The sequence below is a fragment of the Streptomyces sp. NPDC102270 genome, assembly GCF_044766405.1.
Classification (GTDB): domain Bacteria; phylum Actinomycetota; class Actinomycetes; order Streptomycetales; family Streptomycetaceae; genus Streptomyces.
Map to the genome: position 1 here is coordinate 1 of NZ_JBIWLX010000020.1, position 114,177 is coordinate 114,177.

At 70.8% G+C, this 114,177-nt stretch carries 101 protein-coding genes and 1 pseudogene; 47 read left to right on the forward strand and 55 right to left on the reverse strand.

Annotation, left to right across the window (positions count from 1 at the left end):
* From ACIRP7_RS35100 to ACIRP7_RS35120, 5 genes are all read left to right on the forward strand, one after another.
* Window positions 1-1,276, forward strand: a 1,276-nt coding sequence (locus tag ACIRP7_RS35100) for a hypothetical protein (protein WP_403667782.1), incomplete at its 5' end; no start/stop codon positions are given.
* A gap of 40 nt (window positions 1,277-1,316) precedes the next feature.
* A complete protein-coding gene (locus tag ACIRP7_RS35105) occupies window positions 1,317-2,294 on the forward strand; it encodes a hypothetical protein (protein WP_403667785.1) in 978 nt (325 codons plus the stop codon).
* Between the two features lie 1,156 nt (window positions 2,295-3,450).
* Window positions 3,451-4,524 (forward strand): Rieske 2Fe-2S domain-containing protein, encoded by a 1,074-nt coding sequence (locus ACIRP7_RS35110; protein ID WP_403667788.1) that lies wholly within the window; start codon window positions 3,451-3,453, stop codon window positions 4,522-4,524.
* A complete protein-coding gene (locus ACIRP7_RS35115; protein WP_403667791.1) occupies window positions 4,521-4,724 on the forward strand; it encodes a hypothetical protein in 204 nt (67 codons plus the stop codon). Before ACIRP7_RS35110 ends, ACIRP7_RS35115 begins: the two co-directional genes overlap by 4 nt.
* Entirely contained in the window at window positions 4,721-5,659 is a 939-nt protein-coding gene (locus ACIRP7_RS35120; protein ID WP_403667793.1) for a PDR/VanB family oxidoreductase, read from the forward strand. Before ACIRP7_RS35115 ends, ACIRP7_RS35120 begins: the two co-directional genes overlap by 4 nt.
* Here the strand turns inward: ACIRP7_RS35120 and ACIRP7_RS35125 are convergent.
* Window positions 5,574-6,428, reverse strand: coding sequence for an IclR family transcriptional regulator C-terminal domain-containing protein (locus tag ACIRP7_RS35125; RefSeq protein WP_403667796.1), 855 nt, complete (start codon window positions 6,426-6,428; stop codon window positions 5,574-5,576). The two genes, ACIRP7_RS35120 and ACIRP7_RS35125, sit on opposite strands and share 86 nt — an antisense overlap.
* Before the next feature lie 145 nt (window positions 6,429-6,573).
* Between ACIRP7_RS35125 and ACIRP7_RS35130 the strand changes: the two genes are divergently transcribed.
* From ACIRP7_RS35130 to ACIRP7_RS35145, 4 genes are read left to right on the forward strand one after another with little or no spacing between them, the layout of a single operon-like run.
* Window positions 6,574-7,545, forward strand: coding sequence for an ABC transporter substrate-binding protein (locus ACIRP7_RS35130; RefSeq protein ID WP_403667799.1), 972 nt, complete (start codon window positions 6,574-6,576; stop codon window positions 7,543-7,545).
* A complete protein-coding gene (locus tag ACIRP7_RS35135) occupies window positions 7,542-8,315 on the forward strand; it encodes an ABC transporter permease (protein WP_403667802.1) in 774 nt (257 codons plus the stop codon). Before ACIRP7_RS35130 ends, ACIRP7_RS35135 begins: the two co-directional genes overlap by 4 nt.
* Entirely contained in the window at window positions 8,312-9,091 is a 780-nt protein-coding gene (locus tag ACIRP7_RS35140; RefSeq protein ID WP_403667805.1) for an ABC transporter permease, read from the forward strand. Before ACIRP7_RS35135 ends, ACIRP7_RS35140 begins: the two co-directional genes overlap by 4 nt.
* A gap of 26 nt (window positions 9,092-9,117) precedes the next feature.
* Window positions 9,118-9,942: an ABC transporter ATP-binding protein gene (locus ACIRP7_RS35145; protein WP_403667807.1), complete on the forward strand. Its 825-nt coding sequence runs from the start codon at window positions 9,118-9,120 to the stop codon at window positions 9,940-9,942.
* Here ACIRP7_RS35145 and ACIRP7_RS35150 read toward each other — a convergent pair.
* From ACIRP7_RS35150 to ACIRP7_RS35180, 7 genes are all read right to left on the reverse strand, one after another.
* Window positions 9,911-12,049 carry a discoidin domain-containing protein gene (locus ACIRP7_RS35150; RefSeq protein WP_403667810.1) on the reverse strand — a complete coding sequence of 713 codons (2,139 nt, stop codon included), beginning with the start codon at window positions 12,047-12,049 and terminating at the stop codon, window positions 9,911-9,913. The two genes, ACIRP7_RS35145 and ACIRP7_RS35150, sit on opposite strands and share 32 nt — an antisense overlap.
* 54 nt (window positions 12,050-12,103) lie before the next feature.
* On the reverse strand, window positions 12,104-13,687 hold the full coding sequence (locus tag ACIRP7_RS35155; RefSeq protein ID WP_403667812.1) for a glycoside hydrolase family 13 protein: 1,584 nt from the start codon (window positions 13,685-13,687) through the stop codon (window positions 12,104-12,106).
* A 33-nt stretch (window positions 13,688-13,720) separates the two neighbouring features.
* Window positions 13,721-14,581, reverse strand: coding sequence for a carbohydrate ABC transporter permease (locus ACIRP7_RS35160; protein ID WP_403667815.1), 861 nt, complete (start codon window positions 14,579-14,581; stop codon window positions 13,721-13,723).
* A complete protein-coding gene (locus tag ACIRP7_RS35165; RefSeq protein ID WP_403667818.1) occupies window positions 14,578-15,534 on the reverse strand; it encodes a carbohydrate ABC transporter permease in 957 nt (318 codons plus the stop codon). The genes ACIRP7_RS35160 and ACIRP7_RS35165 overlap by 4 nt, the downstream gene beginning before the upstream one ends.
* A 5-nt stretch (window positions 15,535-15,539) precedes the next feature.
* Window positions 15,540-16,886, reverse strand: coding sequence for an ABC transporter substrate-binding protein (locus ACIRP7_RS35170; protein ID WP_403667821.1), 1,347 nt, complete (start codon window positions 16,884-16,886; stop codon window positions 15,540-15,542).
* 227 nt (window positions 16,887-17,113) lie between these two features.
* Window positions 17,114-18,109, reverse strand: a complete 996-nt coding sequence (locus ACIRP7_RS35175) for a LacI family DNA-binding transcriptional regulator (protein WP_403667824.1) — start codon at window positions 18,107-18,109, stop codon at window positions 17,114-17,116.
* 142 nt (window positions 18,110-18,251) lie between these two features.
* Complete coding sequence (locus ACIRP7_RS35180) at window positions 18,252-18,902, reverse strand: hypothetical protein (protein WP_403667827.1); 651 nt, start codon at window positions 18,900-18,902, stop codon at window positions 18,252-18,254.
* Window positions 18,903-19,126: 224 nt separating this feature from the next.
* On the opposite strand from ACIRP7_RS35180, the gene ACIRP7_RS35185 reads away from it, so the two are divergent.
* Both ACIRP7_RS35185 and ACIRP7_RS35190 read left to right on the forward strand, forming a co-directional pair.
* A complete protein-coding gene (locus tag ACIRP7_RS35185; protein WP_403667829.1) occupies window positions 19,127-19,783 on the forward strand; it encodes a helix-turn-helix domain-containing protein in 657 nt (218 codons plus the stop codon).
* Window positions 19,784-19,815: 32 nt separating this feature from the next.
* On the forward strand, window positions 19,816-20,346 hold the full coding sequence (locus ACIRP7_RS35190; protein ID WP_390007037.1) for a toxin-antitoxin system, toxin component: 531 nt from the start codon (window positions 19,816-19,818) through the stop codon (window positions 20,344-20,346).
* 14 nt (window positions 20,347-20,360) lie between these two features.
* Here ACIRP7_RS35190 and ACIRP7_RS35195 read toward each other — a convergent pair whose 3' ends face one another.
* Window positions 20,361-21,359, reverse strand: a complete 999-nt coding sequence (locus ACIRP7_RS35195) for an alpha/beta fold hydrolase (protein ID WP_403667832.1) — start codon at window positions 21,357-21,359, stop codon at window positions 20,361-20,363.
* Window positions 21,360-21,604: 245 nt separating this feature from the next.
* On the opposite strand from ACIRP7_RS35195, the gene ACIRP7_RS35200 reads away from it, so the two are divergent.
* Window positions 21,605-21,853, forward strand: a complete 249-nt coding sequence (locus tag ACIRP7_RS35200) for a hypothetical protein (RefSeq protein WP_403667835.1) — start codon at window positions 21,605-21,607, stop codon at window positions 21,851-21,853.
* Between the two features lie 718 nt (window positions 21,854-22,571).
* Here the strand turns inward: ACIRP7_RS35200 and ACIRP7_RS35205 are convergent.
* Window positions 22,572-23,252, reverse strand: a complete 681-nt coding sequence (locus tag ACIRP7_RS35205) for a 4'-phosphopantetheinyl transferase (protein WP_403667838.1) — start codon at window positions 23,250-23,252, stop codon at window positions 22,572-22,574.
* Window positions 23,249-24,109: a metallophosphoesterase family protein gene (locus ACIRP7_RS35210; RefSeq protein ID WP_403667840.1), complete on the reverse strand. Its 861-nt coding sequence runs from the start codon at window positions 24,107-24,109 to the stop codon at window positions 23,249-23,251. Before ACIRP7_RS35210 ends, ACIRP7_RS35205 begins: the two co-directional genes overlap by 4 nt.
* A 263-nt stretch (window positions 24,110-24,372) precedes the next feature.
* Here ACIRP7_RS35210 and ACIRP7_RS35215 point away from each other — a divergent pair, with 263 nt between their 5' ends.
* Together ACIRP7_RS35215 and ACIRP7_RS35220 are read left to right on the forward strand one after the other, a co-directional pair.
* Window positions 24,373-25,509 carry an ATP-grasp domain-containing protein gene (locus tag ACIRP7_RS35215; protein WP_403667843.1) on the forward strand — a complete coding sequence of 379 codons (1,137 nt, stop codon included), beginning with the start codon at window positions 24,373-24,375 and terminating at the stop codon, window positions 25,507-25,509.
* A 146-nt stretch (window positions 25,510-25,655) separates the two neighbouring features.
* Window positions 25,656-27,335 carry a carbohydrate binding domain-containing protein gene (locus ACIRP7_RS35220; protein WP_403667846.1) on the forward strand — a complete coding sequence of 560 codons (1,680 nt, stop codon included), beginning with the start codon at window positions 25,656-25,658 and terminating at the stop codon, window positions 27,333-27,335.
* A gap of 53 nt (window positions 27,336-27,388) precedes the next feature.
* Here ACIRP7_RS35220 and ACIRP7_RS35225 read toward each other — a convergent pair whose 3' ends face one another.
* The 5 genes from ACIRP7_RS35225 to ACIRP7_RS35245 all read right to left on the reverse strand — a co-directional run bounded on the left by ACIRP7_RS35225 (window position 27,389) and on the right by ACIRP7_RS35245 (window position 34,513).
* Entirely contained in the window at window positions 27,389-27,910 is a 522-nt protein-coding gene (locus tag ACIRP7_RS35225) for a cupin domain-containing protein (RefSeq protein ID WP_403667849.1), read from the reverse strand.
* Between the two features lie 126 nt (window positions 27,911-28,036).
* Window positions 28,037-29,287 carry an alpha-L-fucosidase gene (locus ACIRP7_RS35230; protein ID WP_403667852.1) on the reverse strand — a complete coding sequence of 417 codons (1,251 nt, stop codon included), beginning with the start codon at window positions 29,285-29,287 and terminating at the stop codon, window positions 28,037-28,039.
* Between the two features lie 3 nt (window positions 29,288-29,290).
* Window positions 29,291-32,338 carry an alpha-mannosidase gene (locus ACIRP7_RS35235; protein ID WP_403667856.1) on the reverse strand — a complete coding sequence of 1,016 codons (3,048 nt, stop codon included), beginning with the start codon at window positions 32,336-32,338 and terminating at the stop codon, window positions 29,291-29,293.
* 76 nt (window positions 32,339-32,414) lie between these two features.
* On the reverse strand, window positions 32,415-33,752 hold the full coding sequence (locus ACIRP7_RS35240) for a 6-phospho-beta-glucosidase (RefSeq protein WP_403667859.1): 1,338 nt from the start codon (window positions 33,750-33,752) through the stop codon (window positions 32,415-32,417).
* Window positions 33,749-34,513 carry a DeoR/GlpR family DNA-binding transcription regulator gene (locus tag ACIRP7_RS35245; RefSeq protein WP_403668252.1) on the reverse strand — a complete coding sequence of 255 codons (765 nt, stop codon included), beginning with the start codon at window positions 34,511-34,513 and terminating at the stop codon, window positions 33,749-33,751. Before ACIRP7_RS35245 ends, ACIRP7_RS35240 begins: the two co-directional genes overlap by 4 nt.
* Before the next feature lie 127 nt (window positions 34,514-34,640).
* Between ACIRP7_RS35245 and ACIRP7_RS35250 the strand changes: the two genes are divergently transcribed.
* The 7 genes from ACIRP7_RS35250 to ACIRP7_RS35280 all read left to right on the forward strand — a co-directional run bounded on the left by ACIRP7_RS35250 (window position 34,641) and on the right by ACIRP7_RS35280 (window position 45,373).
* Complete coding sequence (locus tag ACIRP7_RS35250; RefSeq protein ID WP_403667862.1) at window positions 34,641-35,741, forward strand: carbohydrate kinase family protein; 1,101 nt, start codon at window positions 34,641-34,643, stop codon at window positions 35,739-35,741.
* Window positions 35,742-35,806: 65 nt separating this feature from the next.
* Window positions 35,807-37,093 (forward strand): extracellular solute-binding protein, encoded by a 1,287-nt coding sequence (locus ACIRP7_RS35255; RefSeq protein WP_403667865.1) that lies wholly within the window; start codon window positions 35,807-35,809, stop codon window positions 37,091-37,093.
* Window positions 37,093-38,043: a carbohydrate ABC transporter permease gene (locus tag ACIRP7_RS35260; RefSeq protein ID WP_403667868.1), complete on the forward strand. Its 951-nt coding sequence runs from the start codon at window positions 37,093-37,095 to the stop codon at window positions 38,041-38,043. Before ACIRP7_RS35255 ends, ACIRP7_RS35260 begins: the two co-directional genes overlap by 1 nt.
* Window positions 38,044-38,055: 12 nt before the next feature.
* Window positions 38,056-38,895, forward strand: coding sequence for a carbohydrate ABC transporter permease (locus ACIRP7_RS35265; protein ID WP_403667871.1), 840 nt, complete (start codon window positions 38,056-38,058; stop codon window positions 38,893-38,895).
* Window positions 38,892-41,816, forward strand: coding sequence for a glycoside hydrolase family 2 TIM barrel-domain containing protein (locus ACIRP7_RS35270; RefSeq protein WP_403667874.1), 2,925 nt, complete (start codon window positions 38,892-38,894; stop codon window positions 41,814-41,816). The genes ACIRP7_RS35265 and ACIRP7_RS35270 overlap by 4 nt, the downstream gene beginning before the upstream one ends.
* A 39-nt stretch (window positions 41,817-41,855) precedes the next feature.
* A complete protein-coding gene (locus ACIRP7_RS35275) occupies window positions 41,856-43,679 on the forward strand; it encodes a LamG-like jellyroll fold domain-containing protein (protein ID WP_403667877.1) in 1,824 nt (607 codons plus the stop codon).
* A 20-nt stretch (window positions 43,680-43,699) separates the two neighbouring features.
* A complete protein-coding gene (locus ACIRP7_RS35280; RefSeq protein ID WP_403667880.1) occupies window positions 43,700-45,373 on the forward strand; it encodes a PHP domain-containing protein in 1,674 nt (557 codons plus the stop codon).
* Between the two features lie 37 nt (window positions 45,374-45,410).
* Here the strand turns inward: ACIRP7_RS35280 and ACIRP7_RS35285 are convergent, their stop codons facing one another.
* Genes ACIRP7_RS35285 through ACIRP7_RS35300 form a run of 4 tightly spaced genes read right to left on the reverse strand, consistent with a single transcriptional unit; the run spans window position 45,411 to window position 49,201 of the window.
* A complete protein-coding gene (locus ACIRP7_RS35285) occupies window positions 45,411-45,866 on the reverse strand; it encodes a MaoC family dehydratase (protein WP_355756133.1) in 456 nt (151 codons plus the stop codon).
* Between the two features lie 14 nt (window positions 45,867-45,880).
* Window positions 45,881-47,386, reverse strand: a complete 1,506-nt coding sequence (gene menE / locus ACIRP7_RS35290; protein WP_403667884.1) for an o-succinylbenzoate--CoA ligase — start codon at window positions 47,384-47,386, stop codon at window positions 45,881-45,883.
* Window positions 47,387-47,396: 10 nt separating this feature from the next.
* On the reverse strand, window positions 47,397-48,272 hold the full coding sequence (locus ACIRP7_RS35295; protein ID WP_352382501.1) for an amidohydrolase family protein: 876 nt from the start codon (window positions 48,270-48,272) through the stop codon (window positions 47,397-47,399).
* 11 nt (window positions 48,273-48,283) lie between these two features.
* The gene (locus tag ACIRP7_RS35300; RefSeq protein WP_403667887.1) at window positions 48,284-49,201 is read right to left on the reverse strand and encodes an SDR family NAD(P)-dependent oxidoreductase; all 918 of its coding nucleotides are present in this window, start codon (window positions 49,199-49,201) and stop codon (window positions 48,284-48,286) included.
* A 119-nt stretch (window positions 49,202-49,320) separates the two neighbouring features.
* Here ACIRP7_RS35300 and ACIRP7_RS35305 point away from each other — a divergent pair, with 119 nt between their 5' ends.
* The 4 genes from ACIRP7_RS35305 to ACIRP7_RS35320 are packed head-to-tail and all read left to right on the forward strand — an operon-like array spanning window position 49,321 to window position 52,559.
* Complete coding sequence (locus ACIRP7_RS35305) at window positions 49,321-49,818, forward strand: MarR family winged helix-turn-helix transcriptional regulator (protein ID WP_403667890.1); 498 nt, start codon at window positions 49,321-49,323, stop codon at window positions 49,816-49,818.
* The gene (locus ACIRP7_RS35310) at window positions 49,815-50,636 is read left to right on the forward strand and encodes an IclR family transcriptional regulator (RefSeq protein WP_403667892.1); all 822 of its coding nucleotides are present in this window, start codon (window positions 49,815-49,817) and stop codon (window positions 50,634-50,636) included. The genes ACIRP7_RS35305 and ACIRP7_RS35310 overlap by 4 nt, the downstream gene beginning before the upstream one ends.
* Window positions 50,637-50,694: 58 nt before the next feature.
* Window positions 50,695-51,894, forward strand: coding sequence for a sensor histidine kinase (locus ACIRP7_RS35315; RefSeq protein ID WP_403667894.1), 1,200 nt, complete (start codon window positions 50,695-50,697; stop codon window positions 51,892-51,894).
* A complete protein-coding gene (locus ACIRP7_RS35320; protein WP_403667897.1) occupies window positions 51,891-52,559 on the forward strand; it encodes a response regulator in 669 nt (222 codons plus the stop codon). Before ACIRP7_RS35315 ends, ACIRP7_RS35320 begins: the two co-directional genes overlap by 4 nt.
* Here the strand turns inward: ACIRP7_RS35320 and ACIRP7_RS35325 are convergent.
* Window positions 52,556-52,975 (reverse strand): VOC family protein, encoded by a 420-nt coding sequence (locus ACIRP7_RS35325; RefSeq protein ID WP_403667900.1) that lies wholly within the window; start codon window positions 52,973-52,975, stop codon window positions 52,556-52,558. The two genes, ACIRP7_RS35320 and ACIRP7_RS35325, sit on opposite strands and share 4 nt — an antisense overlap.
* Before the next feature lie 195 nt (window positions 52,976-53,170).
* Here ACIRP7_RS35325 and ACIRP7_RS35330 point away from each other — a divergent pair, with 195 nt between their 5' ends.
* Both ACIRP7_RS35330 and ACIRP7_RS35335 read left to right on the forward strand, forming a co-directional pair.
* Window positions 53,171-55,273: an MMPL family transporter gene (locus ACIRP7_RS35330; protein ID WP_403667903.1), complete on the forward strand. Its 2,103-nt coding sequence runs from the start codon at window positions 53,171-53,173 to the stop codon at window positions 55,271-55,273.
* A gap of 127 nt (window positions 55,274-55,400) precedes the next feature.
* Complete coding sequence (locus ACIRP7_RS35335; RefSeq protein ID WP_403667906.1) at window positions 55,401-56,636, forward strand: Ig-like domain-containing protein; 1,236 nt, start codon at window positions 55,401-55,403, stop codon at window positions 56,634-56,636.
* A gap of 3 nt (window positions 56,637-56,639) precedes the next feature.
* On the opposite strand, the gene ACIRP7_RS35340 is transcribed toward ACIRP7_RS35335, so the two are convergent.
* Window positions 56,640-57,425, reverse strand: a complete 786-nt coding sequence (locus tag ACIRP7_RS35340) for a helix-turn-helix domain-containing protein (protein ID WP_403667909.1) — start codon at window positions 57,423-57,425, stop codon at window positions 56,640-56,642.
* A gap of 63 nt (window positions 57,426-57,488) precedes the next feature.
* On the opposite strand from ACIRP7_RS35340, the gene ACIRP7_RS35345 reads away from it, so the two are divergent.
* Together ACIRP7_RS35345 and ACIRP7_RS35350 are read left to right on the forward strand one after the other, a co-directional pair.
* The gene (locus ACIRP7_RS35345) at window positions 57,489-58,298 is read left to right on the forward strand and encodes an SDR family oxidoreductase (RefSeq protein WP_403667912.1); all 810 of its coding nucleotides are present in this window, start codon (window positions 57,489-57,491) and stop codon (window positions 58,296-58,298) included.
* A 415-nt stretch (window positions 58,299-58,713) separates the two neighbouring features.
* Window positions 58,714-60,099: a glycoside hydrolase family 16 protein gene (locus ACIRP7_RS35350; RefSeq protein WP_403667915.1), complete on the forward strand. Its 1,386-nt coding sequence runs from the start codon at window positions 58,714-58,716 to the stop codon at window positions 60,097-60,099.
* A gap of 67 nt (window positions 60,100-60,166) precedes the next feature.
* On the opposite strand, the gene ACIRP7_RS35355 is transcribed toward ACIRP7_RS35350, so the two are convergent.
* The 5 genes from ACIRP7_RS35355 to ACIRP7_RS35375 all read right to left on the reverse strand — a co-directional run bounded on the left by ACIRP7_RS35355 (window position 60,167) and on the right by ACIRP7_RS35375 (window position 64,911).
* Window positions 60,167-61,189 (reverse strand): TolB family protein, encoded by a 1,023-nt coding sequence (locus ACIRP7_RS35355; RefSeq protein WP_403667918.1) that lies wholly within the window; start codon window positions 61,187-61,189, stop codon window positions 60,167-60,169.
* On the reverse strand, window positions 61,186-62,487 hold the full coding sequence (locus tag ACIRP7_RS35360; protein ID WP_403667921.1) for an MFS transporter: 1,302 nt from the start codon (window positions 62,485-62,487) through the stop codon (window positions 61,186-61,188). Before ACIRP7_RS35360 ends, ACIRP7_RS35355 begins: the two co-directional genes overlap by 4 nt.
* Before the next feature lie 5 nt (window positions 62,488-62,492).
* Window positions 62,493-63,383 carry an alkaline phosphatase family protein gene (locus ACIRP7_RS35365; protein WP_403667923.1) on the reverse strand — a complete coding sequence of 297 codons (891 nt, stop codon included), beginning with the start codon at window positions 63,381-63,383 and terminating at the stop codon, window positions 62,493-62,495.
* 189 nt (window positions 63,384-63,572) lie between these two features.
* On the reverse strand, window positions 63,573-63,962 hold the full coding sequence (locus ACIRP7_RS35370) for a VOC family protein (RefSeq protein ID WP_403667926.1): 390 nt from the start codon (window positions 63,960-63,962) through the stop codon (window positions 63,573-63,575).
* 34 nt (window positions 63,963-63,996) lie between these two features.
* Entirely contained in the window at window positions 63,997-64,911 is a 915-nt protein-coding gene (locus ACIRP7_RS35375; RefSeq protein WP_403667929.1) for a helix-turn-helix domain-containing protein, read from the reverse strand.
* Between the two features lie 146 nt (window positions 64,912-65,057).
* Between ACIRP7_RS35375 and tkt the strand changes: the two genes are divergently transcribed.
* The 8 genes from tkt (at window position 65,058) to ACIRP7_RS35415 (ending at window position 75,451) form a co-directional block, all read left to right on the forward strand.
* Window positions 65,058-67,133: a transketolase gene (gene tkt, locus ACIRP7_RS35380; protein ID WP_403667931.1), complete on the forward strand. Its 2,076-nt coding sequence runs from the start codon at window positions 65,058-65,060 to the stop codon at window positions 67,131-67,133.
* A gap of 19 nt (window positions 67,134-67,152) precedes the next feature.
* On the forward strand, window positions 67,153-68,298 hold the full coding sequence (gene tal / locus ACIRP7_RS35385; RefSeq protein ID WP_403667934.1) for a transaldolase: 1,146 nt from the start codon (window positions 67,153-67,155) through the stop codon (window positions 68,296-68,298).
* Complete coding sequence (zwf, locus tag ACIRP7_RS35390) at window positions 68,295-69,830, forward strand: glucose-6-phosphate dehydrogenase (RefSeq protein WP_403667937.1); 1,536 nt, start codon at window positions 68,295-68,297, stop codon at window positions 69,828-69,830. Before tal ends, zwf begins: the two co-directional genes overlap by 4 nt.
* Window positions 69,827-70,762 (forward strand): glucose-6-phosphate dehydrogenase assembly protein OpcA, encoded by a 936-nt coding sequence (opcA, locus tag ACIRP7_RS35395; protein ID WP_403667940.1) that lies wholly within the window; start codon window positions 69,827-69,829, stop codon window positions 70,760-70,762. Before zwf ends, opcA begins: the two co-directional genes overlap by 4 nt.
* On the forward strand, window positions 70,755-72,407 hold the full coding sequence (pgi, locus tag ACIRP7_RS35400) for a glucose-6-phosphate isomerase (RefSeq protein ID WP_403667943.1): 1,653 nt from the start codon (window positions 70,755-70,757) through the stop codon (window positions 72,405-72,407). The genes opcA and pgi overlap by 8 nt, the downstream gene beginning before the upstream one ends.
* Window position 72,408: 1 nt before the next feature.
* Window positions 72,409-73,287 carry a phosphogluconate dehydrogenase (NAD(+)-dependent, decarboxylating) gene (gnd, locus tag ACIRP7_RS35405; RefSeq protein ID WP_403667946.1) on the forward strand — a complete coding sequence of 293 codons (879 nt, stop codon included), beginning with the start codon at window positions 72,409-72,411 and terminating at the stop codon, window positions 73,285-73,287.
* Window positions 73,288-73,294: 7 nt separating this feature from the next.
* Complete coding sequence (locus ACIRP7_RS35410) at window positions 73,295-73,882, forward strand: histidine phosphatase family protein (protein WP_403667948.1); 588 nt, start codon at window positions 73,295-73,297, stop codon at window positions 73,880-73,882.
* 99 nt (window positions 73,883-73,981) lie between these two features.
* Window positions 73,982-75,451, forward strand: coding sequence for a membrane-associated oxidoreductase (locus ACIRP7_RS35415; RefSeq protein WP_403667951.1), 1,470 nt, complete (start codon window positions 73,982-73,984; stop codon window positions 75,449-75,451).
* A gap of 7 nt (window positions 75,452-75,458) precedes the next feature.
* On the opposite strand, the gene ACIRP7_RS35420 is transcribed toward ACIRP7_RS35415, so the two are convergent.
* Complete coding sequence (locus ACIRP7_RS35420) at window positions 75,459-76,334, reverse strand: shikimate dehydrogenase (RefSeq protein WP_403667954.1); 876 nt, start codon at window positions 76,332-76,334, stop codon at window positions 75,459-75,461.
* 130 nt (window positions 76,335-76,464) lie between these two features.
* On the opposite strand from ACIRP7_RS35420, the gene ACIRP7_RS35425 reads away from it, so the two are divergent.
* A complete protein-coding gene (locus ACIRP7_RS35425) occupies window positions 76,465-77,130 on the forward strand; it encodes a TetR/AcrR family transcriptional regulator (RefSeq protein ID WP_403667956.1) in 666 nt (221 codons plus the stop codon).
* Window positions 77,131-77,269: 139 nt separating this feature from the next.
* Complete coding sequence (locus tag ACIRP7_RS35430) at window positions 77,270-78,610, forward strand: MFS transporter (RefSeq protein ID WP_403667959.1); 1,341 nt, start codon at window positions 77,270-77,272, stop codon at window positions 78,608-78,610.
* 6 nt (window positions 78,611-78,616) lie between these two features.
* Here the strand turns inward: ACIRP7_RS35430 and ACIRP7_RS35435 are convergent, their stop codons facing one another.
* Window positions 78,617-79,027, reverse strand: a complete 411-nt coding sequence (locus tag ACIRP7_RS35435; RefSeq protein WP_403667960.1) for a VOC family protein — start codon at window positions 79,025-79,027, stop codon at window positions 78,617-78,619.
* Window positions 79,028-79,242: 215 nt separating this feature from the next.
* Window positions 79,243-79,692, reverse strand: coding sequence for a PPOX class F420-dependent oxidoreductase (locus ACIRP7_RS35440; RefSeq protein ID WP_403667962.1), 450 nt, complete (start codon window positions 79,690-79,692; stop codon window positions 79,243-79,245).
* Window positions 79,693-79,849: 157 nt separating this feature from the next.
* Between ACIRP7_RS35440 and ACIRP7_RS35445 the strand changes: the two genes are divergently transcribed.
* Complete coding sequence (locus tag ACIRP7_RS35445; protein ID WP_403667966.1) at window positions 79,850-81,076, forward strand: serine hydrolase domain-containing protein; 1,227 nt, start codon at window positions 79,850-79,852, stop codon at window positions 81,074-81,076.
* Between the two features lie 4 nt (window positions 81,077-81,080).
* Here ACIRP7_RS35445 and ACIRP7_RS35450 read toward each other — a convergent pair whose 3' ends face one another.
* From ACIRP7_RS35450 to ribA, 5 genes are read right to left on the reverse strand one after another with little or no spacing between them, the layout of a single operon-like run.
* Window positions 81,081-82,235, reverse strand: a complete 1,155-nt coding sequence (locus ACIRP7_RS35450) for a saccharopine dehydrogenase family protein (RefSeq protein WP_403667968.1) — start codon at window positions 82,233-82,235, stop codon at window positions 81,081-81,083.
* Window positions 82,228-83,292 carry a saccharopine dehydrogenase gene (locus ACIRP7_RS35455; protein ID WP_403667970.1) on the reverse strand — a complete coding sequence of 355 codons (1,065 nt, stop codon included), beginning with the start codon at window positions 83,290-83,292 and terminating at the stop codon, window positions 82,228-82,230. The genes ACIRP7_RS35450 and ACIRP7_RS35455 overlap by 8 nt, the downstream gene beginning before the upstream one ends.
* Window positions 83,289-84,437 (reverse strand): NAD(P)/FAD-dependent oxidoreductase, encoded by a 1,149-nt coding sequence (locus tag ACIRP7_RS35460; protein ID WP_403667973.1) that lies wholly within the window; start codon window positions 84,435-84,437, stop codon window positions 83,289-83,291. The genes ACIRP7_RS35455 and ACIRP7_RS35460 overlap by 4 nt, the downstream gene beginning before the upstream one ends.
* Entirely contained in the window at window positions 84,434-84,784 is a 351-nt protein-coding gene (locus ACIRP7_RS35465; RefSeq protein ID WP_403667976.1) for a hypothetical protein, read from the reverse strand. Before ACIRP7_RS35465 ends, ACIRP7_RS35460 begins: the two co-directional genes overlap by 4 nt.
* A gap of 46 nt (window positions 84,785-84,830) precedes the next feature.
* On the reverse strand, window positions 84,831-85,490 hold the full coding sequence (gene ribA, locus ACIRP7_RS35470) for a GTP cyclohydrolase II (protein WP_352381117.1): 660 nt from the start codon (window positions 85,488-85,490) through the stop codon (window positions 84,831-84,833).
* Between the two features lie 38 nt (window positions 85,491-85,528).
* Here ribA and ACIRP7_RS35475 point away from each other — a divergent pair, with 38 nt between their 5' ends.
* On the forward strand, window positions 85,529-86,290 hold the full coding sequence (locus ACIRP7_RS35475; protein ID WP_403667979.1) for a creatininase family protein: 762 nt from the start codon (window positions 85,529-85,531) through the stop codon (window positions 86,288-86,290).
* A gap of 65 nt (window positions 86,291-86,355) precedes the next feature.
* Here the strand turns inward: ACIRP7_RS35475 and ACIRP7_RS35480 are convergent.
* The 5 genes and pseudogenes from ACIRP7_RS35480 to ACIRP7_RS35500 all read right to left on the reverse strand — a co-directional run.
* Window positions 86,356-87,543: pseudogene (locus ACIRP7_RS35480) on the reverse strand (YbhN family protein); the annotation flags it as partial.
* Window positions 87,540-88,547 (reverse strand): class I SAM-dependent methyltransferase, encoded by a 1,008-nt coding sequence (locus tag ACIRP7_RS35485; RefSeq protein WP_403667981.1) that lies wholly within the window; start codon window positions 88,545-88,547, stop codon window positions 87,540-87,542. The pseudogene ACIRP7_RS35480 and the gene ACIRP7_RS35485, both read right to left, overlap by 4 nt.
* The gene (locus tag ACIRP7_RS35490; RefSeq protein WP_403668255.1) at window positions 88,544-89,719 is read right to left on the reverse strand and encodes a glycosyltransferase family 4 protein; all 1,176 of its coding nucleotides are present in this window, start codon (window positions 89,717-89,719) and stop codon (window positions 88,544-88,546) included. The genes ACIRP7_RS35485 and ACIRP7_RS35490 overlap by 4 nt, the downstream gene beginning before the upstream one ends.
* A 5-nt stretch (window positions 89,720-89,724) precedes the next feature.
* Window positions 89,725-90,123 (reverse strand): 6-carboxytetrahydropterin synthase, encoded by a 399-nt coding sequence (locus ACIRP7_RS35495; RefSeq protein WP_210575166.1) that lies wholly within the window; start codon window positions 90,121-90,123, stop codon window positions 89,725-89,727.
* A gap of 116 nt (window positions 90,124-90,239) precedes the next feature.
* Window positions 90,240-91,220, reverse strand: a complete 981-nt coding sequence (locus ACIRP7_RS35500) for a zinc-binding alcohol dehydrogenase (RefSeq protein ID WP_403667985.1) — start codon at window positions 91,218-91,220, stop codon at window positions 90,240-90,242.
* A gap of 121 nt (window positions 91,221-91,341) precedes the next feature.
* Between ACIRP7_RS35500 and ACIRP7_RS35505 the strand changes: the two genes are divergently transcribed.
* Entirely contained in the window at window positions 91,342-92,139 is a 798-nt protein-coding gene (locus ACIRP7_RS35505; RefSeq protein WP_403668258.1) for a CDP-alcohol phosphatidyltransferase family protein, read from the forward strand.
* 19 nt (window positions 92,140-92,158) lie between these two features.
* Here the strand turns inward: ACIRP7_RS35505 and ACIRP7_RS35510 are convergent, their stop codons facing one another.
* Window positions 92,159-92,608, reverse strand: coding sequence for a GNAT family N-acetyltransferase (locus ACIRP7_RS35510; protein WP_403667988.1), 450 nt, complete (start codon window positions 92,606-92,608; stop codon window positions 92,159-92,161).
* Between the two features lie 579 nt (window positions 92,609-93,187).
* Here ACIRP7_RS35510 and ACIRP7_RS35515 point away from each other — a divergent pair.
* Window positions 93,188-93,316: a hypothetical protein gene (locus ACIRP7_RS35515; protein ID WP_403667990.1), complete on the forward strand. Its 129-nt coding sequence runs from the start codon at window positions 93,188-93,190 to the stop codon at window positions 93,314-93,316.
* 133 nt (window positions 93,317-93,449) lie between these two features.
* Here the strand turns inward: ACIRP7_RS35515 and ACIRP7_RS35520 are convergent, their stop codons facing one another.
* The 9 genes from ACIRP7_RS35520 to ACIRP7_RS35560 all read right to left on the reverse strand — a co-directional run bounded on the left by ACIRP7_RS35520 (window position 93,450) and on the right by ACIRP7_RS35560 (window position 101,895).
* Window positions 93,450-94,085: a CoA transferase subunit B gene (locus ACIRP7_RS35520; protein WP_403667993.1), complete on the reverse strand. Its 636-nt coding sequence runs from the start codon at window positions 94,083-94,085 to the stop codon at window positions 93,450-93,452.
* Complete coding sequence (locus ACIRP7_RS35525; RefSeq protein WP_403667996.1) at window positions 94,082-94,864, reverse strand: CoA transferase subunit A; 783 nt, start codon at window positions 94,862-94,864, stop codon at window positions 94,082-94,084. The genes ACIRP7_RS35520 and ACIRP7_RS35525 overlap by 4 nt, the downstream gene beginning before the upstream one ends.
* Window positions 94,865-94,887: 23 nt before the next feature.
* Window positions 94,888-95,625, reverse strand: coding sequence for an SDR family NAD(P)-dependent oxidoreductase (locus ACIRP7_RS35530; protein ID WP_403667999.1), 738 nt, complete (start codon window positions 95,623-95,625; stop codon window positions 94,888-94,890).
* A gap of 11 nt (window positions 95,626-95,636) precedes the next feature.
* The gene (locus ACIRP7_RS35535) at window positions 95,637-96,602 is read right to left on the reverse strand and encodes a fumarylacetoacetate hydrolase family protein (protein WP_403668002.1); all 966 of its coding nucleotides are present in this window, start codon (window positions 96,600-96,602) and stop codon (window positions 95,637-95,639) included.
* Between the two features lie 84 nt (window positions 96,603-96,686).
* On the reverse strand, window positions 96,687-97,637 hold the full coding sequence (locus ACIRP7_RS35540) for a VOC family protein (RefSeq protein WP_403668004.1): 951 nt from the start codon (window positions 97,635-97,637) through the stop codon (window positions 96,687-96,689).
* Between the two features lie 11 nt (window positions 97,638-97,648).
* Window positions 97,649-98,683, reverse strand: a complete 1,035-nt coding sequence (locus ACIRP7_RS35545) for an amidohydrolase family protein (RefSeq protein WP_403668007.1) — start codon at window positions 98,681-98,683, stop codon at window positions 97,649-97,651.
* Window positions 98,680-99,828 (reverse strand): FAD-dependent oxidoreductase, encoded by a 1,149-nt coding sequence (locus ACIRP7_RS35550; protein WP_403668009.1) that lies wholly within the window; start codon window positions 99,826-99,828, stop codon window positions 98,680-98,682. Before ACIRP7_RS35550 ends, ACIRP7_RS35545 begins: the two co-directional genes overlap by 4 nt.
* A gap of 115 nt (window positions 99,829-99,943) precedes the next feature.
* The gene (locus tag ACIRP7_RS35555) at window positions 99,944-100,921 is read right to left on the reverse strand and encodes a cyclase family protein (protein WP_403668012.1); all 978 of its coding nucleotides are present in this window, start codon (window positions 100,919-100,921) and stop codon (window positions 99,944-99,946) included.
* Window positions 100,918-101,895, reverse strand: coding sequence for a fumarylacetoacetate hydrolase family protein (locus ACIRP7_RS35560; RefSeq protein ID WP_403668015.1), 978 nt, complete (start codon window positions 101,893-101,895; stop codon window positions 100,918-100,920). Before ACIRP7_RS35560 ends, ACIRP7_RS35555 begins: the two co-directional genes overlap by 4 nt.
* Window positions 101,896-102,030: 135 nt before the next feature.
* On the opposite strand from ACIRP7_RS35560, the gene ACIRP7_RS35565 reads away from it, so the two are divergent.
* Window positions 102,031-102,975 carry a LysR family transcriptional regulator gene (locus ACIRP7_RS35565; protein ID WP_403668018.1) on the forward strand — a complete coding sequence of 315 codons (945 nt, stop codon included), beginning with the start codon at window positions 102,031-102,033 and terminating at the stop codon, window positions 102,973-102,975.
* A 115-nt stretch (window positions 102,976-103,090) separates the two neighbouring features.
* Window positions 103,091-104,374, forward strand: a complete 1,284-nt coding sequence (locus ACIRP7_RS35570) for an MFS transporter (RefSeq protein WP_403668021.1) — start codon at window positions 103,091-103,093, stop codon at window positions 104,372-104,374.
* Between the two features lie 833 nt (window positions 104,375-105,207).
* Here the strand turns inward: ACIRP7_RS35570 and ACIRP7_RS35575 are convergent.
* The 4 genes from ACIRP7_RS35575 to ACIRP7_RS35590 are packed head-to-tail and all read right to left on the reverse strand — an operon-like array spanning window position 105,208 to window position 110,253.
* The gene (locus ACIRP7_RS35575; protein ID WP_403668024.1) at window positions 105,208-106,425 is read right to left on the reverse strand and encodes an MDR family MFS transporter; all 1,218 of its coding nucleotides are present in this window, start codon (window positions 106,423-106,425) and stop codon (window positions 105,208-105,210) included.
* Entirely contained in the window at window positions 106,422-108,215 is a 1,794-nt protein-coding gene (locus tag ACIRP7_RS35580) for an ABC transporter permease subunit (protein WP_403668027.1), read from the reverse strand. Before ACIRP7_RS35580 ends, ACIRP7_RS35575 begins: the two co-directional genes overlap by 4 nt.
* A 3-nt stretch (window positions 108,216-108,218) precedes the next feature.
* The gene (locus ACIRP7_RS35585) at window positions 108,219-109,709 is read right to left on the reverse strand and encodes an ABC transporter substrate-binding protein (RefSeq protein ID WP_403668030.1); all 1,491 of its coding nucleotides are present in this window, start codon (window positions 109,707-109,709) and stop codon (window positions 108,219-108,221) included.
* 7 nt (window positions 109,710-109,716) lie between these two features.
* The gene (locus tag ACIRP7_RS35590) at window positions 109,717-110,253 is read right to left on the reverse strand and encodes a GNAT family N-acetyltransferase (protein ID WP_403668033.1); all 537 of its coding nucleotides are present in this window, start codon (window positions 110,251-110,253) and stop codon (window positions 109,717-109,719) included.
* 161 nt (window positions 110,254-110,414) lie between these two features.
* Between ACIRP7_RS35590 and ACIRP7_RS35595 the strand changes: the two genes are divergently transcribed.
* Window positions 110,415-111,389, forward strand: coding sequence for an ATP-binding protein (locus tag ACIRP7_RS35595; RefSeq protein ID WP_403668036.1), 975 nt, complete (start codon window positions 110,415-110,417; stop codon window positions 111,387-111,389).
* Window positions 111,390-111,440: 51 nt separating this feature from the next.
* Entirely contained in the window at window positions 111,441-111,833 is a 393-nt protein-coding gene (locus ACIRP7_RS35600; protein ID WP_403668039.1) for an SCO5389 family protein, read from the forward strand.
* Between the two features lie 50 nt (window positions 111,834-111,883).
* Here the strand turns inward: ACIRP7_RS35600 and fusA are convergent, their stop codons facing one another.
* Window positions 111,884-113,926, reverse strand: a complete 2,043-nt coding sequence (fusA, locus tag ACIRP7_RS35605) for an elongation factor G (protein ID WP_403668042.1) — start codon at window positions 113,924-113,926, stop codon at window positions 111,884-111,886.
* Between the last annotated feature and the right edge of the window lie 251 nt (window positions 113,927-114,177).

The window sequence follows — 114,177 nt, forward strand, 5'->3', positions numbered from 1 at the left end:
CCGCGACGGGGCACTCACCTCCATCACCGAAGCCACCGAGCTCTACCGCACCCTCGCTGCCGCCAACCCCGCCGCCTTCCTCCCCAACCTCGCCGGAGCCCTCAACAACCTCTCCAACCAGCAGAGCGAGCGTCAGCTCCTTGACGATGCATTGCGCACCTACGACCAAGCGATCTCGGAACTCCCCTCCGGTCCCCAAGCCGAGCTTCTCGTCTCGCGTGCCCGGTGGCGCCACGTCCACGACGATCACATTGGTGCGGCAGCGGATCTCCTCTCAGCAGCGCAACGCGCCGATGACACGACGGAATCCGCCTGGGCCGGTCGTTCCCGCCGTGCCGTCCGCGAACTCGCTGAAGAACTGGCCCGACACGTCCTGGCACAGCAATCTCTGGGGCCAACCCTCCCCAACCTGCCCGCCTGGTCGAAGGACGAACTCCCATCCGAGGCCATCGACCGCTTCAACAGCTGGCTTTCCGCACGGAGTTGGCCCGATCAGGAGACGTTCGTCCGGCAGACCTATCCACTTCTCGCGGCGCCGGAAGGCCGCGCCGCTCTCGCCCTCACCCGCGCGCTTTACCCGGAATTCATAGGTCTCAGCGACCTAGCGGTCGTGCTCGACGCCGCACACGATCGAGGCCTGGACCTGGTACTCGAAGAACTCCGGGAGACCAACGCCAGGTCCGATCTGGTCAACGAATGGCTCGCCACCCCCACCTGGCCGGCAGACCTGGAATTCCTCAACCGCCATCCCCGACTGACCGAAGACCCCCTCGTACGGGAGCTGCTCACCTCACAGTGGGACGACCCGGCGTCACGCCAGCACCTGGGCATCCTCCAGCTCACCGACCGCCTTCCCGCACCAGACGTCTACGACGCGATCACCGATCCCGCAACAGCGATCGACACAGCCATGGAGTTCGTCGAGCAGGGCCAACCGGACGCGCTCCTCCCGCTCCTCCTCGCATCACCAGCCCTCACGCAGATGCCGTTCGTCACTCCGTACCTGATCGCCGTACACACGGCGTTCTCCACCCCACCAGCAGCCGAGACACCACAACCCGAGGCAACCCCCGACACCAACGACCCGTCCCCCACCGACCTCATCGAGCAAGCCGCAACACAGGGCTCCGAAGTACAGCGAGGAGCCGGCGCAGCCCGCCTCCGCCGACTCGCCCAGCACCACCCGGACCACGCGCCCACGCTGCTCCAGCTGGCCGCCGCCCTCACCGCAGCCGCGCCGGCCCCGCAAAGCGAAACCGCCTCCGATGCCGGATGAGGAACAACGCCCACCCTCCGGGTCACCGTGCAAACTCACGGTGGAAGAGATCACGTACCTCAGCAACATGGGTCAGCTCTTCCACTCGGCACCCGGCTACCGGGCCATGCAAGATGCTCTCGACGCGGCCCTCAAAGCCGTACAGCGACACCGCGCCGACGGCGTGAGCTGGCCGGACATCACCCGTGCCCTCGGCATCCCGCAGGAAGAACTCCGGCACCGCATGCAGGAGACCACCGAGAAACCGCGCCCAGCACCTCCCCCGCTCACTGCAACGACCAGGATGGGCGACCACCTCCCCCAGCACCCACTGCGCCCTCCGACCGGTCGCCTGCGACTGCCCCCGTCGGAACTGATGAACCAGGCATGGTCCGCCTCGATCTCCGCCCACTCGCCGCAGAACTCGACCTTCTCCGCCGACATCCCCCCACAGGACCACCATGCGGGACTCCTCTCCCCAGCAGGCGCCGCTCCGAGAGTGCTGTTCGTCTCCGGCGATCCACGCCCTGGACGCAACGACTTCGGCGCTGAGGCGGCATGCATCCGGCAGGCCGTCGCCGCGAGTTACATGCAACTGACCGAAATGGCATCGGTCAGACTCGCCGAAATCTGCCCCGCCCTGGACACACACAGACCGACGAACCTGCACATCGCGGCGCACAGCTCCTTCGGCGGAATCCACCTCACCCAGGACAGCGGCGACCTCTGCATCGCGTACGAGAACCTGTGCGCGGAGATCGCCCGTGTCCGCCACCCGCCCCTCCTCGCCGTACTGAACTTCTGTGGCTCCACCGCGCTGGCCAACGAGATGGCGCTGACCGTGACGACGGTGATCAGCTGGCCCCACTCCATGGACGACGGGCAGGCCCGGACATTCACGAGGCAGCTGTACCAATCGCTGGCCGTCCGGCGCTCCGTAGCGGACAGTTGTAATGATGCGGAAGCCGAACTGAGGGGCCCGCATCCGGATCTGCCACTGCCTCTAACGCATGGCGATGCGACGGCCTACATCTTCTGAACCGCTTCGTCCGAGGCCGGATCCAACAGCGATCACTCACGCTCTCGCGCATGTGGTCACTCCCTGTGCCATCCAGCCGGTGAATGCCGTCAGCATCTGGCTCGTCTCATGATCGCCCGGACACACCCCGACGGCCACGCCAGCCGGACCGTTGGCCACTGCACGAGAAGGTCGGCCAACCCTGTAGGGCCGTTTCCTCTTCGGGCCGTTTCCGCGACCCCTCGGCCATCGTCAGACGCAGCGGGTGCCTGCTGCCAGTGCGAACACCAGGTGCACTATTCGGCCCGGAGACACCGTCGTCTGGACACGGCCGAGCCGCCCCGGCCCCTGTACGGCCCCTGGGTCCTGACATCGACCCTCAGGGCAGTCGCCCAGACGGCGAGCGACAACCTCGATCACCTACTCCATCGCAGGTCAGAGGGTTTCGAACCCCTCAGAACACCGCCGGACTCCGAACTCACGAGCAGCGGATTCAGTCCGTTCAGGCAAAGTTGACGATCCGACAGGACAAAATGAACGTTTCCGCAGGTCAGAAGCCTGCACAGGTGGGGCGGGTGGGACTCGAACCCACGGCCGACGGATTATGAGTCCGCTGCGCCGCTTCACGATGACTTTCGTCGGCCCAGGCGTCCCGTTCTCCTGCCTGGCCATGTCCCGGCAGGAGAACGGAAACACCACCCGAGATGCAAGCAGTGTCCGAAAGCGGTGAGTGAGTTATCGGCCAACGCCACCAAGCCATTGCAGGGCGACCGCCGACAGGTCTCACTACAGCGCTGATCTGCATCAACACCTCCTTGGGACGGAAAACGGGCCGATTCGACCCGAGGCCCATGCATCCCGAGACCGAACACCTATGAACTGCAACGATGCAAAAAGTGCCGCTGTACCAGCCAAATACAAGCAGAAAAATTGGTGGAAAAATTCCATACTCGAACATATCGGTACACAGTCCATGCGCGGAGCGGCACATGGCGCGATCGACGCCATTGACCGGGGCCGATGCCTTCACGGTGGCTCGCAACCTGCTCCTGCACGCCAACAGCCCCTATGAGCAGGCGACTTCGAAATCCGCTTCCGTGAGACGGAAGCAGTCTTGCGGCCTCGCGAAGCCTCTGCGGACGATGTCACCACGCCACAGAGACGGGAACCCGCCACCATGCCGCACACCACCGCCTTCGCCAGGAACCAGTGGTACGTCGCCGCCTACAGCCACGAGGTGGGCCGCGAGGAGTTGCTCGGCCGGACGATCCTCGGTGAACCGCTCGTCTTCTACCGGACCGAGGAGGACGGCACGCCCGTCGCACTCGCCGACCGCTGTGTGCACCGCCGGTTCCCGCTGCACGAGAAGCCGAGCCGACTCGACGGCGACAAGATCGTGTGCGGCTACCACGGGTTCACGTACGACACCACGGGCACCTGTGTGTACGTGCCGGGCCAGAAGCGCGTACCGCGCACCGCGCGCGTCGCCGCCTACCCCGTCGCCGAGCGGGACTCCCTGATCTGGGTGTGGATCGGCGACCCCGCGCTCGCCGACGCCGACACCATCCCGCGCGCCAGGCACCTCGACTCGCCCGGCTGGGTCACCGTCCGCGGCATGGAGCCGATCGACGCCGACTACGGCCTGCTGGTCGACAACCTCCTCGACCTGTCTCACGAGACCTATCTGCACGGCGGTTACATCGGCACCCCCGAGGTCGCCGAGACGCCGATCACCACGGAGGTCGACGAGGGCGCCGGCATCGTCCGGGTGAGCCGGCACATGGACGACGCCGCATGCCCGCCGTTCTACGCGAAGTCCACCGGCATCGAGGGCCGGATCACCCGCTGGCAGGACATCGAGTACCACGCCCCCTGCCTCTATCTGCTGCACAGCCGTATCGCCCCGGTCGGCGTGCTCCCCGAGGCCGACGGCAGCGACCCGAACGGCTTCCACACCGAGATCACCTACGCCATCACGCCGTCGAGCGACGGTCACGTGTACGACTTCTGGATGGTCTCGCGCGACTGGGCGACCGAGGACACCGAGGTCACCGAGTTCCTGCGGGGCAACAACCACACCGTCGTCATGCAGGACGTCGACGCGCTCAACCTGCTGCAGAAGACGCTCGGCACCGAGCGCACCGGCTACCAGGAGCTGAGCATCAACATCGACACCGGTGGTCTCGCCGCCCGCCGTATCCTCGCCCGGTTGGTCGAGGAGGGCGACAAGCCCGTGGAGAAGGTCCTGTGAGTGCCGGAGCCACCGGGGAGATCTACCGCATCGACTGGCTGCCGGGCACCGACGTCCTGCACGGCACCTGTCACTGCGGCCGCGAGCACACCTCGCAGGACCCGATCGAGATGTGGGAGTGGATGCTCGCGCACCCGAACGGGCATGCCCCGCAAGGACACGAGCCGCCCCCGCACGAGCCGCAAGGAAACAGCTCATGAGTGACGCGTACGAAGCCGAACTCGTCGTCGACCGCAGGGACCCGGCGGCCGACGGCGTGCTCGCCCTCACCCTGCGCCACCCGCTGGACGAGCAGCTTCCGGAGTGGGAGCCGGGCGCCCACATCGACGTGGTCCTCGGCCCCGGCCTGGAGCGGCAGTACTCCCTGTGCGGCGACCCGGCCGACCGTACCGCCTGGCGGATCGCCGTCCTTCGCGAGCCCGCGGGGCGCGGCGGATCCGCCCATGTGCACGGGCAGTTGAGGCAGGGCGACAAGGTCCGGGTGCGTGGGCCACGCAACCACTTCGCCCTGCGGCCCGCGCCCCGTTACCGGTTCATCGCGGGCGGCATCGGCATCACCCCGATCCTGCCCATGCTCGCGGCGGCGGAGGCCGAGGGCGCCGAGTGGACCCTGCTGTACGGCGGGCGGACGCGCGAATCCATGGCGTTCACCGAGGAGTTGAGCCGCTACGGCGATCGCGTCACCGTCGCTCCCCAGGACGAGACCGGCCTCCTGGACCTCGCCTCGGTGCTGGACGGGGTTCCCGAGGGCACCCTCGTCTACTGCTGCGGGCCCGGTCCGCTGCTCGACGCGGTGGAGGCGCGCTGCCCGGCCGGACTGCTGCACGTGGAGCGGTTCGCGCCGAAGGAGCAACTGGAGGGCGAGAACACGGAGTTCGAGGTCGAGCTGGCGCAGACCGGTACGACGGTCACCGTCGCTGCGGACGTCTCGGTGCTGGACGCGGTGCGTGCTTCCGGCGTCGAGGTGCTGTTCTCCTGCACGGAGGGCACGTGCGGCACCTGTGAGACCGATGTTCTCGACGGCACCCCGGACCACCGGGACTCCGTGCTCACGGACGAGGAGCGGGAGGCCGGGGAGACGATGATGATCTGTGTGTCCCGGTGCCGGGGGAAGAAGCTGGTACTGGACCTGTAGCCATCCGGAGGTCGGCCTCGATGCCGGCCACGGTCTCCAGCAGCGGCGGCAGCAGATCCCGCCGTACCGCGGCGAGTGTCGTACGCCCCGCCTGCACGGGGATGTTGACCGCCGCCACCACCTCGCCGCCCCGGTCCCGCACCGGGGCGGCGATCGAGCGCAGCCCCTCCTCCAGCTCCTGGTCGACGAGCGCGTATCCCTGTCTGCGCACCCGCTCCAGCTCGGTCCGCAGCAGCGCGGCGGAGTCGATCGTGCGAGCGGTGAGCGGAGTCAACTCGACGCGTGCGAGGCGTACTTCGATCTCCTCCTCCGGCAGGTGCGCGAGCATCACCCGCCCGACCGAGGTGACATGGGCCGGGAAGCGGGTGCCCACGGTGATCGCCGCGCTCATGATGCGACGCGCGGGCACCCGGGCCACGTACACGATGTCGTCGCCGTCGAGCACGCACAGGGACGACGACTCCCTTGTCCTCTCGACGAGTTGCTCCAGATGCGGTTCGGCGATCTGGGCCAGCGAGAAGCTCGACAGGTAGGAGTAGCCGAGTTCCAGGACGCGCGGGGCGAGCCGGTAGGTGCGGCCGTCGGCGCGGACGTATCCGAGATCCGCCAGGGTCAGCAGGAAACGGCGGGCCGCCGCCCGGGTCAGTCCGCAGGCGCGGGCGACCTCACTGAGGGTCAGTTCCCGGTGGTCGGCGTCGAAGGAGCGGATCACGGCGAGGCCTCGCTCCAGGGAGCGCACGAAGTGAGGGGCGCGGTCTGCTTCGGGCATCGTCGCCTCCGATGAGCGAATGTCAACAATATTGTCAGCAAAAGGTGTTGACCCGACCCCCGCGAGCCCCATACCTTTCGCGCTGAGCACCACTGTGCGGTCTGCGCACAGCCTGTCGGAACAACAAGTCTGCACAGGAGGAGCCATGCGTCGTCTGCTCGTCGCCCTCGCGGCCGGAGCACTACTGGTCACCGCGTCGGCCTGTGGTTCGTCCGGCGACTCGGGGGGATCGGACTCGGGATCGTCGTCCGGCGGCACCACCACCGTCAAGCTCGGCCTCATTCCGATCGTCGATGTCGCGCCGATCCATCTGGGCCAGAAGAAGGGCTTCTACAGCAAGCACGGCCTGAAGCTGGAGATATCGAACGCGTCCGGCGGCGCGGCGATCGTGCCCGGGGTCGCCAGCGGGCAGTTCCAGTTCGGCTTCTCCAACGTCACCACCCTGTTGATCGCCCGGTCGTCCGGGGTGCCGATCAAGGCGGTCTCCAACGGCATCGCCTCAACGGGCGTGCAGGGCAAGGACTTTGCTGCCGTCGCGGTGAAGAAGGGCAGTTCGATCACGTCCGCGAGGGACCTGGAGGGCAAGAAGGTCGCCATCAACACGCTGAAGAACATCAACGAGTCCGCGGTGCGCGAGTCGGTCCGCAAGGCCGGCGGCGATCCGGACAAGGTGAAGTTCGTGGAGCTGGCCTTCGACCAGATGCCGGCCGCTCTCGACGGCGGCCAGGTCGACGCGGCCTGCGCGGTCGAGCCCGCGCTCGCCACCATCAAGAGCCAGGGCGGCCAGGTGATCGCCTCCCCGCTGGTGGACGTGGCCAAGGACACCACGGTCGCCATGTACTTCACCTCGACGAGGTACCAGCAGCAGAACGCCGACGTGGTGAAGAAGTTCCAGGAGGCCACCGCCGAGTCCCTCGCCTACGCGGACGCCCACCCGGACGAGGCACGCCAGATCATCACCACCTACACCAAGATCCCGGCGTCGGTGCTGGCGCAGGTGACCCTGCCGAAGTGGCCGGCCGAGCCGAACAAGGAGTCCATCGAGGCGCTGGCGAAGCTGGGCGAGGGTGACGGGTTCTTCAAGAAGACCCCCGACGTCGACGCGCTGCTTCCGTGAGGTTCCAGAACGCGGCGCTGGGCGCCGCCGGGCTCGCGGCCTTCCTCGTCCTGGGCGAGGCGGTGCCCCGGCTCGGTCTGGTCAAGGAGGCCTACTTCCCGCCGACCAGCCGGATCGCGCGCGCCTTCGTCGACGAACTCTCCGACGGCGCCTTCTGGACGGCGCTCGGCGACACCCTCACCGGCTGGGCCCTGGGCCTGGCCATCGCAGCCTCGGCGGGCATCGTCATCGGCGTGATCGTCTCGGTCGTGCCGTATCTGCGCGAGGCGACGGCCTCGACGATCGAGTTCCTGCGTCCGATCCCCTCGGTCGCCCTCATCCCGCTGGCGGTGCTGCTGTACGGCAGCGAACTGCGGTCGGTGCTGCTGCTCGTCGCGTACGCCAGCTTCTGGCAGGTCCTCATCCAGACGCTCTACGGCGTCCAGGACGTCGACCCTGTCGCCGAGGAGACGGCCCGCTCGTACGGTCTCGGCACCTGGGCACGGATCCGGCACGTCCTGTGGCCGACCGCGCTGCCGTATGTGATGACCGGGGTGCGGCTGGCCGCGGCCGTCGCGCTGATCCTCGCCATCACCGGTGAACTGGTCATCGGGGCACCGGGGTTGGGCGCCCGTATCGCGGTGGCGCAGAACTCGCAGGCGGTGCCGGAGATGTACGCGCTGATCGTCGTGACCGGCCTTCTGGGGCTGCTCATCAACGTCGGCGCGCGTACCGTGGAACGACGGGCGCTGGCCTGGCACCAGTCGGTGCGCGGGGAGGTGGCGGTGTGAAGCGGCTCGCTCTGCGGCTCTTCTTCGTGCTCGCGCTGCCCGCGCTGCTGGTCATGGTCTGGTGGCTGGCGTCGGACGGCAGCGACAACGTCTTCTGGCCGCCGCTGCGCACGATCCTGCAGACCTTCCCGGACGTGTGGACCGCCGACCGCCTGCGCGACGACGTCCTGCCCAGCATCTGGCGCCTGGTGGCCGGTTACGCGCTGGCGGCCGTCGTCGGTGTCGCCGCCGGCACGGTCATCGGCTCCTACCGGCGGGTGCGGGCGGTGTGCGAACCGGTCCTGGAGTTCCTGCGGGCGGTCCCCCCGCCGGTCCTGATCCCGGTCATCATGCTGTTCGCGGGCATCGGCGACACCATGAAGGTCACCGTGATCGCGAGCGGCTGTGTCTGGCCGATCCTGCTCAACACCGTCGAGGGTGTGCGCGCGGTCGACCCGGTGATGCTGGAGACGGCCCGCTCCTACGGCATCACCGGCCCCTCGCGGCTGCGCAACCTGGTGCTGCCCTCGGCCGGCCCGCAGATCTTCGCGGGCCTGCGCCAGGCGCTGTCCATCGGCATCATCCTGATGGTCATCAGCGAGATGTTCGCGGCCAGCAACGGCATCGGCTTCACCATCGTCCAGTTCCAGCGCAGTTTCGCGGTCCCCGACATGTGGACCGGCATCCTCGTCCTCGGTCTGCTGGGGTTCGTCCTCTCCGTCGTCTTCCAGCTGGTCGAGCGGCGGGTCCTCGCCTGGTACCACGGCCTGCGCGCCTCGGCCCGGCGGTCCCCGTGAATCACCCGAACGTGAAAGGGCGGTCCATGCACCCGCTTCTCGGCGTGTCCGGCCTGAACAAGGTCTACGAGGGGTCCGGCCGCCGCGTGGAGGCGGTCCGCGATCTCACCTTCACCGTCGATGCGGGCGAACTCGTCTGTCTCGTCGGCCCCTCGGGCTGCGGCAAGACGACCCTGCTGAAGTGCATGGGCGGCCTGCTCACGCCGACGGCCGGGGAAGTCCGCCTGTCAGGACGGAAGGTGACCGGTCCGCCGCCCGGGATGGCCTTCGTCTTCCAGGAGTACGGCCGCAGCCTCTTCCCCTGGATGCGCGTCGCCGACAACGTCGAACTCCCCCTGAAGCAGAAGAACCTGCCCACATCGCGACGCCGCGAGCTGGTCGCCGACGCACTGGAGTCGGTGGACCTGTCGGACGCCGCCTCGGCGTATCCCTGGCAGCTGTCCGGCGGGATGCAGCAGCGCGTCGCGATCGCCCGCGCACTCGCCTACGAGCCCGAAGTCCTCCTGATGGACGAGCCGTTCGCGGCCGTGGACGCCCAGACCCGCGCCGACCTGGAGGACCTCGTACGGCGGCTGTGGCGGGAGCGCGGCATCACGATCCTGTTCGTCACCCACGACATCGACGAGGCCGTGTACCTGGGCGAACGCGTGATCGTGCTGTCCGCCTCCCCCACGGTCGTACAGGAGCAGCTGAAGGTCGATCTGCCGGACGAGCGGGACCAGATACACACGCGGGTGGCCCCGCGCTTCGCCGAACTGCGCACCCATGTGTACGAGCAGATCCAGGCGGCCAAGCGCGGGGTCGTGCGGGAGGCTCCGGTCACGAAGTCCGATACGCCTCCACTTCACTGAACTGCCCGGCCGGCCAGCCGGTGTTGGCGCTCACCGACAGGCGCAGATACCGCACAGTGGTGCCGGGCAGCGTGACGGTGGCCGTGTTGCCGGTCGCCGGGTCGAGGCGGTAGCCCTGTGCGCCGACGACGGTGGTGTAGGTGCTGCCGTCGGCGCTGCCCAGCACGGTGACGGTCTGGGTGCGGGCCTGCCAGGCGCTCTGCGGAGGCAGTTTCAGCACCAGCCTGCGCACCGGTTCGGCCGACCCCAGGTCCACCGTCCAGGACTGCGGGAACGCGTTGTTGGCGGACTCCCAGTAGCTGTTCGCGTCGCCGTCGACCGCCTTGCCGGGCGTGTAGACGTCCTGGGAGCCGCTCGCGGTGGCCGGGCGGCCCTTGGCGAGGTTGCGGTTCGGGTCCGGATCGGGGTTGCCCTGGCCCGGCTGCGGCCAGGTCGAGCAGTCCGACCAGGTGCTGCTCCAGCCGGAGTTGCCGCCGCCGTCGGTGAGGGCGAAGGTGCCGGAACTCGCCGGGTAGGGACAGTTGTAGACACCCGCCGCACCCACCGAAGTCGCCGTGACATCGCGGAAGGTCGCGGCACCCTGGGCCTCCGCCTGCACGACGACCGTGCCGGTGTTGCGGACGGTCGCGCCGGACACGGTGACGTTCCGGACCGGGTAGCCCTGTCCCCCGCCGGAGACGAACTCGAAGGCGCTGTACGGGCTGTCGGTGATGGTCGTGTCGGTGATGTTCACGGTGGCGTTGACGGCGCTGTCGTACGAGTCGACCCGCAGCGCCCCCATCGGGTGGTTCCAGTTGGGGTTCATCGCGCCGGTGCGGACGAGGGTGTTGCCGTCGACCGTGATGGTGCCGGCCAGCGGGAAGAAGGGGTCGAGGAACTTCTGGTTGGAGATCGCGATGCCGCTGCCGAGGGCGTTGGTGTCGGAGACCAGGTTGTTCCGCACCGCGAGGTCGGTTCCGCCGTAGATCGCGATGCCGTTGGCGAGGTTCGGCTGGGTGATGGTGTTGTTCTCGAAACTGCTGTTCGTGTCCGGCGCGTACAGCGACCACATGGCGAGCGCGTCGTCTCCCTGGTTGCGCAGGAAGTTGTTGCGGACGCGCACTCCGCGGGCGTTGCCGTTGAGGTTGAGGCCGTCGGCCGTCATGTCGAGGAAGCGGTTGTTCTCCACGACGAGGTTGTCGTTGTTGCCCGTCAGCCAGAGGCCGACCTTCAGATGCTGGAGCCACATCCCGGACACCGAACTCCCGGGTCCGAGGGAGCCGTTGACGAAGTTGTCCGGGTTGGAGTCGACGCGCTCGGTGACCTCACCGACCACCGCGAAGTCCTTGATGTGGACGTTCCCCGAGGAACTGGACTGGTCGATGAAGCGGGAGGAGTGCACGACCGAGTGCCAGCTTCCGGCGCCCTGGAGAGTGACGTTCTGGACGCCGCCGAGGGCGGAGGTCAGCCGGTAGTCGCCCGGCGGGATCCAGACCGCTCCCCCTTGGGCGGCGGAGATCGCGTCCCGGAAGGCCTGGGTGGAGTCGCCGTTCCCGGTGGGGTCGGCGCCCTTGGAGGTGACGGACACGGACCCGGCGGGCTGACCCGCGGCCGCCGCGACCTGCTCGAAGTCGGAAACGTCGACGGTGACCTGGGTGCCGGTCGACTCGAAGGCGACCTTGTCACCGGCCTGGACGTCCCGGCCGAGCAGGAGGCGGGCGTTGTCGAAGAAGTGGTGCGTCCTGGCGCCGGGTATCCAACTGGTGTCGATGTAGGAGTACTTGGACGTCACGGGAAGCGTCTTCGCGAGCCTGGTGCCGTTGACGTAGACGTTCAACGTGCCCGACTGGCCGTCGGGGACGCTGTAGGCGACGTTCACCGCGTTGGCCGCGCGCGGCACGGTGAACTCGACGCGTTGACCCGAGCCGATCCGTACCGCCTGCCGCCCGGACGCCTCCGAGGCGAGCGTGCCCTGCGTGTAGTCCGGGCCGATTCGCGTGCCGGTCGTGGTGGCGGACTCGGCCTCGACCGAGGTGAAGGGCAGGGTGGCGCCCGCGGCCGCGTGGGCGGTGGGCGCGGTGGCGGTGAGGAGGCCGGTGGTGAGGGCCACAGTAATGGTCGCTGACATGCTCCTGACAGATCTGTGCATGTGCTGATCCCTTCGTGTGGGGGTGTGGCGGTCTCAGCCGTGCAGCCAGACCGCCGTGTCCTTCGGCAGTCGGCCCCGCGGGTCCAAGGGGCCACTGGCGAGCAGCAGTTGGGTGTGTACGGGGAGGTCGGCCGGGCTGTCGGCGAGATTCACCACGCACAGGGAGCCCTGCGCACGGGTGAAGGCGAGGACGCCCTCGGGTGCGGGCAGCCAGGTGAGCGGGCCGTCGCCGAAGACCGGCCGGATCCGGACGGCTTCCCGGTACAGGCTGAGCATCGACTCGGGGTCCAGGGCCTGCCGGTCGGCCGCGTACGAGGCCCAGTCGGCGGGCTGCGGCAGCCAGGGCTCGCCCCCGAACCCGGCGTGCGGCGCCCCGGCCGCCCACGGCAACGGCACCCGGCATCCGTCCCGCCCGGGGTCCGTGCCGCCGGAACGGAAGTGCATCGGGTCCTCGATGCGGTCGCGCGGGATGTCCGCCTCGGGCAGGCCGAGTTCCTCGCCCTGATAGACGTAGACGGCTCCGGGCAGGGCGAGCGTGAGCAGGGCCGCCGCCCGGGCCCGCCGGGTGCCGAGGGCCAGGTCGGTCGGGGTCCCGAAGGCCTTGGCCGCGAAGTCGAAGCCGGTGTCCGTACGGCCGTAGCGGGTGACCGTGCGGGTGATGTCGTGGTTGCACAGCACCCAGGTGGCGGGGGCGCCGACCGGGCCGTGCTCGGCGAGGGTCGTGTCGATCGAGGTGCGAAGGCGCCCGGCGTCCCAAGGGCACGACAGGAAAGAGAAGTTGAAGGCGGTGTGCAGCTCGTCGGGGCGCAGGTAGCGGGCGAAGCGTTCGGTGTCCGGGAGCCAGACCTCGCCGACGAAGACCGCGTCGTACTCGTCGGCGACGGCCCGCCAGGAGCGGTAGATGTCGTGGAGTTCGTCGCGGTCGACGAAGGGGTGCGGGTCGGGGTGGAGAGCGAGGTCGGGCAGGTCGGGGTCCTTGGCGAGCAGGGCGGCCGAGTCGATGCGGACGCCCGCCACTCCCCGTTCGAACCAGAAGCGCAGGATGTCCTCGTGCTCCTGGCGGACGGCGGGGTGGGCCCAGTTGAGGTCGGGCTGCTGCGGGGTGAACAGATGCAGATACCAGTCGCCGTCGGGCAGCCGCGTCCACACGGGCTCGGCCGAGCCGACGAACTGCGAAGGCCAGTCGTTGGGCGGGAGTTCACCGTGCTCACCGCGTCCGGGCCGGAAGTGGAACAGCTCGCGTTCGGCGCTGCCGGGCCCAGCCCGCAGCGCGGCCCGGAACCAGGGGTGCTGGTCGGAGACATGGTTGGGCACGATGTCGACGATCGTGCGGATGCCCAGCTCCCGTGCCTCCGCGATGAGCTTCTCCGCCTCGGCGAGGGTGCCGAAGGCCGGGTCGATCGCGCGGTAGTCGGCGACGTCGTAGCCGCCGTCCTTCATCGGGGAGAGGTACCAGGGGCTGAACCACAGGGCGTCCACGCCGAGTTCGGCGAGATACGGCAGCCTGGCGCGTACTCCGGCGAGGTCGCCGGTGCCGTCCCCGTCGCCGTCGGCGAAGCTGCGGACGTAGACCTGGTAGATGACGGCGGAGCGCCACCACTCGGTGGGCTGTCCCACTGGGGGTTCCCTTCTGTTGGCGGACGGACGGTGTCAGCCCTTCGTGCTGCCCGCGCCGATCCCGGCGACGATGTGCCGCTGGAAGACGAGGAACAGGGCGACCATCGGGATGCTGGCGATCACCATCGCGGCGATGAGCACGGTCAGTTGGATGTTCTGCGACAGCTGGACGAGTGCCACGCTGATGGGCTGCTTGTCGGTGTCGGAGAAGACCATCAGCGGCCACAGGAAGTCCTGCCAGACGGCGACCAGGGCGAAGATCGACACCACCCCGAGGACCGGCCGTGACATGGGCAGCACGATCGACCACAGGGTGCGCAGCTTTCCGGCGCCGTCGATCTCGGCGGCCTCCAGCACATCGCGCGGGAGCTGGTCGAAGAACCGCTTGAGCAGGTACAGGTTGAAGGCGTTGGCGACGGCCGGCAGCCAGATGGCCAGGGGGTCGTTCAGCAGGCCCAGGTCCGCCACGGTCAGGTATTTCGGTACGACCAGGGCCTGGGCCGGGACCATCAGTGTGGCGAGGATGCCGCCGAGGACCACCTTGCCGAAGACGGGCCTGAGCCGGGACAGGGCGTAGGCGGCGGCCGTGCACAGGACGAGCTGGAACGCCCAGGCGCCGGCGGCCTGGACCACTGTGTTCCACAGGTGCTGCGGGAGCTGCATGAGGTCCCAGGCGTCGCTGTAGCCGTCGAGGTGCCACTGTTCGGGGACGAGGGTGGGCGGGGTGCGCGTCACCTCGTCCGGCGACTTCATCGCCCCGGTGACCATCCAGTAGACCGGGAAGAGGAACGCGAGCGCGAAGAGCACGACGACGGTGGTGAAGACGGTCCAGTACAGGGCCCTGCCGCGCGGGCGGGCGAGCGTCGCCGGGGAGACCAGGGTGCGGCTGCTCATGCGAGCTCCCCCTCTCCGGACCGGGTCAGCCGCAGGTACACGGCGGAGAAGGCGCCCAGCAGCACCAGGAGCATGACGCTCAGGGCGCAGGCGCCACCGAAGTCGTTGTAGAGGAAGGCGTACTTGTAGATCAGGTAGAGGACGGTGACCGTGGCGTTCTCCGGACCGCCGCCGGTGATCACGAACGGTTCGGTGAACACCTGCATGGTCGCAATGATCTGAAGGAGCATCAGCATGAGGATGACGAATCGGGTCTGAGGGATCGTCACATGCCGGATGCGCTGGAGGAGGTTGGCGCCGTCCAGTTCGGCTGCCTCGTACAGCTCGCCGGGGATGGACTGGAGGGCGGCCAGGTAGATCAGCACCGTGCCGCCCAGGTTGGCCCAGGTCGCCACGATCACCAGGGAGACGAGCGCGGTGTCGGCGCCGTTGGACCAGTTCGAGGTGGGCAGGTGCACAAGGCGCAGCGCCTCGTTGGCGAGGCCGGCTCCGGGGTCGTAGAACCACTTCCAGAGCAGGGCGCTGACCACCGGCGGGATCATGACGGGCAGGTAGACGACCACCCGGAAGAACGCCTTCGCGTGTCTGAGCTCATTGAGCACCAGCGCCATGACGAAGGGGATCGCGAAGCCGATGAGCAGGGCCAGCAGGGTGAAGGTGAGGGTGTTGCGCCAGGCGGCGGTGAACTCCGGGTCGTGCCAGACGCGGGTGAAGTTGGCGGTGCCGACCCATTCCGGCTCGGAACCCGGCGTGTACTTCTGGAAGGCGATCACGACGGCGCGGATCGCCGGGTACCAGGAGAAGAGCGCGAAGCAGAGCAGTCCGCCGAGGAGGAAGCCGTAGGCGCGCACCTGGTCGGCGAGGCGGCGCCGCCTCCGGTCCCCTGCGGGAGGCGGCGCCTGGATCGGGGGTGCGGCGATGACCGCGTGGGGTGGGCTGTCCACCGTCTTCATGGGGGTCAGCTCCGGGCCAGGATGCCGTCGATCTTGGTCGAGGCGTCCTTGAGGAGCTGGTCGATGTCGGCGTCCTTCTTGGTGAGGACGGCGGAGACGGCACTGTCGAGGACGGAGTAGATCTGCTGGGCGTTCGGCGGCTCGATCTTCATCCGCAGGCTCTGGTTGCCGTCGAGGAAGGCCTGGTAGTTCTCCACGGGCACATTGGCGTTGGCCTTCTTGACCTGCTGGTCCTTGGCGTCGGCGGCGCCGGTGAACAGGCGCGGCTCCGGCAGGCCGACCGGGGCGTCGGCCTTCTTGGCGCGGGCGTAGTCACCGAGGAAGCCGGCGCCGGGGGTGAGGAACATGTGGTCGAGCCACTGCAGGGCTGCCCGGATCTGATCGGGGCTCGCCTTCTTGTTGACCATGTAGCCGTCGCCACCGATGAGCGTGCCCTTGCCGCCGGGCATGGGCGCGAGGGCGAGGTCCTTGTAGTTGCCGCCCTTCTCCTTGACCAGGATCGGGATGTTGTCCGGGGCGGAGAGGTACATGCCGAGCTTGCCCGAACCCATCATCTGCTGGACGTCGTTGATGACGAGCAGCTGCTTGCTGCCCATGGAAGCGTCGGTCCAGCGCATGTCGTGGAGGTTCTGCAGGACCGCGTGGCCCTCGGGGGTGTCGATGGTGGCCTTCTTGCCGTCGGCGCTGACGACGTCGCCGCCCTGGGAGTACAGCTCGGCCGTGAAGTGCCAGCCGCCCTGGTTCTGGGCGCTGTAGTCGGCGTATCCGACGGCGCCGTCACCGAGTGCGGCGATCTTCTTGGCGGCGGCGCGCAACTCCTCCCAGGTGGCCGGGGGTTGCTCGGGGTCGAGGCCGGCCTTCTCGAAGAGCTTCTTGTTGTAGATCAGGCCCATCGAGTAGCCGGTGCGCGGGATGCCGTAGATCTTCCCGTCGACGGTGTAGATGTCGCGGAGTTGCTGCTGGAGGGTGCCGTAGCTCTTCAACTCCTTGACGTACGGGGTGAGATCGGCGGCCTGGCTGATGTCCACGACGTGCTTGGCGTCGGTGAAGTACGTGTAGAAGACGTCCTCCATCTGCCCGCCGGCGAGTTTGGCGTCGAAGGTCTTGGGGTCCTGGCAGGGGAAGGCGTCGTGCGCGACGACGTCGATGTCCGGGTGCTGCTTCTCGAAGGACGCGATGTCCTGCTCGAAGAACCGCCGGTCGACCTTGGCGCTCTTGGGCGGCATGCAGTTGACCGTGATGCGGGTCTTGCCGCTCGCCGTGTCGTCGCCCGATCCGCAGGCGGAGACGACCAGGGCAAGCGAACAGACACTGAGCGCGGCGACGGTACGGCGGTACCCGGTGCTTCTCATCGGTGGACCCCTCGTGGGCAGGAGCGGTGGGCGCCGCACACTCAAGCACCGCCGACAACTGTCCGCAAGATGTCACGCAGAATTTGAAATTATTCGACAGAGCGATGAGCGAGGAGGAGGGAGTCGATCACCGAGCGGGCGGCCGTGGGCGCGGTCGACCGGGCGGACGAGGCCGCGCCGGCAGCCGCGGCGGGCGACGGCTGCGAGGTCCTGGTGGACATGGCCGTTCAGTCGCGAGGCGCTTGCGCGGTGGATCCCCGGACCACCAGTTCGGGCTCGAAGAGCAGTTCCTCGGGCGGTACGGCACTTCCGCCGACCTGCGCGTTCAGCAGCTCGACGGCGGCTCGGCCCATGGCCTCGATGGGCTGGCGGACGGTGGTCAGCGGGGGTTCGGTGCAGTTCATCAGGGCGGAGTCGTCATAGCCGACGACCGACACCTGACCGGGCACGTCGAGGCCCTTGCGGCGGGCGGCCCGGATGACGCCGAGCGCGAGGGGGTCGCTGGCGCAGATGAAGCCGGTGACCCCGCGGTCGATGAGCCGGGCGGCCGCCGCGTGCCCGCCCTCGATGGAGAACATGGCCCGCGCGACCCGCTCGTCGGGCAGCTCACCGAGCCCCTGTGCGGCGGCGAGCTTGCGTGCCGACGGGATGTGGTCCGCGGGGCCCAGCACCAGGCCGATCCGCTCGTGGCCCAGGGAGGCGAGATGCCGCCAGGCCTGTTCGACGGCCACCGCGTCGTCGCAGGACACGCCCGGGAAACCGAGGTCGTCGATGGACGCGTTGACCAGCACCACCGGGATGTTCCGGTCGGCGAGCCGCCGGTAGTGGTCGTGGGGCGCGTCCGCCTGGGCGTAGAGCCCGCCGGCGAAGACGACACCGGAGACCTGCTGCTGCAGCAGAAGATCCACGTAATCGGCCTCGGACACCCCGCCCTTGGTCTGCGTGCACAGCACCGGCGTCAGCCCGAGCTGGGCCAGGGCACCGCCGATGACCTCGGCGAAGGCCGGGAAGATCGGGTTCTGGAGCTCCGGCAGCACCAGCCCCACGAGCCGGGCCCGCTCACCGCGCAACTGGGTGGGCCGCTCGTACCCAAGCACGTCCAGCGCGGACAGCACGGCCTGCCGGGTGCCCTCGGAGACCCCCGGTTTGCCGTTGAGCACCCGGCTGACCGTGGCCTCACTGACCCCGACCTTCTTGGCAACCTCGGCAAGTCGTCGCGTCATACGCGCAAGAATAGCGCAAGAAATGCAAGCGGCTTGCGTAATGCGTAAGTGCGTGAGTGACCAACGCAGCGTCAGTGACTACTCAAAGCGTTGGTGACTACTGACGAAGCGCCGTCGGCGACCTGAACGCCGACGGTGCCCGTCAGGCCTCGGGGGTGGGCACCACCGTGAGGTGGGCCGCGGTGCGCCGCGGGCGGCGCCTGGTGGGAGCCGGGCGCAGCACCAGCGTCAGACGCGTGTAGCCGAGGTCGCGCAGGGTGCGCGGGGTCTCGTCGACGACCCGGCAGTCGGTGGCGCCCCAACGGGGATCGGGGTGCACCAGGGGGCGTACGGAGCCGTCGTGCTCCACGGCCTGTTCGCCGACCGCGCGGATCCAGTGCGGCAGCCCGTGCCGGTAGGCGGCGTCCATGATCGGGTCCTGGGCGATGTCCCGGCGGATCGCCTGGAGGCCGTGGTCGTGGCCGTGCCGCTCCACCGCGGCGGCGAAGTGCGCGAGCATCGGCAGGCACCACCGCGACTCGTGCTCGCCGAGGACGCTGCCGGCGTCGGGATGGAAGAGGACGAACCGGAGGAAGTTGTCACCCGGCATGGCCGTCGGATGCGGACCCACGGCACGGAAAAGTGACGCGAAAGCGGTGTTGGCGAGAACGACGTCCCAGCGGTGGTCGAGGACGACGGACGGGAAAGCGACGGCTTCCAGGAGCGTGGCGTAGTCCTGAAGGTATGCCTGGGCTTCGAGCCCCTCGGGGACGGGCCGCAGTTCCGACCGCTGCCCACCTGCCTGATATGCCATCGGGAGGTCACCCCTCTTGCCTATGCGGCCTTCACGCGGCGCCTTGATCCTGCTTCTCCGGAACAAGTCGTGTCAACTATCGTGGCATTCCGTGGCGGTTGACGGCTGAAATTGGCCACAGTTGTGGCGACACCTGGATGTGAGTTCGAACAACGGGCTACTCTCCGGGAAGTTCACGGCGACCGCCTGTGAGAAGTCGGGTGAGAGACGTAGGAGATCTGTCGGTGTCGGATGGCTTCGAGAGCCCGGACGACGCGGCAACGGTCGTGCTGACGGCCGTCGTCGCCCGCGTCGGCGCACTCGCCGGCCGGCTCGGCGTGCCGCACGCGCAGGTCTTCGACACCGGCCGACTGTCCGTCGCCTCCGGCGTCCCCGAACCCGTGGTCAAGGCCCTGCTGAGCGGGCGCCCGGCGGGTGAACCCGACGTCCAGGCGCGGTTCCTGCAGCGGCTCGACCTGCTGCGCCGCACCCGGCTGAAGCCCAACGGGCGCAAGTACACCCAGCAGGAGATCGCCGACGGCGCGGGCATGTCCCGGCAGCAGGCGGGCGCCCTCATCAACGGCGACCGGCGGCCCACCATGGAGCACTGCGACGCCATCCAGCGGTTCTTCCGCGTGCATGCCGGATTCCTCACCGCGGAGGACCCCGAGGCGCTCGCGGGTGCCCTCCAGCACACCGAACAGGAGCTCCTGCACAAACTCGCCGACCGTGAGCGGGAGGCCGCGGCGGCCGCCCGCGACCCGCTGGAGCGGCTGCTGCAGGACCACGGCGTCCGCGGGATCGCCTGGCGGGCCGCGCAGCTGCCCACGGACCAGCACCGTGACAAGGTCGCCGAGTGGCTGGACATGCTCCTGGAGAGCGTCAAGCGGCCCGAGTCCTGATCCGGGAGACAACTGTGGGCATCGGTAAGCACATGCGCCGCCTGAGCGGCGAGTTGGTGGCGGAGCTGGAACTCGACGCCCCGGCACGGCCCGAGGACCTCTACGGCGCCCTGTGCGACGCGATGAGCAGACGCCGGGGCCGCCCGGTCCACTTCCGTACGGCGCCCTTCCCGCCCGGCACGGCCAGCGGACTGTGGCTCGACATGGCCGACCAGGACCTGGTCGTGATCGAGGAACGCACCGCGCCCGACCACCAGTTGGTCATCCTCGGCCACGAGCTGTGGCACATGAACGCCGGCCACTGCTCCCATCACGTCGAGGGCGCCGCGGTCGCCGCCCGCCTCCTCCATGACGACGCCGACCTCCAGGCCACGGTCCGCAAGGTCGCCGCCCGCAGCCGCTTCGACCTCGACGACGAGCGGGAGGCGGAGAGCTTCGGCCTGCTGCTGGCCAGCAAGTGCCGGACCTGGCTGGCGGGTTCGCCGCTGCGCGGGCCGGCGCAGCGGGACCATCTGGCGGGGCGGATCGAGGTGTCGCTGGGGTATCTGGGGCCGCAGGGCTGAGAGTTCGGCGAAGGTCACGTCGCGCTGCGCTCGCCGGCCTCCCTCAGCACACTCCCCGGACCGCCCTCACGCAACAGCTCCCTCCAGTGGTCCCTGCTCCAGTCCGCCGGGGCCGTGGTGGCGGTGAACTCCTCGACCAGGGAGACGAAACGGGCGGGGTCGGTGTGGAAGGGGAAGTGTCCCGCGCCCTCGAAGATCTCCAGACGGCTGCCGGGCATCGCCTCGTGTGCCCCGAAGGCGTGCCGCACGGGCACCACGCTGTCCCGGTCGCCCCACAGCAGCAGGGTCGGCATGCCCTCGGTGAGATAGCAGCGGTCGAGCATGGTGACGACCTGTCCTCGCCAGTCGACGACCGCGCGCAGGGTGCGGATGAAGGCGTTGCGGGAGGTCTCGTCGGGGAGCGCGTCGACGAGGTTCAGCAGGTCCGGGGCGTCCTGGCCGAGGTCGGTGTCCAGGAGCCTCATCAGACGGATCGCGAGGCCCAGTTGGAGTCGCATGCCGGGCAGCCGCAGCGAGGACAGCATGAGGTGGGCGCCGGGCAGGGACACCAGCCGCAGCACGGGGTTGACCTCACGGCCCACACCGCCCGCGCTGACCAGGATGAGCCGCTCGGTGCGCTCGGGGAACTGGTAGGCGAACTGCATGGCCACTCCCCCGCCCAGGGAGTGCCCGACCAGGGTGGCCGACTCGATGCCGAGGGTGGTGAGCAGATCGCGCACGCCGTTGGCGTACGCGGCCACCGAGTAGTCGGCGCGCGGTTTTTCGGAGTCACCGTGGCCGAGCAGGTCGGGGGCGATCACGGTGTGGGTGCGGGCGAGGTCGGGAATGAGTTCGGCCCAGGTCGCCGAGGAGTCGCCGATGCCGTGGATGAGGACGAGCGGCGGCCCCTCACCCGCCATGCGGAAGGCACGGCGGTATCCGTGCACCGTGCGGTGTCGCAACTCCAGTTCTCCGTCGCCGACCGAGCGCAGCCGGACGGCGCGTACCGGGCGTCGCCGCGGGTCGTCGACCATGTGCGCTCGCCTCCCGTTCACCTGGCCGCGGATCAAGACGGCCGAAAGCCCTTCCTCCCAGCGTAGGGCCGCTTTCCGCACGGTGATTTCGGTGAGGTTTCGCCTCCGCTAAGCGAGCGAACGAACGGGCACGGAGGCCGGATTGTCAGTGGGGGACGGCAAGCTGGAGATGCACGCCCGTGCGGGGTGCGACCGACGTGCCCCGTCCGGGGGTGCGACCGACGCCGACTTGGGGAGAGCCGCCGATGCCCACCGCCGTACTGACCGACCGTGAGCGCACCGCCGTCCAGGCGTATCTGCGGCTGCTGCACACGGTCCGAGCCGCCTTCGACACCGCGGCCGGCCCACCCGACACCGCGCGGCCACCGGTCGTCCCGCCGGCGGTCCTCGCCGAGGCCGAACAGGCCTTGGCGGATGCGGGCCTCGCGGGCAACGAGGAGGCTTTCTTCAGGCTGCTCCAGACCTGGTGCCCACCGGAGCCCCGGCAGACATGACCCGCGGGCTGCGGCCATGCCCGCCGGTGGCTCAACGAGTGTGATCCTCACGCGCCGCGGCGGCCCAATGGGCGTGATCCACACGGCCGCCGCGCCGCCGGTGGCTCAACGGCCGTGATCCGCACGCACCGGCCATGCTGCCGGCAGCCCAACGGGCATCAGCCGCACGGTCGCCGTGTCGCCGTGTCGCCGTGTCGCCGTGTCGCCGTGTCGCCGTGTCGCCGGAGAGCCTGCGGGCATGGACCACACCATCCCGCCATGCCCGCCATGCCCGCCATGCCCGCCATGCCCGCCATGCCCGCCAGCGGCACCAGCATGCTCCCCAGGGTCCCCCGGGCCGCCGGCGGACCAACGGGCAGGAGCTGCGCCCTCCTGCCCAGTCGCCGGCGGGCCTGCGGGAGTGAGCCGCAACATGCCGTCATGCCCGTCGGCAGCCAACAAGCGTCGTCCGCACGCTCCCACTACGCCGCCGGCGGCTCAACGAGCCTGATCGGCACGCGCCTGCGGTGTCATCGGCGGCCCAACAAGCTTGTTGCGCACGCCCCACCACGCCCGCCGGAGCTCAACGGGCCTGATCCGCACGCCCACGCCAAGTCGCCGGAGACCCACCCGAGATGATCCCCACTGTGCTGCCACCCCCACCGCAGGCCCACCCGGTGTGAACCCCACCGTGCCGCCACCCCCACCGGAGGCCGACGGCCGAGGCCGGGCCGAGTGGTCAGTTGTGCGGCACCGTTATCGAGGTCGCCACCAGGCCGGTCCGGACCGTCCAGCGGCCCTCGAAGACGCCGCGCCGCTCGCCGCCCACCAGGGGGCCGGGGACGAGGAGTTCGGCTCGCAGAGCGCCACCGGCGGGCTGTGCGGGGTCGACCAGGATCTCTATGTCGGCCTCGGAGAAGTCCAGCCACTTGCCGGTGAGCGGGAACCACGCCTTGTAGACGGACTCCTTGGCGCTGAACAGCAGCCGGTCCCAGTGGACCAGGGGGTGCGCCCGGGCGAGTTCCCGCAGCCGGACCCGCTCCCCCGGCAGAGAGACGCTCTCCAGCACGCCGTCCGGGAGCGGCCCGTGGGGTTCGGCGTCGATGCCGAGGGAGGCGAGGTCGGCGGCGCGGACCAGGGCGGCGGCGCAGTAACCGTCGCAGTGGGTCATGCTGCCGGTGAGTCCGGCCGGCCACCGCGGGGCGCCGCGTTCCCCGGGCAGCACCGGCTGCGGCGGCACCCCGAGCTTCTCCATGGCACTGCGGGCGCAGGCCCGCACCACGGCGAACTCACGGCGGCGCTTGGGGACGGCGCGCGCGATGAGCGCGGCTTCCTCGGGGTACAGCACGGCGTTCTCCGGCTCGTCGTGGCCGTGGGCCTCGACGGCCACCACCGAGTCCGGCAGGAGTTCCTCGATCACAGCGCGCCGACCTCCCCAGGCACGATCCGGCGCAGCCGTCCCGGCGGCTCGGCCCGCTTGCGCCACTCCCGCGGATAGCCCACCGACACCTCCTCGAAGCGGACGCCCTCGTGCCAGGTGGTCCGCGGGATGTGCAGATGGCCGTAGACCATGGTCTCGACGCGGAACCTGCGGTGCCAGTCGGCGGTCAGCGTGGTGCCGCACCACATCGCGAACTCGGGGTACCACAGGACGTCCGTCGGGTGCCGGTCCAGCGGGTAGTGGTTGACCAGGACCGTGGGCAGGTCGTCGGGGAGCGCGGCGAGCCTGCGCTCGGTCTCGGCGACCCGGGCCCGGCACCAGGCCTCGCGGGAGGGGTAGGGGTCGGGGTGCAGCAGGAACTCGTCGTTGCAGACGACGCCGGTGCCGTGCGCGTACTCCAGGCCCTGCTCCTTGGTGGTGCAGCCGGCGGGCAGGAAGGAGTAGTCGTACAGCAGGAACAGCGGGGCGACGGCGACGGGGCCGCCGGGACCGTCCCAGACCGGGTAGGGGTCCTCGGGGGTGAGGACGCCGAGCTCCCGGCACATCTCGACGAGGTGCTCGTAGCGGGCGACCCCGCGCAGCGTGACGGTGTCCTTCGGGTGGGTCCACAGTTCGTGGTTGCCGGGGGCCCAGACGACCTGGCGGAAGCGGCCGGCGAGGGTCTCGAGGGCCCAGCGGACGTCGGCGACGGTCTCAGCGACGTCACCGGCCACCAGGAGCCAGTCGTCGTCGGTGCCGGGGCGCATCTCCTCGACGAGTCGGCGGTTCTCGGGATAGCCGATGTGCAGGTCGCTGACGGCCAGAAGCTGTGCCGCGTCACCGGCCGTAGACGTCACCTCTCGCCCCCTCCGAGCACCCGAGTGGGACCACGAGAACACATTTGTTTTCCCGGTACAAGAGGGGGCCGGGGCGGTGGCGCTTCATGATCGGGAATTCCGTAACACGGGCGTTGCACGCGTGCCCCCTTGAAAGCCGTATGATCGCCCCAACACCACCGCACGTACCTCCCTTCGCAAGGGGCGGTTTGGTGTCCCTCCAATCACCCTGCCCGGGCACGGGCCCGCTTCGCCCTGCCCGAAAACCCCGAAAGGCGGCCTGAATGCACTCTCGCGTACGCGTCTGGCTCAACCGCACGTACGCGGAGAACGTGTTCTTCATGGATCAGCTGCGGCGAAATCCCAGCGACAGAGCCGTCGAGATCCATGCGACGCACGCGGACGCGGACTCACCCGTGCTGGCGGCGGCAGACACCGCCGAGCTGGAGCCGGAGGGGCTGTCCCCCGCCGCCTACGTCGAGTACGCCCTCGACCAGTGCCACAAGCGGGGCATCGACGTGTTCGTGCCCCGGCTGCACCAGGCGGCGATCGTCGCCCACCGCGCCGACTTCGCCGCGCTCGGTACGGCGCTGCTCGCGCCGCCGCCGGAGGCCGTCGCCGTCTTCCACGACAAGGTGATCGCCTACGAGGCGGTCCAGGCGGTCGGTGTTCCGGTGCCGCCGTGGTGGCGGGTGCGGACCGCGGACGAGCTGGTCACGGCCGTCGAGAAGCTCGAGGCCGACGGTCACAAGGCCTGCTTCAAGCCCGCGTCCGGCGCGGGCGGGGTGGGCTTCCGGATCATCACGCGCGCCCCCTTCTCGCTCGCGCAGCTCAACGGGTTCCCGGGCCCGTACGTGTCCCTCGACATGGTCGTCGAGGCGCTGGAGCAGTCCGGGGAGCAGGTGGACTGGCTGGTCATGCCGCGTCTCGAGCAGCCGGAGGTGTCCGTGGACACGCTCACCGGACCGGACAACCGGGTGCGGCTGGCGATCGGCCGCACGAAGAACGGGCGGCGTCGCGGGTTCACGCAGGACGAGCAGTGGCTGGAGCCTGCGCGGCTGGTCGCCGAGGGGTTCGGGCTGCACTATCTCTCCAACATCCAGTTCCGGATGCTGGACGACCGGCCGGTGCTGATGGATGTGAACACGCGCCCGGCGGGCGGGTTGCACCAGCTGTCCCTGTGCGGGGTCAACGTGCCGTGGGCCGCGGTGCAGTTGGCGCTCGGGGAGGACACCGGAGTGATCGAGCCGCCGTTCCTGGGACAGGACTACACGGTGGTGTCGGGGGTGCGGCAGCTGCGGCCGGTGTCGATTCCGGGCCAGCGCGAGGTTTCCGAGCCGTTGCCCGCGGTGCCCGCTCCTGCGGCTGCGACCGCTGAGCCCGTTGTCGTCCAGACAGCGGGTCAGGTGCTGCCGCTCTAGGTTGCCCTCACCCCCACCGGTATGGACCAATCCTGCCGCTCATCTTGACAGGCCGATTGGTCCATACCAACTTGGTTGCGCACCCCGCTGCACTCCCCTGCAGCTCTCTGCACTCCCGAACACCCCCATTTCTTCAGGGAGATCGCGTGCGCAACCCACTCAGACGTTCCAGACTTGTCGCCCTCCTCGGTTCCGCCGCACTGGCATTCGTCGGTGCCCTCGCGCTGCCCGGCACGGCTCAGGCGGCCAACATCCTGACCAACCCCGGCTTCGAATCGGGCAGTCTCTCCCCCTGGACCTGCACCGGAAACCTCGGTTCGGTCGTCTCCTCTCCCGTCCACGGGGGCTCCAAGGCCCTTCAGGGCGCGGTGAGTTCGAGCGACAACGCCCAGTGCAGCCAGACCGTCGCCGTCCAGCCGAACACGACCTACTCGCTCAGCGGCTGGGTCCGCGGCTCCTACGTCTACCTCGGCGTGAACGGCGGCGCCTCCACGTGGACGAGCTCCCCGTCGGCGTACAGCCAGCTCACCACGAGTTTCACCACCGGCACCGCGCAGACCAGCGCCACGATCTACGTCCACGGCTGGTACGCCCAGGGCACCTACTACGCCGACGACATCAGCCTCGACGGGCCCGGCGGCGGGGGCGGTTCGGACACCCAGGCGCCGAGCGCGCCGACGGGGCTCGCCTCCACGGGCAAGACGTCGTCCAGCGTGTCTCTGAAGTGGAACGCCTCGACGGACAACGTGGGCGTCACGGCCTACGACATCTACAGCGGCTCCAACAACGTCCTCGCCGTCTCCGGTACGTCCGCCACCGTCAGCGGTCTCTCGCCCAGCACGGCGTACACCTTCACCGTCAGGGCGCGCGACGCGGCCGGGAACACCTCCGGGGCCTCCAACTCGGTGAGCGTGACGACCGACGCGGGCGGCGGGGGCGGCACCGGCTTCAAGCAGGCGGCGCCATATCTGTACGAGGGCTGGGGCGATCCGCCGAACCCGGCCACGGTGATGAGTACGACCGGCGTCAAGTGGTTCACGATGGCGTTCGTGCTGGACTCCGGTGGCTGCAACCCCGCCTGGGACGGCAGCCGGCCGCTGACCGGTGGTGTCGACCAGAGTGCCATCAACCAGATCCGTGCCGCCGGCGGTGACATCGTGCCGTCGTTCGGCGGCTGGCAGGGCAGCAAGCTCGGTGCCAACTGCTCCTCCGCGAGCGCGCTGGCGGCCGCCCTCCAGAAGGTGATCGACGCCTACTCGCTCAAGGCGATCGACATGGACATCGAGAACAGCGACGAGTTCGAGAACGAGGCCGTGCAGGCGAGGATCCTGACCGCGCTGAAGACGGTCAAGGCCAACAACCCCGGCTTGAAGACCATCGTCACCTTCGGCACCTCGACCACCGGCCCGACCTACTACGGCAACCGGCTCATCGAGCAGGCGCAGTCGCTGGGCGCCAACATCGACGTCTTCACCATCATGCCGTTCGACTTCGGCGGCGGCTCCGACATGTACGGCAGCACCGTGAACGCCACGGAGGGACTGAAGGCCAAGCTGAAGTCCACCTTCGGCTGGGACGACGCCACCGCGTACGCCCACATCGGCATCTCCGGCATGAACGGCCTCTCCGACCAGCAGGAGAACACGACCCCGGGGATCTGGACCCAGATCCGCGACTGGGCGAACTCCCACCACCTCGCCCGGCTCGCCTTCTGGTCCGTCAACCGCGACCGGCCGTGCCCGGGCGGCGGAGTCGTCAGCAACTGCTCCGGCATCAGCCAGAGCACCTGGCAGTTCACCTCCATCACGGCCGGCTTCACCGGCTGAGGACGCGCGAGGTCCCCGGCGCCGTGCGGCTGCCGGGGGCCTCCGGTCTTCTCTCAGCCCCGGGCCGCGAGCGCCTCGCGCCACACCGGGCTGTCGACGTAGTGGTTGTCGAACCGCTCCGAGGAGTCCTTGATCTCCTGCGGATCGGCCTCGCCGCGCATCACCCGGCCGAGCAGTCGAAGGTAGTCGAAGCGGCCCGCGCCCGGCGTGAAGACGAACAGCACGTCGGCCGTCCTGCCGGGCGCGGCGGCGAAGGCGTGCGGGGTGTGCGGCGGCACCACGAGGAAGTCACCCGCCTCCAGGACGGTGATCTCCTCGCCCACCAGCACCTGGAGCGCCCCCTCGATCACGAAGAACATCTCCGAGGCCCTGGTGTGCAGATGCGCGGGCGCACCGACCGCGCCCTCGGCGAAGGTCGACCGGTAGCCGGTGAGCCGCCCGCCGGTGTCGTCGGAGTCCGCGAGGAGCGTCATCACGCTGCTCGGGTCGCGGGTCGTCTCGGCGTCGGCGGCGCGGGTGAGGACCGGGGCGAAGTCCGTGGTCTGCGCGGTCTCGTCGTTCTTCGTCGTCGTCATGCCTACGACACTACGCAGCCAACCGACCGACTGCGGGGGGCATTTCCGGGCCGGAATCATGGGTCAATTCCCGGGTCACGGCCGCCCGGAACGGGGGCCGCGACCCGGGACTTCGGGCAAGGAGCCTCAGAACCGGCCCGCCCCCCGGTACAGCTCCAGTTCCCCGTCCAGTTCCACCTTGAGCACCGTGGCGTACGGATCGAGGTGGGCCTCGGCGGGCGGGTCGATCCACACGATGCCCACGGCCTCGTGGAGTCCGCCGACCACCTGGTGGCCCAGTTCCCTGCCGGTGCCCAGGACCGTGACCCTGCGGACCGGGGTGACCAGGCCCTTCAGGCCCACTTCGGCGCGAGGTGCGTCGAAGAGCACCAGGTAGAGCGTGCGGCCGTCCGCGGAGAGCGTGCTGGGCCCGTAGTGGTGCCCGGCGGGCAGCCCGCGCACGGTCCCGTACACCGCCTCGGAGTGCTTGCGGATCCACTCCCCCAGACCCTCCAGGCGCTCCACCTGAGGCTCCGGGATGGTGCCGTCCTCCATCGGGCCGACGTCCAGCAGCAGATTGCCGCCCCCGCCGATGGTCTCGGTGAAGTAGCGGATCAGCTGGGCGAGCGACTTGTGGTGGTGGTCCTCGTGCCGGTACCCCCAGGAGTCGTTGATCGTCAGGCACAACTCCCAGGGGCTATCCGGGGGTTCGATGGGAGCGCCCTGTTCGGGGGTGGCGTAGTCGCCCTCGCCGAGCATGCGCGCGTTGAAGACGACGTCCGGCACGTACGACCGTATGAGCGCGGCGAGTTCGGGGATGCGCCACTGCTCCTCGCTGCGCTCCCACTCGCCGTCGAACCACATCAGGTCGGGCCGGTAGCGGGAGGCGAGCTCCCGGACCTGGCCGTCCCGGTAGGCGATGAACCGCTCCCAGGCCGCCAGGTCCTCGTCCTCGGCGGCGACCTCGGAGTAGCGGTTGTCCTCCTGCTCCGGCGGGCGGCCCGGCTTGCGCGTGGAGGCGTAGTCGGGGTGGTTCCAGTCGGAGTGCGAGTAGTACAGGCCCACCTTCAGGCCCTTGTCCCGCAGCGCCTCGGCGTAGGGACCGAGGTAGTCCATGCCGAGGTTCAGGTCGCCGAACTCCGTCTCCCACAGGGCCACTCCGTCATGGTGACGGCTCGTCAGCACCGCGTACTTCGCGCCCGCGCGGGCGAACAGGTCGGCCCACGCGCGGGCGTCGTACCTCGCCCCCGTGAAGCGCTCCAGCTGGGACATGTACCGCTCGTGCGGGACGATGTCGTCGTAGAACGACCAGGACTCCTGGACGCCGTCCACGGCGTAGATACCCCAGTGGACGAAGATCCCCAGCTTGGCGTCGGTGAACCACGGTTGCATCGGCATGGGTCAGCCCCTGCTCAGCCGGAGCGTCAGCACCTGGAAGGGGCGCAGCGAGATCCGCACCCCGCCGTCGGTGACCTCGGCCGTCTCGTCCTCCAGCGGGCGCTCCAGCAGGTCGGTGACCCGGGCGCCGACCAGCGGGAACCCGGTGCGCAGCACACCCTGGGCGCGGCCGCCGCCCGACTCGTAGAGACGGACCACGACGTCCCCGGAGCCGTCGTCGGCGAGCTTGACCGCCTCGACGGTCACGCCCTGGCCGTCGACCGAGACGACCGGCTCGGGGGCGCCGGCCGCGTCCGCCACCCGGAGCGGGAGGTTGAGGGAGTAGCCCTCGGCGACGGTGTCCTCGATGCTCGCGCCGGGCAGCAGCGCGTAGGTGAAGCGGTGCCTGCCCTGGTCGGCCTCCGGGTCCGGGATGCGCGGGGCGCGGACCAGGCTGAGCCGGACCGTGGTCGTCGTACCGCCGTCCTCCCGGACCGTACGGGAGACGTCGTGGCCGTAGGTGGAGTCGTTGAGCACGGCGACGCCGTAGCCCGGTTCGCCGATGTGCACCCAGCGGTGCCCTGAGACCTCGAAACGGGCCGCCTCCCAGCTGGTGTTGGTGTGCGTGGGCCGCTGGACGTGGCCGAACTGGATCTCCGCCGAGGAGTGCGCGGCCCGCACGTCGACGGGGAAGGCCGCCTTGAGGATCTTCTCGGCCTCGTGCCAGTCGATGTCGGTCTCGAAGTCGATCCGGGGGCTGCCGGCGCGCAGGGTGATGGTCTGGGTGATCGTCGAGCCCTTGCCGAAGGCCCGGGTCACGCGGATCGCGCCCAGCAGCGGGTCCTCGGAGACGACCTCCACCGACGTGGGCTCCAGGAGATCCGTGTACCGGTTGTTGTAGTGCTTGTCGATGTCCCAGGCGTCCCAGTAGTTCGGGAGGTCGGTGTGCAGGCGGAGCAGGTTGCCCTTGTCGCCCAGCACCTCCCGGCCGGCCCGCAGATCGAGGACGGACGACAGCGTGCCGTCCTGCGCCACCTCCACGCGCACCAGGCCGTTGTCGAGGACCCGCCCCTCGGCCTTCACGGGCTGGGCGGGCTCCGCGTTCGTCAGCGACGCGCTGCCGCTCGCGGGTACCTCGACGTACGCCAGAGCGCCCTCGGAGGTGCGGACCACCTCGGCCCGGTCGAACGGGCTGGTGTTGAAGACCCGCGCGCCACCGGCCCCCAGCGCGGCCACCGCCTCGGCCGTCAGCGCCTCCAACTCCTCGGCCACGCGCGCGTATTCGGCCTCCGCCTCGCGGTGCACCCAGGCGATCGAGGAGCCCGGCAGGATGTCGTGGAACTGGTGGAGCAGGACCGTCTTCCACAGGCGGTCGAGCTTCTCGTACGGGTACGAGTAGCCCGGCGCGTGCAGCGCGGCCGTCGTCGCCCACAGCTCGGCCTCGCGCAGCTTGTGCTCGGAGCGGCGGTTGCCCTGCTTGGTGCGGGCCTGGGAGGTGTAGGTGGCGCGGTGCAGCTCCAGGTAGAGCTCGCCGACCCAGACCGGGGCGTCCGGGTACTCGGCGCGGGCCTGGGCGAAGAACTCGTCGGGGTGCTCGACGACGACCTTGGGCGAGCCCTCCAGGTCGGCGAGGCGCCGGGCCCGTTCCATGATCTCGCGGGTGGGGCCGCCACCGCCGTCGCCCCAGCCGAAGGGGGCCAGCGAGCGTGAACCGCCGCCCTTCTCCGAGTAGTTGCGGACCGCGCGGTCCATCTCCTCGCCGCTGAAGCGGGCGTTGTAGGTGTCGACGGGCGGGAAGTGGGTGAAGATGCGGGTTCCGTCGATGCCCTCCCACCAGAAGGTGTGGTGGGGGAACTTGTTGGTCTGGTTCCAGGAGATCTTCTGGGTGAGGAACCAGTCGTTGCCGGCGAGCTTGGCGAGCTGCGGGTAGGCGGCGGTGTAGCCGAAGGAGTCCGGCAGCCAGACGCCCTTGGTCTCGACGCCGAAGTGTTCGATGAAGAAGCGCTTGCCGTGGACGAGCTGGCGGGCGATGGCCTCGCCGCCGGGCAGGTTGCCGTCGGCCTCGACCCACATGCCGCCGACGGGGGCCCACTGGCCCTTCTTCACGGAGTCCTGGATGCGGGCCCACACGTGCGGGTAGTTGTCGCGCACCCACTCGTACTGCTGGGCCTGGGAGCAGGCGAAGATGAAGTCGTCGTACTCGTCGGCGAGCGCGGTGACGTTGGAGAAGGTGCGGGACGTCTTGCGCTTGGTCTCGCGGATGGGCCACAGCCACGCGGAGTCGATGTGGGCGTGGCCGACACCGGAGATGGTGTGGGCGCTGGCGTGGGCGGGCTTGGCCAGCACCGGCGCGAGGACCTCCCGGACCGCCGCCGCGCTGCCGGAGACGTCGTCCAGGTCGAGGGCGTCCATGGCCCGGTCCAGGGCGTGCAGGATCTCGTGGCGGCGGGGCTCGTGCTCGGCGAGGTGGACCATGAGCTCGCGCAGCACCTGAAGGTCCAGATCGAGGTGGAAGACCTCCTCGTCGAGGACCGCGAGGTCGGCGCGCTGGAAGGTGTAGAGGGGCGCGGAGCCGGCCGTGAGCTTGTCGCCCATCGGCGTGACCTTGGAGAAGTTGTCCTTGAGGATGTCCGGGTTGGAGGCGGCCTCGACCAGGTAGTCGATCTCCTCGCCGCCGTTCGCCGGATTGGCGACGGGGACGTACTGGTTGAGCGGGTTGACGGCCTTCAAAGGGCGGCCGTCGGCGAGGTGGACCAGGGCCTCGGCCTGGTTGCCGGGCCAGTCGCCCACGAAGCCGAGGTCGATGACGGCCTCGACGCGCTTCCCGGCCCACTCGGCGGGCACCCGGCCGCGCATCCGGAACCAGGTGGTGCCCCAGGGCGGGCCCCACGGAGTGTCCATCGCGAAGGGCGTGTAGCGGGCGGCCGCGGCCTCCTCGAAGGAGACCGGCTCGCCCGGCGCCTGCCAGGCCTCGACCTCGAACGGGACGGTGGCCGCGTAGATCGCGGGCTTGATGCGCTGGTCGTGGGCGCGCTGGACGCGCTCCTCGATGCGGCGGCGTTCGTCGTGCATGAAGGGTCTCCAGGGAGGGAGAGGGCGAGCCGGTGGGGCCGGGGAGCGCGGGGAAAGCGCTTTCCAAAAACAGACGCTACTTAAGGTACGCGAGCCCCGGATGCACCGAGGTGTAGCCCTCGACCAGCTTGCGGGCGACATTGACGGAGTCGACCAGCGGGTGCAGCGCGAAGGCCTTCACCGCGGTGGTGCGCGAGGCGGACTCGGCGGCGGCCAGCACCTCCCGCTCAACCGCCTTGACCGAGCAGACCAGGCCGGTGGCGTGGTCGGGCAGCGGGGCGACGGAGACGGGGTGGGCGCCGTTGGCGTCGACGAGGCAGGGCACCTCGATGACGGCGTCGTGGTCGAGCACGGAGAGCGTGCCCTGGTTGCGGACGTTGAGGATCAGGGTGGCGCGCTCGTCGCGGGCGATGGCCCGCATCAGGGCGAGGGCGACCTTCTCGTAGCCGCCGGAGAGGTCGTCGGCGTCGCGTTCGCCGGCGCCGGCCGTCTCCCGGTTCTCGGACATGTAGGTGGCCTCGCGCTCGGCACGCGTGCGGTCCCAGACGTCCAGTGCCTTGGCGCCGGGGGCACCGACCTCGTCGTAGAACCGTGCCTGCTGGTCGGCGAGGAAGGCGCCGCGGGTCTTCTCGGCCTGCTGGTAGGAGCGGACGGCCTCACGGTTGAAGTAGTAGTAGTGCAGGTACTCGTTGGGGATCGCGCCGAGCGACTGGAGCCAGTCGACGCCGAAGAGCTTGCCCTCCTCGAAGGAGCCCAGCAGGTCGGGGTCGGCGAGCAGGCGCGGGAGCTCGTCCCGGCCGGCGATCTTCAGGCCGCGGACCCATCCGAGGTGGTTGAGGCCGACGTAGTCGATCCACGCCTCGTTGGGGTCGGCGCCGAGCACGCGCGCGATACGGCGGCCGAGGCCGACCGGGGAGTCGCAGATGCCGATGACGCGGTCGCCGAGGTGGCGGGACATGGCCTCGGTGACCAGGCCCGCCGGGTTGGTGAAGTTGATGACCCAGGCGTCGGGGGCGAGGCGGGCCACGCGCCGGGCGATGTCCACGGCCACCGGGACCGTGCGCAGGCCGTAGGCGATGCCGCCCGCGCCGACCGTCTCCTGGCCGAGGACGCCCTCCGCGAGGGCCACCCGCTCGTCGTCGGCACGCCCTTCCAGGCCGCCGACGCGGATCGCCGAGAAGATGAAGTCGGCGCCGCGCAGGGCCTCGTCGAGGTCGGTGGTGGCGGTCACCGTGGGGGCGCTCGGGACCTGTGCCGCCTGCTCGGCGAGCACTCGGGTCACCGCGGAGAGCCTTCGGTCGTCCAGGTCGTGCAGGACGACCTCGGTCACCCGGCCCTCCGCGCGGTCCGTCAGCAGCGCGCCGTACACGAGCGGGACCCGGAAGCCGCCGCCGCCAAGAATCGTCAGTTTCACCGTTGAGCCTTTCCTGCCAGGACCACCTCGACGCCCGCCTCCTCCAGGGAGGAACGGGTCACCGCGTCGACCGGCGCGTTCGTCACCACCACGTCCAGGGCCTCGGGACCGCAGACCTTCGCCATGCCCGTGCCCGGGAACTTGGCGGTGTCGGCGAGCAGGACGACCTTTTCGCTCGCTTTGATCATCGCCCGTTTCACCGGCACCTCCACGACCGTCGTGTCCATCACCTGCCCGCCCGGGCGCACTCCACTGGTGCCGAGGAAGAGCCAGTCGGAGTGCAGCTGGCGCAGGTTGTCCTCGGTGAGGAAGCCGACCAGGGAGCGGTACTCGCGGCGGACCATCCCGCCGAGCAGCACCAGCTCGATGCCCTCGTCGTCGGCGAGCTCCTCGTAGACCACCAGGTTGCTGGTGATCACGGTGAGCCGGCGGCCGTGCAGCTGCCGCGCCAGCCGGTAGGCGGTGGTGCCGATGTCGAGCAGCACGGACTGGCCGTCCTGGACCAGCGCCGCGGCGCAAGCGGCTATGGCGTCCTTCTCGGCCACCCGGACCTCGGCGACCTCGGCGAAGGGCTGATCGCCCTCCTCGGCGCGCGCGCCGCCGTGCACCCGGGTGAGCAGCCCGTCCTCCTCCAGCTTGACGAGGTCACGCCGGATGGTGGCGGGGCTCACACCGAGCTGCTCGGAGAGGTCGGTCACAGCCGCGGGGCCGCCGGAGCGCAGGGCCCGCAGGATGAGTTGGTGTCGTCGTTCAGCCAGCACGCCGTGAACACTACTCGTCATCTTCAATCATTTCTATGCTCAGTTCTGCTTGGGTATTGACCAATCTCGTCGAGCGGCGCACGATTCCCGTCATCGAAATTGACGAGTTTTGACGAGAGGCACTCACGTGGACGACGACCGGCCCGAGGTGCTGCTGACCGGGCTGCTCTTCTACGACCTCGTCCTGACGGGTCTGGGAAAGCCGCCGACTCCGGGTGAGGAGATCTGGACGGCCGGCATGGGCTGCGGCCCCGGCGGCATCGCCAACCTGGCGGTCGCAGCGTCCCGCTTCGGCCTGCGCACCTCCCTGGCCACGGTCTTCGGCGACGACTTCTACGGCGCCCACTGCCAGGAGATCCTCGCAGGTCAGGAGGGTGTCGACCTCTCGCTCTCGCGGGTCGCGGACGACTGGCACACTCCCGTCACCGTCGCTCTCGCCCTCCCCCACTCTCGGCTTCGCTCGAGCGGGGGGACCCCCATCCACGACCGGGCGCTGGTCACCCACGGCCAGGAACCGCCGTACTCCCAGGACACGCTGATGGGCGACCCGCCCGAGGCGCGCACGGCCCTCGTCCACCTGGAGGCCGAGCCGCGCGCCTGGCTCTCCAAGGCCGCCGCGAACGGCACGCACATCTACGCGGACGTCGGCTGGGACCCCACCCAGGTGTGGTCCACCGACCTCCTCGACCAGCTGGCCCTGTGCCATGCCTTCCTGCCCAACGAGGGCGAGGCGATGGCCTACACCCGCACCGACAGCGCGGTGGCGGCGCTCGGCACGCTCTCCGAGCTGGTGCCGGTGGCCGTGGTCACCCGGGGCGGCGACGGCGCGGTGGCGGTCGACCAGGTCACCGGCGAGTACGCGGACGTCCCGGCCCTGCCCGTCGACGTCCTCGACGCCACGGGCGCCGGTGACGTGTTCGGGGCGAGCTTCGTCGCGGCCTCGCTCGGCGGCTGGCCGCTGGAGGAACGGCTGCGGTTCGCCGTCCTCGCCGCCGGTCTGTCCGTACGGCATCACGGCGGGGCCCTGGCGGCCCCGGGCTGGTACGGAGTGGACCAGTGGTGGCGCTCGCTGACGGACCCCACTCTGAAGCGCGCGTACGGCTTCCTGACCGACCGCATCCCCGCGGACGTGGGCCCACCGGTCCACCACGCGCCGGTCACCCCGCCGGCCCGCCTCTCACCCGAGCACTCCCCCGTGCTCCCACCCGGCACCGCACGGCAGCACTGATCCGCAAGCTCCCGCGAGCCCCCTCACATGCACGTCCCGAAAAGACCCGAAAGGCGGTGGGAGCTGTGCGGCTCTCACGAAGAGGCCTGCTCCGCGCGGGCCTGGGCGGTACAGCCGCCGCGGCACTCGGCGGCCTGGCCACCGGTTGTGCCGTTCCGGCCGGTTCCACCGGCCGGAACATGGTCCTCTGGTACTGGAGCGGCGGTCTGAGCGACACCGTCGTCAAGAACGCCAAGGCCCGTTACGGCGGTTCGGTGGACCTCCAGGCCGTCCAGATAGGCGGCCAGTACCGCTCGAAGCTCATCACCACCATCACCGGCCGGGCCCACATCCCCGACATCGCGGGGCTCAAGGGCGAGGACATGGCCGCCTATCTGCCGAACGCGAACCAGTTCATCGATCTGCGGACGCTGGGCGCGGAGAAGTACAAGGACCAGTACCTGTCCTGGAAGTGGGACCAGGGCATCGCCGACGACGGCACGATGGTCGGCTTCCCGATCGACTGCGGACCGGTCGCGCACTTCTACCAGTACGACGTCTTCCGCAGGGCGGGGCTGCCGTACGAGCCCGACGACGTGAGCGCGCAGCTCGACACCTGGGAGAAGTTCTTCGACGCGGGCGTACGGCTGGGCCGGCGCGTGCCGGGCGCGAAGCTGCTCACCGACGTCAACTCGGTCTTCGAGAACGTCGTGCAGCAGGGTGCCGAGCGGTACGTCGACAAGGACCGCCACTTCATCGGCGACCAGGAACACGTGCGCCGGGCCTGGGCGCTGGCCGTGGAGGCCAAGCGGCGGAAGATCGTCTCGGACCTGGTCAGCGGTACCCCGGACCAGCTGTCGGCGATCCAGGACGGCAAGCTGCCGAGCCAGCTCAACGCCTCCTGGGCCTCCTTCGACATCAAGAACGGCGTGCCGAAGACCAAGGGCAGATGGCGGGTGGCGCAGATGCCGGTGCGGCCCGCCAACAACGGCGGCTCCTTCCTGTCGGTCACCAAGGAGTGCCGGGAGCCCGAGCGGGCCTTCGAGATCATCACCTGGATCCTCAACGCGTCGAACCAGGCGCAGGGTTACGTCGACGCGGGCCTCTTCCCCTCCACGCCCGCCTCCTACCGGCTGAAGCAGATGCGGGAGCCCGACCCGTTCTTCGGCGGCCAGGTCACCACGGACGTCTTCGGGCCGGCCGCGCAGAAGATCGTGGTCGCCTACAACAGCCCCTTCGACATCGCGCTCGGACAGCCCATCAAGGACGAGATCAAGAACGTCGGCGTCCTCGGCAAGGACCCGGAGAAGGCCTGGAGTGACGCCATGAGCAAGTGCCGGCGCATCGCGAAGCACCTGGGGGTGAGCTACTGATGGCCGTCCTGGAGCAGACCGCGCCCGCGGTGGCACAGCCGTCGCCCACGCAGCCCAAGAAGGGCTGGCGCGCGTACTGGCACCTCTACGCCGCGATCTCCCCCTTCTACCTGATCTTCCTGGGCTTCGGGCTCTTCCCGGTCGGCTTCTCGCTCTACCTGTCCTTCCACCGCTGGGACGGCCTCGGCTCGATGGAGTGGGCCGGACTCTCGCAGTACCAGTACCTGCTGAGCGACAGCGACTTCTGGAACTCGATCGGCAACACGATCATCATCTGGGCGCTGGCCACCTTCCCCATGATCCTCCTGGCGATGGTCACGGCCGTGATGCTCAACTCCGCGGTCCGCTTCAAGGGCCTGTACCGCGTCGCGTACTTCCTGCCGAACGTCACCTCGGTCGTCGCGATCGCGATCGTCTTCGGCTCGATCTTCTCCACCAACGCCGGCATGGTGAACGCCGTCCTGCACGCGGTCGGGATCGACCAGGTGGCCTGGCTGAACACCCCGTGGGGCATCAAGGTCACCATCGCCGCGTTGATGACCTGGCAGTGGACCGGCTACAACGCCATCATCTTCCTCGCCGGACTGCAGACCGTCCCGGGCGAACTGTACGAGGCGTCGCGTGTGGACGGCGCCGGGCCCGTCCAGACCTTCTTCCGGATCACATTGCCGCTGCTGCGGCCCACCCTGCTGTTCGTGCTCGTCGTCTCGACCGTCACCGGTCTGCAGAGCTTCTCCGAGCCACAGGTCCTGCTCCAGACCTCCTCCAACGACTCGACGTTCGCGGGCGGTCCGGGCCACTCGGGCCAGACGATGGTCCTCTACTTCTTCCAGCAGACCTTCGACAACAACGACTTCGGGTACGGCGCCGCGGTGGCCTGGGGCATCTTCCTCGTCGTCGTCCTCTTCTCGATCATCAACTGGCGCCTCGTGCAGCGCCGGGGCGACTAGGAAGGGCCCACCATGGCTTCCATCAAGGGGTCCCGCCGCAGAGGGATCGCGCTGCACCTCCCGCTGATCATCGGCACCCTGATCTCGGCGTTCCCGTTCTACTGGGCCGTGATCATGTCGACGCACAGCTCGACGGAGATCTTCTCGTACCCGCCGAAGCTGCTGCCGGGCACGCACTTCCTGGAGAACGTCCGCCATCTCTTCGACGCCGTCGACTTCTTCGGGTCGATGTGGAACTCGCTGCTGGTCGCGGTGTCGGTGACCTTCCTGGTCCTGCTCTTCGACTCCCTCGCCGCGTTCGTCTTCGCCAAGTTCGAGTTCCCCGGCAAGAACGTGCTGTTCGGGCTGCTCATGGTCATCTTCATGGTGCCCGCGCAGCTCTCGGTGATCCCGCAGTTCGTCATCATGGCGAAGATCGGCTGGATCGGCTCGATGACCGCGCTGATCGTGCCGGCCGCGGCCAACGCCTTCGGCATCTTCTGGATGCGCCAGTACATGAAGACGGCCATCCACGACGAGCTGCTCGACGCCTCCAAGCTGGACGGCGCGAACTTCCTGCGCCAGTACTGGCACGTGGCGCTGCCGGTGGTCCGCCCCGGCCTCGCCTTCCTCGGCATCTTCACCTTCATGGGCCAGTGGAACGACTTCGCCTGGCCCCTGATCGCCCTGACCAACCCCGGCAACGTGACCCTCCAGGTCGCGCTGTCCCAGCTCAACGGCACCCACGGCACCACCGACTACGGCATCGTGATGACCGGCGCCCTGCTCGCCCTCGTCCCGCTGCTCATGGTGTTCGCGATCGGCGCCAAGCAGATCATCGGCGACCTCGCGAAGGGAGCCGTGCGCGGATGACGGACGATGCCCTGATCGCCCTGCGCCCCTGGGAGGCACCCGAGGTGACCTCCTGGGGACGGCTGCCCATGAACGCCGTCGACCGGCGCTCCGGCGCACTCCCCCTGGACGGCGACTGGCGTTTTCGGTTGCTGCCCACTCCGGACGCGCCGGTCGGCGGTGCCTGGTCCTCGGCACACGTCCCCGGCGTCTGGACGATGCAGGGCACCGACGACCTGCCGCAGTACCTCAACGTACGGATGCCGTTCCCCGAGTTCCCGCCCCACTCCCCCGCGGCGAATCCCACGGGCGTGTACGAGCGTGAGCTGGACGTCCCCGCCGAGTGGGCCGGACGCCGGATCGTGCTCCAGGTCGGGGCCGCCGAGAGCGTGCTGCTGGTGCATGTGGACGGGCGGCCCGTGGGCGTGTCCAAGGACTCCCATCTGGCCGCCGAGTTCGACCTGACGGGCCTGGTCGCCCCCGGCTCACCCAGCACGCTGCGCCTCACCGTCGTCAAGTGGTCGGACTCCTCGCACGTCGAGGACCAGGACCAGTGGTGGCACGGCGGGATCACCCGCTCGGTGCTGCTGTACGCGACGGACCCGCTGCATCTGGCGGACGTGACCGTGCGGGCCTCCCACGCCGGCGAGCTGCGGGTGGACTGCCGGGTCCGGGACACCGGTGGCGCGCTGCCCGAGGGGTGGTACGTGAGCGGGGAGCTGGACGGTCTGCCGCTGGCGCAGGACGCGGAGTTCGACCGGTTCAACCGGGAGGACGACCGGGTCTCCGACTTCCTCGGCGAGGCACGTCTGGCCGCCACCGTCCCGGACGTCCGCACCTGGAACGCCGAGCAGCCCGAGCTGTACGACCTCGCCGTCCGGCTGCACCGCGCGGACGGTACGGTCGCCGACACCGCACGGCACCGGATCGGATTCCGGGACGTCGAGATCGCCGGCCGGGATCTGCTGGTAAACGGCGAGCGGGTGTTCATCCGGGGCATCAACCGGCACGACTTCCACCCGCTGACCGGGCGGACGGTGTCGTACGACGACATGCGCGCGGATCTGATCACCCTGAAGCGCTTCGGGTTCAACGCGATCCGCACCTCGCACTACCCGAACGACCCTGCGCTGTACGACCTCGCCGACGAGCTCGGGTTCTACGTGGTCGACGAGGCGGACATCGAGTCGCACGACCACGCCCACGAGATCGCCGACGACCCGCGCTATCTGAACGCCTTCGTGGACCGGGTCTCGCGGATGGTGCTGCGGGACAAGAACCACCCGTCGGTCGTCGTCTGGTCGCTGGGCAACGAGTCCGACTACGGGGCGAACCACGACGCGGCCGCCGGGTGGGTGCGCCGCCACGATCCGACGCGGCCGGTCCAGTACGAGGGCGCGGCCAAGCTCGACTGGGCGGCCACCGACGACGCGTCCGACATCGCCTGCCCCATGTACGCCTCGTTGGAGGAGTGTGTGGAGCACGCGCTCTCCGGACGGCAGACCAGACCCCTGATCTGGTGCGAGTACTCCCACGCCATGGGCAACAGCAATGGCACGCTCGCGGACCATTGGGCGGCCATCGAGTCAACCCCGGGTCTTCAGGGCGGGTTCATCTGGGAGTTGTGGGACCACGGCATTCTCCAGCGTGTGAACGACGGCAGACCGGTCGGGCGTGGGGGCGCCGGACTGTATGACAACGGTGTCGCCGCGCCCGGGCATCGCTGGGCGTACGGCGGCGACTTCGGCGAGGTCCTCCACGACGGTGCCTTCATCGCGGACGGCGTGGTCCTGCCCGACCGCACACCCAAGCCGGTGATGTACGAGCACCGGGAGATCGCGGCGCCGGTGCGCATCGAGTGCTTCCGGCACGAGGGCATCGTGCTCGGCAACCACCAGCACTTCCGGGGCCTGGACTGGCTGGCCGCCGAGTGGGAGCTCTCGCTCGCCGACGGCCCCACGCTGACCGCGCCCGCCGAGCTGCCCGAGCTGCGGCCCGGTGAGACGGCGGCGGTGCCGCTGCCGTTCGAGCTGCCCGAGGACGGCGGCGAGGCGTGGCTGACGCTGCGGGTGACGACCACGGACGACGAGCCGTGGGCGCCGCGCGGAACGGTGGTGTGCGCGCCCCAGGTGCGGCTGCGGGAGGCCGTGCCGCATGCTCCCGCGGCCGTGCGGAACCGTTCCGTCAAGGTCGACGACGACGGTCTCCTGGTCCACCCCCTGCTCACCCGTGCCCCCACGCTCTCCCTGTGGCGCGCCCCCACCGACAACGACGAGCTCGGCGGCATGGCGGCGCGCTGGCGCGACTGGGGCCTCGACGCGCTCGTGCGCAAGGTCGCGCACATCCGGCAGACCCCCGGACAGGTCACCGTGCATGCCGAGTACGTCTCCGAGGCCGGTGTCGTCCGGCATGTGCAGGTCCTCACCGCCGTCGAGGGCGGAATCCGCATAGCGGAGTCGGCCGAGCTGCCGGAGCGGCTCGACGACGTGGCACGGGTCGGCTCCGTGTTCGAGACCATCGCCGGGCTCGACCTGATGGAGTGGTACGGACAGGGCCCCTGGGAGTCGTATCCGGACCGCGCCTTCGGGGCGCCGGTCGGCCATCACGCGGTGCCCGTGGACGAGTTGTTCACCCCCTATCTGCGCCCGCAGGAGAGCGGCGGCCGGCACGGTGTACGGCACTTCACGCTCTCCGCGCCGGACGCCACCGGACTGACGGTCGTCCTGGACGAACCCCGCCAGGTCGGCGTGAGCCGGTACCGCGCCGCGGACCTCACCTCTGTCACGCACCACGACGAACTCGTCCCGCGGGCGGGCTGTGTCGTGCACATCGACGCGGCCCACCGCGGCCTCGGCACCGCCTCGTGCGGACCCGACACCTTCGCCTCCTACCTCGTCACGCCGGGCGTCCACCGCTGGAGCTGGACGCTGCGCGCGCTCTGAATCCCCCTTCTTCTTCACTTCCCTCGCAACGGAGCACACGTGTGTACTTCACATGAGCACGATCAGGGCGAGGCCGCCCAGGCCGGTGCCGGACGGCGCAGTTTCCTGCGGGCGACGGCACTGCTGGGCGCGGCCGCCACAGCGGGGGTCGCCCTGCCGACCGTGGCCGAGGCCGCGGTGTCCGGGTATCGTCCCGACACCCGGAGCCGGCGCTTCACGCTCGCCGTCATGCCCGACACGCAGTACCTCTTCGACGGGCCGAGCATCGACAAGGCTCCGATCGAGGCCTCGCTGCGGTATCTGCTGGAACACGGGAAGGACGAGAACATCGTCTTCCTGTCCCACCTCGGCGACCTCACGCAGAACGGCGCGGCATCCGAGTGCGCCGCGATCGGTGAGGCGTTCGAGCTGCTCGACCGGCGCGGGGTCGGCTACAGCGTCCTCGCGGGCAACCACGACGTGAAGTCGTCCACCACCGACCAGCGCGGCGCGACCCCGTACCTGGACGTGTTCGGTCCCGACCGGTTCGAGGGCCACAGGACGTTCGGGGGCGCCTCCCCGGACGGCTACAACACGTACCACCTGTTCGAGGCGGCGGGCCGGGAGTGGATGGTCCTCGCCCTGGACTGGCGGCTGTCGGACCAGGGGTACGCGTGGGCGAAGGGCGTCCTGGCCGCCCGTCCGAAGACACCGGTGATCCTGACCACGCATGAGCTGGTCGTCGAGGACGACACCCTCTCGGACTACGGTCAGCAGTTGTGGGACCGGCTCGTCAAGGACCACGACCAGATCTTCCTCACCCTCAACGGCCACTACTGGCCCGCCGGCCGGGCGACCCGCAGGAACACGGCGGGCAACGACGTCCAGCTGCACCTGACGAACTACCAGAACCGGTACTTCGGTGGCGCGGCCATGATCCGCCTGTACCGCTTCGACCTCGACCGCGGTGTGATCGACGTGGAGACGGTCTCCCCGTGGATCCTCGGCCGGGCCGCCAAGGGGCTCAACGAGCTGGAGCGGCAGGAGATCGAACTCAGCGGTGACGCCGACCGGTTCTCGGTCGACATCGACTTCGCCTCGCGCTTCGCCGGCTTCGACCCGGTGCCCGCGCGTGCGGCCCGCCCGGCGTCGAAGATGCTGATCCCCGGGACGGCCGCGTACTGGCGCTTCGAGTCGGCGGTCTCCGGCACGGTCCGCGACCTCTCCGGCCGCGGCAACGATCTCACCGTCGTATCGGTGGGCGGCGGTTCGCTGGGCTGGTCCGCGGACCACCACCCCGACCAGCCCGGCCACGGCAGCCTGGAGTTCCAGGGCTACAAGTCGCCGCTGAAGGGCGCCTATCTCCAGACGGTCGACAAGGCGCCACTCAACTCGGCGGTGTTCAAGGACGGTTACACCATCGAGGTGTTCTACCGTATGCCCGCCGACTGGGACCCGGACCACAACGCCTGGTCAGGGCTGGTCAGTCGGCGGGGAACCGGCGGCGGCGCGGGCAAGACCGGTGACGATCCCGACGAGCCGCTCGCCACTCTTTCGCTCTCCAACGACCGCGAGCCCCAGTGGGCCATGCGCCCGCTCAACCAGGAGGGCATCGCGACCAACTGGGGCCAGGAGACACCGCTGGAGACCTGGTGGCACCTCGCCGTCGTCAACGACGGCAGGCACACCACGCTGTACGTCCAGGGCTGCCCGGTGGTCCGCAATCCGAAGGCGTCCGCCGTCGGGATCGCCTCGGTCGGCCTGCCGTGGCTGGTGGGCGGCTACACGTACGCCGACAAGATCGACCAGATCTTCCACGGCCGTCTCGGTGACGTCCGGATCGTCGCTCGGGCGCTGCCCGTCTCCTCCTTCATGACGCACTGACACCCTTTTCGAGGATCACCATGACCGAGCAGCAGCTGCCCTCCTGGGCCGACCCCTCCGTCAACCCCTCCGACCTCGACGCGCAGGGCGTGTCGAGACGCGGACTCCTGCGTCGCGCGGGCCTGTTCGGGGCCGCGTTCGCCCTCGGGTCGGCGACGACGCCGGCCTTCGCCGTTTCCGGGAAGCGGGGCTTCGGCGGCGAGGACCCGCACCTCGCCTACCTGGTGGGTGACCACCACGTGCACTCCGTGTACAGCCACGACGCCAAGTACACGTTCTCCCAGCTGGCTCAGGCCGCCGCGAAGTACGGCCTCGACTGGATGGTGTTCAACGAGCACTCCAACTTCGGACACGCCTACTACGGCGCCAAGTTGGAGCACGCGGAGATCGTCAGGGCCCGCGCGGAGAACCCGCGCCAGCTGATCTTCCAGGGCCTGGAGTGGTACATCCCGGCCGCCGAGCACTGCACGGTGTTCGCGGCCCCCGGCCCGCATGAGACCGACCTGCTCACGCAGTTCGAGCTCGCCTACGACGGCAAGCTCCTCAACTACACCGAGGGATCCGCGGGCGCCGCCGACACCGCCCGCAACGAGGCACACGCCGTCAAGGCGATCAAGTGGCTGGCGGAGCAGCGCCGTTCGGGCTATGTCGACGACGTCCTCGTCATCGCCAACCACCCGCTGCGGCTCGGCATCGACTCCCCGCACGAGCTGCGGGGCTGGCGGGACGCGGCTCCCGAGATCATGATCGGCATGGAGGGCGCACCGGGCGCCCAGGGCGCGGCGCTGCCCGGCTGGCGCGGTGCCACCTCGATCCGCGGCGAGTACGAGAACAAGCCCTCGGCGCAGTCGTGGTCGGGCTATCCGGCGGACGCGTATGTGACGTACGGCGGCTTCGACTGGGCGACAGCGACCGTCGGCGGGCTGTGGGACTCGATGCTGGCCGAAGGCAGGCTGTTCTCGATCACCACGAACTCCGACAACCACCGCACCGTCTTCGACACCTGGAAGAACGGCGACTGGCCGGCCGGGCAGAACTTCGACAACACCGGCAGGCTGCCCGACCCGGTGAACACCGACACCCCGCAGCCCGGCAGCGACTTCTGGCCGGGCGAGTTCAGCCGCACCCACGTCGGCGTGACCCGCTACGGCTACCGCGCGGTCATGGCGGGCCTGCGCGCGGGCCGTGTCTGGGCGGACCACGGGCATCTGCTCGACGGACTCGACGTGCGCGTGAAGCGGGACTGCGACTCCGGGCGCGGTGTCACGCTGGGCGGACGGCTGCGGGTCCGCAAGGGAGAGCGGATCACGCTGTACGTGACGGTCACCACCGCCTCCCGGCCCAACCCCCAGGGAATCCTGCCCGAGTTGGCGCACGTGGACGTGATCCGGGGCGCGGTGCGCGGTCCGGTGAGCGACCGGGACGGCTGGAAGGCGCCCGACACCAAGGTCGTCCGGACGAAGGACGTCTCCGGGCGGAAGGGCACGTACACCCTGCGTATCCCGCTGACCGCCGGGGAGGAGTCCTTCTACGTCCGGCTGCGCGGCAGCGACGGCAACCGGCACGGTACGGGTTACCTCGGCGCCTCGGTGGACCCGCACGGCCCGATTCCGCACGAGCCCGGCAACGGTGACCCGTGGGCGGATACGTGGTTCTATTCCAACCCCGTCTTCGTGGACGTGGCAGGGGCCTGACGAACCTCGGCTCCGCCCACCGGCGGGGCGGCCGTCGTCAGGCGTAGAACCGCGACAGGCTCTGCAGCACCGCCGCCGGCTTGGCCCCGCCCTCGATCTCTATCGCCCCGTCGACGGTGACCTGCACACCGCCGGGCACCTCCTCGACGTCCGTGAGCTTGGCGACGAGGCGGATGCGGGAGCCCACCTTCACCGGGGAGGGGAAACGGACCTTGTTCAGACCGTAGTTGACCTTGGTGGTGACGCCCTGGACGTCCAGCAGCTCGGTGAAGAGCGGGATGAACAGCGAGAGGGTGAGGTAGCCGTGCGCGATGGGGGCGCCGAAGGGGCCCGCCGCCGCCTTCTCGGGGTCCACGTGGATCCACTGGTGGTCGCCCGTGGCGTCGGCGAAGGTGTTGACGCGCTCCTGGGTGACCTCGATCCACTCGCTGGTGCCGAGGTCGCTGCCGGCGAGCTTCTTCAGTTCGTCGATGCCGTTCACGGTGACGCTCATGTAGCTGTCCTTACTCAAGAGTTGGAGCCGAAGCGCTTGCGCACCCGGGATTTGAGGAGCTTGCCGGAGGCGGTGCGCGGGAGTTCGTCCGCGATCACCACCGACTTGGGGATCTTGTACTTGGCGAGCCGTCCGGCCAGGGAGGCCAGGACCTCGTCGGGATCGGGCGCGGCGCCCTCGCGCGGCACGACGACCGCCCGCGGCACCTCGCCCCACTTGTCGTCCGGGACGCCGATGACCGCGCACTCGGCGATGTCCGGATGGCCGAGGAGCAGGTCCTCGATCTCGGCGGGGTAGATGTTCTCGCCACCGGAGATGATCATGTCCTTGATGCGGTCGACGATGAAGACGTATCCGTCCTCGTCGACGCGGGCCGCGTCCCCGCTGCGGAACCAGCCGTCCGCGAAGGAGGCGGCGGTCTCCTCGGGCAGTCCCCAGTAGCCGGGCATGACGTGCGGACCCCGGAGCACGACCTCGCCGGTCTCGTCGACGTCGACGGGCGCCAGGTCCGGCCGTACGACCCGGACATCGCTGAAGAAGTGCGGCACGCCCGCCGAACCCGCCTTGCTGATGGCGTGCTCGGCGTCCAGGAACAGGGTCCCGGGTGAGGCCTCGGTCATGCCGTAGCCCTGGAGGAAGGTGAGCCCGCGCTCCTGGTACGCGGCGATCAGCGGGGTCGACACCGGGGAGCCGCCGCAGGTCAGGATGCGCAGGGAGGACAGGTCCGCGTCCGCCCAGCGCGGGTGCCTCGCCACCTGCTCGAACATCGTCGGCACCCCGAACATGAAGGTGATGCGGTGCTGTTCGATCAGGTCGAAGGTGGCGCTCGGGTCGAAGGCCTCGACCAGGACGCAGGTGCCGCCCTTGAGCAGCACCGGCAGGGTCAGCATGTTCAGGCCCGCCGTGTGGAACAACGGCGCGGAGACCAGGGCGCGTTCGTCGGCGATCAGGTCGGTGTCGACGAGGACGTTGATCGCGTTCCACGTCACGTTGCCGTGGGTGAGCATGGCGCCCTTGGGCCGGCCGGTCGTGCCCGAGGTGTACATGATGATGCAGGTGTCGTCGGCGGTGACCGGCTCGTCGATCGGTTCCGCCGCCGACTCGGCGAGCAACTGCTCGTACTCGGCGCCGACTTCGACGTACGTACGCACGTCGGTGCTGCCCGGCAGTCCGGCGACGGGCCCCGCGTGCGAGGGGCCGTAGACCAGCGCCCTGGCTCCGGAGTCGGAGAGCTGGTAGCCGATCTCCGGTCCGGCGAGGCGAGTGTTGAGGGGGACGAAGACCGCGCCGAGGGAGCCGGCCGCGAACAGGGTCTCCAGGTAGGAGGGGTGGTTGGGGCCGAGGTAGGCGACGCGGTCGCCGCGCCGGATGCCCCGGGCGCGCAGGGCGTGCGCGAGGCGGGTGACGCGGGTGTGCAGTTCGGCGTAGGTGACCGTCGTGTCGCCGTGGATCAGGGCGGTGCGGTGCGGGGTCTTGCGGGCCCGGCGTGCGGGCCACGAGCCCAGTCCCTCGTTGCGCATCTGAGGCCCCTTATGGCTTGGTGAGCCCGAGCAGCCGGGCGGCGTTCTCCTTGAGGATCTTCGGCTTCACCTCGTCCTTGATCGACAGCTTCTCGAAGTCGGCGAGCCAGCGGTCGGGGGTGAGGACGGGGAAGTCGGAGCCGAAGAGGACCTTGTCCTTGAGCAGCGTGTTGGCGTACTGCACGAGCTGCGGCGGGAAGTACTTCGGCGACCAGCCGGAGAGGTCGATGTGCACGCCCGGCTTGTGGGTGGCGACGGCGAGGGCCTCGTCCTGCCAGGGGAAGGACGGGTGCGCCAGGATGATCTTCAGGTGCGGGAAGTCGGCGGCCACGTCGTCCACGTGCAGTGGGTTCGAGTACTTGAGGCGGATGCCGCCGCCGCCCGGCACCCCGGCGCCGATGCCGGTCTGGCCGGTGTGGAAGAGGGCGATCGTGCCGGTCTCCTCGATCACCTCGTAGAGGTCGTAGGCCACCGAGCGGTCGTTGGGGAAGAAGCCCTGGATGCTGGGGTGGAACTTGAAGCCCCTCACCCCGTACTCCTCGACCAGGCGCCGGGCCTGCTTCACGCCCGCCTTGCCCCGGAACGGATCGATGGACGCGAAGGGGATGAGGACGTCCGCGTTGGCGGCCGCCGCCTCGGCGACCTCCTCGTTCGGGACCGGCGCGGTACCGGTCGCGGACTCGGCGTCCACCGTGAAGATCACGGCGGCCATCTTCCGCTCGCGGTAGTAGGCGGCGGTCTCCTCCAAGGTCGGCTTCCGCTTGCCCTCGACCTTGAAGTAGGCCGAGGAGGCGTCGTGCAGGTCGTCGTCCAGGGAGGAGTGGCCCTTGGAGGACACCTCCGCGTGGGTGTGGACATCGATCGCGACCAGGTCCTCGACGTTCATGGAGAGGTCCATCACGCCTCCGGAAGCTTCGGGGCCGGGATACCGACCGTCTGGAGCTCGGCGCCCACCGACGTCGGGAAGGCGTCGGCCAGGGTGTCGGGGGTCCAGCCGCCGTCCGCGTACGCCGCCTTGATCTCCTGCGGATGCGACCAGAGTGCCACCTTGTCGCCGCCGATGCCGATGGCCTGGCCGGTGATGCCGCGGGCGGCCTCGGAGGCGAGGAAGGGGACGAGGGCCGCGCAGTCCTCGGGGGTGCCGAAGCCCTCGCCCTTGCGGAGGAAGTCCGGGAGGGGCTCGCCGTTCCTCATGGCCTCGATGTACGGGGCGAAGGCCGGGATGGTCTCGGTCATCGCGGTGGCCGCGACGGGCACGATCGCGTTGACGGTGATGTTCGCGCGGCCCAGTTCCATGGACCAGGTGCGGGCGAAGGCGGCGATGCCGGCCTTGGCGGCGGCGTAGTTCGTCTGACCGAAGTTGCCGCGCTGCCCGGCCGGGGAGCCGACCAGGATCAGGGTGCCGCCCTCGCCCTGCTCGCGCATCCGGACGGCGGCGGCGCGGGCGCAGGTGAAGGTGCCCTTGAGGTGGGTGGTGATCACCGCGTCGAAGTCGTCGTCGGTCATCTTCCACAGCACCTTGTCGCGCAGGATGCCCGCGTTGGTGACCAGGATGTCGAGCCGTCCGAACTCCTCCACCGCCCGGCCCACCAGCCGCTCGGCGGCCTCGGTGGTGCCGACCGGGACGACCTCGGCGACGGCGATGCCGCCCGCCTCGGTGATGGACTTCACGGCCTGCTCGGCGACCGCCTCGTCGACGTCGTTGACGACCACGCGGGCGCCGTGGGCGGCCAGGGCGTGTGCGTAGGCGAGGCCGAGGCCACGGCCACTGCCGGTGACGACGGCGACCTTGCCGGTGAGATCGATGCTGGGCACGAGGAGGTCCCTTCACGAACGGATGCATGGGGGTGCGGCTTCGAGATCGAAGCTAAGAGCAATAATTGTTGACGTCAATAGTTGTTGGAGACCTGTCCGTAAGTCATGCTGGAATGCGCATGCCGCACCGACCCAGGGAGCCCGCCATCACACGCCAGCACGTCACCCCGAAACCCATCGACTCGGAGGAGCCGTGGATGCGCGGGCTGCACGCGGACACCGGATATCTCCTGTACCGCCTCGGCCTGCGCTCGGGTCAGCTGTTCAACACGTTCCTCCAGGAGTCGGGCCTCAGGCTGCGGCACTACGCCGTGCTGCGCTATCTCGCCGGAACCGAGGGCGCCCTCCAGCGGGAGCTGAGCACCCGGCTCGGCTACGACCCCAGCGCGATCGTCGGCCTGGTCGACGACCTGGAGAAGCTGGGCCTGACCGAGCGCCGCCCCTCCCCCGGCGACCGCCGCAGCAAGATCGTCGTGCTCACCGAGAACGGCCGTGCCTTCCTGCGCGGCACCGACGAGGCGGGCCGACGGGTCACCAACGACCTGCTCGCCCCGCTCGACGCCGCCGAACGCGAGACGCTCCAGAACCTCCTGCTGAGAGTCGCCGACCGGCCATGACCGGGCACCCCCACTCCCGGCTTCGCTCGCGCGGGGGGACCCCCACCGCGCCGGACCGGCTGCTGTCCGTGCTCGCCGCGTTCGACCACGACCACCCGGCGCTGTCCCTCACGGACATCAGCCGGCGGGCCGGGCTGACGCTGACGACCACGCACCGGCTGGTGGGCGCGCTGACCGACTGGGGCGCCCTGGAGCGCGACGACGCCGGTGTCTACCACGTCGGACTGCGCCTGTGGGAGGTCGCCGCGCTCGCGCCGCGCGGGGTCGCGCTCCGGCAGCTGGCGCTGCCGTATCTGGAGGACCTGTACGAAGCCACCCACGAGAACGTGCAGTTGGCGGTGCGGGACGGCTCGGACGTCGTCTACATCGAGTGGATCGCGGGGCGTTCGTCGGTCGGCGTGCACATCCGGGTGGGGGCGCGCTGGCCGCTGCACGCCACCGGCGTCGGCCTGGTGCTGCTGGCGCACTGTGCGCCACGGGAGCAGGAGGAGTACTGCGCGGGCCCACTCGCCGTGTTCACTCCGTACACGCTCGCCGAACCGGTACGGCTGCGCCGGGTCCTGGCCGAAGTCCGGCGCACCGGCGTCGCGGTGAGCAGCCGTCAGGTCACCGACGACGCCCTGTCGGTGGCCGCCCCCGTGTGCGGGCCCGACGGGTCGGTGGTCGCGGCGGTGTCGGTCGTCGTGCCCCACGCCGACGCCCAGGTGCCGGCGCTGATCCCGGCGGTACGGCTCGCGTCGCTCGGGATATCCCGGGCGCTGGGCTGGCAGCCGACGGTCGCACCCCGTTCGGGCGCCGGATCTCCCTCGCACCGGTGAGGTCACGGCCGCACCGGCGTCGTGATACTGGAACGGCCCCGGCCCCGAGGAGCCGCTCATGTCCGCCGCCGCCCGGTCCTGGTACGCCCCCGTAGTGACCCGTCTGAGGACGACGAATCCCTACGTCGTCGACAGCGCGCTCGCCGTGCTGGTGCTGTTCGCCGCGTCCCTGCAGTGGATGTTCCCGGACGAGGGCGACGACCCGCTGAGCCTGGTGGGCTGGCTGCTGGGAGCCGCCACCGCCGTCCCGCTGGTCTGGCGCCGCCGCTACCCCTACGCGACCGCTCTGGCGGTCTCGGCGGCCACCACGGCGATGGCCTACTACCACGCACCGCCCCCCGACGTGCTCTACGGCGGACTGGTCGTCCTCTACACCATGGCCGTCCAGGGCCTGCCCTGGCAGCGCCGCTCGATGCTGGCGTGCTGGCTGCTCGGGGCCGTGCTGACCATGCAGCACAAGGAGCACTCCGAGCCCTTCGAGTACGCCTTCCACATCACCGGCATGATCTGCGCCTACGGCCTGGGCGTCCTGGCCCGCGTCCAGCGCGCCTACACCGCCGCCGTCGAGGACCGGACCCGCCGCCTGGAACGGGAGCGGGCGGCGGAGACCGCGCGGGCCATCGCCCAGGAACGCAGCCGCATCGCCCGGGACATGCACGACATCCTGGCGCACGCGGTGAGCCTGATGGTCGTCCAGGCGGAGGCCGGACCGGTCGTGGTGCGCAGCGATCCGGCCCGTGCCGAGGCGGCGTTCGACGCGATCGCGGCCAGCGGCCGGGACGCGATGGCGCAACTGCGCCGAATCCTGGGCGTGCTGAAGGAGGAGGAACGCCGGGGCGGCGCCACCCGGCTGCCGCAGCCAGATCTCACCGGACTGCCCGCCCTGGTCCAGCAGGTCGCCCAATCGGCGCAACTTCGGGTCGAGTTGAGCGTGCGGGGCCGACCGCGCCCGCTCCCCCCGGACACCGAGGTCACCGCCTACCGCGCGGTGCAGGAAGCCCTGACCAACACGGTGAAGCACGCGTACGCTTCCTGCGCACAGGTGGAACTCGACTGGGCGGAGGACGAGTTGACCCTCACGGTGACCGACGACGGCAGGGGCCCCGCACGCACGGGCGGCGGGCACGGACTGATCGGCCTCAGGGAGCGGGCGGCCGCCTGCGGGGGCAGCGCGGAGGCCGGGCCGGGTCCGGCGGGGGGCTTCCGGGTCGTCGTACGGCTGCCCGTCACCGCGGACCGGGAAGCGGCCCTCGGGTGAGCATCCGGGTGGTCGTCGCCGACGACCAGGAACTGGTCCGCAGCGGCTTCACCATGATCCTCGAGGCGCAGCAGGACATCGAGGTGGTCGCCGAGGCCGGGGACGGCGCCGAGGCGGTGGCCGCGGTGCAGCGCCACACGCCCGACGTACTGCTCCTCGACATCCGCATGCCCGTCATGGACGGCCTGGAGGCGGCCCGGCGGGTGTGCGCGCAGTCCAGCTGCAAGGTGGTCATGCTGACCACGTTCGACCTCGACGAGTACGTGTACGACGCCCTGTACGCGGGCGCCAGCGGCTTCCTCCTCAAGGACGTGCGCCGGGACGACCTCGTGCACGCGGTCCGGGTGGTGGCGGGCGGCGACTCGCTGCTCGCGCCGACCGTCACCCGCCGCCTGGTCGCGGACATCGTGCGCCGCCGCCACGAGGAGGCCGCCACCGGGGCCGCCCCCGACCGCCTGGACGTGCTGACCGCACGCGAGGTGGAGACCCTGCGGATGCTGGCCCGTGGCCTGTCCAACGCGGAGATCGCCACGACGCTCTTCGTCAGCGAGCACACGGTGAAGACCCACGTCAGCAACGTGCTGAGCAAGCTGGGGCTGCGGGACCGGGTCCAGGCGGTGATCTGCGCGTACGAGACGGGTCTGGTGGCGCCGGGTACGGCCTAAGTCCCCGACTGGTCCCCGAGTTCGGTGAACAGCGTCAGCTGAAGCGAACCGGGCGCCTCCAGACGGGAGTTGAGCGAGTTCCAGGGCGTACGGGTCGGCTCGCCGACCACCTCCGCACCGGCCTCGGCCAGCCGGGCGGTGGTGCCGGCCGAGTCGTCGACCTCGAAGGCGACCCTGATGTGCCCGGCGACCCGTCTGCCGACCTCCACGTCGTCGATGAACGCGGCATGGTTCGGATCGGTGAGCTCCAGCGTCGCCCGCCCGGCCTCCAGGATGGTGACCCGCCCGCCGGGTGAGGAGAACGCGGCCCGTTCGGGCAGTCCCAGGACGTCCCGGTAGAAGCGCAACGCCTCGTCGTAGTCGTCCGCCGTGACGACGAGCCGGAGTTCACGGACAGCGGGTGGTACCTCGGACATACGGCCTCCTCGATGGTGTCTGCATGGTCAACTCCCGGACCGGTGGCGAAGATTCCTCCCTCCGGAGAATGAGGGAGCACCCTGTCTCACCCGTACGGCGGAGGCCCGGAAACCGCCCGCCCCGGCGATCCGGTGATCACGCCCGCGCCGCGAGTCTGAGGGCCGTACCACTCCTCAACTCGCCGGGAGGCGACCGTGCTCTCCACCCTCGCCCGGGCGGCGACCCGCCGCCCGCTGACCGTCATCGGCCTCTGGGCCGCCTTCCTGCTCCTGGGCTTCGGCCTCGGGACGGGTGTCTTCGCCGACCTCTCCGACGACGTGCCCGATGTGCCCGGCACCGAGTCCGACACGGCCGACGACTACCTTTCCGGCGTGGACCCGTCCGGCGAGTCCGTCACCGCGGTCGTGGCGGGCCGGGCCGTCTCCGACGCGGCCCTGCGCGCCCAGGTCGAGCGGACCGTCGCCGAGGTCCGGAAGATTGCCGGGGTGGCCGACGTACCGGACCCGTACACCACCCCCGGTCTTACCGCCCGCGACGGACAAGCGCTCATCATCCCCGTCACCTTCGAGGGCGGCCTCAGCGACGAGGCCGAGGAGCAGGCGACGGACACGGCCGTCGAGACCGTCAAGCGCATCGACGCGCCCGACGTCCACGTCAGCGGTGGCGAACTGCTCGGGCGACAGCTCGGCGAGCGCGCCCAGGAGGACGTGAAGAACGCCGAGTCGATCTCCCTGCCGGTCGTCCTCGCCCTGCTGCTCGTCGTGTTCGGCGGACTGCGCGCCGCCGCGCTGCCGCTGGTGATCGCGGTGAGCGGAATCGCGGGCGCCTTCCTCGGACTGTTCGCCTTCAGCCAGGTCACCGACATCTCGGTGTACGCGATCCAGGTCACCACCATGCTCGGCCTCGGACTCGCCGTCGACTACGCCCTGTTGACGCTGGTCCGCTTCCGCGAGGAACGCCGGCACACCGACGACGTGGTCGAGGCCGTGCACCGCACAGTCGACGCGGCCGGCCGGACCGTCCTGTTCTCCGGGCTCACCGTGGCCGTCAGCCTGACCGGGCTGCTGGTCTTCCCGAGCGTGTTCCTGCGCAGCATGGGCCTGGCCGTCGCCGCCGTCGTGGTGGTCGACATGCTGGCCGCGGTCACCCTGCTGCCCGCGCTGCTCACGAAGTTCGGCGGGCGGATCCGGCCCTCGAAGGCGCGTACCGAGGACGAGGAGGGCCGTGTCTTCGCCCGCCTGGCCCGCTTCGCGCAGCGCCGCCGGGTCGCCGTCCTGGTCACCGTCGTCCCGGTCCTGCTGGTCCTCGCGCTGCCGCTGACCGGCCTGCGCATCGCCATCGGCGACGCCCGGCAGCTGCCTTCGAACACCGAGGCACGCCAGTTGTACGACACCGTGGACGCGCACTTCCCGAAGGGCACCGGGGTCTCCCCCGTGGTCGTCGTCCTCAAGCCCGGCACCGGCACCGCGACCGCCGACCGGATCCGCGCCCTGGTCCCGAACGCCGAGCCCCGCCGACTGCCGGGCGGCAACACCGTCGTGGAGCTCCAGCCGCCCGGCGGCGTGGACGGCGGGGCGGCCACCGGCCTGGTCGAGCGGGTACGGGAGCTGCGCGGCGACGAGCCCGTCGAGGTGACCGGGGTCGCGGCCCGGCTGGTCGACTTCCGCGCGATGCTCGCCGAGCGGGCACCCTGGGCGGCGCTGACCGTCCTGGCCGGCATCTTCGTCCTGCTGTTCGCCTTCACCGGCTCGGTGCTGATCCCGCTGCGCACGATCGCGACCACCCTGCTCAGCCTGGGCGCGGCGCTCGGCACGGTGGTGTGGGTCTTCCAGGACGGCCACGGCGCCGGGCTGCTCGGCGGTGAGGGCCTGGGCGCGCTGAGCCTGACCGCACCACCGCTGATCGTGTCGATCGCCTTCGGGCTGGCCATGGACTACGAGCTGTTCATCCTGGCACGGATGCGGGAGGCCCGGCAGCGCGGCGAGGACCACGAGGAGGCCGTCGTGACCGGGCTGCGCCGGTCCGGGCGGGTCGTCACCTGTGCCGCGCTGCTCCTCGCGGTCGTGTTCGGCGCCTTCATGACCGGCGGGTTCTCCCCCATCCTCCAGATCGGCCTCGGCCTGACCCTGGCGGTGCTGATCGACGCGACGGTCGTACGGATGCTGCTGGTCCCGGCGACCATGGCGCTGCTGGGTCGGCGGGCCTGGTGGGCGCCGAAGCCGCTGCGCAGGGTGCACGACCGGTTCGGGCCGCGGGAGGCGGCCACGTCCGAGCGGTCCGTGTCGGCGAACGCCTGACGGCTGCGGGCGCCCCGCAGAGGGTCCTCATCGGAATCTCAGCCAGTGGCCCGGCGATTCAAAGGATCACCCAAGGTGCGAGGCGCACGATGCAGGCGCAAAGACGGATGTCTCAGGAAGGCCTGCAGTGGGCGACTCGCACATATCGAACCGGTCCGGGCAGTCGGAGAAGTGGTCCCGGCGCGGGATCCTCGCCGCGCTCGGCGCCGTACCGGCCGTGACCCTGCTGACGGGATGCGGCGGAGGTTCGGCGGACGCCTCGCCGGGGTCGGGGGCGACCGCGTCCGTGCAGGCGGCGACCAAGAAGGCGGTCGTCTCCGTCACCCCGGCCGACGGCACCACGAAGGCCGGCTTCACCACCCCTGTCGTCGTCACGGTGACGGACGGCACCCTCGCCTCGGTGAAGGTGACGGGCAACGACGGCTCCACGCTCGACGGCTCCTACAACGACGCCAGGACGACCTGGACCTCGTCGAAGAACCCGCACTCGGGCACCACGTACACGGTCAAGGCGACTGCGGAGAGCGGCAGCGTGCGGACCTCGACCTTCACCACCACAGCCCCCGGCGAGACGTTCGTGGGCTACTTCACGCCCGAGGCGAGCTCCACCTCCGGCGTCGGCATGCCCGTGTCGATCAACTTCACCCACGCCGTGTCCGACAGGGCGGCCGTCCAGAAGGCGATCACCGTGACCGCGGAACCCGCGGTCGAGATCGTGGGCCACTGGTTCAGCGACACCCGGCTCGACTTCCGGCCCGAGACCTACTGGGCGCCCGGCACGAAGATCACGCTCGGTCTGCGGCTCAAGGACGTCCAGGGCACGGACGGCGTCTACGGCGTGCAGTCGAAGGACGTCACCTTCCACATCGGCCGCGAGCAGATCAGCACGGTCGACCTCGACATCAAGCAGATGGTCGTCAGGCGGGACGGCGGGACCGTCGCCACGTACCCCGTCTCCGGCGGCGGCTCCGACCACACCACCTGGTCCGGGATCATGGTGATCAGTGAGCGGTTCAAGCAGACCCGCATGGAGTCCTCGACGGTCGGGCTCGGCGACGAGTACGACATCTCCGACGTGCCGCACGCCCAGCGCCTGACCACCTCCGGGACCTTCGTGCACGGCAACTACTGGGCGTCCACCGCGGTGTTCGGCCACCAGAACACCAGCCACGGCTGCGTGGGCCTGCACGACGCCAAGGGCGCGAACGACACGTCCGTGGACGGCTACAAGTTCTACGAGAGCTCCATGCTCGGCGACGTCGTCATCGTGAAGAACTCCGGCGAGAAGACCGTCGAACCGTCGAACGGACTCAACGGCTGGAACCTGTCGTGGTCGGACTGGAAGGCCGGCAGCGCGCTCTAGACGTCACAGGAGCCTGGCGAGGGCGGCCTCGGAGGGGCTTCCCGGCACCGCCTGGTAGACGATGATCACCTGCTGCTCGGCGCCCCCGACGGTGAGCGCCTGCCGCCGCAGGGCGAGCTCCCCGACGACCGGATGCGCGAACCGTTTGAGCTCGTCGCGGGAGGGCCGCGCGTCGTGCCGCGCCCACAGCTCGCGGAAGTCCTCGTCCGCCTCCAGCTCGGCGACGAGCCGCGCGATCCGGGGATCACGCGGGTCGGCCTCGGCGCGGAGGGCCGCGGCGGTCTGCGCGGCGATGTCGGGCCAGTCCGGGAACAGCCGACGGGCTCCTGGGCCGAGGAACATGTCCCGAACCAGGTTGTGCCCGGGCTCGTACATCGGGGCGAGCGCGCGGGCCTGCTTGTTGGCGGCCAGCACGTCGAACCGCCGGTCACGCACATACGCCGGGGTGCCCGCCCACGCGTCGAGCAACTGGTGCACGTCCGGGGCGACTTCGGTCTCCGTGGGGCGTACGGGACCGGGTGCGGCGAGCGCGAACAGGTGCGCGGAGGCATCGGCGTTAAGCTCCAGCGCCCGGGCGAGCGCCTGCAGCACCTGCGGCGACGGATGCTGGTCGACGCCCTGTTCCAGGCGGGTCAGATAGGGCTCGCTGATGCCGGCCAGCCGGGCCAGCTCGCCCCGGCGCAGTCCCGCGACCCGGCGCCTGCCGTGGGCGGGCACGTCCGCGTGCGAGGGCGGGACCCGTCCCCGCCGGGCCTTCAGGAACTCTCCGAACGCGTTGCCGGCCGCCATGCCGGAAGGGTAACCCTGCGGGGGTGCTGGCTGCCGTCCGGTGCGGGGCGCAGGGTCGAGGGCATGAAGAAGACCTGGTTCATCACCGGCGCGTCCCGCGGCTTCGGCCGGATCTGGGCCGAGGCCGCCTTGTCCCGGGGCGACCGCGTGGCCGCCACGGCCCGCCGCCCCGAGACCCTGAAGCCCCTCGCCGACACCTACGGGGACAGCGTTCTGCCCCTCGCCCTCGACGTCACCGACCGGGCGGCCGCCCTCACCGCCGTGCGGCGGGCCGCCGACACCTTCGGCCGCCTCGACGTGGTGGTCAACAACGCGGGCTACGGCCTGTTCGGCATGGTCGAGGAGACCAGCGAGGAACAGGCCCGCGCCCAGCTGGACACCAACGTGCTCGGCCCGCTGTGGGTGACCCAGGCGGCTCTGCCGGTCCTCCGCGCCCAGGGCGCCGGGCACATCCTTCAGGTGTCCAGCATCGGCGGCCTGGCCGCCTTCCCCTCCCTGGGCCTCTACAACGCCTCCAAGTGGGCGCTGGAGGGGATGAGCGAGGCGCTGGCCCAGGAGGTCGGCCCGCTCGGCGTCCGCGTCACGATCGTCGAACCCGGCCCCTACGGCACCGACTGGTCCGGCTCCTCCGCGGTGCACACCGACCCCCTCGCCGCCTACGACCCGATCCGCGAGGCCCGCCGGGCGGGAGCCGCCGCCCGAGCGCCCCAGGACCCCCGAACCACCGCCGAGGTCATCCTCGAACTCGTCGACACCGACGAACCGCCCCTGCGGCTCTTCCTCGGCACCTACCCCTATCCCGTCGTCGAGAGCGCCTACCGTCAGCGACTCGACACATGGAGCGCATGGCGCCCCCTCGCCACCAAAGCCTGACCACAACGTGGTCGAGGCGGGCCCCGGGACGGCTGCGGCGGCGCGGCATGCGGCGCCGGGCTCACCGGCCTCACCGGGGACCTGGCCACCACATCGGCGACGCGGTCCCCGGGTGGTGCTCCGGCGAGGAGGCGGGCCGCACGTACGGCACGGCTCGCCGGGGTATCCGAGGGCGGCATCCGGCGTGAAGGCACACTGGGCCGACGTCACTGATCCGGCCGTCAGAGCAAACCCGTGCCGAGGATCTGCCCCCACCCGGATTCATGGGGTGAACTCACCTGCGTCGCAGCGACTTTCACTGTTTCACCTCTTGACGGCCGGAGTGGCCGAGAGCACATTGGGCGCACTTTGAGAGCGCTCTCAGAGCGTGCTCGAAGGGCACCCGCACTCCTCCCCGTACCCGAGAGGCACCCCCATGCGTGAAACCTCCGGCATACCCGGACGGCGGCGAGCCCTCGTCGCCGTGCTGAGCACCCTCGGTCTGGCCGCCGCCCTCGCGACGGCCGCGACCCTCCCCGCCGACGCCTCCGCCCCCACACCTCCCACCGGCTGGTCGCAGGTCTTCCTGGACGACTTCAACGGCTCCGCAGGAACCGGCGTCAACACCTCCAACTGGCAGTACGCCACCGGGACTTCCTACCCCGGCGGCCCGGCCAACTGGGGCACCGGCGAGGTCGAGAGGATGACCAACAGCACCAGTAACGTGGCGCTGGACGGCAACGGCAACCTGCGCATCACGCCGATCCGGGATGCGTCCGGCAACTGGACCTCGGGCCGTATCGAGACCAACCGCACCGACTTCCAGCCCCCGGCCGGCGGCAAGCTGCGCGTCGAGTCGCGCATCCAGATGCCCAACGTCACCGGCACCGCGGCCGAGGGCTACTGGCCGGCCTTCTGGGCCCTGGGCGCGCCCTACCGCGGCAACTACCAGAACTGGCCGGGCGTCGGTGAGCTGGACATCATGGAGAACGTCCAGGGCATGAACCGCGTGTGGGCCACGATGCACTGCGGCACCAACCCGGGCGGCCCGTGCAACGAGACGACGGGCATCGGCAACAACGTGGCGTGTCCCGGCTCGACCTGCCAGTCCGGCTTCCACACCTACACGATGGAGTGGGACCGTTCGGTGAGCCCCGAGACGATCCGCTTCCTCGTCGACGGCACCCAGTACCACTCGGTCAACGCGAGCCAGGTGGACGCGACAACCTGGGCCAACGCCACCCAGCACGGTTTCTTCGTCATCCTCAACGTGGCGATGGGCGGTGCCTTCCCGGACGCGTTGGGCGGCGGACTCGACTCCGACACCCGGTCCGGCGTGCCCATGGTCGTGGACTACGTCCAGGTGCTGTCGGCGAGTGGGAGCGGTACCACGCCTCCGCCGAGCGGCGGCCGTGACGCCTACAGCACCATCCAGGCCGAGTCGTACAACAGCCAGAGCGGTGTGAGCGCCGAGACCACCACGGACACCGGTGGCGGCCAGGACATCGGTTCGCTCGCCAACGGTGACTGGGCGCTGTACCAGAACGTCAACTTCGGTTCCACGGCGGCGAACCAGTTCGTCGCGCGCGTGGCGAGCGGCGCGGCGGGCGGCGTCAGCGGTCTGGTCGAGGTGCGCCTGGACAGCCGTACCGCCGCTCCCGTCGGCAGCTTCTCTCTCGCCAACACCGGTGGCTGGCAGTCCTGGAGAACGGTGCCGGCGAACATCAGCGGCGTCACGGGCACCCACGACGTGTATCTGACCTTCACCAGCGGTCAGCCGGCGGACTTCGTGAACGTGAACTGGTTCAACTTCGGTCACTGACCGGGCTGTCGGCACCCCACCGACGCCGCCCCGCGAGACCTGTGCCGTCTCGCGGGGCGGTGGTCTGTCACCCCAGGTAGGCGGGGGCGACCGCAGAGGTCATCAGGCGGCGGGCCGTGCCGGTGCCGTCGGCGGGGACGGTCCACAGGTCGGAGCCGTAGTCGCCGGGGAGGGCGTAGACGAGGGTGTCGTCGTCGGACCACAGTGCCTGGTCGTCGATGTCGCGCGACTCGGCGGCCGCGGTCTCCGTCATGGTGCGCAGGTTCAGGACGTACAGGCGCCAAGGGGCGTCGGGAGAAGCTCCCTCGACGCGCTTCTTGTAGGCGACGCGGGTGCCGTCCGGCGAGAGGGAAGGGCATTCGACGTTGCGGTGCAGGGTGGTGAGAGTGCGCGCGGTGACGTCGCCCCGCACGAGATACGTCCGGCCGCCGGTCGCCAGCGTGGCGTAGAAGTGGTCGTCGTCGGCGAAGGTGACGCCCCAGACGTTGGTGTCGGCGGCATGGTAGGTCCGGCCGTCCTTGACGATGTGGAAGGTCTCCAGGTTGTCGTCGATCGCCCAGGTGCGGGTGTCGACGACGGCCGTACGCGTGGAGAAGTTCGTTCCGGCGTACGAGTCCCCGCTGACGAACACCGTCCAGGCGACCATGCGTCCGGAGGGCGAGACCCGGGCCCGGGTGGGGATGCCGGCCGCCGGGAAGCGGTGGCGTTCGCGCAGGTGCGCGTCGAGCACCACCGCGCGGTAGGTGTCCTGCAGCGCGCCGTGCACGGCCTGGAGGCAGATGCCGGTACCGGCGGCCGCGTGGAAGCGCAGGCACTTCACCCCCGAAGCGGTGCGCGGGCCCTCGGGATCGTCGGCGGGAACGGTGGCGATCTCGTCGCGGTGCGGGCCCCAGGCCAGATTGCGGACCAGCAGGCGGCGCCCTGCCGTCGGCCGGAGCGAGACGGTGCCGGCCCGCACGGTCGGGCCGTTCGCCTGCTGCTGGTCCCTCACACCCGAGCGGTGGGCGGCGTACAGCACCGACCCGGTGCCGACCGCGCCGAGCAGCACGACGGCGACAAGGAGGGTCAGCAGACGGGTCGTTCGGGTCATGCGGACACCTCGTCGGTGGTTGCGGGGACCTCGTCCGTACCGCGCAGGACGAACGCGGACACGACGGCGCCGGCGGCCAGTGCGGCCGCGGTGACGGCGAGCGCGGTCCGCCCGCCCCACAGGCTCCAGGCCGCGCCGAAGGCGAGCGAGCAGGTGAACCGGGCCAGCGCCTGCCCGGTGCCCACCAGTGCCTGTCCGGCGCCCTGGTGGCGGGCGGGGACGACGCCGGCCGTGGCGGCGGCGAGCACTCCGTCGGTGGCCGCGTAGAAGGTGCCGTGCAGCACGAGGACGGCGATCACCGCCGGGACGCCGTGCCACGGGGAGAGCACCAGGCCGTAGCCGAGCAGCAGGACACCGTGGCCGGCCAGGAAGAGCCGACGGCGGCTGACGCGGTCGGCCAGCGCGCCGAGCGGCACGGCGAGCAGCAGGAAGAAGGCGGCGGTGCCCAGCGGCAGCAGCGGGAACAGGTGGGCGGGCAGGTCCCCTTCACGCTGGAGCAGCAGATACAGGAAGGAGTCGCTCACGGTGGTGAGGCCGAGCAGGCTCGCGCAGACGGTGAGTCGGCGCAGCTCGGGACGGCGCAGCAGCCCGAGGGCTTCCCGGAGCAACGGCCGCTCCTGCTCCGGCGGTTGTGGGACTGCCGGGGTGATGCGGCCGGGTACGAAGAGCACCAGCACCAGAACGCCGAGTGCGGCGACGCAGCCGCTGACCGCGAAGACCGCGTCGTAACCGTCGACGGTGGCCCGCAGGACGGCGAAGGCGACGATCGGGCCGAGGAGCGCGCCGGTGGTGTCCATGGCACGGTGGACGCCGAACGCCCTTCCTCGGTGGGCGGGTTCGCTCGCCAGCGAGATCATCGCGTCCCGTGGGGCGGTGCGCAGGCCTTTGCCGGTCCGGTCGGCCGCGAGCACGGCGCCGAGCACCGGGAGGGTGTGGGCGAGGAGCAGCAGCGGTTTGCACAGCGCCGACAGCCCGTAGCCGAGGCCCGCCACGACCTTGTGTCGGCGGCCTCCCCGGTCGGCGAGGTGGCCGCCGACCAGCCGGACGAGGGCGCCGACGCCGTTGTTGATGCCGTCGAGGAGGCCGAAGCCGAGCGGCGACAGGCCGAGGCCCGCGACCACGTACAGCGGCAGGACGGCCGTGACCATCTCCGAGGAGACGTCCGTGATCAGGCTGACCGCGCCCAGGGCCAGCACGGTGGAGGGCACGGCGGCCGGCCGCCGCCCCGGACGGGTGCCCGGGACGACGGCGGCCTCGGTGCCGCGGGAGCCCGTGCTCCGGGAGTCCGCGAGGTACACGGGCGTCAGTTCCAGATGCCGGTGATGTCGGAGGCGGAGGCGGCGTTGCCCGCGTGGACGCTCAGACCGGCCAGGTCCTCCACCGTGCGCAGCACGTTGTAGTGGTTGTAGGTGGTGGAGCTGGTGCTGCCGGGGGCGACGTGCTGCCCGTAGAACAGGGTGGGGATGCGGTTGCCGGAGAGCCTGTTGTCCTCGTCGAAGGTGACGGCGAGGATGCTGTTGTGGGTCGTGGCCCAGGTGGCGTAGGCGCCCAGGTTGTTCTTGATCCAGGTGTCGCCCGTGGACACCGAGCAGTCGTGCATGTCGTTGCACAGGTTCGGGACGACGAAGGACACCTTGGGCAGGGTCGTGTAGTCGGTCGGGAACTGCGCGAAGGTCTTCGCGGTGCTGGTCGGCACGTTGGAGAAGCCGAACCACGGGTTGTGCTTCTGCGCGTAGTTCCCGCTGCTGCAGGTCGTCGAACCCTGGCTGGGCAGCGACTCGTTGTAGCTCGCCCAGGTCTGGCCCGCGGCGATCAGCTCGGAGGCGAGGTTGGGCTTGTTGAGGGAACCGACCCCGACGCAACTGTCGTCGGTGCGGCCCTGGTTGGAGCCGGAGAACAGCATGTAGTAGTTCGGCTCACTGGGGTGGGTGAGGCCGTAGGACTGGGTGAGGTCGGCGCCACCCGCCTTGAGGGTGTTGTTGAGGTAGGGGGCGCTGGAGCTGCCGATGACCTGCGAGTAGGCGTGGTTCTCCAGCACCACGACCACGACGTGGTCGGGGGTGGGGAGAGCGGCTGCCTCGGCGGTGGAGGCGGTTGCGGCCCACACGCCGATCGAGGTGGCGGTGAGGGCGAGGGCTCCGGCGAGTGCGGAGAGGGAACGTCGGTTGCGCTGCGGTGCCTTGACGGCGGCCATGACTGTCCTCCGGACAGAGGTGACGGACGTTCGGGGAAGCGGCGCCGCCACCCTAGAAGCCTTGGGCCGGGTCCGCGTGAAGGCCGGGCGAACCGTGGGTTCCTCCGGGCAAAGATCACCCCATGCACAGGTCACGCATGGCAAAGCGCAAGTCAAGCACGTGTCATGGAGCGGCGGTCCTGCGGGACTTCATCCGTCGCCGTCCACGATGCAGAACTCGTTCGCCTCGGGGTCGGCGAGCACGAGATGGTCCGCGTACCGGTCCCTGACCCTCGCACCCCAGCCGACGAGCCGCTCGGCCTCCGCTTCCCTGTTCGTGGCGGAAAGGTCCAGGTGAACCCGATTCTTGCACCCCTTGCCCTCCGGCACCACCTGGAACCAGAGCCGGGGCCCGCCCCGCGAGGACTCCACCAGCACGCTCGGATCGTCCTCGACGTCCGTGACCCCGAGGGCCCTCAGCCGGGCCAACTCCTCGTCGTCGTAGGGCGCGATCGAGTAGCCGTCCATCGCGGCGGCCCAGAACCGGGCCGTGGCGGCGGGGTGAACACAGTCGAAGACGATGTCCCGCAGTCGGGCCATGGGTACCCTCCTGTCAGAGTTCCGTCCGGTCGGCCTATCGGAGTTCGGTCCGGAACGCGGCCGGCGTCATGTCGGTGTGCTGATGGAAGAACTTGGAGAAGTTCGCGGCGTCGGGAAAGCCCACCGCCGCCCCCACCCGCCCGATCGGCAGGTCCGTGTGGGCGAGCAGCCGCTTCGCCTCCAGTACGACCCGCTTGTCGATGAACCCCTTGGGGGTCTCCCCCGTCGCGGCGCGCACCGCGCGCACGAGGGTCCGGCGGGAGTAGCCCAGCGCGTCGGCGTACGCGCTGACACTGTGGTTGGTGGCGAAGCCCTTCTCCACCGCGTCCCGGAACAGGGTGAACGTCGACTCGGCCCGCCGCCCGGCCTCCGCCGAGCTCGCCGCGAGGTGGGCCAGCCGCAGCAGGAACGCCGTCAACGAGTGCCGCAGGACCGAGGTGTGCAGGCTCAGCGGGAGCGTCGAGGAGTCCTCGTACTCCCGCTGAAGCTGGGTCAGCGAGGCCTTCAGACCCGCCAACTGGGCGCCGGAGGGCCGCAACTGCGGCGGCAGGTCGTAGCGGTAGAGCCCCGTCGCCTCGACCGTCGCACGCGGCAGAAAGCCCGGTTGCATGGTCAGGACGGTTCCGCGGTACTCGCTCGTCGGTGAGAAGCGGTGGACCTGGCCCGGGCGGATCCACAACAGGTCGCCCGCCGTCGCCTCGTACTCGGCGAAGTCGATCATGTGGCGCACGGGACCGCCGTCGAAGAGCATCACGACATGGAAGTCGATGCGGTGGACGCGCTCCAACGGGGCATCCGCGTGCCAGGTGCGCCCTGCTCCCATCGGGCCGACCTGCATGCCGACTCCGCACACACTCAGTTCGCTGGGGAAGGGGAACGTTCTGATCCCGTCCACTGTGCCGTCACCGTCTCCGCCTTGGACGGAGGCTTGGGGGGTTCTGTCCGCCATGTCGTGCTCGTGCCGCCTGCCTGGAGCGTTCCGTGTCCCACTTTCACCACAGGCTGACACACCGCGACCTTCCACCGTAAAAGTCTGACTTTTAAGTTTGAACACGTCAGACCAGCCATCCCGCTCCGATCGAGGACTTCTTGAAGATGAGCACGCAGACACCGGACAGCTTCGAATGGACCGAACTCGACCGGCGTGCCGTCGACACCGCCCGCCTCTTGGCGGCGGATGCCGTGCAGCAGGTCGGGAACGGCCACCCGGGCACCGCGATGGCCCTGGCCCCCGCGGCGTACACGATCTTTCAGAAGGTGATGCGTCACGACCCGGCCGATCCCGAGTGGACCGGCCGTGACCGCTTCGTCCTCTCCCCCGGGCACACCTCGCTGACGCTCTACACCCAGCTCTACCTCTCCGGGTACGAGCTGGAGCTGGACGACCTGAAGGCCTTCCGCACCCACGGCTCCAAGACGCCCGGTCACCCCGAGTACGGGCACACCGCCGGCGTCGAGACCACGACCGGGCCGCTCGGCCAGGGTGTCGCCAACGCCGTCGGCATGGCGATGGCCGCCCGCTACGAGCGCGGCCTCTTCGACCCCGAGGCCCCCGAGGGCGAGTCCCCCTTCGACCACACCATCTGGGGGATCGTCTCCGACGGCGACCTGGAGGAGGGCATCTCCGCCGAGGCCTCCTCCCTCGCCGGCCACCAGAAGCTCGGCAACCTGGTCTTCGTCTACGACGACAACCACATCTCCATCGAGGGCGACACCGCCACCGCGTTCTCCGAGGACGTGCTGAAGCGGTACGAGGCCTACGGCTGGCACACCCAGCGCATCGAGCCCGGCGCCGACGGCGACATCGACGTCCAGGCCCTGTACGCGGCTCTGAAGGCGGCGCAGGCAGAGACCGGGCGTCCCTCGATCATCGCGATGCGCACGATCATCGCCTGGCCCGCCCCGAACGCCCAGAACACCGAGGCCGCCCACGGCTCCGCGCTCGGCGCCGACGAGGTCGCCGCGACCAAGCGGGTCCTCGGTTTCGACCCGGAGAAGAGCTTCGAGGTCCCGGACGAGGTCATCCGTCACACCCGTCTGGCCCTGGACCGGGGCGCCGAGGCGCACGCGGCCTGGGACAAGCAGATCTCCGTGTGGCGCGGTGAGCAGCCCGAGCGGGCCGAACTCTTCGACCGGATCGTCGCCGGCCAGCTCCCCGAGGGCTGGGAGTCCGCGATCCCGGTCTTCGAGGAGGGCTCCTCCGTCGCCACCCGTGCCGCCTCCGGCAAGGTCCTGCAGGCGCTGGGCCCGGTGCTCCCCGAGCTGTGGGGCGGTTCCGCCGACCTCGCCGGCTCGAACAACACCACCATCGACAAGACCAGCTCCTTCCTGCCGAAGGGCAACGCGCTCCCGGAGGCCGACCCGTACGGCCGTACCGTCCACTTCGGTATTCGCGAGCACTCGATGGCAGCCGAGATGAACGGCATCGCGCTGCACGGCAACACGCGGATCTACGGCGGCACCTTCCTGGTGTTCTCCGACTACATGCGCAACGCGGTGCGCCTGTCCGCCCTGATGCAGCTGCCCGTGACCTACGTCTGGACGCACGACTCCATCGGCCTCGGCGAGGACGGCCCGACCCACCAGCCGGTCGAGCACCTCGCCTCGCTGCGCGCCATCCCGGGCCTGAACGTGGTCCGCCCGGCCGACGCCAACGAGACCGCGACCGCCTGGGCCGAGATCCTCAAGCGGCACGCCACCGACCCGGCCCCGCACGGTCTCGCACTCACCCGCCAGGGTGTGCCGACGTACGCCCCGAACCCGGACGCGGCCAAGGGCGGGTACGTGCTCCGGGACTCCTCCACGGAGGTTCCCGACGTCGTCCTCATCGCCACCGGCTCCGAGGTCCAGCTCGCCGTCGCCGCGCGGGAGCAGCTGGAGGCGGACGGGGTGGGTACCCGGGTGGTGTCGATGCCGTCCGTGGAGTGGTTCGAGGAGCAGCCGCAGGAGTACCGGGAGAGCGTCCTTCCGCCGTCCGTGCGAGCCCGCGTCGCAATCGAGGCCGGTATCGGTCTCACGTGGTACCGCTTCACAGGTGACGCAGGACGCATCGTCTCCCTCGAACACTTCGGCGCCTCCGCCGATGCGAAGGTCCTGTTCGCCGAGTTCGGCTTCACCGCCGAGAACGTCGTCGCGGCCGCCAGGGAATCCCTCGCCGCCGCGCGTGGTTGATCCGACCGCCAGAAAGAAGATGATCACTGTGACCGAAGCGACCGCGACCGCGGGAGCACTCAAGCGCCTGTCCGACGAAGGCGTCTCCATCTGGCTGGACGACCTGTCACGCAAGCGGATCGAGTCGGGCAACCTCGCCGAACTCGTCGCCACGAAGCACGTCGTCGGCGTCACCACCAACCCGTCCATCTTCCAGGCCGCCATCGGCTCCGGAGCGGGGTACGAGGAGCAGCTGAGCGACCTCGCCACCCGGGGCGTGACGGTCGACGAGGCCGTACGGATGATGACCACGGCCGACGTCCGCGCCGCCGCCGACGTGCTGCGTCCGGTGTACGACGCCACCGGCGGCCGGGACGGCCGGGTCTCCATCGAGGTCGACCCGCGCCTCGCCCACAACACGGCGGCGACGATCGCCGAGGCCAAGCAGCTCGCCTGGCTCGTGGACCGCCCGAACGTCATGATCAAGATTCCCGCGACGAAGGCGGGTCTCCCCGCCATCACCGAGGTCATCGGCCTCGGGATCAGCGTCAACGTCACGCTGATCTTCTCCCTGGAGCGCTACCGCGAGGTGATGGACGCCTACCTGGCCGGTCTGGAGAAGGCCGCGAAGAAGGGGCTCGACCTCTCGGCCATCCACTCCGTCGCCTCCTTCTTCGTCTCCCGCGTCGACTCCGAGATCGACAAGCGGCTGACGGTTCTCGGCACGGACGCGGCCCTCGCGCTCAAGGGGAAGGCCGCGCTCGCCAACGCGCGGCTCGCCTACCAGGCGTACGAAGAGGTCTTCGCGGGTCCGCGCTGGACCTCGCTCGGCGGCGCCCGCGCCACCAAGCAGCGCCCGCTGTGGGCCTCGACCGGCGTGAAGGACCCGTCCTACAAGGACACCCTCTACGTCGACGACCTGGTCGCGCCCGGCACGGTCAACACCATGCCGGAGGCCACGCTGAACGCCACCGCCGACCACGGCGCGATCACCGGCGACACGGTGAGCGGCCGTTACGCTCAGGCCCGCGCCGACCTGGCCGCCGTGGAGGCGCTGGGGATCTCCTACGACGAGGTCGTGCGGCAGCTGGAGGACGAGGGTGTCGCCAAGTTCGAGGCCGCCTGGCAGGAGCTGCTGGACGCCGTCACCAAGTCGCTGAACAGCAAGGGAGTGGACGCGGAATGACCATCACCGCCGACTGGGACAACCCCCTGCGCGACGAGCGCGACCGGCGCCTGCCGCGGATCGCCGGGCCCTCCGGGCTCGTCATCTTCGGGGTCACCGGCGACCTGTCCCGCAAGAAGCTGATGCCGGCCGTCTACGACCTCGCCAACCGCGGCATGCTCCCGCCGGGCTTCTCGCTCGTCGGGTTCGCCCGCCGGGACTGGGAGGACGAGGACTTCGCGCAGATCGTGCACGACTCCGTGCGCGAGCACGCGCGGACCGAGTTCCGTGAGGAGGTCTGGCAGCAGCTCGCCGAGGGAATGCGGTTCATCCCGGGCGACTTCGACGACGACACGGCGTTCGAGCAGCTGCGCCAGACCGTCGAGGACCTCGACAAGGTGCGCGGCACGAGCGGCAACTACGCCTTCTACCTGTCCGTACCGCCGAAGTTCTTCCCCAAGGTCGTCCAGCAGCTCAAGAAGCACGGTCTTGCGAACGCGCCCGAGGGGTCCTGGCGGCGGGCGGTGATCGAGAAGCCGTTCGGCCGCGACCTGAAGAGCGCCCGCGAGCTCAACGCCCTCGTGCACGACGTGTTCGAGCCGGACCAGGTCTTCCGCATCGACCACTACCTGGGCAAGGAGACCGTCCAGAACATCCTGGCACTGCGCTTCGCCAACCAGATGTACGAGCCGATCTGGAACCGGTCGTTCGTCGACCACATCCAGATCACGATGGCCGAGGACATCGGCATCGGCGGCCGGGCCGGGTACTACGACGGCATCGGCGCCGCCCGTGACGTCATCCAGAACCACCTGCTCCAGCTGATGGCGCTGACCGCCATGGAGGAGCCGGCCGCCTTCGACGCCGAGTCGCTGCTCACCGAGAAGCTGAAGGTCCTCAGGGCCGTGAAGCTGCCGGAGGACATCGGCGCGCACGCCGTGCGCGGGCAGTACGCGGGTGGCTGGCAGGGCGGCGAGAAGGTGCTCGGCTATCTGGAGGAGGAGGGCATCGACCCGGCCTCCACGACGGACACGTACGCGGCCGTCAGGCTGAACGTCGACAACCGCCGCTGGGCGGGCGTGCCCTTCTACCTGCGCACCGGCAAGCGGCTGGGCCGCCGGGTCACCGAGATCGCGGTCGTCTTCCAGACGGCCCCGCACTCGCCCTTCGACTCCACCGCCACCGAGGAGCTCGGCTCCAACGCCATCGTCATCCGGGTGCAGCCGGACGAGGGCATGACCGTCCGGTTCGGGTCGAAGGTGCCGGGCACCTCGATGGAGATCCGGGACGTGACGATGGACTTCGCCTACGGCGAGTCGTTCACCGAGTCCAGCCCGGAGGCCTACGAGCGGCTCATCCTGGACGTCCTTCTCGGGGACGCCAACCTGTTCCCGCGTCACCAGGAAGTGGAAGAGTCCTGGAAGATCCTCGACCCGATCGAGGAGCACTGGGCGAACCACGGCCGTCCGGCGCAGTACGCGTCGGGTACCTGGGGACCCGAGGAAGCCGACGAGATGCTCGCACGAGACGGACGGAGCTGGCGCAGGCCATGAAGATCGACCTGACCGACACCACGGCAAGCAAGATCAACAAGGCGCTGGTGCAGGGTCGCCGCGCCATCGGAACCCCCGCGGTGGGCATGGTCCTGACGATGGTGATCGTCACGGACGAGGAGAACGCCTACGACGCGATCAAGGCGGCCGAGGAGGCCTCGCACGAGCACCCCTCGCGCACCCTGGTCGTCATCAAGCGGCACGCCCGCACCCCCCGCGACCGCACCAACTCGCACCTCGACGCCGAGGTCCGGGTGGGCGCCGACGCCGGCACCGGCGAGACGGTCGTCCTGCGGACCTACGGCGAGGTCTCCGACCACGCCGACTCCGTCGTGCTGCCGCTGCTGCTGCCGGACGCCCCGGTCGTCGTGTGGTGGCCGGTGGAGGCGCCGCAGAACCCCGCGAAGGACCCGCTGGGCGCGCTGGCCCAGCGCCGGATCACCGACCTGTACGCGGTGGAGCACCCGATGCAGGTGCTGGAGACCCGGGTCCGCTCCTACGCGCCGGGCGACACCGACCTCGCCTGGACCCGGCTGACCCCGTGGCGCTCGATGCTCGCGGCGGCCCTCGACCAGGCCCGCGCCGAGATCATCTCCGGGGCCGTGGAGGCCGAGGCCGACAACCCGGCCGCCGAACTGCTCGCGCGCTGGCTGGAGGCGCGGCTGAAGGTGCGGATCGACCGCGTGGTCACCGACGGTCCGGTCGTCACGGCCGTCCGTCTGGCCACCGCCAACGGCGAGATCGTCATCGACCGTCCCGAGGGCCCGCTGGCCACGCTGTCCCTGCCGGGTCAGCCCCCCCGGACCCTCGCGCTGAAGGTCCGCACCACCTCCGAACTCATCGCCGAGGAGCTCCGCCGCCTCGACGCCGACGAGATGTACGCCGTCGCCCTGCAGGGCGAGGCCACCGAGGAGACCCCTGCTCATGTCTGACTCCCCTCTTTTGACGCGTCGCCCCGAGTGGACGGCCCTGGAGGATCACCGGACCGAACAGCACGCGCATCTGCGTGAGCTGTTCGCCGAGGACCCGGGCCGCGCGGAGCGGTACGTGGTGCGCGTGGGCGATCTGCGCATCGACTACTCCAAGCACCTGATCACCGACGAGACGCTGACCCTGCTCCAGGAACTGGCCGCCGCCACCGATGTGTTCGGGCTCCGCGACGCCATGTTCCGCGGCGAGCGGATCAACCTCACCGAGGACCGGGCGGTACTGCACACCGCGCTGCGCGCCCCCGCGGGCGCGGTCGTCGAGGTCGACGGCGAGAACGTCGTGCCCCGTGTGCACGCCGTCCTCGACAGGATGAGCGACTTCGCGAACCGGGTCCGCTCCGGCGAGTGGACCGGTCACACCGGCAAGCGGATCAAGAACGTCGTCAACATCGGCATCGGCGGCTCCGACCTCGGCCCCGCCATGGCCTACGAGGCCCTGCGCCCCTACACGGCACGGGAGTTGACCTTCCGTTTTGTCTCCAACGTGGACGGCGCCGACCTGCACGAGGCCGTGCGGGACCTGGATCCGGCGGAGACCCTGTTCATCGTCGCGTCCAAGACCTTCACCACGATCGAGACGATCACGAACGCCACGTCGGCCCGCACCTGGCTGCTCGACGGCCCGGCGGGTCTGCGCGACGACAAGGCCGTCGCCAAGCACTTCGTCGCGCTGTCGACGAACGCCGAGAAGGTCACGGACTTCGGCATCGACCCGGACAACATGTTCGAGTTCTGGGACTGGGTCGGCGGCCGCTACTCCTTCGACTCGGCGATCGGTCTCTCCCTGATGATCGCCATCGGCCCGGACCGCTTCCGGGAGATGCTCGACGGGTTCCGGATCGTCGACGAGCACTTCCAGAACGCGCCCGCCGAGGCCAACGCACCGCTGATCCTGGGCCTGTTGGGCATCTGGTACGGCAACTTCCACGACGCCCAGTCGCACGCCGTTCTGCCCTACTCGCACTACCTGTCGAAGTTCACCGCCTATCTGCAGCAGCTGGACATGGAGTCCAACGGCAAGTCGGTGGACCGGGACGGCAACCCGGTTCAGTGGCAGACCGGACCGGTGGTGTGGGGCACGCCCGGCACCAACGGGCAGCACGCCTACTACCAGTTGATCCACCAGGGCACCAAGGTCATCCCGGCCGACCTCATCGGCTTCGCCCGCCCGATCGACGAGCTGAGCGACGAACTCAAGGCGCAGCACGACCTGTTGATGGCCAACCTGTTCGCGCAGGGACAGGCGCTCGCCTTCGGCAAGACCGCCGAGGAGGTGCGCACGGAGGGCGTGGCCGAGGAGCAGGTGGCCCACCGCACCTTCCAGGGCAACCACCCCACGACCACGATCCTGGCCAAGGAGCTCACCCCCTCCGTGCTCGGCCAGCTCATCGCCCTCTACGAGCACAAGGTGTTCGTGCAAGGCGCGGTCTGGAACATCGACTCCTTCGACCAGTGGGGCGTCGAGCTCGGCAAGGTCCTCGCCAAGCGCGTCGAGCCCGCCCTGACCGAGGGTGCGGACGTCCCCGGTCTCGACCCCTCCACCACCGCCCTGGTGGCCGCCTACCGTGAACTGAAGGAAGTGCTCTGACATGCAGTTGGGACTGATCGGCCTCGGCAAGATGGGCGGCAACATGCGCGAGCGCGTCCGCCGCGCCGGCCACACCGTGGTCGGCTACGACCGCAACCCCGAAGTGTCCGACGTGGCGAGTCTGTCCGAGCTGGTCGACAAGCTCGAGGCGCCGCGCACGGTGTGGGTGATGGTCCCGGCCGGCGCCGCCACCCAGTCCGTCGTGGACGAGCTCGGCGACCTCCTCTCCCCCGGTGACACCGTGGTCGACGGCGGCAACTCCCGCTGGAGCGACGACGAGAAGCACGCCGAGGAGCTGGGCGCCAAGGGCATCGGCTTCGTGGACGCCGGTGTCTCCGGCGGCGTGTGGGGCCTCCAGAACGGCTACGCGCTGATGGTCGGCGGCGACAAGGAGCACGTGGACCGGCTCCAGCCGATCTTCCACGCGCTCAAGCCCGAGGGGCCGTACGGCTATGTCCACGCGGGCAAGGTCGGGGCCGGGCACTTCTCCAAGATGGTCCACAACGGCATCGAGTACGCCATGATGCAGGCCTATGCCGAGGGCTGGGAGCTCCTGGAGAAGGTCGAGTCGGTGGACAGCGTGCGAGAGGTGTTCCGCTCCTGGCAGGAGGGGACCGTCATCCGCTCCTGGCTGCTCGACCTCGCGGTCAACGCCCTCGACGACGACGAGCACCTGGACAAGCTCAAGGGCTACGCGGAGGACTCCGGCGAGGGCCGCTGGACCGTGGAGGCGGCCATCAACAACGCGGTGCCGCTGCCCACGATCACCGCCTCGCTGTTCGCGCGGTTCGCGTCCCGCCAGGACGACTCCCCGCAGATGAAGATGGTCGCGGCACTGCGCAACCAGTTCGGCGGGCACGCCGTCGAAGCGAAGAAGTAGGCGCGTCATGGGGGATCTCCTCCTGGTCCGCCACGGCGAGACGGAATGGAGCGCGTCGGGACAGCACACCAGCTGGACCGACCTGCCCCTCACCCGACACGGCGAGGAACAGGCCAAGTCACTCGCTCCGCTCCTGACGGGCCGGTCCTTCTCGCTCGCCCTGACCAGTGAGCTGGGCCGTGCGATACGCACCGCCGAGCTGGCGGGTCTCACCGGGGCCCTGACCGACCCCGACCTCCACGAGTGGGACTACGGCGCCTACGAGGGCGTCACCACCGTCGACATCCACCGCACCCGGCCCGACTGGGACCTGTGGACCGACGGGGTTCCGCCCGGCCCGGACGGACACCCCGGCGAATCACCCGTGGAGGTCGGCCGCCGCGCCGACCGGGTCCTCGCCCGCGTCGAGGCCGCCCTTCCCGACGGTGACGTGGTCCTCGTGGCCCACGCCCACTTCCTGCGGGTCCTCACGGCCCGCCGGCTGGGGCTCGCCCCGGAGGAGGGCCGGCTGTTCCAGCTGGCGACCGGCACGGTGAGCCGGCTGTCCATGGAACACGACCGTCCGGTGATCGCGGAGTGGAACACCAGGGTCTAGAACGGCAGTTGCGCACGGCCCGGGAGCACAGGCTCCCGGGCCGTCGTCGTCCGCGGGGCGTGTTGACACCGTGACGTGTGCGTTGGAGAGTCACGGCTGATGGAGATCGACAACCTGACCCCGGCCGAACTGCGGGTGTGGCGTGCCTTCCCGAAGGGCGAGGCCGTGGACTTCGGTACGGCCGAGGACGAGGACGAGGACGTGGTGGCCGGCGGCGCGTGGGGCCCCGAACGCACGGTCCGGGCCGTCGTGTTGCGGGCGCTGATGCTCAACGGGCCGGTCGAGGACGGGGAGATACCCGCCCTCAAGCTCGCGGGTGCCCGCATCACCGGGGTGCTCGGCCTCCAGTACGGGACGGTCGACCACGCGGTACGCCTCAGCCGGTGCTTCTTCGAGGACACCCCGCTGCTGTACGGCTGCCGGCTGCGCCAGTTGAACCTCAGCAACTCCGTGCTGCCCGGACTGACCGCCGCCACCATGCGCGTGGATGCCGTACTGCGGCTGACGGACTGCAAGGTGAACGGCCCGGTGCGGCTCGGCGGGGCGCAGATCGCCGGAGCGCTGTTCATGGACCGCGCCGAGATCACCGCGGTCGACGCGGGTGAACCCGCGCTCCAGCTCAACCACATGAGCATCGGCGACGACCTGTGGGCGCCGGGCCTGCGCGCCCACGGCGAGGTCCGCCTCAACGGTGCCACCGTCGCCGGTTCCGTCAACCTCATCGACGCCCGGCTCAGCCACCCCGGCGACATCGTCCTCGACGCGCAGACCCTCGTCGTGGAGGGCGACGTCCATCTGCGCCGGGTGCACACCTTCGGCTGGATCGGTCTCCGGGGCGCGCGGATCGCGGGCCGGCTCGACTTCTCGTACGCGCATCTGTCGAACCCGGGCGACGCGGCACTCAGGGCGAACAGTTCCACCATCGGGGAGCTGTGGCTGCGCAAGGGGCCACGCATTCAGGGCACCCTGAGCCTGCGGCGGGCCCAGATCGACGACCTGTTCCTGGAACCCGAGGTGGTTCCGGACGAGGTGCAGTTCAACAAGCTCGTCTACACCTCGCTCACCCCCCAGGAGCCCGCCGAGCGCCGCCTGCCGATGCTGGAACGGGACCGGGAGGGCTATGTCCCGCACGCCTACGAGCAGTTGACCGCCGCCTACCGCCGCATCGGCGACGACCGCGCCGCACGACTGGTCCAGCTCGCCAAGCAGCGCCGCCACCGCGCCACCCTCGCCTGGTACGGGCGCCTGTGGGGCCACGTGCAGGACGCCACCGTCGGCTACGGCTTCCACCCCCTGCGGGCCTGCGTCTGGCTGCTCTCCCTGCTCGCCGTCGGCACGGTCGCCTACGGCCTCCACCACCCGCCACCGCTCAAGGCGGACGAGGCCCCGCACTTCAACGCGCTGTTCTACACCCTCGACCTGCTGCTGCCGGTGATCTCCTTCGGCCAGGAGGGCGCCTTCGCGCCGCGCGGCTGGTACCAGTCGCTGTCGTACACGCTGGTCATCGCGGGCTGGATCCTGGCCACGACGGTCTTCGCCGGTGTGACCCGGACCGTCAACCGCCAGTGATTCCTGCTTACTTGGGGGAGCCGACCACGCCCGCCAGCTCCGCGATGTCCGCGAGCATCCGGGCCGCGTCCGGCTCGCGCCCGGTGAACAGCCGGAACGCGTCCGCGGCCTGGAAGACGGCCATCCCGCCTCCGTCGAGCGTGGCGCAGCCGACTGCGCGGGCGGTGCGCAGCAGTTCCGTCTCCAACGGGCGGTAGACGACCTCGGCCACCCACAGCTCGGGGCGGAGCAGGCGGGCGGGGAGGGGCAGACCGGGGTGGGCCGCCATGCCGGTGGGGGTGGCGTGCACGAGGCCGTCGGCGTCGGCGAGCAGCTGGGGCAGTCGGTCGGGGACGGCCGCGGTCGCCCGGCCCTCGCCGAAGTGACGGTTCAAGGAGGCGGCGAGGTCGGCGGCCCGGTCGGCGAGCGCGTCGACGACGGTGACCCGCCCGGCGCCCAGGGTGAGCATGGCGTGCGCGACGGCCGCCCCCGCGCCGCCGGCGCCCAGCTGGACGACCCGTTCCAGGGGTGCGTCGGGCAGCCCGCGCGCGAAGGACGCGGCGAAGCCGGTGACGTCGGTGTTGTGGCCGGTCGCCCGGCCGTTCTCGAAGACGACGGTGTTGACCGCGCCGAGCGCCTCGGCCTGCGGGGCGAGCGCGTCCAGGTGTCCGATGACCAGCTGCTTGCAGGGGTGGGTGATGTTCAGCCCGTCGAAGCCCAGGTCGCGGGCGGCGCACAGCAGTTCGCCGACCGCCTCGGGACGGACCCCGAGCACGTCGATGTCGATGAGCCGGTACAGATAACGCAGGCCCTGCCGGTCCGCCTCCCGCTCGTGCAGCGCCGGGCTCAGCGAGGGGCCGACACCGGCGCCGATCAGTCCGACGAGAAACGAGTCCTTGGCCACACGGACCTCCCGAGCCGAGCACTAATGTACGAACCAGTACGTTAGCTATATCAGCCGGGCCGCCACCGGGGAAGAGCCGGGCGGCGCCTTCTAGAATCTGCGGCACCGGCCGCTCTCCCGAAGGAACCCGATGACCAGCGTCGACGAACCGGCACGACCGAACGGGCGGATCCGCGACGCCGCCCGCACCCAGGCCGAGATCCTCGACGTGGCGACCCAGGAGTTCGCGCGGGCCGGCTACGACGGCGCCCGCGTGGACGAGATCGCCGCCCGCACCCGCACCACCAAGCGGATGATCTACTACTACTTCGGCGGCAAGGAGCAGTTGTTCACGGCCGTCCTGGAGCGGGCGTACGGCGTGATCCGCGAGGCCGAGCAGGAGCTGGACGTCGAGCACCTGGACCCGGTCGCGGCGATCCGGCGCCTCGCGGAGGTGACCTTCGACCACCACGAGCAGCACCCCGACTTCATCCGCCTGGTCAGCATCGAGAACATCCACGGGGCCGAGCACATTGCCGCCTCCGAGAAGCTGGGGAAGATCGGCTCGCCCGCGCTCGATGTGATCCGCCGCATCCTGGCCTCGGGGCAGGAGTCGGGCCTGTTCACGGCCGACGTGGACGCGGTCGACCTGCACGCGATGATCAGTTCGTTCTGCTTCTTCCGGGTAGCCAACCGGTACACCTTCGGCGCCCTGTTCGGCCGGGACCTGGTCGCGCCGGAGCAGCGCGAGCACTACCGGGCCATGCTCGGCGACATGGTGATCGCCTACCTGACGGCGGAACGGTCCGGCCGCTGAGGCGGCACTGAGGCGGCACGGCCGGACCCCTTGACACCCGGGACCCGTGAGCGCAACATCCGTGGGCAACCGCTACTAACTACCCAGTGGGTTAATTAACTGGGTAGCTCCCCGGAGTCCCCCCGAATGGAGCACCGCCGTGTCCGTCCCCGCCGAAGCCGTCGGGCAACCGAAAAAGGCCGCCACCGCCGCCTGGATCGGCAGCGCCCTGGAGTACTACGACTTCTTCATCTACGGCAGCGCCGCAGCCCTGATCTTCCCCAAGGTGTTCTTCGACGAGTCCGACCCGGCCACCGCGACCCTGCTGTCGCTGGCCACGTTCGGCGTCGCCTACGCGGCCCGGCCGGTCGGCGCGCTCTTCCTCGGCCATTTCGGCGACCGGGTAGGCCGTAAGAAGATCATGGTCTTCACGCTGATCCTGATGGGCCTGTCGACGTTCCTCATCGGCTGTCTGCCCACCCGCCACCAGGTCGGCACCCTCGCCCCGGTCCTGCTGGTGCTGTGCCGGGTCCTGCAGGGCATCTCGGCGGCCGGTGAGCAGGCCAGCGCCAACTCCATGAGCCTGGAACACGCGCCGGCGCACCGGCGGGGTTTCTTCACGAGCTTCACGCTCAGCGGCACCCAGGGCGGGCAGTTGCTCGCCACCCTGGTCTTCCTGCCCGTCGCCGCGCTGCCCGAGGACCAGTTGCTGTCCTGGGGCTGGCGGGTGCCGTTCTGGCTGAGCGTGGCGGTCGCCGTGGTCGGCTTCGTGATCCGCCGCCGGCTGGCCGAGACCCCGGCGTTCGAGCAGCAGGCCGCCTCCGAGGGCGTCCCGAAGCTGCCGCTCGTGGTGCTGCTGCGGGAGCACTGGGCGGATGTGCTGCGGGTGATCGGGGGCGCGCTGATCGCCTCGGTCTCCACGATCTTCACGGTGTGGGCGCTGGCGTACGCGACGAGCGACGCGGTCGGGATGAGCCGTTCCTCGATGCTGTGGGTGGGCGCGCTCGCCAACCTCGTCGCGCTCGCCGCGATCCCGGCGTGGGCCACGCTGTCGGACCGCATCGGGCGGCGGCCGGTCTTCCTGATCGGCGCGGCGGGCAGCGCGGTGACGATGTTCCTCTACCTGTGGGCGATCTCCACGGGCAACTACCCGCTGACGCTGCTGCTCGGCATCGTGGCCTTCGGTGTCGTCTACAGCGCCGCGAACGGTGTCTGGCCGTCCTTCTACGGCGAGATGTTCTCCACCCGGGTCCGGCTGTCGGGCATGGCGATCGGCACGCAGATCGGTTTCGCGGTGGCCGGCTTCGCGGTCACCTTCGCGGCGCGGATCGCGGGCCCCGACGGCACCGACTGGTTCTCGGTGGCCGTGTTCACCGCGGTCCTGTGCGTCCCGCCGGTGATCGCCGTCCTGACGGCCCGCGAGACCCACAAGGTCCCCACGGAGGCGCTCGGCACACGCGCACCGCGGGAGGCGCCCCGCCCTGAGACGGTGACGGCCTGACCGGGCCTACCCGTTCGACCAGCCCCGCGTGCACAGCACGAGCCGGTACCCGTCCGGGTCCTCCACCGTGACCCCCCACTCGTTCCAGTACGGGTTGGGCGACCGCACCTGCTTGCCGCCGTGGCTCTCCAGGCGGGCGACGAGGTCCTCCGGCACCGGACCGTCGACGTAGATCACCAGCAGGTCCTCCTCGGTGGGGCGGGGTTCTACGGGATGGCCCTGCTCGTGGACGAGCTCCAGATGCCAGCCGGCGTCCGGCCAGCCGAGCATCAGGAGGTCGTGCTCACCGGGTTCGGGGCCACCCTCGGCACGCCACACGACCCCCAGCCCGAGCCCCTCGACCCAGAACCGCTCGGCGGCGGCCAGGTCCCGGGAGGGACGGGCGATCCGGACGTGGCTGCGGCCGTCGACGGGCATGCTGACCTCTTCCCTCGGTGTCCCGGTCAGCCTAGGCGGCCGCCGACCCCCGGCGCATCGGCCATCCGGCCTGCGTCCGGGGTCGTAGGACCGGCGGGCCGCTGCTCGTGCCGGTGATGGTGGCGACGGCTCACGCCTTCCGGGCGGCACGCCGTGCCCTGTCGTCGCGTGTCGGCTTCGCCCTCGGTCGGTCGGCCTGAGTGCCCGGCCGTCGGTCAGCCGCCCAACGTTCCTACGGGAATCCCGTACGCCCGCTCCACCCGCAACCGCAGCACCAGCCGCCGGTCCCGGACCATCGCCGCCCGGTAGTCGTCCCAGTCGGGATGCTCTCCCTGGACGTCCCGGTACAGGCGGACGAGCTCCTCGACCGTGTCGTCGTGCGGGTCCGTCGCCACCGGGGTGAGGTCGGCCGTGCCCTCGGCGACCGTGTACGCCCACCGGTCCGGCGTCGTCACGTGGTACGAGACACGGGGATCCCGGCGCAGATTGCGGGTCTTGGCGCGGTCGTCGGTGAGGGAGACCCGGATGATCCGCTCGTCGGGGTAGTAGGCGTGGGTGACGTTCGACAGCTGGGGCCTTCCGTCGCGTTTGAGGGTGATCAGCACCCCGCCGTGGCTCTCGGAGAGCAGCCTGAGCAGTGCGTCCTGCGTCGCGTCATCGGTCATGACTCGATCAACCGGCCCACCCGTGCCCGGCATTCCCGCGACCGCGGATCCCGGCCGACCCGCCGCTCGTCGCGGTTTTCTGAGCGACGATGATGTCTGAGGTGGTCCGGGCGGGGTATGTCGGTCCGCACCTCGAAGGACGCGACGGAGGAGAGCGATGGCACAGCTTCGGCAAGAGGTGGATCCCGGTGAGGTGGGGCTGGACGCGAAGGCGCTGGACCGCCTCGACCAGCACTTCGCCCACTACGTCGACGAGGGCCGGATCCCCGGCTTCCTGGTGTCCGTCGCCCGCGGCGGACGCGTCGCCCACCTCGGCACGCACGGCCGGCGCGACCTCGCGGCCGACCTGCCCGTCGAGGCCGACACCCTGTGGCGGATCTACTCGATGACGAAGCCGGTCACCGCGGTGGCCGCCCTGATCCTGGTGGAGGAGGGCCGGCTGTCGCTGGACGACCCGGTCGCCGAGTATCTGCCGGCGTTCGCGCGGCCCCGGGTCTACGTCGACGGCTCCGGCGACAGCCTCACGACCCGTCCGGCGGACGGCCCGATCCTGGTGCGGCATCTGATGACCCACACCGCGGGTCTGACCTTCGCCTTCTACCACTCCCACCCGGTCGACGCCCTGTACCGCGAGGCCGGACTGGAGTCGTCCGTACTGCCGGGCTCGGACCTCGCCGAGACGGTCGCCGTGTACGCGAGCCTGCCGCTCCAGTTCGAGCCGGGCACCCAGTGGAACTACTCGGTCGCCTCCAACGTCCTGGGCCGGGTCATCGAGATCGCGTCCGGCCAGACCCTGGACGCCTTCCTCGCCGAGCGGGTCTTCGGTCCCCTCGGGATGCCCGACGCAGGCTTCTGGGTGACGGACGAACAGGCCCCCAGGCTCTCGGAGTTGTACGGCGAGAAGGACGACGGCACCATCGAGCCGGTCCTCGGACTGCCGCTGCGGGGCCGCCCCCGTCTGCTGTCCGGCAGCGGCGGCATGGTGGCGTCGGCGTACGACGTCCACCGCTTCGCGGAGCTGCTGCGGCGCCGCGGCGAACTGGACGGCACCCGCCTGCTGTCCGCCGACACGGTGGACCTGATGACCTCCAACCACCTCCCGGGCGGCGCCGACCTGCGCGCGTTCGGCACCAAGCCGGCCCACGACGAGCCCGGCAACGACGGCGTCGGCTTCGGTCTCGGCGTCTCCGTGGTGATCGACCCCGCCCGCACCGTGGCCCCCTGCGGCCTCGGTTCCTTCGGCTGGAGCGGGGCGGCGTCCACGACCTTCTGGGTCGACCCGGGCCGCGATCTGACCGTGCAGTTCTTCACCCAGGTGCGACCGAAATCGCTCAAGCTCTTCCCCGATCTCAAGCGGCTGGTCCACGAGGCGGTCGTGTCCTAGGCGTCTATTGATCGACCCGCAGGGCGAAGTGCACGCCGCTGCGGGCGAGTTCGCCCAGCCACCTCTCCGAGCGTGCCGCGGTCTCGGCGGCCCGGTTCAGGCCTGCCGGGAGGGAGCCGTCCAGGATGTGGCCGACACCCAGGGCGAGGGTGCGGGAGACGCAGCGCGCCATGGCGCTGTCCTCGTCGTCACCCACCAGGTCGAGCAGATAGCCGCCGGACCAGGTACGGCCGTCCTCCGCGCGCACGTCGAGGGAGACGGCGAGGACGACCCGGTCGCGGTCGGCGTCCGTGGTCGGGTACTTGGCCGCCAGTTCCTGGGCCAGGACGGCGATCCGGGTGTCGTCCCCGGCCTTCAGCTCCTCGAAGACCGGCTCCCAGGCCCGCAGCCAGCCGTCCAGACGCAGGGTCCCGCGCACGAAGGTCCGCGGTGTCCAGGCGGCGGGCAGGCCGTACTGCTCGACGAAAGGGATGCTGTCGCGGTTGGGGTAGACCTCGAAGGTCTCGCCGTCCACGACATGGCGCCGGGTCGCCTCCCAGGGCCGTTCGGCGGTGACCGGGGTGCCGTGGTCGAGGTAACGGGCGGGCGAGCGCAGGGCGTTCAGGACTCCGGCGGGGGCCCAGCTGAAGCGGTACCTGAAGTCGTTCGGGACGGCGGGCACACCACCGCAGTAGGAGGTGAGGCCGTACGACGCCGGTGTCCCGTCGCCGATGGCCTCGCGGGCCCGCGCGACGAGGCTGTGCGCGAAGAGGTGGTCGATGCCCGGGTCGAGGCCTGCCTCGGTGAGGACGACGATCCCGGCCTCGTGCGCCTGCGGGACCTGTTCGAGGACGGCGTCGGACACATAGCTGGAGCAGGCGAAGTGGGCGTTCTCCCGGACACAGGCGGCGAGGATCCCGGCGTGCTCGGGGGCGGGCAGCATCGACACGACGACGTCCCCGGGCGTCAGTTCGGCCGCGAGCGCGGGCAGCGTGTAGGCGCGCGGCGCGGCCCGTCCGTTGAGTCCCCGTTCTTCGAGAGCCTCTTCCGCCCGCTCCTCGGTGCGGTGCCACAGCAGCACGCGGTCGGCCGTGTCGCACAGGGCGGCCAGACCGCTGCCGGTGGAGAGCCCGGCGCCGATCCAGTGGACGGTGCCGGTCGCGGGAACCAGGTCAGCCACGGCGGAACTCCCCTTCCTCGATGCCGAGTTCACGGCACGCCTGGTGGAACCGGTCCAGACAGCGCCTCCAGGGGCCGCCGGTCCCGAACGCCGGCAGCAGGGGCAGCAGGGACTCCGAGAAGCCGACGCTCGACTCCTCCGGGAGCAGGGACGGCAGGTTGTCGATGGCGATCAGGTCGAGCGGGGGCTCCTTGTGCAGCCGGCGGACCGGCTCGGCCCACTCGGTGACGCGGTCGTAGACCGGCAGGACGTTCAGGGGCGAGCCGACGTCGCAGGTGACGTCGGAGAGGGTGCGCAGCCGGCGGCCCGGGTCGTCGAGGTCCGCCTCGCGGACGAAGGGCGGGACGGGGGTGGTGGCGAGGACGCAGTTGACCAGCACGTCGTGGGCGAGCAGGGCCGCGCGGTCCAGGTCGCGGGTCTCTGCGAGGTCCCAGCAGGTGGGCTCGACGCCGGCGGCCCGGAGCGCGACGCGGGCGCCCTGCCCGCTGCGGCCCAGCGCCCCGATCACCAGCGCCGTGAACTCCTCGTCCCCGGCGACGGGCCGCAGCACCTCCTCCAGTTCCTCCCGGGAGGTGGGCGTGAGCGGCACGGACAGCCTGCCCCGGTGCTGGAGCACGGCCAGGGCCGCGCCCAGGTAGCCGGCCCAGAACCCGAAGGCGGCGAGCCTGCGGCCGTGGTCGTCGACCAGGTACTCCAGGTCGAGGAGGGCCCCTCCCCCGGCGGCGAACCGGCGCAGCAGTTCCGGGGCGCCCGGCTGCCCCTTGTAGGCGTGCCCGAAGAAGACGTGCCGGTGCGGCAGGGCGGCGGGCTCGTCGGGGAGTTCCTTCAGACCGAGGATCACGGCGTCCCGCGGCGCCCGGGTGGCCCACGAACCCGCGGGCGCGACTCCGCAGCCGGCCGCCTCGTACTGCTCGATCGGAAAGATCCGCTGCGGGGACTCCTCGACGGTCAGCGTCACCCCGCTGTCGACGAGGTGTCGGGCGTCGGACGGCACGACGGGCGTGCGTCGCTCGGTGGAACGGACCTCGTGGCGCAGCCACAGATGGAGCTCGGTCATACGCGGTTGGCCTCCGGGCGCGGGGCGTCGGCCGCGAACCGGCCGGCGCTGAGCGGGCTGATGTCCACGAAGGGTACGCGGCCGAGGTACAGGTCGCGGACGACCTCGCCGACGGCCGGTCCCTGGAGGAAGCCGTGGCCGGAGAAGCCGGTCGCGTACAGGAAGCGGGAGACCGAAGTGGCCTCTCCGATGAGGGCGTTGTGGTCCGGGGTGACCTCGTACAGGCCGGCCCAGCCGCCGGTGCGGCGCAGGTCGAGGAGGGCGGGGGCGCGGTGCTGGATTGCCTCGGCCAGGCGGGGGATCCAGCGGTCGTGGGTGGTGGTGTCGAAGCCCGGTGTCTCGTCGGGGTCGGACATGCCGAGGAGGAGGCCGGGGCCCTCGCCGTGGAAGTAGAGGCTGGTGGTGAAGTCGATGGTCATGGGGAGGTCGGGCGGCAGCCCCGGGACCGGTTCGGTGACCGCGATCTGGCGGCGCAGCGGCTCGACCGGCAGGTCCACGCCGGCCATCGCGCCGATGGCCCGCGACCAGGCGCCGGCCGCGCAGACGACCGTGCCGGTGGCGATCCGGCCCCTGGTCGTCACGACGGCCGTGATGTCGTCGCCGCGCAGTTCGATGCCGGTGACCTCGGTGTGCCGCAGGATGGTCACGCCGTGCCGGCGGGCGTCGGCCGCGTAGCCCTGGACGACGGACCTGGGGGTGCAGTGCCCGTCGTCGGGCGAGAAGGCGGCGGCGAGCAGTCCGTCGGTGGCGATGAGCGGGGAGAGCCCGCGCGCCTCGGCCAGGTCGATCATGCGGCTCGGGACGCCGAGGGAGTTCTGCAGCCGCACGCTCTCCTCGAAGGAGGCCACCTCCTGCGGCGTCGACAGCACGAAGAGATAGCCGACCCGGTGCAGCCCGATGTCCTGCCCGGTCTCGGTGGCAAACCGCCCGAACGCCTCCAGGCTGCGCGCCCCCAGCCGGATGTTGAGCTCGTCGGAGAACTGCGCCCGCACCCCGCCCGCCGCCTTCGAGGTGGAGCCGGAGGCGAGCTCGTCCCGCTCGACGAGCACCACGTCCGTCACGCCCGCGCGCGCCAGATGGCGGGCGATGCTCGTGCCCATGACACCGCCACCGATGACGACGACCGCGGCCGTACGCGTACTCACCGGCGTTCCCCCGTCACTGCGGGGTCGGCCATGACGACGCCGACGGATCGCCGTGGGACCTCCGTGCCGGCCTCCTGGCGGGTGGGCCCGGAGGACCCCACGCGCGGAACGGCGGGGTCGGGACTGTCGGGCGCCGCGAGCGGGCCGACGGCGACGGTGCGCGCTGCGGCCGTGCGCAGGGTCGCCACCGCGGCGCCGTCCATGGCGGCGGCCGGGCGACCGGTCACCGGGGCGAGCACCGAGACCGCCGCGCAGGCCGTGGGCGGCCCGGCCGCCGCGTTGGACGTGTCCGCGTCGAGCAGGCGTGTGGCCCGCTCCCCGGAGAGGAAGAGGACGTCGTCGGTCATTCCCTCTTCCTGTCCGGATCCGCCCTCCCGGAACCCCGCCCGACGGTCAGGACAGGTGGGCCACCGCGTCCAGGTGGGGCAGGTGGTGGTCCATCCGCTCCCGCTTGGTGCGCAGATAGGTGATGTTGCTCTCGCACGGCGTGATGAGCAGCGGCACCGTCTCGGAGACCTTGATGCCGTGCCGCTGCAGCGCCTCGCGCTTGCGCGGGTTGTTGGACATCAGGCGGACCGAGTTCACGCCCAGGTCGTGGAAGATCCCGGCGGCGACGCCGTAGTCGCGGGAGTCCACCGGCAGGCCGAGCGCGAGGTTCGCCTCGACGGTGTCCAGGCCCTCCGCCTGCAGCGCCATCGCGCGCAGCTTGGCGAGCAGTCCGATGCCCCGGCCCTCGTGGCCCCGCAGATAGACGACTATGCCGCTGCCCGCCTTGACCACGGCGCGCAGCGCGGCATCCAGCTGGTCGCCGCACTCGCAGTGCTGGGAGCCGAACGCGTCACCGGTCAGGCACTCGGAATGCAGCCGCACGAGGACGTCTTCCGATCCGATGTCTCCGTGGACCAGGGCGACTTGTTCGTCACCGCGGTCGTGATCGAGGTAACCGACCGCCTGGAATTTCCCGTACACGGTGGGCAGCGGGGCATTCACCACGCGTTCCACGCCGGTGCGCTGTGGTGCCTTCTTGCCGAGGACGCCAACTTTATCTGTCATGATCTGTTTCCTAAGCAGAGACGAAAGGCCGTGAAAAGATGAGCGGTTCGGGAATAGGGTCGGCGGCGCACGGTCTGGTGCCGACGGACACTGCGGAAGACGTACGGACGCGAGGGGCGGGCGTCTCAACACAGGTCGCCGTTCTTCCGGTCGGGAGCTTCGAGCAGCACGGTGCGTACCTTCCGCTGGCGACCGACACCCTCGTCGCCTGTGCCGTCGCGCGGGAGATCGCCGCGGCGTACCCGGTGCACCTCCTCCCCCCGGTGACGATCTCCTGCTCGCACGAGCACGCGGCCTGGCCGGGGACCGTCAGCATCTCCGCCGTCACCCTTCACTCGGTGGTTCGGGACATCGCGGCCTCGCTGCGCCGCTCGGGCGTCGAGGCCCTGGTCGTGGTCAACGGGCACGGGGGGAACTACGTGCTGGGCAATGTCGTCCAGGAGGCTTCCGCCCGCGGGGAGCGGATGGCGCTGTTCCCGGCCGCGGAGGACTGGGAGGCGGCCCGTGAAGAGGCGGGTGTGGTCACCTCGTTGCTCACCGACATGCATGCGGGAGAAATCGAGACCTCCATTCTTCTGCACGCGCACCCGGAATGTCTCCGCCCCGGTTACGAGACCTCCGATTTCGTCGCGGACGACCGTCGTCATCTCCTCACCCTCGGCATGTCCGGTTACACCGATTCCGGTGTCATCGGGCGCCCTTCGCTGGGCTCGGCGGAAAAAGGGAAAGCCTTGCTGGAGAGCCTCGCGGCCTCCTTCGGAACGTATTTCTCGCTGCTGACCGCGGCCGACGCCGAGTAGGGCTTGGCCGGGCGTCGCAGTCCCTGGTACCAGCGGACGACCAGGACGGCCGCGCCCGGCAGGCTCGCCACGAAACTGAGGACGCCGTACACGATCGCGGTCGCGAGGCCGGCGCCCGCGCCGAGGCCCATGGCGGCGAACGCCCAGGCGGTGACGCCCTCCCGGGGGCCGAACCCGCCGATGTTCAGGGGCAGTCCCATGGCGAGCAGGGCGAGCACGGCCAGCGGCAGCAGTACGGCGACGGAGGCACCGGAGCCCGCGATGCGGGCGGCGAGCACGAACATCCCGAGGTGGCCGGTGAGGACGACGGCCGAGGAGAGCGCGACACCGGGCCAGTTGCGGCGGGACAGCAGTGCCTCGCGGGCCTCGCCGAGGGTCTTGCGCAGGGCCCGGCCCCGGCGGGTGGAGGGGGCCCGGTTCATCCGCAGGGCCACGACGACGGCGAGCGCACCGAGGGCGGCGAGGCCGACGACGGGGGCGAGGTGGCGGGCCTCGGCCAGCACCGGGGACTCCATGGTGAGCAGCACGGCACCGCCGACGACCGCCAACGCGATCTGGCCGGCGACCCGTTCGAGGACGACCGCCCGCACCCCGCGGCCCATGTCGCCGGCGCTCTGCCCGTGCCGCACCGCGCGGTGCACGTCGCCGAGGACACCGCCGGGCAGGGCCGCGTTCAGGAACAGGGCCCGGTAGTAGTCGGCCACGGCCTCGCGGAGCGGCAGCCGGATGCGCAGCCCGCGGGCCACCAACTGCCAGCGCCAGGCGCTGAACACGGTGGTCAGCACGCCGATCGCGAGCGCCGCCAGCACGGCGGGTCCGTCGATCCGGCGCAGCCCGTCCAGGAACACGCCGGTGCCGAGGCGCCACAGCAGGAGGGCGAGGATGGTGACGCCGGCGACGGTGCCGAAGTGGGTGCGCAGGGCACGGGAGTTGAGGACCGCGCGCAGTGCGGTACGCCACCGGGGGGCCTGGGCGGACCGGGGCCGCACCTCGGTCACGATCACACCGATGCGGTCCGGGGAGACGGCGGCGGCGGTCAGGTCCGTGACGGACTCTCCGGCCGCCTCGAGGATCCGGGCCCGGGCCACGAGGGCGTCGGCCCGCGCCGTGAGCACCTCGTCCCGGGTCTGGACGATCTCTGCCCGCAGCGTGCGGGCCCGGGCGGACAAGGACGGCGGCTCGACGGCTGCCGGGGACCGCCGCACGGGCAGGCTCGGCCGCCCGGTGTCCGGCTGCACCGTCTCCACGCTCATGACGCTCCGCCCGTCGGCCGGGACAGCGCCAGCAGGTCGCTGTGGTGGACGACGACCTTCAACTCGTCGGCGTTGCAGGCCTCCAGGCGGTCCCGGAGGTAGCGCTCGGCGCGTTCCTTCAGTTCGGGGCGTTCCTCGACGGCCGCGCCGACCCAGCCGCGCAGCCACTGCGCGGTGAGCGCGGACTCGTCGGGGCCCAGACGCCAGGCGCTGGGGTGCAGCCGTACCGTCGCGCCCCGTTCGGAGAACGCCTCGCAGGCGAAGGTGACGGCGTCCGGGCCGAGCAGTCCGCCGCGCCGCTGGTGGGCGTTGAACGCGTCGGCGATCTCCTCGTCCAGCGGGTCGGACGGGCTCAGTTCGACCCGTCCGGCGACGGAGAGCGTGAGCAGGGCCGGGATGCCGGCACCCGTGCAGGCGGCGGCGAGGGTGCCGATCTCCTCGCGGGTGAGGACGTCCAGGAGCGCGGAGGCCGTCACCAGGGAGGCGCCGGCGAGGGCGTCCGGGGTGAGGAGGCCGACGTCACCGCGGCGGGTCTCGACGGTGACCCGGCTGCCGTCGGCGGCGGAGCGCGGGGAGGCGACAGCCGCGAAGTGCAGGAGGTAGGGGTCCCGGTCGTGCAGGATCCAGTGCTGGGGGCCGTCCAGGCGGGGCGCCAGCCAGCGGCCCATCGAGCCGGTGCCGCAGCCCAGGTCGTGGATGACCAGGCCGGCCTTGCCCGGCAGGTTGGCCAGCCTGATCCGCAGCGGGTCGAGCAGGTCACCGGCCCGCGCGGCCGCGTCGGGCCCCTCCCGCAGCTCCAGCCACTCGGGGGCGTAGCGGGGACCGTCGTCGGGCCCGGCGTCCCTGAGGCGCACGGTCGGACGCTCGCCGGGGCGGGTGCTGGGCCCGGCACCGGGGATGACCGAGTCCGCGTCGGAGGACACACCAGGCTGCACGGACGCCACCTCCCGAGGTCCCGGCTGGGCCGGGATCTTCCCGCTCTGCTGGATCGCCGTCTTCCTCATGCCGCCCTCCTGGGCTCGCTCGGGAGTCGGCCGAGTACTCCGGCCAGGCTGCGGGCCGTGGTCGCCCAGCCGTCCAGGGCGGCCCGCCGGCCCCGGGCAGCCGCCTTGAGCCTGCGTCGTACGTCCGCCTCGCCGAACCAGCCGCGCAGTTCGGCGGCGAGGGCGGCGGGGTCCTCCGGCGGGACGAGGATGCCGGGCACCCCGCCGTCGGGGGCGCGTCCGAGGGCCTCCGGCAGTCCGCCGACGTCGGTCGCCAGCACCGGGATGCCGCGCGCGAGGGCCTCGGTGACCGCCATGCCGTAGGTCTCGGCGTAGGAGGTGAGGACCATGAGGTCGGCGGCGGCGTAGCTGGCGTCGAGTTCGGCGCCGGCCTGCGGTCCCGCGAGGTGCAGGCGGTCCTGGAGGCCGTACTTCTTGATGAGCATCCGCAGGTGTGCGACGTACTCGGGGTCCTGGGTGATCCCGCCGACGCAGACGCAGCTCCACGGCAGGTCCTGCGCGCCGGCCAGGGCCTCGATCAGCCGGTGCTGTCCCTTGCGGGGCGTCACCGCGGCCACGCACAGCAGCCGGGAGAGACCGTCGGTGCCGGAGGCGAGGGGGGCGATGTCGGCGCCCGGGGTGGCGACGTGGACCCGCTCGGGGGCGAGGCCGTGGTGCGAGACGAGCCGTCGCACGGCCCAGTCGCTGGTGGCGATGACGGCGGGCACGGCCCGCAGCACCTCGCGCTCCTTGGCGTCGAGTTCGAGGGCGAGCCCGGGTTCGAGGCCGGTCTCGTCGCCGAGCGGCAGGTGGACGAGGACGGCGAGCTGCAGCCGCTCCGCCTCGGGGACGACGATCTCCGGGACGCCGCAGGCCACCAGGCCGTCGAGGAGGACGACGGTGCCGTCGGGCAGGTCCCGCAGGGTGCCGGCCAGTTCGGTACGGGCCGCCGCTCCCGGCCGGGGCCAGCTGCCGGCCACCGCGTGCCGCTCGACCTGCCAGCCGAAGCCGGGCAGGTCCAGGCAGACCCTGCGGTCGTAGGCGTTGCCGCCACTCGGCGCGGTCGGGTCGTCGACACCGCCCGGCATCACGAAGTGCACGGACCGCAGGGACATCGGGATGATCTCGGCCTTCTTGAGGGCGGCGTGCTGTACGGGCACGTAGTCGAGCGTGGCCGCCCGCCCGGTGGTCATGTCGGTCACAGGGCACGCTCGTAACTCGCCCAGGCGACATGGGACTCGTGCAGGGTGACGGTCAGGCCCGCGAGACCCCGGGCGCCCTCGCCGAGAGCGCCCTTCTCGATGCGCTCGGCGAGCCGGTCCGCGATGACCTTCGCCAGGAACTCCGTGGAGGTGTTGACTCCGGCGAAGTCGGGTTCGTTGTCGAGGTTTCTGTAGTTCAGCTCGCTGACTACGGCTCCCAGTTCCTGTGTGGCGAGTCCGATGTCGACGACGATGTTGTCGTCGTCCAGCTGTTCGCGCCGGAATGTGGCGTCCACCAGGAACGTCGCTCCGTGCAGACGCTGCGCGGGGCCGAAGACCTCGCCGCGGAAGCTGTGGGCGATCATGATGTGATCGCGGACGGTGATGCTGAACAACGGACGACCCTCCAGGTGCGGCGCGTCTGGTCCTCCGGCTGATCCCTGCCGGGGGATGCCGTGTAGTACGGCTCTCCGCTTCCCCGTGTTCAGCCGTATCTCACTCTTTTCTCAGGTCAGGCGCTCTTGCCGTAGCTCACGAGATGACAGAGGGCCGGAATTTCCCCACGGGCGAGCTTCGGCATCACCTCCGGCAGTTCTTCGAACGCGCTTTCCCCCGTGATGAGGGCGTCGAGCGTCGGATCGGCGAGCAGCTTCAGCGCGAGGGCGAGCCGGTCGCCGTAACTGCGGTTGCCGCGGGCCGGGGAGACGGTGCCCACCTGGCTGCTGCGGATGACGAGACGCCGGGAGTGGAAGGCCTCGCCGAGCGGCAGGCTGACACGGCGGTCGCCGTACCAGCTCAGCTCGACGACCGTGCCTTCGGCGCTGAGGAGTTCCAGCGAGCGGGCGAGGCCCTGTTCGGTGGCGCTGGCGTGGACGACGAGGTCGCAGTCGCCGAGGGCGTCCGCGGGGGACGCGAAGCCGACGCCGAGGGCCTCGGCGGTCTTGGCGCGGGCGGGGTCGGCGTCCACCAACTGGACGCGGACGCCCGGAAAGCGGGCGAGCAGCGCGGCGACCGAGCTGCCGACCATGCCACCGCCGACCACGGCGATCCGGTCCCCGATGAGGGGGGCGGCGTCCCAGAGAGCGTTCACGGCGGTCTCGACCGTGCCGGCGAGGACGGCCCGTCGGGCGGGCACGTCGTCCGGTACGACCGTCACGGCGCTCGCGGGAACCACGTACCGCGTCTGATGCGGGTACAGGCAGAAGACGGTCCTGCCCTTCAGCGCGGCGGGCCCCTCCTCCACCAGGCCCACGCTGAGGTAGCCGTACTTCACGGGGGCGGGGAAGTCGCCCTCCTGGAACGGTGCCCGCATGGCCGCGTGCTGACTCTCGGGCACTCCGCCGCGGAACACGAGTGTCTCCGTGCCCCGGCTGACTCCCGAGTACAGCGAGCGGACCAGCACCTCGTCCGTACCGGGGGCCGCGAGGGTGGTCTCCCGTATCTCGCCCTCACCCGGGGAGCGGAGCCAGAACGCGCGTGCGGCGGCCTTCATCGAGAACCTCCTGAACGATCGGCAACCCGTGCACGTACCTCGTCACGTACCCGAGATGTGCACAGGCCGCGCACAGTACGCGGCCTTGATCGACTCTGTCATCTGGCCGGAGGAATGTGCGGTGGCCCTGAACAACACTTACGAAGCAAGGCTGGTCCAGCAGGAGACCGCTGTGGGAGCGGGTCTGCAGATCCTGTTGCTGGCCCTGCTCGGCACGGCGATAGGCATGGGGCCGGCGGGCTGGCTGACCGGCCTCGCCTTCGCCGTCGCCACCTGGGCCGTGCTCTCCAGGGCGCTGCACCGCACCCGGCCGCGGTCCTTCGGGCCGGCCAACCGGGTGACCCTCGGCCGGGCGACGCTGGTCGGCGGAGTCACGGCGCTGGTCGCGGACTCCTTCCAGGACTCCCCGCCGGTCACCCTGTTCGTCGGGCTGACGGCGGTGGCCCTGATCCTCGACGGCGTCGACGGCAAGGTGGCCCGCGCGACGGGCACCTCGACGCCGCTGGGTGCGCGGTTCGACATGGAGGTCGACGCGTTTCTGATCCTGGTGCTCAGCGTGTACGTGTCGATGTCGCAGGGACCGTGGGTGCTGCTGATCGGCGCCATGCGCTACGGCTTCGTCGCCGCGGCCCGCGTCTGGAACTGGCTCAACGCCCCGCTGCCGCCGAGCATGGGCCGCAAGACGGTGGCCGCGCTGCAGGGGATCCTGCTGCTGGTGGCGGCGTCCGGATACCTCCCGTACACCGCGACCTTCGGGGTGGTGGCTGTCGCTCTGGGGACGCTGGTCTGGTCGTTCGGCCGAGACGTCCTGTGGCTGTGGCGCACGCACCGCGCGGACCAGGCGGCGGTGGGCGAACTGCTGGAGCTGGAGTTCGTGGCGGCGGAGCGGGAGCGGGAGCCGGAGGCGGTGGCCTCCTGAGGCCCTGCCGGCTCGAAGGTCAGCTTGTGAGCGGCACCCGGTACACCATCGACTCCCGCTGCCGGAAGCCCTGCCGCTCGTACAGCCGGTTGGCCGCCGCCCGGTCCGGGCGGGAGGTGAGGTCGACGGTACGGGCCCCGGCCTCCCGGGCGATCCGGATGGCCTCCCTGATCAGCAGTCCCGCGATGCCCTGGCCGCGGGCCGCGTGGTCGACGATCACGTCCTCGATACGGGCCCGCAGTCCCGCGGGCGCGGGAAACATCACGAGGGTGAGCGTGCCCACGATCGCCCCGGCCGCCGACCTGGCGATCAGCATGGTGTTGGCGTCACAGGCCAGGATGCGGCCGAGCGCGGCGAGGTCGAGGGCCTCGGCCGCGGAGGACAGTTGCGGCAGCATCCGCGCGAAGGCGTCGACAAGCTCCTGGTCCGCCTCCCGGGCGATCTCCACCCGGATGTCCTGAGTCTCCATGGGGTGGACCCTATCGCCGCGCCCCCGAGCGCTACGGCAGATCCGATCCGCCGCGCCCCTGAGCGCTACGGCAGATCCGATCCGCCGGGGCCTGAGCCGTTCGGCGGATCGTGGCGCAAAGGCCGGTGGCGTCCGGCGGGTTCGCGCTCCGGGCAGGCCTGAGCCGCCCGATGCGATCCAGGCTCGGCCACAGAGCGACCCGGCGCGCTCCCGGGCCGGCCCAGCCACTGAGCGGCCCAGCGGCTTCCCGGCCCGGCCACTGAGCGGCCCAGCGGGTTCCCGGCCCGGCCACAGAACGACCCGGCATGTTCCCCGCCCGACCACAGAAGACGTGGGACCGGAATACGAGCGAAACGTGCCACACACCAGCGGCCAGGTAGGTCACAGGCACGAATCGGTGTCGTAGGTGGGTGGCGAGGAAGTCCGCCGACTCGAAGAGACGACAACGCGGACACTGATGTTTCATGGGTGTTCGCTCGTGAAACACGGCGACGGTCGCCGATCATACTGCGGGTTTCACGTTGCATGAGTGGTTGCAAACGCCTGGACGGCTGAAGCACCCGCAGGAAGTCAGGCCTCGTGGCCGACGACTTCAAGCGCGTGGAATCGCACGCCTGCCCGATGTCCCGCTTCGAGGTCACCGGCGACACCATCCCCTTGGACGGCCGCCGCTCCTACCTCTCCGAGACCGTGACACGGCGGGGGTAATCCTCACGTCAGCCCCCCGGACCAGGCCGCGTACGTGCGCACATGCGGTAGCGACTGGACCAGGTGGGCTTACACCTCCTCAACGAAGGCCTGTTACTGGCCCGGCTGTACGCCGCGGCCAGGTCGGCGTGCCTCAGGTGGCGGTGTGCAGCTTCGCGGCAGTGACCGCCGTGATGGCCTCGGCCGTGACGCCGGGGGCGGTCTCGACGAGAAGCAGACCGTTGTCGGTGACGTCGATGACGCCGAGATCGGTGATGACGCGGTGGACGCAGGCCTTGCCGGTGAGGGGCAGGGTGCACTCGTCGAGGATCTTGGGGCTGCCGTCCTTGGCGGTGTGTTCCATGAGGACGATGACGCGGCGGGCGCCGTGGACGAGGTCCATGGCGCCGCCCATACCCTTGACCATCTTGCCGGGGATCACCCAGTTGGCGATGTCGCCGGTGGCGGAGACCTGCATGGCGCCGAGGACGGCGGTGTCGATGTGGCCTCCGCGGATCATGCCGAAGGAGAGCGCGGAGTCGAAGAAGGAGGCGCCGGGGAGGACGGTGACGGTCTCCTTGCCCGCGTTGATGAGGTCGGGGTCGACCTCATGCTCGTGGGGGTACGGGCCGGTGCCGAGGATGCCGTTCTCGGAGTGCAGGACGACGTGAACTCCCTGCGGAAGGTGGCCCGGGACGAGGGTGGGCAGGCCGATGCCGAGGTTGACGTAACTGCCGTCGGTCAGCTCGGCGGCGGCGCGGGCGGCCATCTGGTCGCGGGTCCAGCTCATGCGCGTACGGTCCCTCGTGTCGAAGGCGCGGAAATTCGAAGGTGCTCTATGCGCTTGTCGGCGGCCTGGGCGGGGGTGAGGGCCACGACCCGCTGTACGAAGATGCCGGGGACGTGAATCGCGTCGGGGCCGAGGGCTCCGGGCTCGACGAGCTCCTCGACCTCAGCCACGGTGATGCGACCGGCCATGGCGGCCAGCGGGTTGAAGTTGGCGGCGGCCTTGTTGAAAACCAGGTTGCCGTGCGTGTCTCCGCGCCAGGCGCGGACGAGGGCGTAGTCGGTGGTGATGCCGTGTTCGAGGACGTGGTCGCGACCGCCGAAGGTGCGGGACTCCTTCGCCGGGGAGGCGACGGCGATGCTGCCCTCGGGCGCGTAGCGCCAGGGCAGGCCGCCGTCGGCGACCTGTGTGCCCACGCCCGCCGGGGTGTAGAAGGCCGCGATGCCGGCGCCGCCGGCTCGCAGCCGCTCGGCGAGGGTGCCCTGCGGGACGAGTTCGACCTCCAGTTCACCGCTGAGGTACTGGCGGGCGAACTCCTTGTTCTCCCCGACGTAGCTGCCCGTCACACGGCTGATGCGGCCCTCGGCGAGGAGAACGCCCAGCCCCTGGCCGTCGACGCCGCAGTTGTTGGAGACGACCTTCAGGCCGGTGGCGCCCTGGGCGTGCAGGGCGCCGATGAGGGTGGCCGGTATGCCGGACAGGCCGAAGCCGCCGACTGCCAGTGAGGCCCCGTCGTGGATGTCGGCGACCGCCGCGGCGGCGCTCGCGCTGACCTTGTTCACGTATGGGTCCTTTCAGCCGGAAGTCAGTCGGAGGCCGACCGCAGGGCGTCGGAGATGGACTTGGCGCCGCCGTGTGCGGTGAAGCCGCCGTCGACGGGTATCTCGGCGCCGGTGATGAAGGAGGCGTCGTCGGAGAGGAGGAAGACCACCAGCGGGGTGATCTCGTCGACGGTGCCGGTGCGGGCCAGCGGCGTCTCGCGGATGTTCGCCTCGCGGAAGGCGGGCGCGGCGGAAGCGGTCATCTCGGTCTCGATGAAACCGGGATGGACGGTGTTCACGCGGATGCCCCGCGGGCCCAGCTCGACACAGGCCGCCTTCGACAGGCCGCGCAGCGCCCACTTGCTGGCCGTGTACGCGACCGGGTAGTGCCCGGTGAGCCCGGCGGAGGAGCCGACGTTGACGATCGACGAGCCCGGCGGCATCAACGGCGCCAGGTGCTGGATGGCGAGGAGCGGGCCGGTGACGTTGACCGCCTGGACGCGGGCGAAGTCCTCGGGCGTGACCTCGTGGAGCCGCGCGCGCCAGGTGATGCCGGCGTTGTTGACCAGGCCGTGGACCTGTCCGTACTGGCAGCGCAGCTCTTCGGCGAGCGCCGCCCACTCCTTCGCGTCGGTGACGTCCAGGCGCAGACAGCCCGGCGCCTGAGTCACATCGGCGGCGACGACCACCGCTCCCGCGCGGGTCAGCGCCTCGGCCTCGGCCGCGCCCTGTCCGCGCGCGGCTCCGGTGACGACGACGACCTTGCCGTCCAGCCTGTTCACGGCCCCGCGGTTCACGGGCGCAGCCGCGGGCGCTTGCGGGCCCGGGGGATCGGTACGGGTCCGGCGCCGGGCACGACGGTGTTGGAGACGGTGCCGATGCCCTCGACGGTGAGGGTGACGGTGTCGCCGGGCTTCAGCGGTGGCGGGTCCTGGCGGTCGCGTACGCCCCACAGTTCGGCCAGGCAGCCGCCGTTGCCGCAGGTGCCGGAGCCGAGCACATCGCCGGGACGGACGTATGTGCCGCGCGAGGCGTAGGCGACCATCTCCTCGAAGGTCCAGCTCATGTTGGACAGCAGGTCCTCGCCGACCACCTCGCCGTTCACCGAGGCGGTCAGCGCCAGCCCCAGGAAACCGTCGGTGTCCCGGTACGGCTCCAGCTCGTCGGCGGTGACCAGGTACGGGCCGAGGGTGGCGGCGGTGTCCTTGCCCTTGCAGGGGCCCAACCCCACCCTCATCTCGGCGGACTGGAGGTCGCGGGCGGACCAGTCGTTGAAGATCGTGTAGCCGATGATGTGGTCGCGGGCCCGCTCGGGTGTGAGGTCGCGGCCCTCGCGGCCGATGACGGCGGCGACTTCGAGTTCGAAGTCCAGGACCGAGGAGCCGGGCGGCACGGGCACGTCGTCGTGGGCGCCGATGACGGCGTACGGATTGGTGAAGTAGAAGGTCGGCGCGTCGTACCAGGCGTCAGGGACCCCGGCCGCGTTGTCGATGCTGCGCCGTACGCCCTCGACGTGCTCCTCGAAGGTGACGAAGTCCCGTACGGACGGCGGCGGGAGAGGCGGCAGCAGTCGCACCTGCGAGACATGCGGGCCGCCCGGCACGTCCAGCGTGGCGTTGCCCGCCTCACGCAGGGCCGCGGGGCCCGCCCGGAGCAGGTCGAGCAGCGAGGCGCGGCCGGGGAAGGGGTGGAGGGTGCCGTCGTCATTCACGGTGGCGACGCTGCGGCGGCCGTGGTGTTCGTACGTGGCGAAGCGCATGGCAATCCTGGGGTATTGCGTAGGAGTGGACCGGGGGCGCGGGCGGAGCCAGGGCATGGACATCCGCGCCCGAGCCGAGGGGGCTCAGACCGGCGGGGCGACGAAGACACCGCGGTCGACGTCGTTGAAGGACTCCTTGGCGACCAGCTCGTTCATCGGGTTCGCCGTGCCCCACTGGTCGGTGACCTCGGGCCGGGAGAAGTCGTAGACGTGCGGATGCCAGGTGTCCTCGTCGAGCTCCTCCAACTCCGTTGTGTATTCAACAGTGTTGCCATGCGGGTCGAGAAAGTACGTGAAGGTGTTGTCGCCCGCCATGTGGCGGCCCGGCCCCCAGACCTTGCGGGCGCCGGAACGCATCACGCGCCCCGAGCCCCGCATGTACTCGTCCAGGCCGCGCATCTCGAACGAGACGTGGTGCAGGGAGGTGTGCGGACCCTTGGCGAGGGCCATCGAGTGGTGCTGGTTGCTGATCCGCATGAAGTGCATGACCTCGCCCATGTGCGGGGAGCTGAGCGTGTCGGACAGCCGGAAGCCGAGGTGGCGCTCGTACCAGGCGCGGGTGCCGTCCAGGTCGGGCGAGTTGAGGACGACGTGCGAGAGGCGGACCGGGATGGCCTCCTTCTCCTCGATACGCCGGTGCCGCCGGGCCTCGACTTCCGCCGAGACCTCGATGGTGCGGCCGTCGCCGTCGAAGAAGCGGAAGCCGTAGCCCCCGCCGGGGGTGTCGACCTTGCCCGGCTGCGAGATCAACTGCACGTCAGCTGCGAGGAGTTGATCGGCGAGCGTGTCCACGTCGGCGGCCGACGCGGCACCGTAGGACACGAGGTCGAGCCGCTTCTCGTCTGCCTTGCGGAGCCGTACGACGTACTGCTCTGGTGAACCCTCTGCCGCCAGGAAGGAGATCCCGGAGTCTTCGGCGATCTTTGTCAGGCCCCAGACTCCGGCGTAGAAGTCGAGCTGCTTGTCGTAGTCGGGCACGGCGAGGTCGACGTGCCGCAGGTGGGTGAGCAGGCGGTGGGGCAGGGCGTTGGTCATGTCGGGGCTCCTCAGGCGAGGCGCAGCAGCGCTGCCGCGTTGCCGCCGCGTACGGCGTGGAAGTGGGGGTCGGGCAGGTCCGTGGCGGCGCGCAGCGCGCCGACCGGGTCCTCGGTGCCCATGTCGAAGGGGAAGTCCGAGCCGAGCAGGACGCGGTCGGGGCCAGCCACCCGGATCAGTTCGCGCAGGACGTGCGGGTCGTGGACGAGCGAGTCGAAGTACAGCCGCTTGAGGTAGCTGCTCGGCTCGGACGCGCAGCCCCGCGTGTCCGGTCTGGTCCGCCAGGCGTGGTCGGAGCGGCCGATGTGGGTGGGCAGGTAGCCGCCGCCGTGCGCGGCGATCACCTTCAGGCCGGGGTGGCGGTCCAGCACGCCGGAGAAGATGAGGTGGGAGAGCGCGATGGCGTTCTCGGTGGGCTGGCCGACGGTGTTGGACAGGTACCAGCGGTCCAGGCGCTCGTCGAGCGTGCAGCCGAAGGGGTGCAGGAAGAGCACCGCCCCGGTCGTCTCGGCGAGTGCCCAGAACGTGTCGTACGCCGGGTCCGAAAGTTCGCGCCCGGGCGCGTGGCTGGAGATCTCCACTCCGCGCAGGCCCAGGCCGAGGGCGTGGTCGAGGGCCTTGACGGCGAGGTCCGGGTACTGGAGCGGGACGAGGCCCAGTCCCAGAAGCCGGTCCGGGGCCTGCGCAACGTGGGCGGCGGTGCCGGCGTTGGCCAGTTCCCACACCGTGCGGGCGAGGTCCGCGTCGGCCCAGTAGTGGTAGTGCGACGGGGACGGCGAGACCAGTTGGACGTCGACGCCGGAGGCGTCCATCGTGGTGAGCCGGGCCTTGACGTCGGTCAGCCGAGGGATGCGGTCGCGGACCATCGGCCCGCTGACGGCGAGGGCCTCGGGGCCGTTGCGGCGGGCGTCGAGACTGCGGGCGGCGGCCAGCCCGGGGTGTCCGGCGACGGCCTCCTCGACCTGCGGAAGCAGGACGTGCGCGTGGACGTCGATGGTGGGGGTTGCCGGGGTGGCCAGGGCGTCCAGGGTGTCCGGGGTCGTCACGGGGTCTCCTTCAGGGCGGACATCGTGCGGCCGATCAGACCGGGCACGTCGGCGTCACGGACGCCGTCCAGCTGCCACTGGCCGAGCTGCACCGAGGCCTCGACGACCATGCGGACACGGTCGATGCGGCGCTCGTGGTAGCGGGTCAGCAGGTCGTCGAGGGAGTCGAGGGAATCCCACGACTCCTCCGCGCTCAGCAGCTCGGCCAGCACGGAGGCGTCCTCCAGCGACATGGCCGCGCCCTGCGCGAGGGTGGGCGGGCAGGCGTGGGCGGCGTCGCCGACCAGCACGACCCGGCCGCGGTGCCAGGAACCCTCGACGAGCAGCCGGTCGAACCAGGTGTAGTTGACCTTGGCCGGGTCGGTGATGCTCGCGGCGATCTCGGGCCAGGCGCCTCCGTACGGGGCTGCCAGGCGCCGCATCTCGTCCGCGTACGAGGCCGGGTCGATGGAGGCGCGGTCGCGGTTGGCTTCGACGAGATAGGCGTAGATGGTGTTCTCGCTGGTGGGGCAGTAGCCGGCGATGTAGCAGGGCCCGCCGAAGGTCAGGTCCGTGCGCTCCAGGCCCGCCGGGCGGAGTGCGGCGACGCGCCAGATGGCCATGCCGGTCGGCTCGGGCTTCTCACTGATGCCGATCATCGCGCGGGTCAGGGAGTTGAGACCGTCGGCGCCGATGACGAGCTCGTAGCGGCCCTCGGTGCCGTCGCTGAAGCGGGCGGTGACGCCGGCCCCGTCCTGAACCAGCTCGTCGGCGGTGGTGCCGAGGCGGACCGTCGCACCACTGGCCCGGACCGCCTCGCACAGGATCTCCTGGAGCCGGGGCCGCTGCATTCCGATGGTCGCGGGCAGGTCCTCGCCGCCGGTACGGATGTCCTGCTGGACGTGGAACACGTGGCCGTCGGGCGTGGCCAGGCCCACGGAGTCGAAGGCGTAGCCGCTCTCCTGGACCTTGTCCCACACGCCGAGCTCGCGCAGCACGCGCAGCGCGTTGCCCTGGAGGGTGATGCCGGAGCCGAGGACGTTCCAGTCGGGCTTGGCCTCGATCAGGTCCACGGTGATGCCCGCTCGCCGCAGCAGCACGGTCACGGCGTTGCCGGAGGCGCCGCCGCCGATGACGAGGACGGTGCGGGGGCGGGGGTCGGTCATGGGTCTCCCTGCGGTGAGGCCGCGCGACTTGGAGCGGCAGGGGTGGTGGTGCGGGCCGGATGGGCTGGGCTGTCCGGGCTGTCCGGGCGCGGCCCACCCCCGCCGGTACGGAGCGTTACTTGACGGCGATCGGGTTCACGGGGGAGCCGACGGCTCCGGTGATGGGCAGTGGAGCGGCGGTGAGCCAGAACTCGTAGCGCCCGTCGGCCGCGCAGTGGTCGGCGAGGGCGTCGAGGTCCCACATCTCGCCGATGAGCAGGCCCATGTTGGGGATGGCGACCTGGTGCAACGGCTGGAAGGCGTGGTCGAACTCGTTGGGCCGGACCTCGAAGCCCCAGGTGTCGGTGGCGATCCCGGCGATCTCGCTGCGGTGCAGCCAGCCGGCGGTGGTGAAGCTCAGCCCGGGCGAAGCGCCGCCCGCGTACTCGCCCCAGCCCTCGCGCCTGGCGCGGGCCAGCCGTCCGGTGCGGACGAGGACGAGGTCGCCGCGGCCGACGGTGACGCAGTGCGCCTCGGCGGTGGCGACCAGGTGCTCCTCGGTGATGGCGAAGCCGTCAGGCAGTTCGCCGTTCTGGCCGACGACCAGGCCCACATCGAGGAGGACGCCCCGCCCGGCCACGTACGGCGCCATGTGCTCGATGCCGGTGACGAGGTCGCCGTCGGAGGTGACGACCTTCTCGGCGGCCCGCCCGTTCCATGCCTTGCCATGGTCGAAGATGTGGCCGAGTCCGTCCCACTGGGTGGAGCACTGCAGTGGCATCGCGATCACGTCGTCGGCACCGCCGATGCCGTGCGGGAAGCCCTGGTTGCCCAGGGCGGCGTCGGTGCCGGTGTCGAGCATGGTGTGCACCGGATTCGTACGCCGCCGCCAGCCCTTCTGCGGGCCGTGCATGTCGAAGCGCTGGGAGAGCGAGAAGCTGACGCCGTCGCGGACGAGGGCCGCGCCCTCGCGGCGCTTTTCGGCGTCCAGGAAGTTGAGCGTGCCGAGGACATCGTCCTCACCCCAACGGCCCCAGTTGGAGTACGCCTTGGCGGCCCCGGCGATCGCGCCCTCGGCGTCTTTTGCATCAGGCACAGTCGTGCGGTCGATCACGACGCCTCCTCCGCGACACAGTGGGTGCGCTGGGCACCGAGCCCCGTGACAGAGCCGTCCATCACGTCGCCGTCGCGCAGCAGCCGACCCCAGTGCATGCCGTTCCCGGCCGGGCTGCCGGTCAACACCAGGTCGCCGGGAAGGAGTTGGGCGGTCTGGGAAATGTACGAGACCAACCGCGCCACGCCGAAGATCATGTCCTTGGTGGACTCGTCCTGCATGGTCTCGCCGTTGAGCTTCAGGGTGACCCGCAGGTCGGACGGGTCGGCGATGGACCCGGCCGGGACGATCCAGGGGCCGAGCGGGGTGAAGCCGGGCGCGTTCTTGCAGCGCAGCCAGTCGGTGCCGATGGCTGGCATGTCCCGGCGGAAGACGGTGGACCGGTCGGTGAGGTCGTTGGCGATGGTGTAGCCCGCGACGTGTTCCAGCGCCTCCTCCACCGTGACCCGGTGGGTGGGGCGGGAGATCACCGCGGCCAGCTCCAGCTCCCAGTCAGGCTTCCTGGCCCAGGAGGGCAGTACGACGTCGTCGTACGGGCCGGTGATCGTGGTCGGCAGTCCGATGAAGACGTACGGGAGGTCCTCGGCGGCCCGTTGGTCCATGATCGCCGCGATCTCCGCGCGGGCCTCCTCGACGGTGCGCGGGTCGTCGGGGGCGCGGTGCGCGACCTCCAGGTCGATCACGTGCTGCCGGTAGTTGGCGCCGGACTGGAAGATCTGCCGGGGCTCGACGGGCGCGTGCACGTCCAGGTCGTCGAGCGACAGCCAGTCACCGGCCGGATCGCCCGCGAGGCCGTGCAGGCGCGGCAGTTCCTCGTCCCAGCGCTCCAGGAGAGCGAGGGCGGTCGTACCCAGGTCCAGCACCCTGCCCTCCGGGAGCACCAGTCCTGCGGACGGGGTCCGGCCCGGGGCGGAGAAGGTGCCGAGGGCGAAGGGGCCGGCGAAGAGGGGTGCCGTCGTGGCTGCGGATTTCACGGAGATGTCCTCCTGATTGCGGTGCCACCAATCTGGCCCGTACATTGCGATCAGGGAAATCGATTCTCTGGATGCCCGGTATCCAGGAAGCAAATACCGAGGCCCCATGTCTCCTATTCCGTACAGGGATTCCGCGTGAACCTGGCCAGCCTGGACCTCAACCTCGTCGTCGCCCTGCGTGCCCTCCTCGAAGAGCGCAACGTCACCAGAGCCGGCCGACGCATCGGCCTCAGTCAGCCCGCCATGAGCGCCGCCCTGGCCCGGCTGCGCCGCCACTTCGACGACGACCTGCTCTCCCGGGTCGGCGGACGCTACGAACTGACCGCCCTCGGCCTGGCCCTCCTCGACCGCACCGCCACCGCCTGCGACCTGCTCGAACGCGTCTTCACCAGCCAGGCAGTGTTCGACCCCGCCCATGAGGAGCACGAGTTCACCCTGCTCGCCTCCGACTACGCGGTGGCAGTCTTCGGCGCCGAACTCGCCCGCATCGTCCACACCGAGGCGCCGGGGATCAGGCTGCGCTTCAAGCAGCCCCCGACGGACATCACCGAGAACACCACTGCGCTGCTCAGCACCGCCGACGGTCTGCTGCTGCCGCACGGCATCATCAGCGACTTTCCCGCCGTGGAGCTCTACCGGGACCGCTGGGTCTACCTCGTCGCCGACGACAACCCCGAGGTCGGCGAGCAGCTGACCCTCGACGACCTGGCCCGGCTGCCGTGGGTGACGTACCAGCGCACGTACGACGCACCCGCCGCCCGTCAGATCGGCATGCTCGGTATCGAGCCGCGCGTGGAGGTCTCCGTCGACAGCTTCCAGCTGATGCCCCTCCTGGTCGCGGGCACCCGCCGGATCGCCCTGATCCAGGGGCATCTCGCCGACCGGCTGGACGGACTCGTCCCCGTACGGGTCGTGGATCCGCCCTACGACGCCGTGCCGCTCCGGGAAGCCCTGTGGTGGCACCCGGTGCACACGCACGACGCGGCGCACATCTGGCTGCGGAAGACAGCTGTCCGGGTCGCCGAGACCATCCACGGCAAGGATGATCGCGATCCGGGAGATCGATCGGACAGAGGCTAGGCAGGGCTGGGCCGCTCACTCATAGTCGACCCCAGATCCTCCGCACGCTCCTCTCCTCGGTGTCTCCGTGTCCCGATGGCGTGCCGCCCCTCCCCTCGCCACATGGAGTTCCCGCATGCCCCCTTCCGTGCCATCGCCATCGTCCCCGCCCGCTTACGCGGAACCCGTGCCGCCGCCCGGTGTGATCCTTCCGACGTCCGGTGCCGCGCACCGGCTGCGCGTCTCCCTCCTCATGGCCGGCAGCTGTCTACCGATCCTCGGGGCCGTCCTGATCGCCCCCGTGCTGCCCAAGATGCAGGACCACTTCGCCGACGTGCCCGGCGCGGGCGCCCTGGTCCCGATGGCCCTCACCGTCCCGGCCCTGGCGCTGGGCCTGTTGGCACCCTTCGCGGGCGTCATCGTCGACCGGCTCGGCCGCAAGCGCCTGCTGATCGCCGCGACCGTGCTGTACGCGATCTTCGGCACCGCCCCGCTGTGGCTGGAGTCGCTGGGCGCCATCGTGGCCAGCCGCGCCCTGGTCGGTATCGCCGAGGCCGCCATCATGACCTGCTGCACCACGCTGATCGGCGACTACTACAGCGGTCGGGTACGGGACCGCTACCTCGCCCTTCAGACCATGTGCGCCTCCGCCTCCGCGACCGCCTTCTTCGTCATCGGCGGTGCCGCGGGGTCGGCCGGCTGGCGGGCTCCGTTCTGGATCTACGCCGTCAGCCTGCTCATCGCCCCGCTCATGGCCATCGGGCTGCCGAAGCCGACCGCGGCCACCGGTGCGGCCGCCGAGGACGGGGAGAGCACGGACACCGCGGTCGCCCCGAAGCGCTCGTTCCCCCTCCGGCAGCTGGGCGGGATCTGCGGACTCACCGTGTTCGGGGCCCTCGTCTTCTACACCGCCCCGGTGGAGATGTCTTACCTGCTGGACGACCTCGGCGTGACGGCGACCAGCGTGATCGGGCTGGCCACAGCCACCGCCAGCGCCGCCACCATGGTCGGCGCGATCACCTTCGCCAAGCTGCGCGGGGCCCCGGGGCCCCGGCTGCCACTCGTCTTCGCCCTGTGCGCGGCCGGGTTCGCGGTGATGTGGCTCGCGGACAGCGCGCCGCTGCTGATCGTCGGCGCCGTGCTCAACTGCCTCGGCACCGGTCTCCTGCTGCCCTCCCTGCTCACCATCGCCATGTCCAAGCTGGACTTCGCCGACCGCGGCCGTGGCACCGGCCTGTGGACCGCGTCCTTCTTCATCGGCCAGTTCATCTGCCCCCTGGTGCTGATCGCGGCCAAGTCCGCCCTCGGCACCCTGGCCGCCGCCGTCGGCCTGCTCGGCCTGGCCTCGGCCGTTGTGGCGGCAGGCCTCTTCCTGACCGCCCGGCGCAGGGCCGCGGCCGTCGCACCGTTGCCCCAGTAGGACGAAGCCACCCGCGACGGGCGAGTCGAGGGCGGCGCTGTCCGGTACGGACCAGGTCCAGGCAGTGAGGCCGGTTTGCAGACCAGAGGGAAGCCGACCTGATGCGCGGCTTCCAGCGCCTGATCGCATTTGTCCGTGTTGCGACGACTCCTTGAACCCAAGATGTACACCGGCAGCACGAGGAAGGTCTGGTCAGCGGTCGTCTTCCCTCGCGCCCAGCCGACCTCGTCCGCTGTGGGTGTGAACGACTCGACCAGCTCCCGCGCCGTGACGGTCCCGGGGAACCTCGGGTAGGCGGTGCGGTCGATCGATGCCAACACACACCTCGAAGATCACAGGGGCCAGGATGACGGAATCCTGACGATCCCTATCAAGGCGACCCGCGCTGGCCTCTACCAGCGGTGAAACAAGGCCGTGGCACGTTTCGCTCGTATTCCGGCCCCACCCCCAGAACGGCCCAGCACGCTCCCGGGCCGGCCCAGCCACTGAGCGGCCCAGCGGCTTCCCGGCCCGGCCACAGAACGGCCCGGCACGCTCCCGGCCGGGCCGCCTGAACCACCTGGCGAGTTCGTTGCCGACACCGAGCCCTTCAACGCCATCTGACCCGCCCAGCGGCTGTGCCCTCCGCGAAGTCCCTGCCCGGGGCGGCAGCACCTGGCCCCCGTGCGCCGCGTCCCGGGCATACGGGATCAGCTGTGGAGACGTACGGCAGAGTCTCGAAGAACGACCGCCCCTCCAAGGCGCCGGTCCTCGGTCTGTGCCCGTAACCGGCGTCCGCAGAGCCGCACTGCCGGCCGGAACCGGACTTCCTTCGCCCTCCCGGCCCGTTCGTTCTACCGCCGCGGCAACAACCCGACCGCCGCCACCGGTACCGCGGCCAGTACCAGCCACGGCACCACGGCCGGCAGTCCGGCGTCCAGGAGGGAGCCGGTGACGGAGCTGCCGGCCAGGACGATCAGCCCCGAGACCGAGGAGAGCGCCCCGGTGTAGAGGCCGAGCCGGCCTTCCTCCGCGAGGTCGGGTACCCAGGCCCGGGCCGCGGGTGCGACGAGCATCTGCCCGAGGGTGAGCAGGACGATGAATCCGGCCGAGGGCAACAAGCCCGCCGTACCGGTCCAGTCGGCGGGACGGGACATCGCGACGACCGCGAACCCGGCCCCGATCAGCAGCAGTCCGGCCACCATCGAGCGGCGCAGCGACAGCCGGGAGCCGGCCCAGCGGGTGACGGAAAGCTGGGCGGTCACCACCAGCAGTGAGGACAGCGCGAACAGCCAGGCGAGCGCCGACTGCGAACCGGTCGCGCGCTCCACCTCATCGGGAAGGGCGAGGTAGAGCTGGTTGTAGGCGAGCAGGTAGGCGCCGTACGCGCAGCACAGCGCGAGAAAGCGCCGGTTGCGGAGCAGCACCCCCAAACCGCCCCCCAGCCGCATCCGCCGCCGCCCCGGGATGTGCTGCGGCAACATCCACGCGTGCCCGGCGAGGACGAGCACGAAGACCCCGGCACCCGCCAGACACACCGTGCGGAAGTCCACCGACAGCAACAGCGCACCCAGCAACGGCCCGACGAAGGCACCGGCCTGCCCGGCGACCGTGAACAGCGCCAGCACACGGGTGCGTTGACCACCCGCCTCCTCATGGACGACGGCCTGCCGGGCAACCTCGGACTCCACCGCCGGCGAGAACAGCGCGGCGGCGAACCCGATGAGCAGGACGGCCCCGATGACCGCCCCCGTCCCCTCGGCGTACCCGAGCCAGGCGAACCCGGCGATCCGCAGCGCGCATCCGGCGAGGACGACCGGCCGGATCCCGTACCGGTCGGCGAGCGCCCCGCCCACCACGAACAGCCCCTGCTGGCTGAAGGTCCGGAGCCCCAGCACGAATCCGACCAGCCAGCCCGCCATGCCGACGGTCTGTCCCAGGTGCTCGGACAGGAAGGGCAGCACGGCGAAGAAGCCGATGTTGAAGGCGAGTTGGGTGAGGATCAGCAGCCGCAGCAGCGGAGAGAGCCGGGCGGTGGTCCTCGGCGGATGGACCGGCGTGGACGTCGTCATCCGGCCTTCACCAACTCCCGCGAAGGCAAGGCCAGTTCAGCCCGCTCCTTGGCCGTACGACGACTTGCGCGCCGTCGCGGCCACCGCACCCCGCCCGCCGCACTCACCGCGAGCGCGCCCAGCAGAGCGAGTGCGGCGGCGGGCGCGAGGACGGCCCAGGGGGCACGTTCCGCGTAGGGCTGGTTCTCGGCCAGGAGCAGTCCCCACTCCGGGGACGGCGGCTGGGTGCCGAGGCCGAGGAAGCCGAGTGAGGCGAGGGCCAGCGCGACGCCGGGCAGGCGCAGCAGGGCGTGCCGGGTGACGGGCGGGAGGATCGCGGGCAGCAGTTCGTGCCGCAGGAGGTACCAGCGGTTCGCCCCGAGGGCTTGGGTGGCCGTCAGATGCGGGGTGGCGTGTTCCTGCCGGAGCAGTGCGGAGGTGTGTGCGGCGAGCGCCGCCCAGGAGACGGTGGCCACGGCGATCGCGGGCGTGGTGGCGCCGCTCCCGGCGACCGCGGTCACGAGCAGCGCGGCGAGCACCGGCGGTACGGCGTTGACGGTGTCGACGAGCGGCCCGGACAGCCGGGGCAGCAGTCCGAGCAGGACGCCGACGACCAGTGCGGTGACGCTGATGGCGAGGGCGGTCAGCAGGGTGTCGAGGGCCCCGTGTCCGACCCGGGCGAGCAGGTCCCGGCCGAGTGCGTCGGTGCCGAACGGGTGGGCCCAGGAGGGGGGTTGGAGCCGGGCCCCGGTGTCCAGGGCGAGCGGGTCGCGGACCAGACCGACCGCGATGACGGCGGTCAGGAGGCCGCCGTACACGAGGGGCAGGGTGCTGCGGGTGGGCCGTCGCGGGCGGTGCAGGGAGTCGAGGGCGCCGTCGCGCAGGGCCGGGCCGGCCAGGAGGCGGACGCCGAGTGCCGCGAGGCCGGTGGCGGTTACCGCGAGGAGCAGCAGGGCGAGGGTGCCGGCCTGGAGTACCGGCAGGTCCTGCGCGAGGGCGGCCTGGAGGGTGGTGCGGCCGAGGCCCGGGATGTCGTAGATCTGCTCCACGGCGACGGAGCCGGCCGTGAGGCCCACGACGAACAGGCCCAGGTTGGGCAGCAGGGCGGGGACGCAGCGGCGGACCGCCTTGGCGGCGACCGTACGGCCCGGCAGTCCGCGGGCGTCCGCGGCCAGCGCCCAGGGTTCGACGAAGGCGCCGGGCAGGAGGTCGTCGAGGAGGCGGCCGAGCACGGCCCCGGCGGGCAGGCCGAGGGCGAGGGCGGGCAGGACCGTCCATCGGGGGCCGTACCAGCCGAGGGCGGGCAGCCAGCCGAGCTGTACGCCGACGACGGTGGCCAGGACCGAAGCGGTGAGGAACTCGGGCAGCGCGGCGAGCATCGCCGAGGCGCCGCCCCCGGCCCGGCGCCCGTCGAGGCGTCGGTGCGCGCCGAGCCGGAGCGTGCGGGCGCACACCAGGGCGGCGGTGACGGCGGCGATCACGAGCGCCACCGTCACCAGCAGCAGGGTCACCCCGAGTGCCTGGGCGACGGTCGGGGTGACCTGTGTGCCGTTCAGCCAGGACCGGCCGGCGTCCCCGCGGGGCAGTCCGCCGAGCCATTGGCCGAGCAGGTGCAAGGGGCCTTTGTCCAGGCCGAGTTGGGCCCGGATGTCGGCCAGGACCCGCGGTGTCGGGTCGCGGTCCGCGGAACGCGCCTTGAGGACGGTGAGCGCCGGGTCGGTGCGGGACAGCCACGGCAGCAGGCCGATCCCGCACACCAGGGCCGCCGCCAGCAGGACACGCCACAGTAGGGTGGCCACGCGGTGCCCCATGGATCAGCGTCGCGTTCCGGGGCCGACCAGGGTCCGCTCGTACGGGTCGAGGAGCACGCCCCGGACGTCGGTGGCGACGCCGACGATGATGCCCTGGTGGGCCAGCGGGACCACGGCGTCGGTACCGAGGATCGCCGCTTCGGCGCGCATGGCCGCGTCCTGCCGCTCGCCGGTGTCGGCCTCGGCGTCCGCCTCGGCGACCGCCCGGTCGACCTTCCTGTCGCACAGCCGGGCGAGGTTGTAGCCGCCGTCGCAGGTGTAGTCGCTCGCGAGGACGCCGACCGGGTCGCCGGTGTCGACGAGGCTGTTGCGGGCCCCCACGAACGCGTCGAACTTCCCCGCCAGCGCGTCGCTTTCGAGCCGCGAGTACTCGCGCACCACCAGAGTGACCTTGAACCCGGCCTTCTGGAGCTGCTGTTGGAGGACCTGCGCCGCCTCCGGGAGTTCGGGCCGGTTGTCATAGGTGGCCAGGGTGATGGCGGTGCCGTTCGGCTCGGCCGCGCTCGCACGTCCGGTGGGCGGCACCCGCTTGCCCTCGGCCCAGGTCACGGCCGGTCCGTAGACGCCGGCGCCGGGGTCGGCGTACCCCTCGAAGACGCTCTTGACGACGGCGGAGCTGTCGACGGCCTCGCGGGCGGCGGCGCGCAGCTTCGGATCCTTGAACGGGCCCGCCTTCGTGTTGAGTTGAAGGCTGGTGGTGCGGGTGGTGGCGGCCTCCTTGAGGGTGGCCTCGTCGAGGGAGGCGGCCTGGGCGACCGGGATCGCCTCGGCGATGTCGACCTGGCCGGTGCGTACGGCGTTGGCGCGGGCGGTGCCGTCGGCGATGAAGCGGGCGTCGACGCCGGAGGCCTGGGCGCGGCCGCCCCAGTAGTCGTCGAAGCGGTCGAGGGTGGCGGAGGTGGAGCCGTTGACCTTGGTCAGTTCGAAGGGGCCGGAGGCGGTGCCGACCGGATCGACGCCGCCGTCCTTGCCGTAGGCCTTCGGGGCGAACACGGCGAGGCTGGGGCTGGACAGCCTGAGCGGCAGGACGGGGTCGGCGGTCTTCGTGGTGATGCGTAAGGCACCCCCCGTCGCCTTGGCCGTCAGCGTGACGCCGGACAGCGCGGCCGGGGCGGGCTTGGCCTCGGTGGCGTGGGTGAGGGCGGCGGCGACCGCGGCCGGGGTGAGCGCGGAACCGTCCTGGAAGGTGGCCTCGCGCAGGGTGAACAACCAGGTGCGGTCGTCCTCGCGGCGCCAGGACTCGGCGAGCGCGGGGGCCGCTGCGCCGTTGGCGTCGAGGGCGGTCAGTCCCTCGGTGACGCCGAGGCGGCTGAGGAGGGTGGCGTCGGCGCCGTACGGCGAGAGGTTCTCGGCGGGCGGGAAGGCGAGGGCGACGCGGAGGCGGGAAGCGTCGGCGTCGCGTCCGGGGTCGCCGCCTTCGGAGCCTCCGGAGGCGAAGCAGGCGGTGAGGACGGGAGTGAGCAGCAGGGAGCCAAGCAGGTGACGGCGTCGCATGGTTGTCCTATCGCCCCATCGGTATCTCGAAGTGGACGACGCTGCTCGCGCCGTCCGTGGTCTCGCGCTCGTCGTGCACGACCTTGCCGATCGAGCGCCAGAAGGGTTCGGCACCCGGGACCGCCGGGTCGGTGTGCAGATAGACGGAGCGGTAGCCGCCGTCCGCGGCCGCGAAGGCGAGCAACTCGTCAACCAGGCGGCGGGCGAGGCCGCGTCTGCGGTGCTCGGGGCGGACGTAGATCCGGCGCAGTTGCGCGGTCTCTCCCGACGGGTAGCGCTCGGCCAACCGGCGCGGGTTCGGCGGGTGGGCGGGTCCGCGGGAGTCGAGGGCGGCGGTCGCCACGACGGCCCGGTCGTCCGGGTCGAGGGCGACGAGGAGGGTGTGGCGGGCCGGGACGAGGTAGGCGGCGGCCGGGTCGATGATGTCGCCGTGCCAGCGGGGCACGTACCCGGTTCCGAAGTCGCGGTAGACGGTGTCGAGCATCACGGCTCGCGCACCTTCGAGGTCGTCCGGGCCCGCCACTCTGATGCTGTAGTCACGCACTTGCACATCATATGCATTAAGCCTTCCAGCTTGATCGCGGGGCCGATCGAGGGCCGATCGGGGGGCGATCGAGGGGCGATCGAGGGGCGATTTGACAGTGATCGAGTTCGCGCCCTAGAACCTACCAACATGACATCCATTTTCAAAAAGTCGGTGCGGTAGTGCGCATCGCGTTCGTCGGCAAGGGCGGCAGCGGCAAGACCACCCTGTCGGCGCTCTTCTCGCGCCATCTGGCCCGTTCCGGCGCACCGGTGCTGGCCGTGGACGGTGACATCAACCAGCACCTCGCCGAGCCGCTGGGCCACGAGGGCGACGACCTGGGCGCCCCTCCGCTGGGCGCGCACGTGGCCGACATCAAGGACTTCCTGCGCGGCACCAATGCGCGGATCGCCTCGCGGGAGGCGATGATCAAGACGACCCCGCCGGGCCGCGGCTCACGCCTGCTCCGGCTGCTGGGTGACGACGAACTGCACGCCAGACACGTCCGGCGCGCGGGTGAGGTCCCTCTGATGGTGACGGGCGAGTTCGACGAGAGCGACCTCGGCGTGGCCTGCTACCACTCCAAGCTCGGCGGGGTGGAGCTCTACCTCAACCACCTGGTCGACGGCCCCGGCGAGTACGTGGTCGTCGACATGACGGCCGGCGCGGACGCGTTCGCCTCGGGCCTGTTCACCCGCTTCGACATGACCTTCCTGGTGGCCGAACCCACCCGCAAGGGTGTCTCGGTCTACCGGCAGTACCGCGACCACGCACGGGAGTTCGGGATCCGGATCGCCGTGATCGGCAACAAGGTGACCGGTGAGGACGACCTGCTCTTCCTCAAGGAACACGTGGGCGACGACCTATTGACCCACCTGGTCCACTCGCCCTGGGTACGCGCGGCCGAACAGGGCCGGAGTGAAGGCGACTTGGGAGGCCGGGGCGGCCTGGGTGGCCTGGAGCCGCACAACCGGCACGCCCTGACGATCCTGCGCGAGGCCGTCGACTCCCATCCCCGCGACTGGCCGGCCCTCCACCGCCACGCGGTCGAGTTCCATCTCCGCAACGCCCGCTCGTGGGCGAACGAGGCGACCGGCCTCGACCTGGCGGCCCAGGTGGACCCGGAATTCGTACCGGGCCCGGCCTCCCTCGCCTGACCTCCCTCCCCCTCCCTTCAGTCACGACAACAGGACAGGAACCCCCCTCACATGTCTCTCGACGTCTCCCCGAAGCTCCTCGCCGAAGCCGAGCAGGGCAACATCCGCGAGGAGGACTTCGTGGACACGGTCCGCACGTCACTCCCCTACGCCTACGACCTGATCGCCTCCCTCGCCACCGAACTGCACGACGGCACGGTGGAGTTCACCGACAACCAGACCCCTCCCCCGTCGGAGAAAGAACGCGGCCAGCTCCTGCGCGCCCTCGCCAGCGACGCCATCCGCGGCAGCCTGGAACGCCACTTCGGCGTGGCCCTGGCCTTCCAGAACTGCCACCGGGTGGCGGCGTTCCGCCCCGAGTCGGTGACGGGTGAGACGTACGCCCGCTTCACGTCGGTACGGTCACAGGTGCTGAACCAGTCGCCGGAGTTCAGGGACTGCTGAGACCCTCTGTGAGATGTGGCCCTCCCTGGGACGGGAGGGCCACCCGCTCGCTACCGCCGGACCGCCGCCTCGGCCGGAGCCGGCGCATACCCCGTCGGCCGGGCCGTGAAGGTGCCGCGGCCCTGGGTTCGGCTGCGCAACCTCGTGGCGTAGCCGAAGAGTTCGGCCAGGGGCACGGTCGCCGTCACGATCGCGGAACCTCCACGCGTGACCGAGCCCGAGACCCGGCCGCGGCGTGCGGCGAGGTCGCCGAGCACCGCGCCGACGGCGTCCTCGGGCACGGTGACCGTGACCTCGACGACCGGTTCCAGGAGGACCATCGCGCAGTCACGCAGGGCCTCCCGGAGACCGAGCCGGCCTGCCGTGCGGAAGGCCGTGTCCGAGGAGTCCTTCACGTGGGTCGAACCGTCGGTGAGGGTGACCCGCAGCCCGGTCACCGGGTGCCCGCCGAGCGGACCCTCGGTCAGGGCGTCCCGGCAGCCGGCCTCGACCGCGCGCACGTACTCCTGCGGAACGCGCCCGCCGACAACGGCCGAGCGGAACTCGAACCCTGCCGCCGACGGCTCCACGTCGAGCACGACATGAGCGAACTGCCCCGCCCCGCCGTCCTGTTTGACGTGCCGGAAGACCAGCCCGGACACCCCGCGTCCGACCGTCTCGCGGTAACTCACCCTCGGACGGCCGACATTGAGTGTCAGGCCGTGCTCGCGCCGCACCTTCTCCACCGCGACCTCCAGATGCAGTTCACCCATGCCGGACAGCAGGGTCTGGCCGGTCTCGGCGTCCGTGCGGACGACGAGCGACGGGTCCTCCTCGGCCAACCGGGCGAGTGCCGTGGCCAACCGGTCGGTGTCGACGGCCCGTTGTGGCTCGACCGCCACCGACACGACCGGCTCGGCCGCACTGGGCGGTTCGAGCACGAGCGGGGCGTCCGGCGCGCACAGGGTCGAGCCGGCGCGGGCCGACTTCAGCCCGACCACGGCGACGATGTCACCGGCGACCGCCCGTTCCAACGGGGCGTGCCGGTCCGCCTGTACGCGCAGGATCCGTCCGATGCGCTCGGTGCGCCGCGCGCCCGCGTCCCACACGGTGGCTCCCTTCTCGATCGTTCCCGAGTACACGCGTACGTACGTCAGCCGTCCCGTGGCGGTGGCGTTCACCTTGAATGCCAGGGCCGCGAAGGGCGCCGCCGGATCGCAGGGCCGCTCCTCGCCGTTCTCACCGCGTACGGCGGACACGTCGAGCGGCGACGGCAGATACGCCACGACCGCGTCCAGCAGCGGCTCGATACCGCGGTTGCGGTACGCCGAGCCGCACAGGACGACCACGCCGTCGCCGCTGTGGGTGAGGTCCCGCAGGGCGGCGGTGAGGGTACCGGCGGAGAGGGTCTCCCGGTCGCAGAACTCCTCCAGGGCGGCCGGGTGGCGTTCGGCTACTGCTTCCTCCAGGAGCCGGCGTCGTCGTAGGGCCTCCTCACGCAGGTCGTCCGGCACCGGCCCCTCGTCGCCGACGGTGGTGCCGTCCGCCCAGGTCAGCGCCCTCATGCGAACCAGGTCGACGACTCCGGTGAAGCCGTCCTCGCTGCCGATGGGCAACTGCACGACCAGCGGGGCCGGATGCAGCCGCCGCCGGATCGACTCCACGGCGGTGTCCAGGTCGGCGCCCGCGCGGTCCAGCTTGTTGACGAACGCGATTCGAGGCACACCGTGCCGGTCCGCCTGCCGCCACACCGATTCGCTCTGCGGCTCCACGCCCGCGACCGCGTCGAACACCGCGACCGCCCCGTCGAGCACCCTCAGCGAGCGCTCCACCTCGTCGGCGAAGTCGACGTGCCCCGGGGTGTCGATCAGGTTGAGACGGTGACCGTCCCACGCGCAGCTCACGGCCGCCGCGAAGATGGTGATCCCGCGGTCCCGCTCCTGCGGGTCGAAGTCGGTGACGGTGGTGCCGTCATGGACCTCGCCGCGCTTGTGCGTGGTTCCGGTGGTGAAGAGGATCCGCTCGGTGACGGTGGTCTTGCCGGCGTCGACGTGGGCGAGGATGCCGAGGTTGCGGACGACGGCGAGCGGGTTGGGGTTGTTGGTGGTGCGCACGGCCCAAGGCCTTTCGGGTGGTGTGATCACAGGGCGGCGCGATGGGCCCGTACGACGGCATGACGGCACGTCGGGTACGCACATGGAATACGCCTGCTACGGCGGTACTCGACCGTTCAGGCAGTCGTCGCGGGCATCCGGTGCCGGCCGCGCAGCGGGCACCGGAGGGGCGAGGACACGAGGATCACGTCGTACGACGCGCGGGGGACGGCGACAGCGGTGCGCATGCACATGGCCGTACTCCCCTCACT

Bases quoted from the DNA above. Each gene is read 5' to 3' on its own strand.
- ACIRP7_RS35295 (WP_352382501.1), bottom strand. From the start codon at position 48,272: ATGAACGTCGAGGACCTGGTCGCGATCGATGTCCACACCCACGCGGAG.
- ACIRP7_RS35570 (WP_403668021.1), top strand. From the start codon at position 103,091: ATGCCCCCTTCCGTGCCATCGCCATCGTCCCCGCCCGCTTACGCGGAA.
- ACIRP7_RS35270 (WP_403667874.1), top strand. From the start codon at position 38,892: ATGACGGACGATGCCCTGATCGCCCTGCGCCCCTGGGAGGCACCCGAG.
- ACIRP7_RS35475 (WP_403667979.1), top strand. From the start codon at position 85,529: ATGAGCGGTTCGGGAATAGGGTCGGCGGCGCACGGTCTGGTGCCGACG.
- ACIRP7_RS35510 (WP_403667988.1), bottom strand. From the start codon at position 92,608: ATGGAGACTCAGGACATCCGGGTGGAGATCGCCCGGGAGGCGGACCAG.
- tkt (WP_403667931.1), top strand. From the start codon at position 65,058: ATGAGCACGCAGACACCGGACAGCTTCGAATGGACCGAACTCGACCGG.
- ACIRP7_RS35375 (WP_403667929.1), bottom strand. From the start codon at position 64,911: ATGGCGGACAGAACCCCCCAAGCCTCCGTCCAAGGCGGAGACGGTGAC.
- ACIRP7_RS35575 (WP_403668024.1), bottom strand. From the start codon at position 106,425: ATGACGACGTCCACGCCGGTCCATCCGCCGAGGACCACCGCCCGGCTC.
- ACIRP7_RS35315 (WP_403667894.1), top strand. From the start codon at position 50,695: ATGTCCGCCGCCGCCCGGTCCTGGTACGCCCCCGTAGTGACCCGTCTG.
- gnd (WP_403667946.1), top strand. From the start codon at position 72,409: ATGCAGTTGGGACTGATCGGCCTCGGCAAGATGGGCGGCAACATGCGC.
- ACIRP7_RS35150 (WP_403667810.1), bottom strand. From the start codon at position 12,049: ATGTCAGCGACCATTACTGTGGCCCTCACCACCGGCCTCCTCACCGCC.
- ACIRP7_RS35370 (WP_403667926.1), bottom strand. From the start codon at position 63,962: ATGGCCCGACTGCGGGACATCGTCTTCGACTGTGTTCACCCCGCCGCC.
- ACIRP7_RS35305 (WP_403667890.1), top strand. From the start codon at position 49,321: ATGCCGCACCGACCCAGGGAGCCCGCCATCACACGCCAGCACGTCACC.
- ACIRP7_RS35345 (WP_403667912.1), top strand. From the start codon at position 57,489: ATGAAGAAGACCTGGTTCATCACCGGCGCGTCCCGCGGCTTCGGCCGG.
- ribA (WP_352381117.1), bottom strand. From the start codon at position 85,490: ATGACAGATAAAGTTGGCGTCCTCGGCAAGAAGGCACCACAGCGCACC.
- ACIRP7_RS35160 (WP_403667815.1), bottom strand. From the start codon at position 14,581: ATGAGCAGCCGCACCCTGGTCTCCCCGGCGACGCTCGCCCGCCCGCGC.
- menE (WP_403667884.1), bottom strand. From the start codon at position 47,386: ATGCGCAACGAGGGACTGGGCTCGTGGCCCGCACGCCGGGCCCGCAAG.
- zwf (WP_403667937.1), top strand. From the start codon at position 68,295: ATGACCATCACCGCCGACTGGGACAACCCCCTGCGCGACGAGCGCGAC.
- ACIRP7_RS35415 (WP_403667951.1), top strand. From the start codon at position 73,982: ATGGAGATCGACAACCTGACCCCGGCCGAACTGCGGGTGTGGCGTGCC.
- ACIRP7_RS35340 (WP_403667909.1), bottom strand. From the start codon at position 57,425: ATGGCGGCCGGCAACGCGTTCGGAGAGTTCCTGAAGGCCCGGCGGGGA.
- ACIRP7_RS35500 (WP_403667985.1), bottom strand. From the start codon at position 91,220: ATGAAGGCCGCCGCACGCGCGTTCTGGCTCCGCTCCCCGGGTGAGGGC.
- ACIRP7_RS35445 (WP_403667966.1), top strand. From the start codon at position 79,850: ATGGCACAGCTTCGGCAAGAGGTGGATCCCGGTGAGGTGGGGCTGGAC.
- ACIRP7_RS35225 (WP_403667849.1), bottom strand. From the start codon at position 27,910: ATGACGACGACGAAGAACGACGAGACCGCGCAGACCACGGACTTCGCC.
- ACIRP7_RS35520 (WP_403667993.1), bottom strand. From the start codon at position 94,085: ATGAGCTGGACCCGCGACCAGATGGCCGCCCGCGCCGCCGCCGAGCTG.
- ACIRP7_RS35485 (WP_403667981.1), bottom strand. From the start codon at position 88,547: ATGAGGAAGACGGCGATCCAGCAGAGCGGGAAGATCCCGGCCCAGCCG.
- ACIRP7_RS35550 (WP_403668009.1), bottom strand. From the start codon at position 99,828: ATGACCGACCCCCGCCCCCGCACCGTCCTCGTCATCGGCGGCGGCGCC.
- ACIRP7_RS35310 (WP_403667892.1), top strand. From the start codon at position 49,815: ATGACCGGGCACCCCCACTCCCGGCTTCGCTCGCGCGGGGGGACCCCC.
- ACIRP7_RS35230 (WP_403667852.1), bottom strand. From the start codon at position 29,287: ATGCCGATGCAACCGTGGTTCACCGACGCCAAGCTGGGGATCTTCGTC.
- ACIRP7_RS35425 (WP_403667956.1), top strand. From the start codon at position 76,465: ATGACCAGCGTCGACGAACCGGCACGACCGAACGGGCGGATCCGCGAC.
- ACIRP7_RS35280 (WP_403667880.1), top strand. From the start codon at position 43,700: ATGACCGAGCAGCAGCTGCCCTCCTGGGCCGACCCCTCCGTCAACCCC.
- ACIRP7_RS35580 (WP_403668027.1), bottom strand. From the start codon at position 108,215: ATGGGGCACCGCGTGGCCACCCTACTGTGGCGTGTCCTGCTGGCGGCG.
- ACIRP7_RS35585 (WP_403668030.1), bottom strand. From the start codon at position 109,709: ATGCGACGCCGTCACCTGCTTGGCTCCCTGCTGCTCACTCCCGTCCTC.
- ACIRP7_RS35350 (WP_403667915.1), top strand. From the start codon at position 58,714: ATGCGTGAAACCTCCGGCATACCCGGACGGCGGCGAGCCCTCGTCGCC.
- ACIRP7_RS35175 (WP_403667824.1), bottom strand. From the start codon at position 18,109: ATGACGCGACGACTTGCCGAGGTTGCCAAGAAGGTCGGGGTCAGTGAG.
- ACIRP7_RS35170 (WP_403667821.1), bottom strand. From the start codon at position 16,886: ATGAGAAGCACCGGGTACCGCCGTACCGTCGCCGCGCTCAGTGTCTGT.
- ACIRP7_RS35435 (WP_403667960.1), bottom strand. From the start codon at position 79,027: ATGCCCGTCGACGGCCGCAGCCACGTCCGGATCGCCCGTCCCTCCCGG.
- ACIRP7_RS35165 (WP_403667818.1), bottom strand. From the start codon at position 15,534: ATGAAGACGGTGGACAGCCCACCCCACGCGGTCATCGCCGCACCCCCG.
- ACIRP7_RS35600 (WP_403668039.1), top strand. From the start codon at position 111,441: ATGTCTCTCGACGTCTCCCCGAAGCTCCTCGCCGAAGCCGAGCAGGGC.
- pgi (WP_403667943.1), top strand. From the start codon at position 70,755: ATGTCTGACTCCCCTCTTTTGACGCGTCGCCCCGAGTGGACGGCCCTG.
- ACIRP7_RS35355 (WP_403667918.1), bottom strand. From the start codon at position 61,189: ATGACCCGAACGACCCGTCTGCTGACCCTCCTTGTCGCCGTCGTGCTG.
- ACIRP7_RS35540 (WP_403668004.1), bottom strand. From the start codon at position 97,637: ATGACCAACGCCCTGCCCCACCGCCTGCTCACCCACCTGCGGCACGTC.
- ACIRP7_RS35180 (WP_403667827.1), bottom strand. From the start codon at position 18,902: ATGGCATATCAGGCAGGTGGGCAGCGGTCGGAACTGCGGCCCGTCCCC.
- ACIRP7_RS35190 (WP_390007037.1), top strand. From the start codon at position 19,816: ATGCGCCGCCTGAGCGGCGAGTTGGTGGCGGAGCTGGAACTCGACGCC.
- ACIRP7_RS35465 (WP_403667976.1), bottom strand. From the start codon at position 84,784: ATGACCGACGACGTCCTCTTCCTCTCCGGGGAGCGGGCCACACGCCTG.
- ACIRP7_RS35440 (WP_403667962.1), bottom strand. From the start codon at position 79,692: ATGACCGATGACGCGACGCAGGACGCACTGCTCAGGCTGCTCTCCGAG.
- ACIRP7_RS35195 (WP_403667832.1), bottom strand. From the start codon at position 21,359: ATGGTCGACGACCCGCGGCGACGCCCGGTACGCGCCGTCCGGCTGCGC.
- ACIRP7_RS35410 (WP_403667948.1), top strand. From the start codon at position 73,295: ATGGGGGATCTCCTCCTGGTCCGCCACGGCGAGACGGAATGGAGCGCG.
- tal (WP_403667934.1), top strand. From the start codon at position 67,153: ATGATCACTGTGACCGAAGCGACCGCGACCGCGGGAGCACTCAAGCGC.
- ACIRP7_RS35110 (WP_403667788.1), top strand. From the start codon at position 3,451: ATGCCGCACACCACCGCCTTCGCCAGGAACCAGTGGTACGTCGCCGCC.
- ACIRP7_RS35455 (WP_403667970.1), bottom strand. From the start codon at position 83,292: ATGACCGAGCTCCATCTGTGGCTGCGCCACGAGGTCCGTTCCACCGAG.
- ACIRP7_RS35200 (WP_403667835.1), top strand. From the start codon at position 21,605: ATGCCCACCGCCGTACTGACCGACCGTGAGCGCACCGCCGTCCAGGCG.
- ACIRP7_RS35535 (WP_403668002.1), bottom strand. From the start codon at position 96,602: ATGCGCTTCGCCACGTACGAACACCACGGCCGCCGCAGCGTCGCCACC.
- ACIRP7_RS35235 (WP_403667856.1), bottom strand. From the start codon at position 32,338: ATGCACGACGAACGCCGCCGCATCGAGGAGCGCGTCCAGCGCGCCCAC.
- ACIRP7_RS35125 (WP_403667796.1), bottom strand. From the start codon at position 6,428: ATGCCCGAAGCAGACCGCGCCCCTCACTTCGTGCGCTCCCTGGAGCGA.
- ACIRP7_RS35490 (WP_403668255.1), bottom strand. From the start codon at position 89,719: ATGACCACCGGGCGGGCGGCCACGCTCGACTACGTGCCCGTACAGCAC.
- ACIRP7_RS35145 (WP_403667807.1), top strand. From the start codon at position 9,118: ATGCACCCGCTTCTCGGCGTGTCCGGCCTGAACAAGGTCTACGAGGGG.
- ACIRP7_RS35265 (WP_403667871.1), top strand. From the start codon at position 38,056: ATGGCTTCCATCAAGGGGTCCCGCCGCAGAGGGATCGCGCTGCACCTC.
- ACIRP7_RS35120 (WP_403667793.1), top strand. From the start codon at position 4,721: ATGAGTGACGCGTACGAAGCCGAACTCGTCGTCGACCGCAGGGACCCG.
- ACIRP7_RS35130 (WP_403667799.1), top strand. From the start codon at position 6,574: ATGCGTCGTCTGCTCGTCGCCCTCGCGGCCGGAGCACTACTGGTCACC.
- ACIRP7_RS35285 (WP_355756133.1), bottom strand. From the start codon at position 45,866: ATGAGCGTCACCGTGAACGGCATCGACGAACTGAAGAAGCTCGCCGGC.
- ACIRP7_RS35365 (WP_403667923.1), bottom strand. From the start codon at position 63,383: ATGGCCGCCGTCAAGGCACCGCAGCGCAACCGACGTTCCCTCTCCGCA.
- ACIRP7_RS35215 (WP_403667843.1), top strand. From the start codon at position 24,373: ATGCACTCTCGCGTACGCGTCTGGCTCAACCGCACGTACGCGGAGAAC.
- ACIRP7_RS35325 (WP_403667900.1), bottom strand. From the start codon at position 52,975: ATGTCCGAGGTACCACCCGCTGTCCGTGAACTCCGGCTCGTCGTCACG.
- ACIRP7_RS35260 (WP_403667868.1), top strand. From the start codon at position 37,093: ATGGCCGTCCTGGAGCAGACCGCGCCCGCGGTGGCACAGCCGTCGCCC.
- opcA (WP_403667940.1), top strand. From the start codon at position 69,827: ATGAAGATCGACCTGACCGACACCACGGCAAGCAAGATCAACAAGGCG.